General features: G+C 35.9%; 98 protein-coding genes (2 of these 98 running past the window's edge). 36 read left to right on the top strand and 62 right to left on the bottom strand.

Features of this window, described 5'->3' with window-relative positions; all coding sequences use genetic code 11:
- The 21 genes from ACO05K_RS19495 to ACO05K_RS19395 all read right to left on the bottom strand — a co-directional run.
- Nucleotides 1-2,568: the 5' portion of a thiopeptide-type bacteriocin biosynthesis protein gene (locus tag ACO05K_RS19495; protein WP_421946073.1), read on the bottom strand. Its footprint begins 231 nt before the window's first position; the window shows 2,568 of its 2,799 coding nt (coding positions 1-2,568); it begins with the start codon at nucleotides 2,566-2,568; its stop codon lies off the left edge, out of view.
- A gap of 129 nt (nucleotides 2,569-2,697) precedes the next feature.
- The gene (locus ACO05K_RS19490; protein ID WP_421946072.1) at nucleotides 2,698-3,537 is read right to left on the bottom strand and encodes an OmpA family protein; all 840 of its coding nucleotides are present in this window, start codon (nucleotides 3,535-3,537) and stop codon (nucleotides 2,698-2,700) included.
- Nucleotides 3,538-3,601: 64 nt separating this feature from the next.
- A complete protein-coding gene (locus ACO05K_RS19485; protein ID WP_421946071.1) occupies nucleotides 3,602-4,264 on the bottom strand; it encodes a DUF2461 domain-containing protein in 663 nt (220 codons plus the stop codon).
- 34 nt (nucleotides 4,265-4,298) lie between these two features.
- Nucleotides 4,299-4,697, bottom strand: a complete 399-nt coding sequence (locus ACO05K_RS19480) for a DUF983 domain-containing protein (protein ID WP_421946070.1) — start codon at nucleotides 4,695-4,697, stop codon at nucleotides 4,299-4,301.
- 1 nt (nucleotide 4,698) lies between these two features.
- Entirely contained in the window at nucleotides 4,699-4,974 is a 276-nt protein-coding gene (locus ACO05K_RS19475) for a hypothetical protein (RefSeq protein ID WP_421946069.1), read from the bottom strand.
- Between the two features lie 83 nt (nucleotides 4,975-5,057).
- Nucleotides 5,058-5,600: a DUF420 domain-containing protein gene (locus ACO05K_RS19470; protein ID WP_421946068.1), complete on the bottom strand. Its 543-nt coding sequence runs from the start codon at nucleotides 5,598-5,600 to the stop codon at nucleotides 5,058-5,060.
- A 27-nt stretch (nucleotides 5,601-5,627) separates the two neighbouring features.
- On the bottom strand, nucleotides 5,628-6,326 hold the full coding sequence (locus ACO05K_RS19465; protein WP_421946067.1) for an SCO family protein: 699 nt from the start codon (nucleotides 6,324-6,326) through the stop codon (nucleotides 5,628-5,630).
- Nucleotides 6,326-6,673, bottom strand: coding sequence for a cytochrome C oxidase subunit IV family protein (locus ACO05K_RS19460; RefSeq protein ID WP_421946066.1), 348 nt, complete (start codon nucleotides 6,671-6,673; stop codon nucleotides 6,326-6,328). The genes ACO05K_RS19465 and ACO05K_RS19460 overlap by 1 nt, the downstream gene beginning before the upstream one ends.
- Nucleotides 6,674-6,693: 20 nt before the next feature.
- Complete coding sequence (locus ACO05K_RS19455) at nucleotides 6,694-7,401, bottom strand: cytochrome c oxidase subunit 3 (RefSeq protein WP_421946065.1); 708 nt, start codon at nucleotides 7,399-7,401, stop codon at nucleotides 6,694-6,696.
- Between the two features lie 31 nt (nucleotides 7,402-7,432).
- Nucleotides 7,433-7,999 carry a cytochrome c oxidase subunit 3 gene (locus tag ACO05K_RS19450; RefSeq protein ID WP_421946064.1) on the bottom strand — a complete coding sequence of 189 codons (567 nt, stop codon included), beginning with the start codon at nucleotides 7,997-7,999 and terminating at the stop codon, nucleotides 7,433-7,435.
- A gap of 18 nt (nucleotides 8,000-8,017) precedes the next feature.
- Nucleotides 8,018-8,926 carry a heme o synthase gene (cyoE, locus tag ACO05K_RS19445; protein ID WP_421946063.1) on the bottom strand — a complete coding sequence of 303 codons (909 nt, stop codon included), beginning with the start codon at nucleotides 8,924-8,926 and terminating at the stop codon, nucleotides 8,018-8,020.
- Nucleotides 8,927-8,938: 12 nt separating this feature from the next.
- Nucleotides 8,939-9,991: a COX15/CtaA family protein gene (locus tag ACO05K_RS19440; RefSeq protein ID WP_421946062.1), complete on the bottom strand. Its 1,053-nt coding sequence runs from the start codon at nucleotides 9,989-9,991 to the stop codon at nucleotides 8,939-8,941.
- An 80-nt stretch (nucleotides 9,992-10,071) separates the two neighbouring features.
- Nucleotides 10,072-11,952, bottom strand: a complete 1,881-nt coding sequence (locus ACO05K_RS19435; RefSeq protein WP_421946061.1) for a cytochrome c oxidase subunit I — start codon at nucleotides 11,950-11,952, stop codon at nucleotides 10,072-10,074.
- A gap of 23 nt (nucleotides 11,953-11,975) precedes the next feature.
- Nucleotides 11,976-13,208 (bottom strand): cytochrome c oxidase subunit II transmembrane domain-containing protein, encoded by a 1,233-nt coding sequence (locus ACO05K_RS19430; RefSeq protein ID WP_421946060.1) that lies wholly within the window; start codon nucleotides 13,206-13,208, stop codon nucleotides 11,976-11,978.
- 64 nt (nucleotides 13,209-13,272) lie between these two features.
- Nucleotides 13,273-14,496 (bottom strand): quinol:cytochrome C oxidoreductase, encoded by a 1,224-nt coding sequence (locus ACO05K_RS19425; protein ID WP_421946059.1) that lies wholly within the window; start codon nucleotides 14,494-14,496, stop codon nucleotides 13,273-13,275.
- Between the two features lie 16 nt (nucleotides 14,497-14,512).
- The gene (locus ACO05K_RS19420; protein ID WP_421946058.1) at nucleotides 14,513-15,097 is read right to left on the bottom strand and encodes a c-type cytochrome; all 585 of its coding nucleotides are present in this window, start codon (nucleotides 15,095-15,097) and stop codon (nucleotides 14,513-14,515) included.
- Nucleotides 15,090-15,626, bottom strand: coding sequence for a DUF3341 domain-containing protein (locus tag ACO05K_RS19415; protein WP_421946057.1), 537 nt, complete (start codon nucleotides 15,624-15,626; stop codon nucleotides 15,090-15,092). Before ACO05K_RS19415 ends, ACO05K_RS19420 begins: the two co-directional genes overlap by 8 nt.
- Nucleotides 15,627-15,628: 2 nt before the next feature.
- Entirely contained in the window at nucleotides 15,629-17,101 is a 1,473-nt protein-coding gene (nrfD, locus tag ACO05K_RS19410; protein ID WP_421946056.1) for an NrfD/PsrC family molybdoenzyme membrane anchor subunit, read from the bottom strand.
- Nucleotides 17,102-17,127: 26 nt separating this feature from the next.
- Entirely contained in the window at nucleotides 17,128-20,148 is a 3,021-nt protein-coding gene (locus ACO05K_RS19405) for a TAT-variant-translocated molybdopterin oxidoreductase (protein ID WP_421946055.1), read from the bottom strand.
- 49 nt (nucleotides 20,149-20,197) lie between these two features.
- Nucleotides 20,198-21,493 carry a c-type cytochrome gene (locus ACO05K_RS19400; protein ID WP_421946054.1) on the bottom strand — a complete coding sequence of 432 codons (1,296 nt, stop codon included), beginning with the start codon at nucleotides 21,491-21,493 and terminating at the stop codon, nucleotides 20,198-20,200.
- A gap of 254 nt (nucleotides 21,494-21,747) precedes the next feature.
- Nucleotides 21,748-22,728, bottom strand: coding sequence for a deoxyhypusine synthase family protein (locus ACO05K_RS19395; RefSeq protein ID WP_231427886.1), 981 nt, complete (start codon nucleotides 22,726-22,728; stop codon nucleotides 21,748-21,750).
- Between the two features lie 349 nt (nucleotides 22,729-23,077).
- Here ACO05K_RS19395 and ACO05K_RS19390 point away from each other — a divergent pair, with 349 nt between their 5' ends.
- Nucleotides 23,078-24,205, top strand: coding sequence for a polymerase (locus tag ACO05K_RS19390; protein ID WP_421946053.1), 1,128 nt, complete (start codon nucleotides 23,078-23,080; stop codon nucleotides 24,203-24,205).
- 188 nt (nucleotides 24,206-24,393) lie between these two features.
- Here the strand turns inward: ACO05K_RS19390 and ACO05K_RS19385 are convergent, their stop codons facing one another.
- From ACO05K_RS19385 to ACO05K_RS19360, 6 genes are all read right to left on the bottom strand, one after another.
- Nucleotides 24,394-26,766: a TonB-dependent receptor domain-containing protein gene (locus ACO05K_RS19385; RefSeq protein WP_421946052.1), complete on the bottom strand. Its 2,373-nt coding sequence runs from the start codon at nucleotides 26,764-26,766 to the stop codon at nucleotides 24,394-24,396.
- Nucleotides 26,767-26,792: 26 nt separating this feature from the next.
- Nucleotides 26,793-28,955 carry a M56 family metallopeptidase gene (locus ACO05K_RS19380; protein WP_421946051.1) on the bottom strand — a complete coding sequence of 721 codons (2,163 nt, stop codon included), beginning with the start codon at nucleotides 28,953-28,955 and terminating at the stop codon, nucleotides 26,793-26,795.
- Between the two features lie 11 nt (nucleotides 28,956-28,966).
- Nucleotides 28,967-30,634 carry an N-acetylmuramoyl-L-alanine amidase gene (locus tag ACO05K_RS19375; protein WP_421946050.1) on the bottom strand — a complete coding sequence of 556 codons (1,668 nt, stop codon included), beginning with the start codon at nucleotides 30,632-30,634 and terminating at the stop codon, nucleotides 28,967-28,969.
- A complete protein-coding gene (locus ACO05K_RS19370) occupies nucleotides 30,631-30,999 on the bottom strand; it encodes a BlaI/MecI/CopY family transcriptional regulator (RefSeq protein ID WP_421946049.1) in 369 nt (122 codons plus the stop codon). The genes ACO05K_RS19375 and ACO05K_RS19370 overlap by 4 nt, the downstream gene beginning before the upstream one ends.
- Before the next feature lie 565 nt (nucleotides 31,000-31,564).
- Complete coding sequence (locus ACO05K_RS19365; protein WP_421946048.1) at nucleotides 31,565-32,221, bottom strand: DUF1345 domain-containing protein; 657 nt, start codon at nucleotides 32,219-32,221, stop codon at nucleotides 31,565-31,567.
- A 7-nt stretch (nucleotides 32,222-32,228) separates the two neighbouring features.
- Nucleotides 32,229-33,017 carry an O-methyltransferase gene (locus tag ACO05K_RS19360; RefSeq protein ID WP_421946047.1) on the bottom strand — a complete coding sequence of 263 codons (789 nt, stop codon included), beginning with the start codon at nucleotides 33,015-33,017 and terminating at the stop codon, nucleotides 32,229-32,231.
- 43 nt (nucleotides 33,018-33,060) lie between these two features.
- Here ACO05K_RS19360 and ACO05K_RS19355 point away from each other — a divergent pair, with 43 nt between their 5' ends.
- Together ACO05K_RS19355 and ACO05K_RS19350 are read left to right on the top strand one after the other, a co-directional pair.
- Nucleotides 33,061-33,939 (top strand): transglutaminase-like domain-containing protein, encoded by an 879-nt coding sequence (locus ACO05K_RS19355; protein ID WP_421946046.1) that lies wholly within the window; start codon nucleotides 33,061-33,063, stop codon nucleotides 33,937-33,939.
- A gap of 13 nt (nucleotides 33,940-33,952) precedes the next feature.
- Nucleotides 33,953-35,059, top strand: coding sequence for a glycoside hydrolase family 18 protein (locus ACO05K_RS19350; protein ID WP_421946045.1), 1,107 nt, complete (start codon nucleotides 33,953-33,955; stop codon nucleotides 35,057-35,059).
- Nucleotides 35,060-35,337: 278 nt separating this feature from the next.
- Here ACO05K_RS19350 and ACO05K_RS19345 read toward each other — a convergent pair whose 3' ends face one another.
- The 4 genes from ACO05K_RS19345 to ACO05K_RS19330 form a co-directional block, all read right to left on the bottom strand.
- The gene (locus ACO05K_RS19345) at nucleotides 35,338-36,249 is read right to left on the bottom strand and encodes an alpha/beta hydrolase (RefSeq protein ID WP_421946044.1); all 912 of its coding nucleotides are present in this window, start codon (nucleotides 36,247-36,249) and stop codon (nucleotides 35,338-35,340) included.
- A gap of 10 nt (nucleotides 36,250-36,259) precedes the next feature.
- A protein-coding gene (gene prfB, locus ACO05K_RS19340) for a peptide chain release factor 2 (RefSeq protein ID WP_421946043.1) occupies nucleotides 36,260-37,334 on the bottom strand; the annotation gives its coding sequence in 2 pieces (ribosomal slippage) (nucleotides 36,260-37,273 and nucleotides 37,275-37,334; 1,074 coding nt in all).
- A 176-nt stretch (nucleotides 37,335-37,510) separates the two neighbouring features.
- Nucleotides 37,511-38,821: an amidohydrolase gene (locus ACO05K_RS19335; protein ID WP_421946042.1), complete on the bottom strand. Its 1,311-nt coding sequence runs from the start codon at nucleotides 38,819-38,821 to the stop codon at nucleotides 37,511-37,513.
- Nucleotides 38,822-38,877: 56 nt separating this feature from the next.
- A complete protein-coding gene (locus tag ACO05K_RS19330; RefSeq protein WP_421946041.1) occupies nucleotides 38,878-39,390 on the bottom strand; it encodes a hypothetical protein in 513 nt (170 codons plus the stop codon).
- A 158-nt stretch (nucleotides 39,391-39,548) separates the two neighbouring features.
- On the opposite strand from ACO05K_RS19330, the gene pgi reads away from it, so the two are divergent.
- The 4 genes from pgi to ACO05K_RS19310 all read left to right on the top strand — a co-directional run bounded on the left by pgi (nucleotide 39,549) and on the right by ACO05K_RS19310 (nucleotide 45,594).
- Nucleotides 39,549-41,195: a glucose-6-phosphate isomerase gene (gene pgi, locus ACO05K_RS19325; protein WP_421946040.1), complete on the top strand. Its 1,647-nt coding sequence runs from the start codon at nucleotides 39,549-39,551 to the stop codon at nucleotides 41,193-41,195.
- Nucleotides 41,196-41,364: 169 nt separating this feature from the next.
- On the top strand, nucleotides 41,365-42,678 hold the full coding sequence (locus ACO05K_RS19320) for a M16 family metallopeptidase (RefSeq protein ID WP_421946039.1): 1,314 nt from the start codon (nucleotides 41,365-41,367) through the stop codon (nucleotides 42,676-42,678).
- A 34-nt stretch (nucleotides 42,679-42,712) separates the two neighbouring features.
- Nucleotides 42,713-44,794: a M16 family metallopeptidase gene (locus ACO05K_RS19315; RefSeq protein WP_421946038.1), complete on the top strand. Its 2,082-nt coding sequence runs from the start codon at nucleotides 42,713-42,715 to the stop codon at nucleotides 44,792-44,794.
- Between the two features lie 272 nt (nucleotides 44,795-45,066).
- Complete coding sequence (locus tag ACO05K_RS19310) at nucleotides 45,067-45,594, top strand: DUF4251 domain-containing protein (RefSeq protein ID WP_421946037.1); 528 nt, start codon at nucleotides 45,067-45,069, stop codon at nucleotides 45,592-45,594.
- Between the two features lie 183 nt (nucleotides 45,595-45,777).
- Here the strand turns inward: ACO05K_RS19310 and ACO05K_RS19305 are convergent, their stop codons facing one another.
- The 10 genes from ACO05K_RS19305 to ACO05K_RS19260 all read right to left on the bottom strand — a co-directional run bounded on the left by ACO05K_RS19305 (nucleotide 45,778) and on the right by ACO05K_RS19260 (nucleotide 57,318).
- Nucleotides 45,778-46,857 (bottom strand): glutaminyl-peptide cyclotransferase, encoded by a 1,080-nt coding sequence (locus tag ACO05K_RS19305; protein ID WP_421946036.1) that lies wholly within the window; start codon nucleotides 46,855-46,857, stop codon nucleotides 45,778-45,780.
- Entirely contained in the window at nucleotides 46,835-47,200 is a 366-nt protein-coding gene (locus ACO05K_RS19300) for a YraN family protein (protein ID WP_421946035.1), read from the bottom strand. The genes ACO05K_RS19305 and ACO05K_RS19300 overlap by 23 nt, the downstream gene beginning before the upstream one ends.
- A gap of 74 nt (nucleotides 47,201-47,274) precedes the next feature.
- Entirely contained in the window at nucleotides 47,275-49,239 is a 1,965-nt protein-coding gene (gene dnaG / locus ACO05K_RS19295) for a DNA primase (RefSeq protein WP_421946034.1), read from the bottom strand.
- A 132-nt stretch (nucleotides 49,240-49,371) separates the two neighbouring features.
- On the bottom strand, nucleotides 49,372-49,971 hold the full coding sequence (locus ACO05K_RS19290) for an SGNH/GDSL hydrolase family protein (protein ID WP_421946033.1): 600 nt from the start codon (nucleotides 49,969-49,971) through the stop codon (nucleotides 49,372-49,374).
- 280 nt (nucleotides 49,972-50,251) lie between these two features.
- Complete coding sequence (locus ACO05K_RS19285) at nucleotides 50,252-51,193, bottom strand: hypothetical protein (RefSeq protein ID WP_421946032.1); 942 nt, start codon at nucleotides 51,191-51,193, stop codon at nucleotides 50,252-50,254.
- Between the two features lie 148 nt (nucleotides 51,194-51,341).
- Nucleotides 51,342-52,526, bottom strand: coding sequence for a M20 metallopeptidase family protein (locus tag ACO05K_RS19280; protein ID WP_421946031.1), 1,185 nt, complete (start codon nucleotides 52,524-52,526; stop codon nucleotides 51,342-51,344).
- The gene (locus ACO05K_RS19275) at nucleotides 52,513-52,959 is read right to left on the bottom strand and encodes an SPOR domain-containing protein (protein WP_421946030.1); all 447 of its coding nucleotides are present in this window, start codon (nucleotides 52,957-52,959) and stop codon (nucleotides 52,513-52,515) included. Before ACO05K_RS19275 ends, ACO05K_RS19280 begins: the two co-directional genes overlap by 14 nt.
- Nucleotides 52,960-53,092: 133 nt before the next feature.
- Entirely contained in the window at nucleotides 53,093-53,464 is a 372-nt protein-coding gene (locus tag ACO05K_RS19270) for a PEGA domain-containing protein (RefSeq protein ID WP_421946029.1), read from the bottom strand.
- Between the two features lie 119 nt (nucleotides 53,465-53,583).
- Nucleotides 53,584-56,886: a preprotein translocase subunit SecA gene (gene secA / locus ACO05K_RS19265; protein WP_421946028.1), complete on the bottom strand. Its 3,303-nt coding sequence runs from the start codon at nucleotides 56,884-56,886 to the stop codon at nucleotides 53,584-53,586.
- A 132-nt stretch (nucleotides 56,887-57,018) separates the two neighbouring features.
- Nucleotides 57,019-57,318 carry a hypothetical protein gene (locus tag ACO05K_RS19260; protein ID WP_421946027.1) on the bottom strand — a complete coding sequence of 100 codons (300 nt, stop codon included), beginning with the start codon at nucleotides 57,316-57,318 and terminating at the stop codon, nucleotides 57,019-57,021.
- Nucleotides 57,319-57,556: 238 nt separating this feature from the next.
- Here ACO05K_RS19260 and ACO05K_RS19255 point away from each other — a divergent pair, with 238 nt between their 5' ends.
- The 3 genes from ACO05K_RS19255 to ACO05K_RS19245 all read left to right on the top strand — a co-directional run bounded on the left by ACO05K_RS19255 (nucleotide 57,557) and on the right by ACO05K_RS19245 (nucleotide 59,546).
- Nucleotides 57,557-58,285, top strand: coding sequence for an intradiol ring-cleavage dioxygenase (locus ACO05K_RS19255; RefSeq protein WP_421946026.1), 729 nt, complete (start codon nucleotides 57,557-57,559; stop codon nucleotides 58,283-58,285).
- Between the two features lie 71 nt (nucleotides 58,286-58,356).
- Entirely contained in the window at nucleotides 58,357-58,863 is a 507-nt protein-coding gene (locus ACO05K_RS19250) for a hypothetical protein (RefSeq protein WP_421946025.1), read from the top strand.
- A complete protein-coding gene (locus ACO05K_RS19245; protein WP_421946024.1) occupies nucleotides 58,863-59,546 on the top strand; it encodes a hypothetical protein in 684 nt (227 codons plus the stop codon). The genes ACO05K_RS19250 and ACO05K_RS19245 overlap by 1 nt, the downstream gene beginning before the upstream one ends.
- 333 nt (nucleotides 59,547-59,879) lie before the next feature.
- Here the strand turns inward: ACO05K_RS19245 and ACO05K_RS19240 are convergent, their stop codons facing one another.
- From ACO05K_RS19240 to ACO05K_RS19225, 4 genes are all read right to left on the bottom strand, one after another.
- Nucleotides 59,880-60,833, bottom strand: coding sequence for a Smr/MutS family protein (locus tag ACO05K_RS19240; RefSeq protein WP_421946023.1), 954 nt, complete (start codon nucleotides 60,831-60,833; stop codon nucleotides 59,880-59,882).
- A gap of 64 nt (nucleotides 60,834-60,897) precedes the next feature.
- Complete coding sequence (locus tag ACO05K_RS19235) at nucleotides 60,898-62,484, bottom strand: DUF1501 domain-containing protein (RefSeq protein WP_421946022.1); 1,587 nt, start codon at nucleotides 62,482-62,484, stop codon at nucleotides 60,898-60,900.
- On the bottom strand, nucleotides 62,481-64,049 hold the full coding sequence (locus ACO05K_RS19230) for a DUF1800 domain-containing protein (protein WP_421946021.1): 1,569 nt from the start codon (nucleotides 64,047-64,049) through the stop codon (nucleotides 62,481-62,483). Before ACO05K_RS19230 ends, ACO05K_RS19235 begins: the two co-directional genes overlap by 4 nt.
- Before the next feature lie 97 nt (nucleotides 64,050-64,146).
- A complete protein-coding gene (locus ACO05K_RS19225) occupies nucleotides 64,147-65,193 on the bottom strand; it encodes a 3-oxoacyl-ACP synthase III family protein (protein ID WP_421946020.1) in 1,047 nt (348 codons plus the stop codon).
- A 204-nt stretch (nucleotides 65,194-65,397) separates the two neighbouring features.
- Between ACO05K_RS19225 and ACO05K_RS19220 the strand changes: the two genes are divergently transcribed.
- Entirely contained in the window at nucleotides 65,398-65,679 is a 282-nt protein-coding gene (locus ACO05K_RS19220) for an ATP-dependent Clp protease adaptor ClpS (protein ID WP_010599054.1), read from the top strand.
- 59 nt (nucleotides 65,680-65,738) lie between these two features.
- Here the strand turns inward: ACO05K_RS19220 and ACO05K_RS19215 are convergent, their stop codons facing one another.
- Together ACO05K_RS19215 and rsmA are read right to left on the bottom strand one after the other, a co-directional pair.
- Nucleotides 65,739-66,338 (bottom strand): thioredoxin family protein, encoded by a 600-nt coding sequence (locus tag ACO05K_RS19215; RefSeq protein ID WP_421946019.1) that lies wholly within the window; start codon nucleotides 66,336-66,338, stop codon nucleotides 65,739-65,741.
- A gap of 203 nt (nucleotides 66,339-66,541) precedes the next feature.
- On the bottom strand, nucleotides 66,542-67,327 hold the full coding sequence (gene rsmA, locus ACO05K_RS19210; RefSeq protein ID WP_421946018.1) for a 16S rRNA (adenine(1518)-N(6)/adenine(1519)-N(6))-dimethyltransferase RsmA: 786 nt from the start codon (nucleotides 67,325-67,327) through the stop codon (nucleotides 66,542-66,544).
- Between the two features lie 185 nt (nucleotides 67,328-67,512).
- Between rsmA and pdxA the strand changes: the two genes are divergently transcribed.
- The 15 genes from pdxA to ade all read left to right on the top strand — a co-directional run bounded on the left by pdxA (nucleotide 67,513) and on the right by ade (nucleotide 84,439).
- Nucleotides 67,513-68,592 (top strand): 4-hydroxythreonine-4-phosphate dehydrogenase PdxA, encoded by a 1,080-nt coding sequence (gene pdxA / locus ACO05K_RS19205; RefSeq protein WP_421946017.1) that lies wholly within the window; start codon nucleotides 67,513-67,515, stop codon nucleotides 68,590-68,592.
- Nucleotides 68,593-68,728: 136 nt separating this feature from the next.
- Complete coding sequence (locus ACO05K_RS19200; RefSeq protein ID WP_421946016.1) at nucleotides 68,729-69,571, top strand: sulfurtransferase; 843 nt, start codon at nucleotides 68,729-68,731, stop codon at nucleotides 69,569-69,571.
- Between the two features lie 291 nt (nucleotides 69,572-69,862).
- A complete protein-coding gene (locus ACO05K_RS19195; protein WP_421946015.1) occupies nucleotides 69,863-70,393 on the top strand; it encodes a YceD family protein in 531 nt (176 codons plus the stop codon).
- 15 nt (nucleotides 70,394-70,408) lie between these two features.
- Nucleotides 70,409-70,600: a 50S ribosomal protein L32 gene (rpmF, locus tag ACO05K_RS19190; protein WP_231460361.1), complete on the top strand. Its 192-nt coding sequence runs from the start codon at nucleotides 70,409-70,411 to the stop codon at nucleotides 70,598-70,600.
- Between the two features lie 101 nt (nucleotides 70,601-70,701).
- Nucleotides 70,702-71,640 (top strand): phosphate acyltransferase PlsX, encoded by a 939-nt coding sequence (gene plsX / locus ACO05K_RS19185; protein WP_421946014.1) that lies wholly within the window; start codon nucleotides 70,702-70,704, stop codon nucleotides 71,638-71,640.
- A gap of 18 nt (nucleotides 71,641-71,658) precedes the next feature.
- A complete protein-coding gene (locus tag ACO05K_RS19180; RefSeq protein ID WP_421946013.1) occupies nucleotides 71,659-72,654 on the top strand; it encodes a beta-ketoacyl-ACP synthase III in 996 nt (331 codons plus the stop codon).
- Nucleotides 72,655-72,792: 138 nt separating this feature from the next.
- Nucleotides 72,793-73,269, top strand: a complete 477-nt coding sequence (accB, locus tag ACO05K_RS19175) for an acetyl-CoA carboxylase biotin carboxyl carrier protein (protein ID WP_421946012.1) — start codon at nucleotides 72,793-72,795, stop codon at nucleotides 73,267-73,269.
- 42 nt (nucleotides 73,270-73,311) lie between these two features.
- Nucleotides 73,312-74,652: an acetyl-CoA carboxylase biotin carboxylase subunit gene (accC, locus tag ACO05K_RS19170; RefSeq protein WP_421946011.1), complete on the top strand. Its 1,341-nt coding sequence runs from the start codon at nucleotides 73,312-73,314 to the stop codon at nucleotides 74,650-74,652.
- A gap of 189 nt (nucleotides 74,653-74,841) precedes the next feature.
- Nucleotides 74,842-76,071, top strand: coding sequence for an LVIVD repeat-containing protein (locus tag ACO05K_RS19165; protein ID WP_421946010.1), 1,230 nt, complete (start codon nucleotides 74,842-74,844; stop codon nucleotides 76,069-76,071).
- Nucleotides 76,072-76,188: 117 nt separating this feature from the next.
- Nucleotides 76,189-77,073, top strand: coding sequence for a twin-arginine translocase subunit TatC (gene tatC / locus ACO05K_RS19160; RefSeq protein ID WP_421946009.1), 885 nt, complete (start codon nucleotides 76,189-76,191; stop codon nucleotides 77,071-77,073).
- 45 nt (nucleotides 77,074-77,118) lie between these two features.
- A complete protein-coding gene (gene rpiB, locus ACO05K_RS19155; RefSeq protein WP_421946008.1) occupies nucleotides 77,119-77,556 on the top strand; it encodes a ribose 5-phosphate isomerase B in 438 nt (145 codons plus the stop codon).
- Nucleotides 77,557-77,586: 30 nt separating this feature from the next.
- On the top strand, nucleotides 77,587-79,224 hold the full coding sequence (locus ACO05K_RS19150) for a M28 family peptidase (protein WP_421946007.1): 1,638 nt from the start codon (nucleotides 77,587-77,589) through the stop codon (nucleotides 79,222-79,224).
- Nucleotides 79,225-79,315: 91 nt separating this feature from the next.
- Entirely contained in the window at nucleotides 79,316-80,704 is a 1,389-nt protein-coding gene (locus ACO05K_RS19145; protein ID WP_421946006.1) for a LutB/LldF family L-lactate oxidation iron-sulfur protein, read from the top strand.
- Between the two features lie 23 nt (nucleotides 80,705-80,727).
- Entirely contained in the window at nucleotides 80,728-82,704 is a 1,977-nt protein-coding gene (locus tag ACO05K_RS19140; protein WP_421946005.1) for an alpha-ketoacid dehydrogenase subunit alpha/beta, read from the top strand.
- A gap of 97 nt (nucleotides 82,705-82,801) precedes the next feature.
- The gene (gene ade / locus ACO05K_RS19135) at nucleotides 82,802-84,439 is read left to right on the top strand and encodes an adenine deaminase (protein ID WP_421946004.1); all 1,638 of its coding nucleotides are present in this window, start codon (nucleotides 82,802-82,804) and stop codon (nucleotides 84,437-84,439) included.
- 198 nt (nucleotides 84,440-84,637) lie between these two features.
- Here the strand turns inward: ade and ACO05K_RS19130 are convergent, their stop codons facing one another.
- Together ACO05K_RS19130 and ACO05K_RS19125 are read right to left on the bottom strand one after the other, a co-directional pair.
- Nucleotides 84,638-85,243: a SprT-like domain-containing protein gene (locus ACO05K_RS19130; RefSeq protein WP_421946312.1), complete on the bottom strand. Its 606-nt coding sequence runs from the start codon at nucleotides 85,241-85,243 to the stop codon at nucleotides 84,638-84,640.
- Between the two features lie 192 nt (nucleotides 85,244-85,435).
- Nucleotides 85,436-87,703, bottom strand: coding sequence for a helix-turn-helix domain-containing protein (locus ACO05K_RS19125; protein ID WP_421946003.1), 2,268 nt, complete (start codon nucleotides 87,701-87,703; stop codon nucleotides 85,436-85,438).
- 111 nt (nucleotides 87,704-87,814) lie between these two features.
- On the opposite strand from ACO05K_RS19125, the gene ACO05K_RS19120 reads away from it, so the two are divergent.
- Both ACO05K_RS19120 and ACO05K_RS19115 read left to right on the top strand, forming a co-directional pair.
- The gene (locus tag ACO05K_RS19120; protein WP_421946002.1) at nucleotides 87,815-88,741 is read left to right on the top strand and encodes an MBL fold metallo-hydrolase; all 927 of its coding nucleotides are present in this window, start codon (nucleotides 87,815-87,817) and stop codon (nucleotides 88,739-88,741) included.
- 305 nt (nucleotides 88,742-89,046) lie between these two features.
- Nucleotides 89,047-90,630: a peptide chain release factor 3 gene (locus ACO05K_RS19115; protein WP_421946001.1), complete on the top strand. Its 1,584-nt coding sequence runs from the start codon at nucleotides 89,047-89,049 to the stop codon at nucleotides 90,628-90,630.
- Between the two features lie 118 nt (nucleotides 90,631-90,748).
- On the opposite strand, the gene ACO05K_RS19110 is transcribed toward ACO05K_RS19115, so the two are convergent.
- The gene (locus tag ACO05K_RS19110) at nucleotides 90,749-91,765 is read right to left on the bottom strand and encodes a helix-turn-helix transcriptional regulator (protein WP_421946000.1); all 1,017 of its coding nucleotides are present in this window, start codon (nucleotides 91,763-91,765) and stop codon (nucleotides 90,749-90,751) included.
- 952 nt (nucleotides 91,766-92,717) lie between these two features.
- Here ACO05K_RS19110 and ACO05K_RS19105 point away from each other — a divergent pair.
- Together ACO05K_RS19105 and ACO05K_RS19100 are read left to right on the top strand one after the other, a co-directional pair.
- Nucleotides 92,718-93,815: a slipin family protein gene (locus ACO05K_RS19105; protein WP_421945999.1), complete on the top strand. Its 1,098-nt coding sequence runs from the start codon at nucleotides 92,718-92,720 to the stop codon at nucleotides 93,813-93,815.
- Nucleotides 93,816-93,951: 136 nt separating this feature from the next.
- Nucleotides 93,952-95,376 carry an RtcB family protein gene (locus ACO05K_RS19100; protein ID WP_421945998.1) on the top strand — a complete coding sequence of 475 codons (1,425 nt, stop codon included), beginning with the start codon at nucleotides 93,952-93,954 and terminating at the stop codon, nucleotides 95,374-95,376.
- A 243-nt stretch (nucleotides 95,377-95,619) separates the two neighbouring features.
- Here the strand turns inward: ACO05K_RS19100 and ACO05K_RS19095 are convergent, their stop codons facing one another.
- The 12 genes from ACO05K_RS19095 to ACO05K_RS19040 all read right to left on the bottom strand — a co-directional run bounded on the left by ACO05K_RS19095 (nucleotide 95,620) and on the right by ACO05K_RS19040 (nucleotide 107,756).
- On the bottom strand, nucleotides 95,620-96,873 hold the full coding sequence (locus ACO05K_RS19095; protein ID WP_421945997.1) for a pyridoxal phosphate-dependent aminotransferase: 1,254 nt from the start codon (nucleotides 96,871-96,873) through the stop codon (nucleotides 95,620-95,622).
- A gap of 114 nt (nucleotides 96,874-96,987) precedes the next feature.
- Nucleotides 96,988-98,319 carry an argininosuccinate lyase gene (gene argH / locus ACO05K_RS19090; RefSeq protein ID WP_421945996.1) on the bottom strand — a complete coding sequence of 444 codons (1,332 nt, stop codon included), beginning with the start codon at nucleotides 98,317-98,319 and terminating at the stop codon, nucleotides 96,988-96,990.
- 16 nt (nucleotides 98,320-98,335) lie between these two features.
- Complete coding sequence (locus ACO05K_RS19085; RefSeq protein ID WP_421945995.1) at nucleotides 98,336-98,704, bottom strand: four helix bundle protein; 369 nt, start codon at nucleotides 98,702-98,704, stop codon at nucleotides 98,336-98,338.
- Nucleotides 98,705-98,728: 24 nt separating this feature from the next.
- Nucleotides 98,729-99,796 carry a M20 family metallo-hydrolase gene (locus ACO05K_RS19080; protein ID WP_421945994.1) on the bottom strand — a complete coding sequence of 356 codons (1,068 nt, stop codon included), beginning with the start codon at nucleotides 99,794-99,796 and terminating at the stop codon, nucleotides 98,729-98,731.
- A gap of 79 nt (nucleotides 99,797-99,875) precedes the next feature.
- The gene (gene proC, locus ACO05K_RS19075) at nucleotides 99,876-100,688 is read right to left on the bottom strand and encodes a pyrroline-5-carboxylate reductase (protein WP_421945993.1); all 813 of its coding nucleotides are present in this window, start codon (nucleotides 100,686-100,688) and stop codon (nucleotides 99,876-99,878) included.
- A gap of 378 nt (nucleotides 100,689-101,066) precedes the next feature.
- On the bottom strand, nucleotides 101,067-101,855 hold the full coding sequence (gene argB / locus ACO05K_RS19070) for an acetylglutamate kinase (protein WP_421945992.1): 789 nt from the start codon (nucleotides 101,853-101,855) through the stop codon (nucleotides 101,067-101,069).
- A 72-nt stretch (nucleotides 101,856-101,927) separates the two neighbouring features.
- The gene (locus tag ACO05K_RS19065; protein ID WP_421945991.1) at nucleotides 101,928-102,899 is read right to left on the bottom strand and encodes an acetylornithine carbamoyltransferase; all 972 of its coding nucleotides are present in this window, start codon (nucleotides 102,897-102,899) and stop codon (nucleotides 101,928-101,930) included.
- A gap of 94 nt (nucleotides 102,900-102,993) precedes the next feature.
- Nucleotides 102,994-104,130, bottom strand: a complete 1,137-nt coding sequence (locus ACO05K_RS19060) for an aspartate aminotransferase family protein (RefSeq protein ID WP_421945990.1) — start codon at nucleotides 104,128-104,130, stop codon at nucleotides 102,994-102,996.
- 149 nt (nucleotides 104,131-104,279) lie between these two features.
- Complete coding sequence (argC, locus tag ACO05K_RS19055) at nucleotides 104,280-105,305, bottom strand: N-acetyl-gamma-glutamyl-phosphate reductase (protein ID WP_421945989.1); 1,026 nt, start codon at nucleotides 105,303-105,305, stop codon at nucleotides 104,280-104,282.
- Nucleotides 105,306-105,307: 2 nt separating this feature from the next.
- A complete protein-coding gene (locus ACO05K_RS19050) occupies nucleotides 105,308-105,769 on the bottom strand; it encodes a GNAT family N-acetyltransferase (RefSeq protein ID WP_421945988.1) in 462 nt (153 codons plus the stop codon).
- A gap of 98 nt (nucleotides 105,770-105,867) precedes the next feature.
- Nucleotides 105,868-107,061, bottom strand: a complete 1,194-nt coding sequence (gene argG, locus ACO05K_RS19045) for an argininosuccinate synthase (RefSeq protein WP_421945987.1) — start codon at nucleotides 107,059-107,061, stop codon at nucleotides 105,868-105,870.
- A complete protein-coding gene (locus tag ACO05K_RS19040) occupies nucleotides 107,061-107,756 on the bottom strand; it encodes a GNAT family N-acetyltransferase (protein ID WP_421945986.1) in 696 nt (231 codons plus the stop codon). The genes argG and ACO05K_RS19040 overlap by 1 nt, the downstream gene beginning before the upstream one ends.
- Nucleotides 107,757-108,271: 515 nt before the next feature.
- Between ACO05K_RS19040 and ACO05K_RS19035 the strand changes: the two genes are divergently transcribed.
- The 6 genes from ACO05K_RS19035 to ACO05K_RS19010 form a co-directional block, all read left to right on the top strand.
- Complete coding sequence (locus ACO05K_RS19035; RefSeq protein WP_421945985.1) at nucleotides 108,272-108,973, top strand: DUF4397 domain-containing protein; 702 nt, start codon at nucleotides 108,272-108,274, stop codon at nucleotides 108,971-108,973.
- 243 nt (nucleotides 108,974-109,216) lie between these two features.
- A complete protein-coding gene (locus ACO05K_RS19030) occupies nucleotides 109,217-111,604 on the top strand; it encodes a TonB-dependent siderophore receptor (RefSeq protein WP_421945984.1) in 2,388 nt (795 codons plus the stop codon).
- 9 nt (nucleotides 111,605-111,613) lie between these two features.
- Nucleotides 111,614-112,771, top strand: a complete 1,158-nt coding sequence (locus ACO05K_RS19025; protein WP_421945983.1) for a PepSY-associated TM helix domain-containing protein — start codon at nucleotides 111,614-111,616, stop codon at nucleotides 112,769-112,771.
- Between the two features lie 26 nt (nucleotides 112,772-112,797).
- Nucleotides 112,798-113,715 carry a DUF6607 family protein gene (locus ACO05K_RS19020; RefSeq protein ID WP_421945982.1) on the top strand — a complete coding sequence of 306 codons (918 nt, stop codon included), beginning with the start codon at nucleotides 112,798-112,800 and terminating at the stop codon, nucleotides 113,713-113,715.
- A gap of 88 nt (nucleotides 113,716-113,803) precedes the next feature.
- Complete coding sequence (locus ACO05K_RS19015) at nucleotides 113,804-114,958, top strand: M28 family metallopeptidase (RefSeq protein ID WP_421945981.1); 1,155 nt, start codon at nucleotides 113,804-113,806, stop codon at nucleotides 114,956-114,958.
- A gap of 129 nt (nucleotides 114,959-115,087) precedes the next feature.
- On the top strand, nucleotides 115,088-115,343 hold the 5' end (the start) of the coding sequence (locus tag ACO05K_RS19010) for a DUF5694 domain-containing protein (protein WP_421945980.1). 815 nt of this gene lie beyond the right edge of the window; only the first 256 of its 1,071 coding nucleotides appear in the window; its start codon is at nucleotides 115,088-115,090; its stop codon lies beyond the right edge, outside the window.

Raw genomic sequence — 115,343 nt, 5'->3', positions numbered from 1 at the left:
TTTACGGTAAGCCTGATATTGATTATTAAGCTTTTTAAAATCTGTAGAATCCAAGTGATGTTCTTCATTAAACGAATCTGACATCAACTTTATAATTTCAACAAGGATATTATCCTCAAAAACTGCAGACTTTTGAACGGCTTCAACTAAATCTGAACAGTATTTATACTTATTTAAAGCATCTGGAAAGCTATCTAATAAAGACAGTACAAAATTACTATCTGTGCTGAAATGTGTTTCAACAGTCTCAATTATATCATTTCCGTAACGTTGAGTTTCTCTTTTATAGGTTTTTATCTGCAAATCAGAAACGAGTCCACTCGAAATATCTGCTTCTAAATATTCAGAAAAAGCTGCTGAAAGCAAGTAACTTTCTTTTTCATCATTTAATAAAATCCTAAATCTGATGTGGTATCCATTCTCATTATAGCGTATAAAAAACCACTTTTTTATACATTCTTTATACTGCGCAATGAAATGTGCAATTGGTCCCGAAAGTAAAGCATCTGAACGCTGCTGGTGGCAGTAAATTTCGAAATATAACCATTCCTTACCTGGCGGAAAAAACTGCTTTATATCAGTTTCTACAAATAATTTATCATCACTAAACCCACTATAAACATTATCCTCATGGTAAAGATTCAAAATAAATTGAGCTAAATATGGTTTTGATGACTCATCAATAACTGAACCTTCTACAGGCAGCAATACTTCCTCCAAATAAATTTTATCCTGTTTTTGCATGTAAGATTGAAATGCAAGTAAATCAGTATCGCTTTTAACATCAAAGCATAAGGTTTGGTCTGAAAGGCCGCATTTAAAATAGCGGTTCACTCCAATTTTATTTAAGTGATTTCTACTTTCCAATAGATTCAACCCATTAAAATCAGCTTTGCTAACTTGCCATTTTTGCTGAGAAAGCACAATATTTTGATATTGAATTCTAGGGTAATAAGAAAGCTCGGGAAACAGATTTTCAAGAAAAAGTGTAAGGTTTGTTTGAACGTTTTGATGTTGCAAATCGCATAGCAACCTGAAAACAGATAAATCTGAACGGCTATAATTATAAGCTGAAGCCATTCTTGGAACCAACCGTTTATTTAAGCTTTTCGACCTTAGAAAAATTTCGCTTCCTTGTACAGAAAGCATAATATCATCGAGTGTTAAAGGATTATCAGAAGTATCAAAATTTAATATAGAAAGCTGCTTATTGTAAACCAATTTTCTTCGATTGATATTATCAACGTTAGCTTCTACCATATAGGCAACGTCGAAGAAAATAACATCAGGGTTTGCATCTTCCTCAATTTTCCCAATTGCTTTGCAGTGTTCAAGAACTTTATCACTCGCTAAAGTAAACCGTCCACTTAAGGCATTTGCTGTACTTCCACCGGTTTGGTCTACACAGATTAAATCATCTACCAATGTCAGTAACATGCTAAATGAATTGGGAATTGGAACTGGTTTTTCTGCTAGTGGAAGTCCGAGTTTATCCAATTGTATAACTATACCGGGTTCGAAATTTCCTGTAGAAATAAAATCTTTGAGCTTATATTTTATCTTATCCGTCCAATTATCTTTTTTAACTGACCTTTTACCTCTAAATTGGGTAACAAAATCATCATCCTGACCAGCCTGTTCCAATTCATCGTAACCAACGCCCATTTCAGGATCTAATGCTAACGACAAAGAAATTTCACGCTGTTCAAATTTTGCTCTGAATTTATTTATGAAACTGGTAAGTGCCTCTTTACCCTCAATTGGTATAATACGCTGCATTAAATTTACCAAACCCGGTACAGCATTAAATAAGTTGGCATTTAGTCCGCCACCTATTACATTTCTTTCGGCTATTAAATATTTTGGCGATTCTGGGTTAATATCCTGTCCAATTCTTTGAAAATAATCTTCACCAATAATATTCGGGTCTGCTTCGCTAAACAATAATTGCAGCGATAGCATATCTTCAAGTAAAGAAATCACATCTGCTCTATTCTCCCGGTTTACTTCAAGTTTAGCTAAAAGCTCATTGAAATGAATTGGATTTTTACATTCCTGGAGGATTCTATAAACAAAATCATCCTTATCTATTTCTGCAAGTTCAAATAAGCCTTCAGTGCAAGCAATATAGCGGATGCTGGTAGATGTAAAGTAATAGCTGCTGTTGGCAAATAGCAAACCATTATTTTCGATTAATTTCTTGAAGGAAAACTGAATTTTGTTCTTTTCTGGCCAATCGAGAAATTCGTGTACAATTTGATTCTCCTCAACAGTAATTTGATTTTCGACAGCATTATTAAAACCATCTTTAAAAATGCTAAAACCTGCGAAAATGCCATAGGGAGTTGAACGAAATTTTGACCGGTTAAAATACTTCCAAATCGTAAAAAATATCTTCGGTGGCAGAGTATTTACATCTTCAACTTTAACATCTTTAATGGTTTCATAAAATGATGATGAAGAAATAGAAATGGCTATTTTAAGTTCATCCCAACATTCTTCCAGATTAGATTGGTAAGAAAATTTCGGGGTACGAAAGATAATGTTAGGATGTATTTTTAATTTCATAAAATAGATTTCAGGCGAAAATTACAAAGTTTTAATTTAATCTGATTAGAAAAGCTCACGATTATTATATTCTAAGCACAAAAAAAACCTCACAAAATTTGCAAGGCTCAAATCACTTAGAAGTGAAATCTATTTTATTAAATTGTATAGCTCATCTAATTTCGGTGAGAGTACAATTTCTATCCTTCTGTTTTTGCTTCTGGCTTCTGCAGATGAATTTGCACCTAAAGGTTGATATTCTCCTTTACCTGTTGCAGTCATTCTAACACTTTCGATTTTTTCATTATCCGTTAAGTAGCGAACAACCGAGGTTGAGCGCAGTACACTTAAATCCCAATTGTCTTTAATCTGCCCGAGGTTATTAACCTTCTGGTTGTCAGTATGGCCTTCTACTGAAATATTAATTTCAGGCTGTTGTTTTAAAACCTTCGCAAGTTCTGTTAAGGCTTGTTTACCTTTTTCATCAATGATGATACTTCCCGAAGGGAATAAAAGCTTATCAGTTAACGATACATAAACCTTACCATTTTTAATCTCTACTGTTAATCCGCTTTTGGTAAAGCCCAACAATGCTTGTTGTAATTTTTCTTTAAGCTGATTGGTTGCTTCATCGCGTTTGCGCAAAACTTCTTCTACTTCTTTTAAGCGTTTTTCACGTGCGGCTAAATCGCCAGAAAGCTTGCTGATTTCTGATGAACTATTATTTTTAAGCTTATTAAAATTTGCATTTGTTTCGGTAAAACGACTTTGTAAATCACGCAAATCCTCACCTAACATTGCAGTATCCTTTTTTAATTTACTAACTTCTTTCTCCAGATTTTCGATTTTAATCAAGCCTTCATTAAAAGCAGTATAAAGCGAATCTTTTGTTCCAAGCAGAGCCTTATACTTTTTTGGAGAAAGCACCACACATGAAGTAAGTGAAGCAGCAAAAAGAAAGACGGTAAAAGCTAAAAAAATATTTTTCATTATTGTGTATTGGTTTATTATCACTGCAACTGATGATTAATCAAATTACAGTTTCTTCAAAAAATTATTGTTCTAATGCGTTTCGTAAAAATGCAACTAAAGGATTAACCGTTTTAAAAGAACTTATCAACTTATTAACGATTGTTGGCTTTAAAAACTCTTCATCTGCAATTTGAGTTGTAGCTTCAAAACTTTTTAGCTTTAAAAATTCAATGTTCGGGTCTGATGGGTCGTATCCTTTTGGCGCATTTTTTAAAGCATTACCAAAGCCCAACTTAAATGTTGCTTTAAAATCTTTATCATTGATTACCTTTTCAAAATCACTGAAATTATAATCTATTTCTTGTCTGATAAGTTTCAAATGTTCCGGTTCAGGCATCCAATAGCCACCGGCTAAAAAGCTTTTCCCTGGTTGAATGTGTAGATAATAACCCGGTTCATTACCACCTTTGCTTTTTGCAGAAAACCAAATTCCAAAGTTGTTTTTATATGGGTCTTTATTTTTGCTGAAACGCACGTCGCGGTAAATCCGCATTAATGATTTTTTAGGATCTGTTTCTGAAGAAATTAATGGATCAACTTTAGAAAGTTCTGGTATAATTTGAGAAACCAGATTTAAAGCATCAGCCTTAGCTTCCTCATAGCGATGCTTATTTTCAGCAAACCATTCTCTGTTATTATTATCCGCAACGTTTTGAATAAAAGCGAGTGTATCTTTTTTTAACATAATCAATCCTTAAAAGAAAATATAAATACTACAATTACGGATTATCGTAATATGGCTTGTACTTTATATTTGGTGATAAAATGTGTAGCAACAAGATTCGTGAATACCTGTAATTGAATGGATAAAATATAAAACATCCACTAAAAATTGCAATTAAATACGTCCAAAAATTTTCGTCTTTAAGTGTTCCGACAAACAGATATGTAAGAAAACTAACTGTTAGCATTTCGATAACATTCATAGCATAACTTACATACATTGCAGCATAAAAATATCCGGGCTCAATTTCAACGCGTTGGCCGCAATGCGAACAAACTTCTTTTGTATGTTGAATATTGAAACCATACATACTTCCTGTAAAAATATTGCCTCTTCGGCAGTGTGGACATTTTGCCCGAACAATTGCAGAAAGTTTAGAAGTTTTTTCAGACATACTAATTTAAATTTAGCGGTTCTGACTTCATATTTAGTTCTACATTTTTTTTGCGGTATTTTTTATACCAGATGATGCCAACAATGGTTGCAAGAAGATAAGGGATAACAAGAAGATAAATAACACCGGTATTTAAACCTGCAGCCTGTGTATTGCCATTTTTAACGCCTTGTTCGGCATTAATGGTACACATTGCACACTGAGCATTAACCTCAGGTGAAATCAAAACAGCTAGAGTTATTAGAAACAAGATAAAAAGGGCATTTTTCTTCATCATACAAATATAATGATAAACGACCTTTGGGACTTAAAAATTATGTCATAAAAAAAGTTCATCATTTCTGATGAACTTTAGCTTTTTTAATACTGATAATATGGCGATATCATGAGGTAAACAATCACTCCGGTTACAGCTACATATAGCCACATCGGGTAAGTGATTCTAGCCAACTTCCTATGCTTATCAAACTTTTCTGCAAGTGCCCTCACATATGTAAATAAAACAAATGGAATAATAATTACCGATAGGCAAATATGTGTTATCAATATAAAATAATAAACATATCTTATTATTCCTGTTCCACCAAATTTGGTACTGTCTGCTGTCATATGATAGGCAACATACATTGCGAGAAAAGCAACTGATAAGCCAATTGCAAACTTCATTAAGTTTTCATGGCGTTTACGATTACCATTTTTTATAGCTGAAACTGCAGTAACTAAAACAATAGCGGTTAATCCATTTACTGCCGCGTATATTGGCGGTAAAAAACTAAGTGGTTTTACATCGTAACCTAATTTTCTTAAATTAACACCAAACAATAGTGCAACTACAAGTGGGATTGCGATAGATAAAACAATAATCCACTTGTTATATTTTTTTTCTATAGAATTATCACTCATGATTTGTATCAGATAATTATAATTCGGTTATCTTCCGTCTTTAATATTTCTTAAATCCTCAGCTACTAAAACTTTAATTTCATCATCAAGTTTAGATAGCGCTTCAGCGTTTGTTGCTTCATAATATCCTCGAATTCTTCTATGGTTATCAATTAAAAGAATTTGGTTGCCATAGATAAATTTGTCTTTTCCACCTTGTTTGTGGTAAATCATATCCAACAACAAACTTTGACGGATGAAAGGATAAGTCCGAAGCGTATCACCACTCAGAAAATCCCACTTACCAGGCTTTGCATTTAAAGAATCAGCAAAGGCTTTTAGATTTGAAGGATTATCTTTTGGGTTAACTGAAAGGCTTAAAAAACGGATTAAAGGATTTCTTTGATATCCCTCTTCTATCTTTTGTATGTTAGAATTAATTTCTTTGACAGGGCTAGCTTTATAGAAAAGATTTAAAACAATGATTTTATCTTTTAATGGAACCCAATTAATTGTTTCATTTTCTTGATTTACAAGGCTAAAATCTTGAACGGTATGATATATCGTATCTGGTATCTTTTTGCCCTTTACAGTATGAAATGTAGTAGCAACTACCTTGTCGCCAAATATTGGTAAGGTTTTATATCTGTTCTTAGCAAACTGTGGCAACAGGTAAAAAAACAAAAATCCCGGTATAGCCAATATGCTTACCAGGATTAATGTTTTTTTTATTGAAAAATATTTCATTAAAAGTTTTGACTATGGTGGAATATGAAACCACCTTCAATCAGCATTAAAACTAAAAAGTAAATAATAAAGATAAATGTTACTGTTAGCGATAGCTGCAATCCTAGTTTTTCATATTTAAGGTGCATAAAATATGCAACAATATAAAATGCTTTCAACAAGGTTAAAGCGATATAAACAAAGTTACCAACCGCATGAGACATATAGTGATTTGGTAAAACCCAAAGTGCTATGATAAACTCAATTACAGTGATCGCCAATAATATTCCAAAAACCTTCCAGATTTTTCCTTTGCTAAGGCCACCATGTTCATCATGACCTTCTGTATGTGCGTGATTTTCTGACATAATAATATCTTATAAATTAATTAAACCAAATAGAAGAATGTAAATACAAACACCCACACTAAATCTACGAAGTGCCAATATAAACCAACTTTTTCAACCATTAAATAATGACCTCTTTTTTCAAAAGTTCCATTAATAGTCATGATTAAAATGATAATGTTAATTATAACACCACTAAATACGTGAAATCCGTGGAAACCAGTAATTGTGAAGAATAAGTTTGAAAACTGTTGAGCTGATACAAGAGAAACATCTCCAGAAAACAAATGTTTTAAAGTTTCCATTGGAGGAATTTTACCCCAACCAAAACCTTCGTGAAATAAGTGAGTCCACTCTAATGCCTGACAGCCTAAGAACATAAAACCGCCAATTATAGTTGCAATCATCCAGCCGATTACTTCTTTTTTAGAGTTTCTATGACCAGCTTCTACCGCTAATACCATAGTTACAGAACTCATAATCAAAATGAATGTCATGATACCCACGAATACTAAAGGAGCACCGTGATCCATAACACCAGGAATTGATTGGAAAACCAAATCCGGATCAGGCCATGTTAATTTAGAAAAACGCTGAGCACCGTAGTATATCAACAGCGAAGAAAATGTAAAAGCATCTGATAAGAGGAAAAACCACATCATGATTTTACCATATTCTACCGACCAAGGCGAACGACCACCACTCCATGGTCCTGTTTTAACGTGATCTAATTGTGATACTGAATTCATTTGGAAATAGTATAATAGTTTGTTAACAAATTTAACGGTTCAAAAGTAAAAAAACATACAGATATATCCATAATATATCTATAAAATGCCAAAAAATAGAGGTTATTTCCATACGGAACTTATTTTTCGACAAAGGAATATTCTTGTAGCTACCTACTAAACTGCTGATTATAAAACCTAAACCAGCAATAATGTGAAATAAGTGCATTAATGGCACTACGTAAATAAATGATATAGCAGCATTGTTTCCAACAAGTGTTGCACCAGTTTTAACCATACTTTCCCATGCAACAAACTGCATAAAGCCGAAGCCGAAAGCCAAAATCATAGTTAACCACAACATTTTACGTTGTAATTGGAAATTCAATTTTCTTAAAGCTCTTGATGCTAAAGTTAAGGTTATGCTGCTGGCAATTATAATAAGTGTACTGTAAATAAATGCATCAGGTAGAACCAAACCATGTCCTTTACCTTTGGAAGCAGCAAAAACCAAATAATAACTGGTAAAGCCGCCAAACATAATGGTAGATGAAACGACAAAAAGCCAGATAATAAATTTCTTTGGCCTTGGGTCGAATATATCTTGTGTGTTTTCCATTGTTAAAATCATAAATAATTATTTTGCAATAAAATCAAATAATAATACCAACTGTACAGCGGGTATGTAAAAAAATGAACAGAACATTACTTTTTTGGCGTCAATAAGTTCTCTATTTACCAATAATTTAAAAGCTAAATAGCTAAAAATTGCACCAGCAATTATTGAAATTCCTGCGATAAAATAACCCCCAAAACCATAAAATGTTGGCAATAGACTTATGGGTATTAAAATAAGTGTGCTAATAAAGGTAAATAGTGCCGAAGCTTTATCTCTTTTTTTAGTCGGTAGCAATCTGAAGCCAGCTTTCTTATAATCATCATCCAAAACCCATGCAATTGCCCAAAAATGAGGGAATTGCCAAACAAATTGGATCAAGAACAATATAACGGCTATTTTATAATCGATATCTAGAAATAAATCAGATTTCAAACTACCAAATGCTGCTAAGTAACCAATAAGTGGTGGCAAAGCTCCTGGTATTGCTCCAACAAATACAGCAATTGGCGATTTACGCTTAAGTGGTGTATAAGCAAAAGCATATAGTAAAATAGAAAATACGGATAACAAACCCGTTTCTAAATTAAGATGCCCTAAAAGCCATGTTCCTAAAAATGCCATAAAAACTCCTAGAACTAAACCTTGCCCGGTTGTCATTCTACCAGCTGGCATTGGTCTGTCTTTAGTCCTGCTCATTAACTTATCCAAGTCAACTTCAATAATCTCATTAAAGCAATTTGCAGCGGCAGTAACCAGAAATCCACCGGCAATTAATATCAGCCAATTTTGCCAATCAATTGAAGGAATATGTCCTCTACCGACTTGCATTTTCTGACCAATTAAAAATGAAATTGATGCAGAAAACACCACCGTAAACGATAGTCTGAACTTAACAAGCTTTGAAAAATCTGAAAAAAACTGCTTCAATTTTCTTTATTATTATTGTTTATATGTTTTTGTTCGATAAACCAACAAATACAAATAGAATTGTAAACTAAATAGCATTGTAGAAAATAAAATATGCAATGCTTGTGCTACTGGTGGTAATGATATGTACACTAAAGCGAAGCCACTTAACATTTGGATTGCCAAAGTTAGCAGGATAAACCTCGCTGTTAATAAGGGTGCTGCCTTTCCACTAAACCTGTCAATTACCATTTTATAGATAACCCCATTTGCAATTACAACCAGAATAGCAAAATCTCTATGGTAAGAAAAAACATCACCAACTTTTGAAACCCAAGTATTACGAGCTGCAAAAGATTTTGCTATAACATCAATTGCTTCCCTAACTTCAGTTCCTAATATTATTTGTGCAATACTTACAGCGAGTGTAAAAAACAAAAAGCCTTTTAACCAAGCAATGCGATACATAATTACTGACGGTTCTTTATGTAATTGTTTTGCATAACTATAAGTATAAATAGAAATTGCCAAAATAACTAATGCTAGAAGCATATGAACCGTTACAACCCATTGCATTAAATTAGTTGATACAACGATAGAACCTAACCATGCCTGATACCCGACAACAAATATGTTGAGTAAACTAAGCACAACAATTCTTTTCGCTGATTTTCTATAAGTAAAGGAATAAATTGCAGTTAGTAATAGAAAAATACCAGCCAACACACCCGCTAAACGATTGATATATTCTGTCCAGGTTTTTGCAGGATTAAATTCTTCAGGAACCGTTATTGATTTATCATGTCTGATACTATCTGCAAGTTCTTTCTTCCCCATCCTATCAAGATACTTTGCGAACTTTTCATTTTTCTTTAACCTACCCGCAACATATTTTTCCTTGTAATCTGCCGGAAGTTGAGAAACGTCAGTAGGCGGAATATACCTGTCAAAACACTTTGGCCAATCAGGACAACCCATGCCAGAACCAGTACTGCGTACAATACCACCGGCAAGTATAACCAATAACGTAACGATAATGGTTATTAAGTTGATTCTGATAAAACGTTGTTCTGATCTACTGATCATATCTATTTTAAGATGAAAAGGGTATCCGGATAAGCAGAAACTTAATCAGATACCCTTTAAAATTTGTCAAAGCTATCTAACTAGCCCTTATTTTCTGTCACAGGATTGGCAGTTTCCCAATCTTGCTGTATTTTTTCTGCTTCAGTATTTCCTTCAAAATCATGAGGCAAGTTTGATCTCATTGTTTGAGAGAAAGGAACAGTTTGAGGAATAAAATCTTCGTCATGACCAGGTTTACTGTAGTCATATGGCCATCTATAAACTGTCGGAATTTCTCCTGGCCAGTTTCCATGAAGGTGCTCAACAGGTGCAGTCCACTCTAATGTATTTGATTCCCAAGGATTTTGTGGTGCTACTTTACCTTTGTAGATTGAATAGAAGAAGTTCCATAAAAACGCTACTTGAGCCAATGCCGCCATAATAGCTGCCCATGTTACAAATACGTTAACCGTTAACCATTTTTTCATGAATTCAAATTCAGTGAATGCATAGTAACGACGAGGAACACCATCTAAACCTAAAAAGTGTAGTGGGAAGAATACCAAGTATGCTGCAATAAAAGTTAACCAGAAGTGTAAGTATCCTAATTTAGCATTCATCATACGACCAAACATTTTTGGATACCAATGATAAACACCTGCAAGCATTCCAAAGATAGCTGCAGAACCCATTACCAAGTGGAAGTGAGCTACTACAAAATATGTATCATGTAAGTTAATATCTAATGATGCGTTACCCAAGAATAATCCAGTTAAACCACCAGAGATAAAGAATGAAACTAAACCAATAGCAAATAACATTGCTGGAGTGAAACGAATGTTACCTCTCCATAATGTAGCTAAATAGTTAAATGTTTTTACTGCTGATGGAACCGCAATAATCAAGGTTGTAATCATAAAAACGCCACCCAATAATGGATTCATACCCGTTACAAACATATGGTGACCCCAAACGATGAACGAAAGTACTGTGATACCAATTAATGAATAAACCATCGCATGGTAACCGAAAATTGGTTTACGTGAATTTACCGAGATAACCTCTGATGAAATACCTAAGGCTGGCATAATTACGATATATACCTCTGGGTGACCTAAGAACCAGAATAAGTGTTGCCATAAAATTGGAGAACCACCTTCATTTGGTAATACATTAGTACCCATAACGATATCAGACAAGTAGAAACTTGTTCCGAAACTACGGTCGAATACTAAAAGTACAACACCTGCAACTAATACTGGGAAAGATAAAATACCTAAAATCGCAGTTAAAAAGAATGCCCAGATTGTTAAAGGCATTTTCCAAAGGTCCATACCTTTAGTACGCATGTTTAAGATTGTACTTACATAGTTAATACCACCCATTAATGATGATGCTACGAAAAGTACCATACTAATTAACCACATTGTCATACCAGTACCCGAACCCGGAATTGCTGTTGGCAATGCTGATAGTGGAGGATAAACCGTCCAACCACCAGATGCTGGTCCTGTTTGGATGAAGAATGAAGCCATCATAATCACACAAGCTGTAAAAAAGAACCAGTATGAAAGCATGTTTAAGAATGGCGAAGCCATATCTCTTGCTCCAATTTGTAATGGAATTAATAAGTTACTAAAAGTACCGCTCAATCCTGCCGTTAATACAAAGAATACCATGATGGTACCGTGAATAGTAACTAATGCTAGATAAAAATCTGATTTAATACGACCACCTTCTGCCCATTTACCTAAAAATGTTTCTAAGAAAGGGAAGTTTTTATCTGGCCATGCTAATTGAATACGGAATAAAATTGATAGACCCATTGCAATAACCGCCATAATAATACCGGTTACTAAAAATTGCTTCGCAATCATTTTGTGGTCCATACTGAAGATGTACTTTGAAATCAAAGTCTCCTTATGGTGCCCGTGATCAGCGTGATCGTGATTGTGTTCGTCGTGTAATGCTATTGTTGACATAATTCTTTTCGCTCTTCGGTATATTATTTATTTAAAGCCATTTGGTTAGTTTTAACAGCTGCAGAATCTGTAGCTGTCGAATCTGAACCTGATTCTACAGGTGCAGGTGCCACTGGCAAATTAAATTGCTTTCTTAAATCATCGTTTAAGTAAGGTTTTTGCTCTGCAATCCACTCATCATATTCTTTTTGAGTTACTACACGAACAACTTTCTGCATGTTATAGTGACCAGAACCGCAAATTTTTGCGCAATAGAATAGATATTTGAAGTTTGGATCGTTAGTTTTTTGCTGCATCTCTGCAGTTGTAATTGTTGGTGTAAATTCAAAGATAGTTTGCATACCAGGTACAGTGTTTAATTGTACTCTGAAGTGAGGCATGTAAAAACTGTGAATAACATCCTTACTCATTAATAGTAACTTAACTGATTTTCCTACAGGAATAACCATTTCGTCTGCCATTAAATCATCACGAGATTTTAAATCTTTAAAATCAATACCTAAAGTATTTGTAGCAGTAGTTAATTTATAGTTTTTATGTCCAACAACACCATCAGCTCCTGGGTAACGGATAGACCATTTGAATTGCTCCGAAGTAACCTCAATTTGAAGTGGCTTGTTGTTAGGATCTTCAACCTTATAGAAGATAGATCTCCAGGTTAAGAAACCCATTAAAACCAATACCGTTAAAACTAATGCCGGAACAATTGTCCAGATTTTTTCAATTGTATTGTTATGTGGATAGTAGTATGCTTTTCTTTTAGCAGAATATTTATACAAATAAGAGAATCCGAACAATAAGATATGCGTTACAACAAAAACGATGGTTGTAATAATCAACGTTAAGTTAAACATCTCATCAATACGTTTTCCGTGTACTGATGCGGCATCAGGTAGTAACATTGCACCGTGTACTGTATATTCCCAATACACACCGTATAATCCTAAAACTAAGAATAATGCAAATAAACTTGCATGTACTCTGTTCCAGTTAATACCTACAGGTTTACCTTGTGCTTCGCGGCTTAATTCATAAACTCTAATGGCTTTACCCACAATTGCAATGAATAAACATATGGCAAGGAATACCAGTACATAAAAAATTACTGATTTATAAACCTCTACCATATCAACTTTCGGTGCCGCGGCAGCACCTGCTGCTGCATCTTGCGCAAATACGCTCGTGTTTGCAAAAACAGTAAGTAATACTGCTAAAGCTGCGGTCGTTTTATTCGTGATAAACTTTCTTAAACTCATTTTCTTAAAAGTAGTACGCTGTACTTCTATATAATAATTAAATATTCGCTATTCTAAACATCAATTAAAGCTGATGATGCAAGCTTTCTTGTAATAAAGGGTGATTCTTAGCAATTAATGGTTTTTTGCTTAAGTTACTTAAAACCGTAAAGGTAAATAATCCTACGAAACCTATAGCAGTACCAATCTCAACAATGCCAAAACCATTGTGTCCATCTTCTACTGCACCTGGCATAATCATTTGATAATAATCTACCCAATGACCAAGTAAAACTACGATTGAAACAAATAATAATTTAACATCAGTTCTCTTATTGTCTCTGTCCATTAATAATAATACCGGAGCAAGGAAATTCATTGCAAGGTTTAAGAAAAACCAAAACTTGTAATATTCAAAACGTCTGTAGAAGTAAACAGTTTCTTCTGGCATGTTTGCGTAGTAAATTAATAAAAACTGTGCAAACCATACATAAGTCCAGAAGATTGAGAAACCAAAAATGAACTGGCCTAAGTTGTGTAAATGGCTATTGTTAACCCATTGCATGTAACCAGCTCTTCTTAATAAGATGATGATAATCGCAATTGTAGCTAAACTACTAACCCACATTGCTGCAAAGTTATACCAACCAAACATAGTTGAAAACCAGTGCGCTTCTAATGACATGATGGTATCAAAAGCAAAAATTGGAGTTGTGAAGCCGTATATTACTAAGAAGATACAAGCATTTTTAAAACTCTTTCTGTATGAATTTAAACCACCAGCCAAATCTTCATTATATGAAAATTTAACAAACATTATTGCGAAGATGCTATAAACACCTAAAAACAATACCTGACGACCTAAAAAGAAAGGTACGTTAAGGAAAACTGATTTACCAGCAATTAGCGCATCATAATTAGGGCTATTTGGGTCAGTTAAACCATCAGCATGCCAATGGTGATATAAATTATGTGTGTATAAACCTGCAGAAATAATAACAACAAGTATTACAGCAGCAATAGGCAATGTTTTTGCCATGGCTTGCGGTACACGTAAAATCGAAGCAGACCATCCTGCCTGAGCAACAAATTGAACAGCAAGGAAAAACATACCAGACATACAAACGCATGCAAAGTAATATCCCATAAGTAACAGGTTGGCAAAAGTACGCTCGTGCATAACTTTATCACCAGCGATAAAACCATAAGCAATAGCAAGTACGCCTAATGCTATACCAACTAAACTTAATGTTTTTACTTTTCCTGTAAACTCAAATTGTTCACTAAAATTAATATTGTGAGTTCCCATTTATATTCTGCTTTACTTATTGTCCTTTTTGTAATTGTTGAACATACAACACAACCTTCCAACGATCTGTTGGTGTGATTTGCGAAGCATGCGAGCCCATGTTATTTACACCGTAAGTAATAGTGTGGTAAATTTTACCTGCGGTTAAATCTGCCATGTTACCACCTCTTGATGAAGCACCAGTTTGATAAGCAGGAACACCGTTAAATTTTTCAATTTTAACTAAGTGACCTTGTCCATCGCCCTTTTCACCGTGACACGGAGCACAGAAAACAACAAATGAATGTTTACCTTCTGCAAGAGTAGTGCTATCAGCAACTAATGGATTTACCATTTTAGCTCCAGCTTCGTTATATCCTTCTAAAGTGTTAGGATAAACATCATACTCTGTAAAACCTACTGGTTTGGTATTTGCAGGAGGTAACTGTGCAGTTTTACCATCCTTAAAGTTTTTGTTTGGTTGATCCGGGTTGTAAGCAATCGGATCATACATGTTCCTGGCGTATTCTAACCCGGTACTGCGTTTATCTCTACAAGCCGAAAAAGTAGCTGCAAAAGCGATAGCTAAAAACGCGGCATAAACAAATTTATTCTTATTCATAGCTAATGTACTTCCTTTCATTATACTTTACTTCTAAAGCACCTGCATCTTTTAATAAACCATCAATTACAGTGTGCGATGCATTTTCGTGTGCGTCAATTGCAATCACAAAACGATCATCAGTAGCACGTAAATCCATTACTCTTGGCGATCTACCAGGAAATAAGTGGGTTGATGCGTAATAAGTTAAAACCATACCGAAAGCACAGAACAATACTGTTAATTCGAACATTATCGGAATAAAATCCGGCAATGCAAATGATGGTTTACCTCCAATATTTACTTTCCAATCGATAACTGCACAAAAATAAATTAAAGCAAAAGCTGCGCAAGTTCCAGTAATACCAAAGCAAAATGCTGCGATATCGATTCTCGATCTTTGAATTCCTAATTTGGCTTCTATTCCATGTATAGGCATTGGAGTATATACATCATAAATGCTGATGTTATTTTCCTGAAGTTTATCGATGCCATGCATCATTTCATCAGGGTCGCCAAAGCTGCCTAAAATATATTTGATATCACTCATTGTTATATTTTTGCGTAATCTTCTTGTTTAACACTATCAAATTTCTCTAAAGATTCTATGTATTCAGCCACATATTCTTTATTCTCATGACCTTCTTTAATCTGTTTCATTTTCGCTTGCTCACTTGCAGTTTTTAATAATAATTTAACCTCTGCAATTGCAATTGATGGTAATACTCTTAAGAATAATAAGAACAAAGTAAAGAATAGACCGATTGAACCTACGAATACACTGATATCAACCCATGTTGGATAAAACATTGCCCAACTTGAAGGGATATAATCGCGGTGTAGTGAAGTAACGATAATTACGAAACGTTCGAACCACATACCTACGTTTACAACGATTGATAGAATCCAGGTAGCTTTAATGCTTAAACGAATCTTTTTAAACCATAACAACTGTGGTGAGATTACGTTACAGGTCATCATCATCCAATACGACCACCAGTAAGGACCAGTAGATCTGTTAATGAAGGCATATTGCTCGTACTCAGAACCTGAATACCATGCAATGAAAAACTCAGTTAAGTAAGCAACACCTACAATTGAACCTGTTAAGATGATGATTTTATTCATCGACTCAATGTGGAACATAGTGATGTAATTCTCTAAACCTAAAACTTTACGAGCAACCAATAATAAGGTTAATACCATCGCGAAGCCTGAGAAAATCGCACCAGCAACGAAGTAAGGAGGGAAAATTGTAGTGTGCCATCCCGGAATTACTGATGTTGCAAAGTCCATTGATACAATAGTGTGTACCGAAAGTACTAATGGTGTAGATATACCAGCTAAGATTAATGATACCGCCTCGAAACGTTGCCAAGTTTTAACACTTCCAGACCAGCCGAAAGAGAAAATTGAATAGATTTTCTTACGTGTACCTTCAGCACGGTCGCGGATTGTAGCAATATCTGGTAATAAACCTGTGTACCAGAATAGTAACGATACAGAGAAATAAGTTGAGATTGCAAACATATCCCATACCAATGGTGAGTTAAAGTTTACCCAAAGTGAACCAAACTGATTTGGTAAAGGTAAAACCCAATATGCTAACCATGGACGGCCCATGTGAGAAACTACATAAGTAGCTGCGCAGATTACGGCAAAGATAGTCATCGCCTCTGCAGAACGGTTAATAGAGTTACGCCAGTTTTGACGGAAGAGTAATAATACCGCCGAGATAAGTGTTCCGGCGTGACCAATACCTACCCACCATACGAAACCGGTGATATCCCAAGCCCATCCAACTGTTTTATTTAAGCCCCATGCACCGATACCATTCCAAAAAGTGTAACTAACAGCTACTACCCAAAGTAATGCACCTAATGCTGAAACGATGAAACCAATCCACCAAGCTTTATTCGGCTTGTTCTCTACCGGCATTAAAATATCATCCGTAATTTTTGCGTACGTGATATTATCGCCGGTAATTAATGGTTCTCTAAGTATTGATTCGTTATGTCCTGACATAATTTGTATTTTCTTTATACTAAAGCTTACGCTTGTACTGTTGTATCTGTATTTCTAATTTTTGTCATATATCCGATACCTGGTTTCACGTTGATTTCCTCTAAAACGTAGTAAATACGCTCAGAACGTAAAGCTTTTGAAACCTCTGAATTAGGATCATTTGCATCACCAAAAATGATTGCATTTGCTGAACAAGCTTCTTGACAAGCCATTTTAATATCGCCATCTTTTAATGGGCGTTTCTCAATTTTAGCTTGTAATTTGCCTGCCTGGATACGTTGAACGCACATAGAGCATTTTTCCATAACACCACGTGAACGTGTAGTTACATCAGGATTTAAAACTAATTGAGTAAACTCGTTATTTAAATAGTTATCGAAACGTGAATCGTTCCAGTAGTTAAACCAGTTAAAACGACGTACTTTATATGGACAGTTGTTTGCACAGTAACGAGTACCTACACAACGGTTATAAGCCATTTGGTTTAAACCATCTGATGAGTGTACTGTTGCTAATACCGGACAAACTGTTTCGCAAGGTGCGTGGTCACAGTGTTGACATAACATCGGTTGGTGAACAACAGAAACATGATCTAAGTCTTCTAACTTAGCAATCTCTTTTTCTTTTGTTACATCTCCAGTTGGAGTTTCGTAGCTGTAATAACGGTCGATACGAATCCAGTGCATTTCACGACGACGGCGAACCTCATCACGACCTACAACAGGAATGTTATTTTCTACGTTACATGCTACAACACAAGAGCCACAACCTGTACAAGCATTCAAATCGATTGCCATAACCCAGCTGTTTCCTGGTTTTTCATACTCATCCCAAAGGTCATAATTTTTATGATCTCCTTTGTGATTACCTGCAGAAGCATCCTTTAAATATTCTTTAAACGTAGCTTCTTTTATTACTGCACGACCTTCGAAAGAGTGGTGTGTTTGTGTTTGTGCTAATTCGTAAAAACCGCCCGTTGGTGTAATGGTAACAGTTGTTGCATATTGCATTGTACCATTAATAAATGATACGAATGGAAAAGCATTTTTACCAACATCATTACCAGCTTTACCAACTTTAGTACGGCCATAACCTAAAGCGATTGAAGCTGTACCTTGTGCTTGTCCTGGTTGAATTAAAACTGGCAAGTCAACTGAATAACCATTGCTACCTTTTACAGTTACAACATCAAATTCTTTAACTTTTAAAGTTTCAGCAAATTTAGGCGCAAGAGCAACATAGTTATCCCAGGTTACTTTTGAAACCGGATCAGGTAATTCTTGTAAGAATGCGTTGTTAGCATTTTTACCATCCCTCATCGGAATGTTCTCGTAAACCTGTAATTGAATATCTTTTGATAATGCTTTGCTGCTACTTACAATTGAAGTTGCAACCTGAGCTAAAGATTGAGTGAATGAATAAGCTGCAGCTGGTTTTGGTGCTACAGTTACAACACCTTTTTCTAAAACATCAGACCAAGTTAAACCAATTGCAGGTAGCATTTTAGTTTCCCAGTTGCTACGAACAAATTGATAGTATTCTTTTACCGGAGCATCAGCCCAAGTTAATAAGCTTTCTTCTGCCTGACGGCTGTTGAATACCGGGTTAATTGTTGGCTGAACGATTGAGTAATAACCTTGGTAAGCGTTTGCATCACCCCATGATTCTAAATAATTATGGTTGATTGCGATTGCATCACATAATGAAGCTGTTTCGTCTGCTCTATCTGCGAAAGAGATTTTAGCTGGAACGCTTTTTAAAGCTGATTCAAATTTCTTTGCATCTACATAATCGTAAGCAGGGTTACTGTTTAAGAATAATACAGCACCAACTTCACCACGACCCATTTCAGCTACTAAACCATTAAATTCAGCATCATTACCTGCATATAAGAAGCAAGGATTATCTAAATCGATAGTAGTACCGTAACTTCCAATAGCAGCATTAATAGCATTTACTAAAATTTGTGTAGAAACATCGTTCGAACCACAAACTACTAATGCTTTACCTTTACTCTGAACTAACTCTTTAGCTGCTAATTTAATTACTTTATCAGCAGTTGCATTATTTCCTAAAGTTCCACCTGGTAAAGATTGACCAGTAATTGCATTATATAAAGCAATTAAAGCCGGACCTTCTTCTGATAATTTTACAGGAACACGAGTATCTGCATTTGTACCAGTTAAGCTCATTCCACTTTCAAATTGAATGTGGCGGCTCATTTTTTTGCCTTCTAATGATTTATAGTTACGGTTAGCAGTATATTGAGAAGTAAATTCCTCACCGCTAATCCAAGTACCTAAGAAATCGGCACCAAAACTTACAATTAAATCTGCTTTATCAAAGTTGTATTTCGGTAATACTGCTTTACCAAAACTATTCTGATTAGCCTGAATGATACCTGTGTAAGAAACAGCATCATACTGAACTAATTTAGCAGCAGGATATTTTGTTATAAATTGTGCTAAAACAGCATTTGTAGAAGGACTATTAACTGTTGAAGCAACAATACGGATTTTTTTTCCGCCCGATTGTGCTTTAGCCAATTCACCTTTTACATAGCTATCAATTTTAGCCCATGTAGTTTCTTCATTTTTAAGAACCGGTGCTTTTAATTTAGATACATCATATAAATCTAAAACAGAAGCTTGTGCTCTTGCATCAGTACCGCAATTAAATTCGCCCGCATTTGGATTTGGTTCGATTTTAATTGGACGACCTTCTCTTGTTTTTACTAAAATACTCTGGCCGTTAAAGCTCGAAGTATAATAGTTAGGAATACCCGGTGTAACCTCTTCTGGTTTTACCAAGTAAGGAATAGATTTATGAATCGGGGCTGTTTGACATGCTGCTAAAGTAACTGCACCTAAACCAAAACCTAACGCCTTTAAAAAGTCGCGGCGTGGGGTAACGGTACTTAACCCTGCTTCATTTAAAACATCTTCTATTGGAAGTGGCTCGGCAAATTCGTTTTTGTTATTCTTAACAAAATCGGGTGTATTTTTATACTCCTCTAAGCCTTTCCAGTATTTTTTGTTGCTTTCCATTTAAGCTATATTACTGTTTATTCGAACGTTCTTACTAAACTCTAATCTATTAATAGTGGCATTTACCACACTCTAAACCACCCAATAACGCTGGTGTAACTTTCTCGCCTTTTTTAATTTTCTCATGCGCTTCGATAACTTTAGCGTAGAAAGCATTGTTTTTCTGACCAGAAATATCTGTTTCCTTGTGGCAGTTAATACACCATTTCATGGTTAATGGAGAATATTGATAAAGTTCTTCCATTGTATTAACTGGACCGTGACATGCGAAACATACAGGCTCAGTTGGCTGTAATCCTTTTGCTTTACGAATTGCATCTTCAGCAACTACTACGTGCTGAGAGTGGTTAAAGTAAGCAAAGTCTGGTAAGTTGTGTACACGTACCCACTCCATTGGCTTTTCTTTACTCTTGTCGTATTTCTGCGTTTCAGGATCGTAACCTAAAGCATTGTAAATTTTCTTAATCTCAGGAGAAATTTCACCATCATGATTATCTCTTGCCTGTACCGCTTTGTGGCAGTTCATACAAACGTTTAATGATGGAATAGTAGCATTTTTAGATTTGAATGCTCCATTGTGGCAATATTGACAATCGATTTGATTGATACCTGCGTGTAATTCGTGAGAGAATTTAATTGGTTGTACTGGTTGGTAACCTGTGTGAACACCTGTGTTCCACATACCCATCCAACCCCATGAACCTAAAGCAATGATTAAACATAAAATGAAGAACATAACAAATTTCTTGTTCTTGAACATTTTACGAACACCAACTTTTAATGGCACATCTTCTTCAATCTCAATGCCTTGTTTTTGTAAAATTAAGCGCTCTAATAACTTAGAAGCACGACCTAAAATCACTAAAATAACAATAGCAATGGCAACGATAGCAACAATACCAGCAATTGATAAACCTGAAGTAGTATCATCTTTAGCAGCACCAGCTCCGGCAGCATCACCTTTTGCTTTAGGCTCGCCTTCTTTAATGTATGCTAAAATGTCTTTTACTTTTTCTTCATCTAACTCAGGGAACGAAGTCATGGCAACTTTACCATTTTCGTTAAAAAGTTTAACAGCATCAGGATCTCCTGAAGCTACCATCCCTTGTGAGTTCGGAATCCATTTTAAAAGGAATTCTTCAGAGTGACGATCGCTTACACCAGTTAAGGCAGGACCAACCATTTTCTGATCTAATGCGTGGCACGATGTACATTTTGCTTTGAAAAGTGTTCTTCCATTCGCAGCATCTTGCGCATTAACGGTAGAAACCGCTATTGCAGAAATGGCTGAAAACAAGAATAACGACTTCCAAACGTTTTTTAAAATCATCGAGATATCTCTCATAATGAACACTTTATACTTATTTAATTTATTTTTTGTTGTGAAATTGATGTTTAAACTGAAGTAGCCCCATCAAAACTTGAACAAAAGTATAACTTATTAATAAATCCCATGACATAATACTGACGTGAAATACAATTTATAATCATTCTAAACAAATGCCGTTTCAAGTCAATCAGTCAATAAAAATGCCCATTTTCGAAGTTCATCTCCAATGGGCATACTCAAAACCTGTTTGGTTTTGTTAAGTTTTATCTTTATTGTTTTAATATCCAGGCAAACATTAAAGGCGCAACAATTGTTGCATCGCTCTCTACAATAAATTTAGGTGTATGAATGTCTAATTTACCCCAGGTAATTTTTTCGTTTGGTACTGCACCAGAATACGAACCGTAAGAAGTTGTAGAATCTGATATCTGACAGAAATAGCTCCAGAACGGAATGTTTTCCATTTCCATATCCTGATAAAGCATTGGAACAACACAAATCGGGAAATCGCCAGCAATACCACCACCAATCTGGAAGAAACCAATTCCTTTACCACCGCTGTTTGCAATATACCAATCGGCTAACCAACCCATATATTCAATACCACCTTTTACCGTAGTAGCAGTTAATTCATTTTTCATTACATAAGAAGCGAAGATGTTACCCATTGTAGAATCTTCCCATCCCGGAACAACAATTGGCAAGTTCTTTTCAGCTGCTGCCAACATCCATGAATTTTTAGGGTCAATTTCGTAATATTGTTCCAAATCGCCACTCAAAAGCATTTTGTACATAAACTCATGCGGAAAATAACGTTCGCCTGCTGCTTCAGCATCCATCCATATTTTTTGAATGTGTTTTTGTAAACGACGAAAAGCTTCTTCTTCCGGAATACAAGTATCCGTAACGCGGTTGTAATGGTTTTCCAACAAATCCCACTCATCCTGCGGACTTAAATCTCTATAATTAGGTACGCGTTTGTAGTGCGAGTGTGCAACCAGATTCATAATATCTTCTTCAAGGTTTGCACCAGTACAAGAAATAATTGCTACTTTATCCTGGCGAATCATTTCTGCAAGCGAAATACCTAATTCAGCCGTACTCATTGCACCAGCCAAAGTTATCATCATTTTACCGCCTTCATCCAAATGCGTCTCGTAGCCTTTGGCAGCATCCATCATTGCCGCAGCATTAAAATGGAGGTAATTGCGCTCCATGAACTGAGATATTGGTCCTCTTGTATTGCTCATCGTGTTTTGTATTGTTTTTCGCAAAAGTAGGCATTTAGCCCGAAAGGATAAAACATTAAAAGTGCTTGGAGTTGGGAATTAATTAACCCATTTAACCAATCCCACACGTGATTGTCATCCTGAGCGCAGTCGAAGGATCCTTTTTTGAAAAGCAGTTGCAGTAACATTATTAAAATTATTCCGGCTTTTTGGTTCAAGGCCCAATGAAATATCGGGCGCTTTCCCCTCCAATCCGGTTTAGGTGGCTTGGCCAATTCTACTATTCGCAGAATCCCAAGCAATCGTCATAAAACAGTGCTTCCCTAAGCAAGAAATAAATCTTAAATAAAAAATCAGTTAATTTGCGGCAATGAAAAAAATTTATTTCCTCCTATTATTTGTGTTCATATCTGGAAGTTCATTTGCACAAATGAAATTGATTAAGAAATTGCTTTCTAACGAAAAAGACACTTTACGTAAAGCCAGTTTTTTACCTATCCCTTCTTTTGGCTACGCACAGGAAACAGGTTTTCAGTTTGGTGTAGGTGCTATTGTTGGTTTTTATGCAGATAGATTGGATACCACAAATCGTCCTTCATCTTTAACATTAAACCTTAATTATTCTACACTGAAGGCATATAACATGAGTTCATTGATAGACATTTGGGGAAAAGGAAATAAACTTCATTACATTGGCGAGTTACGTTTTAAACGTATGCCTTTTAACTTTTACGGTGTTGGAAATAATACTCAAGAAGTAAACGAAGACAAATTAATTCAACAACAAATTAAGGTTTTATTACAGGCTGAAAAACAATTGTTGCCAAAAGCATATACCGGAGTTTCATTAGGTTTTGAAAATTACGATTACAAAGATGTTGTTACAGATGGAATTTTCAACTCCAATCCGTATTACACTAATAGAAAAGGAAATGTTTTGTATTTAGGTGTTTCCCAAAGTTACGATGCCAGAAACAACAACAATTACACCACTAAAGGTTTCTTTATTAGAGGAACTTATCAATACGCCCCTGAGATTTTCTCGGCTGGAAATTTTACCGGAAGTCAGATAAAAATTGACGCAAGGAACTTCTGGCGATTGAACAGAAGTTTCGCAGTTGGCGTTCAAGGCTTATACAATACCGTAATCGGGAATAATACACCAATTTATTTATTGCCACAAATGGGTAATGATGAAATGATGCGTGGATATTACGGCGGCAGATATCGCGATAAAAACCTATTGGCTTTTCAGGCTGAATTACGCTATCGTTACAGCAGCCGTTTTGGAGCTACAGCTTTCGCCGGTACAGGAACGGTTTGGGGTTTTGATGATTTTTCTACTAAATCATTTAAGCCAAACTATGGCGCTGGTTTTAGGTATTTCTTCGACCCTGAAAAAGGCATAAGTGTGCGATTAGATTATGGAATTGGCGAAAAGAGAATGAATGAAAAACGCCAAAGTGGATTTTACATCAGTATCGCAGAAGCGTTTTAAGAAATGGATGATGTTTGATGGAAGAGTCACATCATCCTAAAAGATAATCCATAAATATAAGTGTATTTTTAGAGCGGTCGTCATTGCGAGGCACGAAGCAATCTCCTCTGAAAAAATATTTTTGACGATGAGATTGCAAAATCAATGAAGAATTGATTTCGCAATGACGGGCAAATCATCATCTCACATCAATTACTTCTCCTTCGCTCCTCTTCATTCCCTGCTTTTCGTTCTGTTTGTTTAACTTTCTCATTCCCGAAATTGTAGCGTACACTCAACCGCAACTGACGATTATCGTAGTAATTATTATAAGTTTGGTTAATATTATTTATCAAACTATTGTAGCGGAATCTGTTTGCTTTCAGCACATCAGTAACATTAATCGCCATTTGTACTTTTCTGTTCAACATTAAAGTTTTTAAACCTAAATCGAGATTGTATTGCGCTTTATTGTGGTTTAATCCATCAAGGGTTGGTAACTGATACCAGAAATTAACATCACCAAAAAAAGTTTTCTTTTTATTGATTGTAAACTGATTTGTTGTAGAGAAGTATGCACCAAAGCCGCTTAAATCATCAACAGTTTCAGGAAGATTGGATTTAGATAAATTGTAAAAAAAATCTATTTGATTTATGCTTTGTAGCCATTTCAAATCATTTACAATTAAAGAATTACTAATCTGATAATTATAACCTTTGATAAAATTAACGGGTTTCAGAACCTGCGAATTGGAATTTGCATCAACAAAATTCACATCATTATAGCCATCGGTTATTTTATTAAAAGATAAAGTGGTGGTGAATACGCTCTTATATATATGCGATAATTCTACATTGTTGCTGTATGATGGCTGGAGAAAAGGATTTCCTTCAGCATATACGAATTGGTTGCTATACCACCGAAACGGATTTAATTTTTTGTAAGCAGGTCGGTTAATTCTTCGGCCATAATTTACAGAGAATACGCTATTCTCATTAAGCTTGTAAGTAACAAAGCCAGTTGGAAAAAGCTGAAAATATCGACTTCGATTATTTTGGTTAAAAGATATGCCATTCAGCTGTGTGTATTCTCCTCTTAAACCCAATTGAAAATCGAATTTCTTAGTTTTCTTTTTGAAGTTTAAATAAAGCGCCTGAGTATTTTCATGGTATTCAAATTGATTCAGTTGATTTAAATCTGGCTGATAGATATCGCCATTTTTTTGATAAAAAGCCAAACCACTCTCGTTTTGAATGAAATTTATTTTTGCACCCAAAGCAATATTAAAAGCCTTGTAAGGCAAGTCTAAATCAGCCTTTAATGTATATAAATTGATGTTTTGATTACTTTCTGATAAATATTCGGCAAGAGAATTTGCAATGTATTCGCCATTTCCAGAATAACTTCTATTATTAAAAAACCGATTTTTATCATCAATATATTTAAACCAATCTCCGGTAATTATAAATTGTTTCCCGGCAGAATCCAAAGTATGCTTAAGGTAAAAGCTAAGGGTATTATAATTTGATTTGATTTTAGCATTCGCGTCAGAATTAAGAACGGAATCAATTCCTCCAACGGAGTTAAAAATAGTTGTTTTTATGTTTTCGGTTGAATGGAAATTAGTCAACCCACCGCTGTAAGAAAATCCAGTAATTGTTTTCTTTGTTAATTGATAATCAACACCTAACTGTGCACTTGGAACAGTTCTGAAATTCCTATCCTTATTTACAACGTTCCATGTTTGAGATGGATAAAAAACATTGCTTTGCTCAAATGGAACTAAAGAACCTTTTCGAATATTGAAATTAGAAAATACAGTTAATTTATCTTTTTTAAAACTCAGGTTTCCGCCTGTAGCAAACGTTGGATGACTTGCCTGTATGTAGTTTATATTTGCTGAACCTTTAAAACCTTCGGTATTATTTTTCTTTAGAACAATGTTGATTAACCCATTATTTCCTTGCGCATCATATCTTGCAGGCGGATTTGTGATAACCTCAACTTTAGTAATATTATCTGATGAGATAGATTTTAGGTAATTCGATAGTTCATCTTCAGAAAGCTGAATCAGCCTGTCGTTAACCATCACATTAACACTTCCCTTTCCAACTAAAGAAACCTTATCATTTATTACCCTAACACCGGGCACTTTTGTTAATAATTCTAAAGCATCTGTTCCAACAGCTGCAATACTATTTTCAACATTGTAAATTGTACGGTCTACTTTTTTCTCTATTAACCTTTTTTTAGCATTAACCTGAACCTCTTGAAGATGATTTGAGACAGATTTAATTTCAGTTTTAATAAGCGTATCGGCTTTTAAGAGCACCGAAATTTTTGTTTTTTCAGATTGAATTGAAGAAATTTCGATGGAGTATTGTCCAGGAGATAAATTTTCAAAAATGTATTTCCCTGAACTATCGCTTTGCGTTAGCTTGCTCGTTTTTGCTCCATTTAATTTTACTGTAGCTTCAGTCAGGTTTTTGCCTTCAAAACGTATCTGACCAACAATTTTAAATTGCGCATTAGCTTTTAAGGCAATGCTAAAAAGCAACACCAAAATTAAAATTCTGTGCATAAAAAATTTTAATTTAAATCTATTGGCTATGGTTCTACATTAATATTTCCGGCAACATTTTGCCAAATTTCTACATTCCCATTTAAATTAAATTTTGCGTTTGAGCCTTTAATTTTTGAGCCAGATTTATTTGTTAAAACAAGGTTTTTTGCTAGCCCAGTGTTATCGTTTTGGTTAAAAGTAATTTCATCAGCATCAAGAACAAGGTCTTTAAAGGTTAATTTTGCTTTTCCAAATAATGATATCACAGATTTATCTTTGCTAAACCGAACAGAATCTTCTGCAGAATACCTTATTCCTGCAGCAATCAAATCCTCTTGCTTTAAATTATAAGAGCCAAAAGATTTCCTTAACCCATCTTTCGAAGAATCGAAGGTTTTATATGTGCCATTTTTTAAATTAAAAACGATTTTCTCTGAAATTACACCAACTGAACCATTAAAATTATCGGCCTTATTAGCTGTTAGCAAATGATTACCCATATCCCATTCTATAGATTTTGCTTTCAGTTGGTTTCCCATAATTTCTACAACAGCATCTTCCAAATAAAGGGTTTTAGCTTTTGCGTTACTAATTACTTTTGATGAAGAAATAATTTTCGGTGATATCTTCTGATTGCTGTCTAGCTTAACAACTGCAACTTTCTGCCTTCCATCCTTTTGGTAAAACCTATTAAATAAAGCCTCATTCTTTAATTCATATTTTTTTGACTGAGCATACATTACAATTAGTTTACTGCTTGAGTACTCATTTTTTGCAACTATTTTCTCTCCAATAAATTTTACTACAACTTCATCCCCTATTTTAAAATTATCCTGCTTCAAATTTTGTCCGTTTAAATCGAAATTAATTGTAAAAGTTCCATCGTTTAACACAATTTTATTTAGTGTACCGTGGTTATTTTTTTTAATCGATTTGATTTTCGATGTAGCAAAACGGGCTTTATTAACCTCATAACCAAAAGCATGTTTCTCAGATTTCCTTTCAAAAATAAGTCTGCCATCATAATCAGTAAGTTTTGATAGCATATACACAGGATGGTCTAGCTTATCAACGACTTTTCCTTGTTTATCCGTTTTTACGAAATTATTGATACGACCAGATAAATAAGCAACAACATCATCGCCAATTTTAATTTTATTACTAAAACTATTCGCTTCAATAGGATAAGTTTTTCCATTTGCAGAAAGTTCAAAAACATTACCAACTGAAATTTTTTCAACCTTAATAATTTTACCTTTAATAATTTCTCCGGTTTCAGCAGCTGGCTGAATATCCAATGCGATATTTTGTTTGGTTTGTGCGTAAACCACCTCCACAGCAAATACCCAAAATAAACAAAACACGATTGGCAATGCCAATAAATAACTTAATTTTTTCATTTCTTTAGATTTAGAATTAAACAACATTTTTATTCTTTCCTTAACAGGACTTTTAACAAAATTATGTGCCAAGGGCATTTCACTTTTAGATATTGCTAGCCTTAATAATAATGATGCATAGCGTTCGCTACCGCAAAGTGCTGATGTTATTAAATCTGCTTCGTATTCATGTGTTTGCTCCAATTCCTTATCAAAAAAGTAAACTATTGGATTAAACCATAAAAATGCTTTACAAATTATCATCAAAATTTTATCTATTGAATGATATTGTTCAGCATGAACAGCTTCATGCTTTAGCAAAACAGATATTTCTGCTTCTGTCAGGTTTTGGTTATCTATAAAAACATATTTAAAAAAAGAGCAATTGGTAAAACCGCCAGTTTTGTATACAATTTTTAATCCTTTATTACTTGCTGAAACGCTTTTAGTATGGCTAATTATTCGATAAAGATGGAACAGACCAAAGCCAAGTATGGCAAAAGCAATAATGCAATAAGTGTAAGGTATAACTGATAACCAATTAAATTCTAGTGGAGTTACTTGTAAAACTTTCACATCAATTATACCACTATTTATATCAGCAATAATATCTGTAGCTGTTGGCGACGGTTGTATTACTTGTGGAACTTCAATCCCTTTTTCTATATTAAATTGCAAAGAAGGAATAATAAAACTTATTAATAATGCTCCCAATAAATAAAAGCGATTGAGCTTAAAAAAGGTAAGTTTCTTTAAAACCAATAAATAGAGCGCGAAGAATAAAGCTGTGCAAGCACTTACTTTAAGAAGGTAGATTAACAGTTCCATAGGTTTTTAAATTAAGATTTCGAAAATTTCACAAAACCGTCTAATATCAAATTGCTTATTCTCCTTAAATTGGCTTCATCACTAACGTAAGCCAAACTTTTTTCGCTGCTAATATTTCCGAGTTCAACAACTAGAGCCGGAACTTTCGATTCTCTCAAAACCAACAAGTTTGCATTTTTTAAAGAATCGCGTACTTCAATGCCATTAAGCTGATTCAAACTTTGTAGAACATCAGCGCCAAACTGTTCAGCGTATTTTATATTCGGATTTAACTTAGAAACAAAAACTTCAATCCCTTCAAAAGGAACTTTTACATCTGCCCTTGGCATGCTGTTATGATGAATCGAGATAAAAGCAGTAGCAGTTTCTTGTGGTAATCTATCTCTTAGTGGAATAAACTTGTCTTTATCTCTGGTTAGTACAACTTTAATATTTCGCTTTTCAGCTTCCTCTTTTAGAATTTGAGCAGCTTTTAAATTAAGATCTTTTTCTTTTATTCCCGATTGATTTTTTGCTGCACCATCTTGCCCACCATGACCAGCATCAATTACCAAAACCACATCATTAGCTAAAGCGAGCTTTTTAATTTCAGCGTTTATGCCGAGCTTTTCAGTTGGTTCATTCAAACCCAAATTGTTATCTACGCTACCAATCAAAAATTTTTGATTGGTTAATGCAACAGTATCTTCATTAATTAAATTTGCATCCGAATTAACAATGGTATTTGTATCTGTTAAAGCCGGAGTCTTAGTATTAACCAAATCAATATCCTTTTTAATATCAGGTTTCTCAGTAATTACTTTGGTAGTGATAATCTCTTTCTGATTTACGAAAGCCAGGCAGCAAATCGATATAACGGGAATTGCTATCAGATAAGTAAATCTTTGCAAATTTGAATTTGGTTTTTTGTACATCATCATAATTCTTTTCTTTAAGGGAAGCTTACTAAAACTGTTAATTAAATTGTTTGAAGGCATTGCCAATTGCAGAAGCAGCGTCGCGTAACTACTTTTATCAGTCATTTCAACGGTTTCTTCATCAGCCAAAAACTCATGGTTATTATAAATTTCATTTCGCCAGAAATATATAATCGGGTTTAACCACAATACACAAGCAACCGTGTTTACAATCAGCTTATCAATTACATGCACCTGATTTACATGTACAGATTCATGCTTAATCACCAATTCCCGTTCAACATCGGGTAAAGAAGAATCGATAATTATCTTATTAAAAAAAGAGCAGTTTTTAATCTTCGAATTTGGCTGAACTAGAATGATTGATGCCTTTTTCGAAACCGTAAACTTCTTCAGAATACGTTGTATATACCCCATCAAAAATATATTTCTAATTAGCAGAACGGCTATGATGAAATAATAGGAATACTCTAAAACCTGCAACCAATTTACGTTATCGATACCAGATTCAGCGCCGACAAAATCTTTCTCAAATGCATTATCATTACTGTAAACTATATTTTGTTCCGAAGCAGATTGATGAACAATAACCTCTTTTTTATGCTCAATAGTTAATACAGGAATTACGAAACTTATAAAAAGCGTAGTGAGCAGATAAATTCGGTTCAGCTTAAAAAAAGTAAGCTTGCTCAGTAATAACTTGTAGGCCACAAAGAAAATAGCGATGCAGGCTGAAACCTTTAACAGATATATTAAAATCATGGCTTACTGTTTTCGTTAATAATCTTTTTAATTTCTTCTATATCCTTTTCACTTAGCCTTTCTTCCTTAACCATAAACGACAATAAACTTGCAGGCGAATTATCGAAATAACCTGAGAATATTTTCGAAAACGATGTTTTTGCATATTCATCTTTGCTAATCGCCGGGAAGTATTCGTAAGTTTTTCCGTAAGCCTTATAATTTACATAGCCTTTTTTTTCCAGCAACCTAACAATCGATGAAATTGTGTTGTATGGCGGTTTCGGTTCATCATCCAACTCATCAATAATATCTTTCACAAATGCTTTTTGCAGTTTCCACAAAACCTGCATAATACGTTCTTCCGTTTTGGTTAATTCTTCCATAACTCAAACTTATAACTTATTTTTCAGTTATACAACTATAAATTAAGTTATTTAACTTAAAAATCAGTTTTAATATTAAATTACTGAAAATCAATCATATAAATATTATGAAAATGAGAGTTCAGTAATTCTTGGCGGTCTGTAGTCCCGCCATTCGCTGTAGCCCTCGTAGAAAAAACTCGGGGCTGCCGCTGTTGTCGGGTTTAAAATTAATGGACAGTTTAGCGAGAAGTAGATTTATTGCAGCTATGTTGCAGCCATGGTTTGTGTCCCCACAAACCATTATTCAAGTTATCGGTCTGTGGAGACACAGGTCAAGGCTTAGAGATAACAAAAACACCAATAACTGCCATTCCGAACAAAGCCGAGGTGCCATGGTCTGTGTCTCCACAGACCACTATTCATAAGGTTTTAGAAATGACAAAACCAGTAACCGTCATTTCGAGCGAAGCCGAGAAATCTTTGAACTTAGTTACAATAAGAAACAAAAGCTATGTTATGCGCACTTACAAACTAGATGTTTAGCAAACCCAATACTTATAACTTAATACGTAAAACGTACAACTCACTTACTCAACCCAGCCAAAGCATTAATTGTTAGCGCCACAATAACCGTATTAAAAATAAAAGAAATAATACTGTGCAAAAGCGCAAGCCTGCGGATGTTTCGCGAAGAAATTTCGACATCAGAAACCTGAAAGGTCATACCGATAACGAAAGAAAAATAGGCAAAATCAATAAAATCAGGCGCTTCATCATTTGGAAAATCTAAGCCACCCTTTTTGGTTTTATCATCGCCATAAAACAAATGAGCATACCGCATGGCAAAAGTAGTATGAACCAAAGCCCAGGAAAGAAACATCCCCGAAATGGCAATAATTAAATCAAGTGTTTTAATGTTTTGGTTAAGTAGTAATAATACAACAGCTAACATCCCCGCAAAAGTAGAAACCAGCACAATCGCAAAAATCTCGCCTCGGGTTTCATCCTGTTTTTTAGCTTTTAAATGAGTTTCCGAAGCAGAAGTGTTAAAAAACATATACCAGTGAAGCGAAATTAAAACAATACAGAAAACATCCCAACCCAACATAATGTGAGTTAAACTATCCATCTGTATCAAAAGCGAACCAAAATATGCGGCCAATCCAATAACCAAACTCAGCAAAAGAATAAACAATGCCGATCTTTTTTGAATGCCGGTTAACTTTGGTTCAGTTTCCATCAACTTATTACTGGTTAAATTTTAATTTGAAATGTTCTTTAGCCTGTCCTTTTTTGAAATAAACCAATCCAATCCAAAATAAATCTACAGTAACTGTAACATCAGGATGGTTTTTAATTTCATTCCAGGCTTCTTTCATGCCCTTGCTCCAGTAAATATCATCAAAAATAAGTAACGAATCTTCTGTTACTTTTGGCAAACACCACTTAAAATAATTAATGGTGGAGTCTTTTCTGTGGTTGCCATCAATGTAAACAAAATCTAATGTAGGCTGCTTTGCAATAATATCAGGTAAAAGTAAATCGAAATTACCTACATGCAACTCAATATTATTTAAATCTAAATCCTTAAAATTATTACTGGCTACTCCTGCTGTTTCGGGGCAACCTTCTATTGTAATAATTTGAGCTTCTGGATTCGCCTTTGCCAAATACGCAGAAGTAATTCCTAAACATGTACCCAATTCTATCGCAGTTTTAGGCTTTGTATTTTCTGCAAGGCGATAAATCAGTTGTGCCAACCGCTGACTTTTAAGCGCATTTTTTGCAATCTGGCTAACTTTTTTTACACGATTCTTATTCAGATGCGAACCTGCTCCAAGGTCTGTAACCGTTATTTCAGAATCGTCATTAAAAAGTTTTTTTCGTTGCGCTTCTATATTTTTGTATTCGGATTTGTTGCTAAAATCGTAAATTACCTCGTCGGCTAACTTATAAACGAAGGGTGAATGCGTTCCATGTCGGGTTTTAGCCGTCAAACGGTGCTTTAAATAATCTGAAATAAATTGAATTATCATATATTGCAAAAGTAATTAAACGCCGCAAACCAATGTATGTTTTATGGAAAATAACGCAGAGATAAGCGCTTTAGTAAAATTACTCGATGATCCGGATGAAGAAGTCTTTCATCATGTAGAAAGGAAACTTCTAGAGTATGGTGGAGAAGTTATTCACTTCCTGGAAAATGCCTGGGAACAGTCTTTCGATGGCTTAATGCAAGAAAGAATTGAAAACATTGTTCATCAAATACAATTTAATACCGTTAAAGAAGATTTAAATCTATGGTACTTAAGTGGTGCTTTCGATTTATTGCAAGGTGCGTTAATCATCAACCGTTACCAATATCCTGATTTGGATGAGCAAAAAGTAATTTTACAGCTCGAAGAAATTAAACGCGAAGTTTGGCTTGGTTTACAGTATGAGATGAGTTCTGTAGAAAAGGTAAAACTTATTAACCATGTTTTGTACCAGCAATACGGTTTTGGCGGAAATACAAAAAATCATCACGATCCTCAAAACTCTTACCTTAATCAGGTTTTAGAAAGTAAAAAAGGAAATCAAATTTCTTTAGCCATTATCTATTCAACAATTGCGCAAAAACTCGATTTACCGATTTACGGTATCAACCTGCCACAGCATTTTATTTTAGGTTTTATAGATGAAAGCAAACAGGAAAGTACCGAATATGGCGTGCTTTTCTACATAAATGCTTTTAACCGTGGTAATATTTTCGGCAAACATGATGTTGACCAGTTTCTGCGTCAATTAAACTTAGAGTCGATGCCCGAATATTACCGTCCTTGCAGCAATACAGATATTATCAGAAGAGTACTTAGAAACTTAATATCAGCCTACGAAAACGCAGGAGCAACCGAAAAAGTTGCAGAATTAAATCAGCTACAAAACATTCTTAAAGACGAAAATAAACCAGACCAATAAAAACTTCATGCAAATGATAAACAATAAAATAAAATCAGCCCTATTAATTATTATTTGCATTTTTTGTTTCGGACAGAAACTTATTGCTCAAAAAACTACGAAGCCAAATGTTATTGCCTATTACACAGGCAACAGAACAGTAATAGATAGTTTTCCTATTGAAAAAATTAGCCATTTAATTTACAGTTTTGCGCATTTAAAAGGCGATAGCATTAACATCCATTCGGCAAAAGATTCTGCTCTCATCACAAGAATGGTTGGCTTAAAAAAGCGTAATCCGGATTTAAAAGTTATGATTGCCTTAGGCGGTTGGGGCGGTTGTGCTCCATGCTCAGAAGTTTTCAGCAGAGCCGATGGTAGAAAAACTTTTGCCAAAACCACAAAATCAGTATTAGATTTCTTCAAGGCTGACGGTATCGATCTTGATTGGGAATATCCAGCAGTTGTTGGTCACCCAGGGCATAAATATCAGGAAGCAGATAAACAGAATTTTACTGAACTGGTTCGTGAATTGCGCAAAAGCCTGGGTAAAAAAGCTGAAATTAGTTTCGCCGCTGGTGGAACAAAAAACTGTTTAGATTCTTGCTTTGAATGGGATAAGGTAATGCCTTTAGTTAATCGTGTTAATTTAATGAGCTATGATTTGGTAAGTGGATATGCCACCACAAGCGGACACCATACTCCGTTATATTCTACTCCTCAGCAACAGCAGCTCTCTGCCGATTATGGCATAAAAGCAATGTTGGCTTATGGCGTACCAGCAAATAAAATTGCACTTGGTGCTGCATTTTATGCAAGAGTTTTTCAAAACACTACCGACGCGAATAATGGCTTATACCAACCAACCAAGTTTTTAAAAGGTGTTGCATCAAAATCTTTTAAAACTGAGTTTACCGAAGCAAATGGTTATAAATATTTCTGGGATGATGTAGCCAAGGCACCATATTATTACAATGCTCAAAACAAGCAACTTGTAACTTTTGATGATGCTAAGTCGATTGCATATAAAACAAAGTATGTTATCAATCAGAAACTTAACGGCATTATGTTTTGGGAATTAACCGAAGATTCTTACTCGAATGGTTTATTAGATGAGATTGATAAGGCAACAAAGCCTTAGTTTTTGAAGCGCAAAGACATTACAATTTTCGTAAGTTTCTTCCCGTTTTTCGCTAATACGCTTCGCTTCGTCATTACATTCCTCACTGCAGGGTATCGCTACAACCGGGGCTAAAAGGCAATAATTGTGCTTTTCTTTTAAGGCTTTGGGTGCAGAACCGTAAGTTGTAAACCCGATATAAGCGGCAGCCCCGAAATGCAATGAGGGCTACAGCGGTTAGCGGGGCTAAACCCCGCCAAAAGTGTTTAACCTTTGATTTTCAATCTCTTATTTAACGATTAAAATCTTTCTTTTTTCATCCAATTGGCCATAAGGTTAAACCAATCTACATCAGAAGTTTTATTTTTTAAGCCAAAACCATGTCCGCCTTGTTCGTAGAGGTACAGTTCGCTTTTAACACCATTCTTTTTTAAAGCTTCGTTTAGCAAAATACTATTTGCAACCGGAACCGTTTTATCATCTTTAGCGTGAACCAGAAATGTTGGCGGTGTTTTTTTATTTACATTTTGATTAGCAGAAAAATAGTGCTTCAATTCCTCTTTCGGTTCCGGACCTAGTAAATTTTTCATAGTTCCGGTATGCACCGATTCTTCAAAACTTATTACCGGGTAAACCAAAACGGCAAAATCTGGTCGCAAGCTAAGCCTTTCTTTGTTCTCTATTTTGACATCATGGTAATGTGCTAGCAAAGTTGAGGCTAAATGTCCGCCGGCCGAGAAACCCATAATCCCGATTTTATTGCTCTTTATATGATAATTCTTAGCATTTTTTCTTACCAAATAAATGGCTTGTTGAACATCTTGCAAAAGTGCGTAGGTTTTATCAACCATAATTTCATCGCTAGGTAAACGATATTTTAGTACAATGGCTGTTACACCAATTTCATTAAATCTTTTAGCCACATTGTAACCTTCGTGGTCTATCGCTAAAATGCTGTAGCCACCACCCGGGCAAATAATTACGGCCGTACCAGTTGCCTTATCAGCGGGTGCTTCAAAAATAGTTATTGTAGGCTCGGTAACTTTGCTAATTCTTGATATTCCATCAGTTCCCTTTTGTATTACTTCGGCATAAGTAGAAGAAATTTTAGAACCCGGAACCGTACCGTTGTATAATGGAATGACTTCTTGTGCATTTAAATTTAACATCATCAACACACTTAAAATAAACAATAGGGAAAACTTTTTCATAAAAATAGATTTAAAACTCCATTAAATAAGCCTTTAAGAAACCATCAATATCGCCATCTAAAACGGCTTGCGGATTTGAAGTCTGGAAATTTGTGCGATGGTCTTTCACTCTTCTATCATCCAAAACGTAACTGCGTATTTGCGAACCCCATTCAATTTTTTTCTTCGAACCTTCTATTGCTGCAATTTCCTCGTTACGTTTACGCTGTTCAATCTCATAAAGTTGAGATTTTAATAAACGCAAAGCATTTTCCTTATTCTGTAATTGCGACCTTGACTCCTGGTTTTTGATGATAATACCAGAAGGTTTGTGGTATAAACGAACGGCAGTTTCTACCTTGTTAACGTTTTGACCACCTGCACCACCAGCTCTGAAAGTTTCAAATTCAACATCTGCAGGGTTAATGTAAATCTCTATGGTTTCATCTACCAAGGGATAAACATATACCGATGCAAAAGAAGTGTGCCTGCGGGCATTAGAATCAAATGGAGAAATTCTTACTAAACGGTGTACACCATTTTCGCCTTTCAAATATCCGTAAGAAAAATCGCCATCGAACTGTAGCGTTACAGATTTTATACCTGCAATATCACCTTCCTGACTATCTTGCTCGGTTATTTTATAGCCATTTTTTTCGCCCCACATCATGTACATACGCATAAGCATATATGCCCAGTCGCAACTTTCCGTACCGCCCGCACCAGCTGTAATCTGCAAAACTGCCGATAGCTGATCTTCTTTAGTACGAAGCATATTTTTCAGCTCCAGATCGGATACGATTTGTTTACTGCTTTCGAAAAGTTCTTCTAATTCTGCTTCTGTAGCATCTCCAGATTGAAAAAATTCAAACATCACCGCAGCATCTTCTACCGCACTGTTTGCATTTTCAAAACCGTCAGTCCATTTTTTCTTCGAACTGATTTCTGCAAGAATTTTTTCTGCTTTTTTTGGCTCGTCCCAGAAATCGGGCGCCATTGTTAATTTTTCTTCTTCGCGAATAGCGTAAAGTAATTCATCGACGTCAAAGATGCCTCCTCAGAGACGTTATTCTGTCTCTTAAATCCTGTATTTGTTCTTTAGTCATATGGCAAATATATAAATTAGCTTATTAGTAATTCGTTAATTAGCTAAATCTTATTCACACCTACTCTACATTGTGAGGCACGAAGCAATCTATTTCGGTATAGAGATTGCTTCGTGCCTCTCAATGACGAAATGGTTAAAATTAGCGTATCAGTAATATTCTAATTAATCAATTAGCTAATTCTTCTTCATCGCCATATAATCAAGCGTTAAGTTTGATAGAAGCTTAACACCCAAAACAAAACCACTTTCGTCCAAATAAAAATCAGGAGTATGATGTGATGCAGCCTTTAATGGATCTTTACCTTTTGGCATTCCTCCTAAGAACACAAATAAACCTGGAACCTTCTCTTGGAAGAAAGAAAAATCTTCGGCTCCTGTAACAGGTGGTTTAAGTTTTACATGTGCTGCTCCGGCAGTTGCTTGCATACTTGGAAGAATTTTTTCGGTTAAAGCAATATTATTAAAGGTTACAGGATAGTGATTACTGTATGGGATTTTAACTTCTGCCTTTCCGCCACCAGCTTCTGCTGTTTTTGTAGCAATCGTTTTAATTCTATCAATAAACATTGCTTCGTCTTCTTTGCTAAAATTACGAACCGTACCAAGCATTTCTACTTTTTCTGGGATAATATTAGAACGAACGCCGCCATTAATTGCGCCAATAGTTACCACTCCTGGATTTTCTGTAACATTTAAGTTTCTACTTACAATGGTCTGTAAGTTGTTTACAATCTGTGCAGAAATCACAACAGGATCGATACTGCTCCATGGATATGCACCATGAGCCTGACGACCAGTAACCGTAATTTTCATATCATTTACCGCAGCCATTGTTCCGCCCGGGCGATACGTTACATCTCCGGCTTCCGTTTGAGAATTGATATGCAAACCAAAAATTACATCAACCTTTGGATTTTCTAAAACGCCTTCTTTTATCATTAAAGCTGCTCCACCTTCCTCACCTGGAGAAACACCTTCTTCAGCGGGTTGAAAAATGAACTTTACGGTTCCGGCAATGTCTTTTTGCATTGAAGCGAGAACTTCAGCTACACCCATTAAAATTGCAACGTGGCTATCATGCCCGCAAGCATGCATTACGCCAACTTCTTGTCCGTTATATTGAGTTTTAACTTTTGAAGCAAAAGGTATATCTACTCTTTCTGTAACTGGCAAACCATCCATATCTGCTCTTAAAGCTACAACTGGTCCTGGCTTCCCACCTTTTAAAATCCCAACAACTCCGGTTTTTGCAACACCTGTAGTTACTTTAATACCTAAAGATTCGAGGTGTTTCGCTACAATTCCAGCTGTTCTGGTTTCACTATTACCCAATTCAGGGTGCTGATGAAAATCGCGACGCCAGGTAATTACCTTTTGCTCAATGGCATCAGCTTTTTTAGATACAGAAGCGTTTAAAGGGGTTTTCTGTGCAAAGAGTTGTTGTACAGAAATTAAAGTTAAAAACAGAATGTAGATTTTTTTCATATAGGGGATTTGAGTTTGAAAAGTAAAATGGCTTTGCTATTTGCAAAGCCATTATTTTAGTTAAATAAACCTTTTAATTTATCCATGATGCCACCAGATTCAGCTGTACCACCAGCTTTAGCCTGACCACCACCATTAAACATACCAATTACATCACTAACGTCAAATTTGCCATCAGCTCCGCCAGCCAAACTGCCTAAAACATCTTGAATGTTAAAAGAGCTGTCGCCTGGATCAGCAGTTTTTTTAGTTAGCTTACTTAAAATTACCGGAATAACCGTAGCGGCTAAGCTTTTAGCCGTTTCTGCATTAATGCCTAAACCAGCTAATTTATCTGTAAAGTTTCCTGCAGCCTGAGCAGTAACTTGCGAGCCTTCTGCATTGCCAGTATTAAAAATTTCTGCCAACCCACCTACATTGCCCGATGACAATTGGTTTTTCAAAGCATCAAAAATAGAACCTGAAGCCGCCTGAATTACTGCTTCATTTTGTTCATTAGGAACTGCGTTATTGTTTACTACACTTTCCTGTACGTTCTCTCGAACTAATTCACTCAAATTTTCTAACATAATATATTTAATTAATGTTTACAAAATAGGATGCTGTTATGTAGGAGATGTTAACTGCAAGTTACTTTCTTTAAAAGAAATAATGAAAAGATTTTTTTGCACAAAAAAAGGACAATTTTAAAAATTTGCTTTACTACTTTTACAAAAAACAAAATACTATGTTACCAAAAATAAATTTTACCGAAACGGAAGCCTACAAATATCTGGCTGATCATTTTATAAACATCAACGAGAAAAGCATTAAGGATTTATTTGCTGAAGATGAAGACCGCTTTTCTAAGTTCTCTTTATTTTTTGAAGACATTTTACTCGATTATAGTAAAAATAGAATAACAGAAGAAACCTTGGCTTTGCTTATTCAACTTGCTCGTGAGTGCAAATTGGATGAATCCATAAAATCGATGTTCGATGGTGATAAAATCAATGAAACTGAAGACCGCTCTGTTCTTCACATCGCTTTGCGTAACTTAAGTAACACTCCAATTTTAGTAGATGGTAAAGATGTAATGCCTGATGTAAATGCTGTTCTTGCTAAAATGGAAAAATTCAGCAACAGCATTATTAGCGGCGAGTGGAAAGGTTATACAGGCAAAGCAATAACTGATGTTGTAAATATTGGTATTGGCGGTTCGGATTTAGGTCCGGTAATGGTTACTGAAGCTTTAAAGCATTATAAAAATCACTTAAACATTCACTTTGTTTCTAATATCGATGGAACGCATATTGCGGAAACTTTATCTGGCTTAAACGCAGAAACAACTTTATTCTTAGTTGCATCTAAAACATTTACAACTCAAGAAACCATGACAAATGCACATTCTGCACGTTCTTGGTTTTTAGAAAAAGGTGGCAAGGAAGATGACATAGCTAAACATTTCGCAGCCTTATCTACAAATGCTAAAGATGTTTCGGCATTTGGTATTGATACTGAAAATATGTTTGAGTTTTGGGATTGGGTTGGCGGTCGTTACTCGTTATGGAGTGCAATCGGTTTATCGATTTCATTAAGTATTGGCTTTGATAACTTTAAGCAACTTCTTGCCGGTGCACATGCTGCTGACAATCATTTCAAAACCGCAGAATTTGAAAGCAATGTTCCTGTAATTTTAGGATTATTAGGTATTTGGTATATCAATTTTTATAATGCAGAAACTCAGGTTATTTTACCTTACGACCAATACATGCATCGCTTTGCAGCATATTTCCAACAAGGAGACATGGAGAGTAACGGAAAACATGTAGACAGAAATGGCAATGAAGTCGACTATGAAACCGGTCCGATTATTTGGGGTGAGCCTGGTACAAACGGACAACATGCTTTTTATCAGTTAATTCATCAGGGAACGAGAATAATTCCTGCTGATTTTATTGCACCTGCACAGAGTTTAAATCCACTTGGCGATCATCATCCTATTTTATTATCGAATTTCTTCGCTCAAACCGAAGCGTTAATGAATGGAAAAACTAATGAAGAAGTTTCATCAGAATTAAAAAAAGACGGTAAGAATGCAGATGAAATTGCCACACTGGCACCGTTTAAAGTTTTTGAAGGCAACAGACCAACAAACTCAATTTTATTAAAGAAAGTAACTCCATATACTTTAGGAAGTTTAGTTGCCATGTACGAACACAAAATTTTTGTTCAGGGTATTATATGGAACATTTTCAGTTTCGACCAATGGGGAGTTGAATTAGGTAAGCAGCTTGCAAAGAAAATTCTTCCTGAATTAGAAGGGAATGAAAAAGTTTCAAGTCACGACAGTTCTACCAATGGATTAATAAATCAATACAAAAACTGGAGATAATATTCTGATTAGATAAAAAAGCGAGTTAAAAACTCGCTTTTTTTGTGATTATTATATACTTTAGCCAAAATCCCCTATTTGTTTAGTTACAAGCTAAACAGTTATCAATATTATTTAATAACCATGAAATCAACAATAATTTGATTTCAAAAAACAAACTAATTATCTAATGAAAAAAAGATTTCTTTTTGCTCTTGCCATTTCCGGTTTGTGCTTTAGTGCTTCAGCTCAAAAAGTACAATTCACCGAATTTGATCTAGACAATGGATTGCATGTAATTTTACATCAAGACAAAACTGCACCAGTTGTAGCCGTATCGGTAATGTACCATGTTGGCTCTAAAGATGAAGAAACAGAACGAACTGGTTTTGCACATTTCTTTGAGCATTTATTATTTGAAGGCTCAAAAAACATAAAAAGAGGTGATTTCATGAAGCTAGTGAGCGGTAATGGCGGTCAAAATAATGCCAATACCTCACAAGATCGTACGTTTTACTACGAAGTTTTTCCATCAAACCAATTAGAGCTTGGTTTGTGGCTAGAAAGCGAACGCATGTTACATCCTGTTATTAGCGAAGAAGGCGTTAAAACCCAAAACGAAGTTGTAAAAGAAGAAAAACGTATGAGAATAGACAATTCTCCGTACGGAAAATTTACTGAAAAAATCTTTACCCACTTATTTGATGGTCATCCATACAGATGGCAACCAATTGGTTCGATGGAGCATTTAGATGCAGCAAAGCTTAATGAATTTATTGCTTTCTTTAAGAAATATTATGTTCCAAACAATGCAGTGTTAACCATTGCTGGTGATTTAGATGTAGAAAAAACTAAAGGCCTGGTAAAACAATATTTCGGCGAAGTGCCAAAAGGTGCTCCCGTTGTTAGAAAAGAAGTTGTATTACCTGAAATTAAAAAGCAGATTATCGATACCGCTTATGATGCAAATATTCAGATACCTGCAATTTTTGCCGCATACCGCGTACCGGGAATGAAAAGCAGAGAAAATAAGGTTTTAGGCATGATTAGCTCTATTTTATCAGGTGGTGGAAGTTCGAGGTTAAGCACCAAAATGGTTGATGAGAAAAAAACAGCCTTACAGGTAGCAGCGTTTAATTACACATTAGAAGACTACGGTGCATACATCACTTTGGCTTTACCAAATAAAAATACGCCACTCAGCGATTTATTAAAAGATATTGATGAAGAAGTTTTGCGTTTACAAACCGATTTAATTAGCGAAAGCGATTACAAAAAACTTCAAAATCAGTTTGAAAACAGTTATGTAAGTGCAAACAGCAGAATGCTTGGCATAGCCGAAAATTTAGCGAACGGTTATACCTTTCATAATAAGGATACGAACGATATTAATAAAGAACTTGATGTAATTAAATCGATTACCAGAGAGGAAATTAGAGATGTTGCAAAAAAATACCTGAATAAAGATCAACGTATTGTTTTGTATTATTTACCAAAAAAATAACTAAGGCTAAGTTTCATATTACATTATTTAAGACATGAAAAAATTATTCATAATAGCTGCAGTTTCCTTATTGGCTCAAGGCATTTCAGCACAAACAATAGATCGTAGCCAAAAACCAAAACCTGGTCCGGCACCAGTTATTACAATTGGCGACCCGGTTATTTATAAATTAGCGAACGGAATTACAGTTTTGGTTGTAGAAAACCATAAACTTCCAAAAGTAACTGCAAGCTACAGTATTGATGCAGGCCCAATTACAGAAGGCGCTAAAGCAGGTGTGGTTAGTTTGATGGGCAGTATGCTAAATGAGGGTACAACCTCAAAAACAAAAGCACAATTTGATGAGGCTGTTGACCAATTAGGCGCAAATGTTTCTGCAGGAGCATCTGGTGGTTCAGTTTCGGCATTAACACGTTATTTCGACCAGGCTTTTATGCTTATGGCAGAAAGTTTACGTAAACCATCCTTTCCGGCAGCATCATTCGAAAAACTTAAATCGCAAACATTAACTGGTTTAAAATCAAACGAAAAAAGTGCTAAAGCAATTTCTACAAGAGTTGTAAATGCACTTTCTTATGGTAAAAACCACCCAAGTGGAGAATTTACAACTGAAGCATCAATTAATGGACTTACTTTAAATGATGTTAAGGCTGTTTATACGAAATACATAACGCCATCAAGAGGTTATTTAACATTTGTTGGAGATATTAAACCAGAAGCAGCTAAAGCAATTGCTGAAAAAGCATTTGGCGATTGGAAAGGTACTGCATTAACACTGCCAACAGTAGCTAAAGTTAGCAATCCGGCTAAAACAGAGGTTAATGTAGTAAATGTTAGTAATGCTGTTCAATCTGAGATAACGGTTGCAAACCTGATTGATTTACCATTAACCAGCCCTGATTATTTTGCTGTTTTACTTGCAAATCAAATTTTAGGTGGTGGTTCTGAATCGAGATTATTTATGAACTTGCGTGAGAAACATAAGTTTACTTATGGTGCTTATTCTGGAACAGGTTCTGGTAGATTTCAGTCTAAATTCTCTGCAAATGCTGCTGTTAGAAATGAAAAAGTTGACAGTGCTGTTGTAGAATTTTTAAGGGAAATAAATAACATTCGTACAACTAAAGTAAGTGCCGAAGAACTTCAAAATGCTAAAAATCTATATAATGGTTCATTTGCATTAGGTTTAGAAAATCCTGCTCGTACAGCCGGTTTTGCAAGCAGCATTTTAATAAATGGTTTACCAAAAGATTTCTATCGTACGTATTTACAAAAAATAAATGCAGTTACTACCGATGATGTTTTACGTGTTTCGAAGAAATATTTTAACCATGATAATACCCGTATTATTATTGTTGGTAAAACTGATGTTTTTGTACCTGGTTTAACAAAGGCTGGCTTTACAGTTAAAGCTTTTGATAATTACGCTGCGCCTGTTACAGCTACATCTGGCACAACGGCAGCTCCTGCTAAATCAGCGCAAGAAGTTATTGGCAACTACGTTAAAGCAATTGGTGGTGAAGCAGCTTTGAAAAAAGTAACTGCATTACAGCAAACTGGTGAAATGGATATGCAAGGCAATAAACTTGCTGTGGCTTTTAAAAAGATGAATCCAAACATGAGCAGCATGGAAATTTCTATGATGGGCCAAACTGCAATGAAACAAACTTTTAACGGCACTTCTGGTTACCAGATGCAGATGGGCAAAAAAGCAGACATGACTGCTGAAGAAATTGCAGAAGCCAAAGCTGATAAAGGAATTTTCAATCAACTTTATTATGGAACTGATGGCAGTAAATTAGAAGCAGCCGGAACAGCTAAAGTTGGCAAAGCCGATGCTTATAAAATTGTTGTAACATCTGCTTCTGGCAAAAAGAAAACAGAATATTACGATACAACTTCTGGATTACTTTTAAAAGAGGAAAGCACAACAACTAAAGATGGTAACGAGATTACTCAAAGCACAGAATACACTGACTATAAAAAAGTAGGTGATGTTTTATTTCCTCATGCTATGACTCAAAGTGTACAAACTGCTAGAGGTGGGCAAGAATTTAATATTGTAATTAAAGAAGTTAAAATTAACCCAGCTTTACAAGCTGCTGATTTTAACTAAACGGTTATTTTACAACTCTTAGAGGCTGTAGCATAAATCAAATCTCTTTGAGCCTTGTCAGGTTGAGCTTGTCGAAACGCCGAAAATGGTATTTCAGCAAGTCCTTCGACAAGCTCAGGATGACAAATTGAATTTATGTTACAGTCTCTTTTTTTATGTCCTTTTTTGGCTCGAAATTGGTTATATTTATGTGGCCGTCTACATTATGGTTTTTCTTTTATGGAAAAAGCTTAATCCCAGCATCTATAAATTGTAATAAAACACATAGACAAATGAAAAGGATAAAAATATTTTTGAGTGTAATTTTTGCCATTGCTTTTACGCAGGCATATGCTCAAACCGATAAAGAAACTACAGCTAAAATTATAACAGACCAACGTTATACATTTAATGCAAACACAGCCTTACCCATGGCGAACAATGAAATAAATCAAATTTTAAGAAGTATGCCTGGAGCAATGGGTGGTGGAACCATTAATTTAACGGGTTCGCAATACGATTTAAAAGTTACTAAAGATAGTGTAGTAGCTTATTTACCTTACTATGGAAGAGCCTTTAATGCTCCTTATAACCCAACAGAAGGTGGCATTAAATTTAAATCTAAGGATTTTAGCTACAAGCTTTCCAAAAATAAAAAAGGCTCTTATACCGTAAATATTAGAACCAACGATTTAAAACAGGAAAATTATCAATTAACGCTAATGGTTTCGCAAAACGGATATGCCAACCTTTTTGTATTTAGCAATAACAAACAATCAATAAATTTTCAGGGTGATTTAGCGGAGCCTAAGAAGGACTAAACTGATTATTGCTATCAAATATTTTGGGCAAGTTGTTAATAACAACTTGCCCATTTTTTTTAGTGTTTTAAGATAGGCCTAAGTTATCTAAACCTGACAGGAGCGAACACGAGTGCAACGAAGTAAAGCGAATGGCAGGGCTTTCGAAACCTATGAAAACAGAACCTTGCTTTTCAAATAAATTTACTTTTTTGTAATCTGTATTTCGAAAATGTAAGGCCATTTTTTACCCGCAACGAAAAGCCTTTTAGTCACTTTATCATAAGCGATACCATTTAAAACATTATTCATCCTTTCGCCATCTGTTTTAAAATAAGATGGGGAGAATAGTCCAGTCAAATCGATTTTACCTTCAATTGCCCCGGTTTTAGGGTTAATAATTACGATATCATTTGTTAAATAGACATTAGCATATATTTTTCCATCAATGTATTCAAGTTCATTAATGCTGTCTCTTGGACCTTTATCATCGTAAACATCTATAGAGCCGATTTGCTTGTAGGTATTTTTATCTAAGAAATAAATGGTATTTGTACCGTCAGAGTTGAGGATTTTTTCGCCATCAAAAGCTAAACCCCAACCTGCTTGTCCGACTGAAAATGGAAACTGTTTAATTAATTTAAAGCTGTTTTTATCATACTCAAAAGCAGTTTTTTCATTCCAGGTAATTTGCAGTATTTTATTATTGATAACCGTAATACCTTCGCCAAAATATGCAGTATCTAATTTAACTTGTTGTAAGGTTTTGCCGCTTTTAACATCAACCTTTTTTAAGTAAGAATTGCTTTTTTCTCCGGTTCCTTCATAAAAGAAACCATTGTGGTATTCTAATCCTTCTACATACGCACTTGTATCATGTGGGAATTTCGCAATAACTTTGTAAGTGTACAAATCTGGTGCTTTTGCCGAAAGAATATTGATGTTGGTGGTTAAATCTTCAAATTCGCTACCGTTGTAAATCTTTGCAGTGATGATGTGATTGCCTAATTTTAAACCTTCGGTTTTTAGTTTCACCGCAGCGGTGTCACTTTTGGAAATGGCCTTTAAGGTATCAATTAAATAGACCACAGAATCTACTTGCTTTTCTTTACCGAAAAGAACTTTTACATCAAACTCATTACCCGATTTTACATTTAAACCGATAAGCGGAGATATAAAACTTCTATAGGTTGATGTTTCTTCTTTACAAGAGCTTGCAAAGCTAATTGCAACCGCAATAAAAAATAATGTTTTGATTTTGTTAATCTTCTGGCCAAAAAGCATCTTCAATATGGTTTAAAGTAAATGTATTATCTTTTTTAAAGGTTATAGCAATGATATCAAAACGGATATCGTTCTGATGATTCATGATTTCAATATACGCCAATGAACCCAATTCCATTTGTTTTTGTTTTCTTTTCTCAACAAAATCTTCTGGCTGACCAAATGCTACTGAAGTTCTGCTTTTAACTTCTACGAAAATCATTATTCCGTTTTTATACGCAATTAAATCTATCTCAGCTTTGCCATGAACCCAGTTTTCATCTAAAATTTCGTAATTATTTTCTTCAAGGTAAGCCTTGGCAATTTCTTCACCTTTTCGACCTAAATCGTTATGTATTGCCATAGTGAATTATTGAATAAGTGGATTATTGAATTTTGAATAATAGAATGTAGCAGCTTAATCATTAAATCCTATTTCTATTTAACAATTACAGAACCTAAGAATTTCGAAATTTCGCGTTCTACACTTTTTATCACTCCATACCTTTGCATTAAAATCATCTGGTTGTCGCCGTCTTTTTCTTCTTTAATTTCTTTTAGAAGTGATGTTAAAATTTTATCGACTTTGCGCTTTTTTAGATGAAATATTCCTCCTAATATAGTTGCTTTTAGATTCATTGATTCATCTTTTACGTAAATAAGATGCTTATTTAACCAATTTTCGCTTAAGGCATATGGCGAAGTTGATAAGTCGATAGCCAAATCAGCAATGGCTCTATCCTGATGTTTTATAAAGTGGTTAGCGGTAGGAAGCCTTCCATTATCGAGTTCTGCTTTATAAAACTCTGCAATTTGTTTACATACCGGATTATCAAACTCTACATCGGCCAAATTTTGTACGATGAAAGAGCCAATGTACATATCGTCAATTTTATCCCAGTTTACAAATTCATGTCCGTAGGCTAAAAGAAGTCGTATAATTTCTTTCTCTTGATTTTCATCATTCTCTACAGTTTGATTTGATGTAGATGGTCCGTTATCATCCCATAAATCATCTGGCGGGCCAAGCGGTTCTGGAGGACCCGAATTATAGTTATTTTGATTAGCACGCTGATTGCTTTCAAAAGTCTTTTTGCTTTTGGTAGCACGCATTTTATTCAGTTCGGAAAGTAAAATACTTTCTTCTATCTGCAATAAGCTACTACTCTCTCTAATAAATACAGAAGCTTTAATTGGATCTGGAATTTTGGCAATACTTTCTACAATATCGCGTATAATTCCTGCCCTTTTAATCGGATCAGTTCCTGCTTCTTTTAATAAAACATTTGCTTTGTAGAGGATAAAGTCTTTTCGGTTCTCCTCTATGTAAGTTTTAAATGCCCCCGCACCAACATGATGCATGTATGAATCTGGATCATGTCCATCAGGGAAAGAAACAATTTTAACGTTCAATCCTTCCTCCAAAATCATGTCCAATCCGCGTAGGGAGGCCTTTATACCGGCAGCATCTCCATCGAAAAGAATGGTTACATTTTGTGTAAAACGACCAATAAGTTTAATCTGCTCTACAGTTAGAGATGTTCCGGAAGATGCTACAACATTTTCTACTCCAGCCTGGTGCACAGAAAGTACATCTGCATAACCTTCGGCGAGGTAACAGTTATCTAAATCGCGTATGGCTTTTTTAGCATGAAATAAACCATATAATACATTCGATTTATGGTAGATTTCACTTTCGGGAGAATTTACGTATTTAGGAACATTTTTGTCAGTTTTTAACGTTCTACCGCCAAAACCAATTATTCTACCTGTAAAATTATGAATTGGAAACATTACACGACCGCGAAACCTATCGTAAATTTTTCCGTTATCGTTTTTAATTGATAAGCCTGTTTGCTCCAGAAATTCGAGTTTATGACCAGCATTTACAGCGCTTTGAGTCATTGCATCCCAAACATCTGGCGAGTAACCTACTTCAAATTTCTTTAAAATATCTTCTCTAAAACCACGCTCTTTGAAATAACTTAAACCTATGGTTTTACCTTCCTGGGTTTCCCAAAGTTGCTTTACAAAAAATGCTGAAGCAAACTGAGAAACAACGTAAAGACTTTCTTTAGCATTTTGTGCTTCAGTATCTTGAGGCGTAAGTTCTGTTTCCTCAACCTCGATATTATATTTATTGGCTAAAAACTTAAGTGCCTCTGGATAAGAATATTTCTCATGATCCATAATGAAGCGAACCGAATCGCCACCTTTACCACAGCCAAAGCATTTATAAATTCCCTTTGTTACCGAAACATGGAACGATGGTGTTTTCTCTCCATGAAAAGGGCAATTGCCAATTAAACTTGTTCCGCGTTTTTTTAAGTGTACGAAATCCCCAACTACCTCCTCAATACGGGCGGTATCCATTATCTTATCTATCGTTTCGCGGTTTATCATCTAGGTTGTACGTTTTAAGGGATAAGTTGTAGGTCTATCGACTTAATACTTATAACTTTTAACAATATAAAGGTCTATCTTTAAGTGATAAGTTTATAGGCTTACAGACCTACAACTTATAACCCATAACTTTTAACGTACTAAAGGCAATAATTGCGTTGCTACAAGTTTATTTCCTGTTTCGTTTAAGTGAACCCTGTCACCTGTTAAAATTCCTTTTTCTTTATCTTCAGAATTATTCTTTGCTTCATATTCAGCGAAGATTTTCCTTAAATCACAAAGTGGAAGATTATTTTTAGCTGCCAATTGTCTAATTCCTTCAGCATATTTATTCAAATCTGCATCAAGTTCGTTAGTACCATCTTTTTTCTCGCCTACAACGGAAGGAGTTACAACAACAACCTTACTTCCAGTAGCTTGAATTTTATTAATTAAAGCCTGATAAAATTTTAGAAATTTATCATAATCAGTTCCTGTATGAGATGATTGTTTATGCCAAACATCGTTGATACCAACATAAATTACAACCAAATCGGGTTTCTTGCTTAACACATCATCTTCTAAGCGTAGGTATAAATCATAAACCTTGTTGCCTCCTATTCCGGCACCCATAACAGTATATTTGGTAGAATCTAATGCTTTCTTAATTAGCGTAACATAACCATTGGCAGATACGCCTTGTTGTGTTATAGAATCACCAAAAAACACAATTCTTTTGGGCTTAAATGTCATAGAAGTTAAAATAATTATACACACTGAAAAAAATAGGGTGACTTTTAATGTGGCTCTCATAGTAGTATTTTTAAAATATTGGTTTTGGTTCTGTTATGTTTTCAACTGAAATAGAAAGTAAATTTATAATTGAAATATGATATTACAAAGTAACATCTTGGCTTTAGATGAGTATTGAGGTTCTAAAATTTAATTATGATTTATAACGCACCAAAACTTCTAGGTATTACGCTTTACATAACAATTAGAAGAAACCTTTATCTTTAGTGAAAAACCTACATTATTTTTTTTCTAGCTTGTAATCTTTATGCAGAATTAAAAAACTAGCTCTTTCTTCCTTTTTAAATGGATAATCCCAATTACCTTGATACGTAATTTTTGTAGGCAATTTATCTTCACCAAAATAACCCATTTCAATATTCATTTGTACATCAAAGTCAAAGAGCATGTTACTGTATTTCATATCAACATAACGACCTAGAATATTAAAATTTCGTTTATCAAAAATGGTTACCAATTCCTTAATCATCATTCCATCTTTTGTCCAGCTACTCAAATCAGGTTTTACAGAAACCTTAAAACGGTAAACCGGGATAGAATCAAGGTAAGTTCCACTGGTGAAACCATAATCGTAATACTGGCGCATATTAGCAGAAAAAATTTCGGTTTTACTGCCTATAAAAGGCACTTTTACTGGCCTACCAGGATTAAAAATTAAGGTTTTTAGTTTGCTTTTATAACTTTCGTTTGTGCCACCCTTTCCATCACCTGCGGGTGCATCTGGAACAAAGTCGGTGTTGTAGGCATTCATAAATATATAATCGAACATCTCAACAGTATATAACTGATATTTTCCGTTCTTTTTATACATTTTACCTTCATCTTGTTTTACAAGATATTCCATTCGGTAAGGACCAGTATTATTATGTTTTATTTTACGGTAAATCTTACCATCAACTTTATTCTTTTTATCGTAACTAAAAATGCGATTTTCGGCGATAAAGCTGTATCGCTTCATATCGCGAAACGACTGGTAAAAACTTGTATCATTGATAATCGCGTTGATGAAAGTTTCGATATTTAAGCGTTCTGCCTTAATGTTTACCGCACCAGAATCTAAGTTGATAGTTTTAACTGTATCAGGATTAAATCTATCGATAACCTGACTATAAGCCTGAGATATGAAGAGCGTTAGCGTTATTAATAAAATTATTTTTTTCATGTGGTGATGAATAGTCAAAAATGATGCCCCTTTGTTGGATGGAAGACGGAGGGTGGTAGATGGATAATGGAAGATGGATAATGGAAATTATGTTTAATTACAAATATATGCTACCTTCCATCTTACATCTCCCCTCTTACATCAACACCTAGTTTCCAAGTTGTTTAACAGCAATGTAAGCCATTAACCCAGTTGATAATTTCAACGCATCTTCGTCAATATCAAATTTTGGTGTATGTACGGAATGCATGGTATCTTTAGCAGCATTTCCGGTTCCTAAGCGATAAAAGCAAGCATCAGTTACCTGAGAATAGAAAGAAAAATCTTCCGCAGCCATCCAGATATCCAAATCAATAACGTTTTCTTTGCCCAGAAAGTCTTCTGCAAAACCTCTTGCATTTGCAGTTAGTTTCTCCTCATTGATTAAAAATGGATAACCTTTATGAATGTCAAAATCGCAACTTCCGCCCATGCTTTCGGCAATACCTTCTGCCATTTTCTTCATTCTTTTATGTGCCTCTGCACGCCAATCTTCATCTAAGGTTCTAAAAGTACCTTCAATTTTAACTTCATTTGGGATGATATTGGTTGCGCCATTAGCAGTTACTTTTCCAAAGGATAAAACCGATGGTAAACGTGGATCTGCATTTCTGCTAACAATTTGCTGCAGAGCGATAATAATGTGTGAAGCAATTAAAACAGGATCGATATTTTGGTGCGGCTGCGCCCCATGACCACCTTTTCCGGTTACCGTAACATATAGTTCATCAGTAGAAGCCATATAAATACCTGAACGGAAACCTACTTTACCAGACTCAATTAAAGGCATTACATGCTGCCCGACAATATACTGAGGCTTTGGATTTTCCAATACACCTTCTTTAATCATTATACTTGCTCCACCTGGCAACAATTCTTCAGCAGGCTGAAAAATTAATTTAATTGTACCACCAAACTCATCTTTTAGCTGATTAAGGATAAAAGCTGTTCCTAAAAGAGACGAGGTATGTACATCGTGCCCGCAAGCATGCATTACGCCATGGTTTTTAGAACGATATGGTTTATCATTATCTTCATGGATAGGAAGCGCATCCATATCTCCGCGAAGTGCAATAACTTTATCAGATGGCAAATTGCCTTTTATTAAACCAACTACGCCCGTATTAGCACAACTCGTAAACTCAATGCCCCACTTTGTGAGTTTATCTTTTACATATAATGAAGTTTCAAATTCTTTAAAAGATAATTCGGGATTGGCGTGTATATGGCGACGGTAACCTACAACATCATTGAAAATGGTTTCGGCTAGGTTTTTAATTTTATCTTTGATCATCAGTTGAGGTATCTAAAGTTGGTGCATTAATTTTTTCCCTGAAAATAAACAAGGTTGGGAAGTTTGGTCGAAGCTCGCTCATTAATCTTTGCGCTTCTAGTTTTGTTCTAAAATCGCCAACTCTTAAATAATAATTTGGCTCTTTATAAATGATATAGGTATTGATTTTGGGATAGCTGCTTTTAAAACGAGATTGTTGATTAAACATCTCACGCCTGTCAGACCCATAGAAAACCTGAACCCGATATCCATAACCCGAAACAATTGGCTTGTTCGTTTTTACTGTAACATCACCCCCGGTTCTGTAAACCTCTATTCGTTTTGCAATTAAGGTATCAATCAACGGATCTTTAATTACGTTTACTTCTCCTTTTTGTCCAAAGGAAGCTGAATAAAGAAATATGAAGAAGGTTATTGAGTAAAATATTTTCATGATGTTATGACATCGCTGGCGTTAAAAATGTTTTAAAACAAGAATGCCGAACTTTCTGCAAAATTCGGCATTCTTTATCGGTTGTGCAAATGCTAGTTTATATACTGCATTTCATTAAATAAATTTGAAATATTTATTTTTTTGGTTCAAGCTTAAATTCATAAACTTTCGGGTCATATTTCATCATGGCGCCTGTTGCAGCATCAATCGGGAAACCAAGGATGCCAATTACATTTAATACGGTTACCGGATTAAAGGTTGTAGTAGGTTGAAATGTTTTAGTTTCATAACCATTTAATTTAAAACTAACAGTTTGTCCTGTAAATCCTTTTTTAAGACTTACATCCATTGGCGTAACGCCAACTTTAATACCATCTACTTCAATATCAGCAGCAGGCGGATCTGTTTTAAAATTTACGGTTTGTTTTGTACCTGTAAAAACGGTAGCGCAGCTCGATAGCAGCAGTGTTGCCGAAACAGCAAAAATGTTAAAAATTCTTTTCATTTGTGTGTGTATTTGTGTGTCTTTAAATATATGCTAAATTCTTATAATTAAAAACTTAGTTATAAAGAAAAAGCCCTGACAATTGTCAAGGCTTTGATATTATTGGAGTTAAAATAATCTTACAAATTTGCTCCGTGGCAGTTTTTGTATTTCTTACCACTTCCACAAGGGCAAGGCTCGTTACGCCCAATTGCTGCTTCCTTACGAATTGGCTGTTGTGGAACTGCTTCACGAGTATCTCCAAATTCTACACCTGCTTGCTCTGTACCAAACTCCTGTTTAGTAGTTTGCAATTTTGGTTGTTTTACCGGAGCTGGCGCTTCTCTAACCTGATCTGGTTCTTGCTGAACCGGAATGCCGCCTTTATATAAGAAACTTACTACTTCTTTGTTAACTGCATTAAGCATGCTTTTGAACAAGTTGAAAGCTTCCATTTTGTAAATTACTAATGGATCTTTTTGCTCGTAAACTGCGTTTTGAACCGATTGTTTCAAATCGTCCATTTCGCGTAAATGCTCTTTCCAGCTATCATCAATTAAAGCAAGAACAATTGTTTTTTCGAATGCACGAACAACTTCTTTCCCTTTATTATCGATTGCTTTTTTCAAATCAACAGCAACCTGAATACCACGAATACCATCTGTAAAAGGAACAACAATTTGCTCGATATGCTCTCCACGTTCTTCAAAAACCTGCTTTAAAACCGGCATTGATTGCTCAATAATTGCATCAGATTTGCGAGCGTAGAAAGTTTCTGCCTCTTCAAAAAGTTTTTCAGTTAATGTTGCAATGTTTGATGATGAGAATTCTTTTTCAGTGATTGCAGAATCTAAAGAAAAGTTTTTAATTACTTCTAACTTGAAACCTTCGTAATTTGATTCTTCTTTATATTCCGTTACGATATCTTCAGCCACATCATAAACCATGTTATTCATATCAACATCTAAACGCTCGCCAAATAATGCGTTTTTACGTTTAGAATAAATAACTGTACGTTGCGAGTTCATTACATCATCATACTCTAACAAACGCTTACGAATACCAAAGTTGTTTTCTTCTACTTTCTTTTGAGCACGTTCGATAGATTTAGTAATCATAGAGTGTTGAATCACTTCTCCATCTTCAATACCCATACGAACCATAATGCTTGAAATTCTTTCTGAACCGAATAAACGCATTAAGTTATCTTCTAATGATACGAAGAACTGAGATGAACCTGGATCTCCCTGACGACCAGCACGACCACGTAACTGTCTGTCAACACGACGAGATTCGTGACGCTCGGTACCAACAATAGCTAAACCTCCGGCTTCTTTAACGCCCGCTCCTAATTTAATATCCGTACCACGACCAGCCATGTTAGTTGCAATAGTTACCTGACCAGCTTGACCAGCTTCGGCAACAATATCTGCCTCTTTCTGGTGCATTTTAGCATTTAATACATTATGTTTAATTCCACGAAGTTTAAGCATACGGCTTAATAATTCTGAAATCTCAACTGAAGTTGTACCAACCAATACTGGTCTGCCAGCTTCTGTTAATTTTACAATTTCATCAGCAACAGCGTTGTATTTTTCGCGAACCGTACGATAAACATAATCTTGTTCATCTCTTCTGGAAATATTTCTATTTGTAGGAATTTCTACAACATCTAATTTATAGATAGACCAAAACTCACCTGCTTCTGTTGTTGCTGTACCCGTCATACCGCAAAGTTTGTGGTACATACGGAAATAGTTTTGCAAGGTTACAGTTGCATAAGTTTGAGTTGCATCCTCAACTTTTACATTTTCTTTAGCCTCAATTGCCTGGTGTAAACCATCAGAGTAACGGCGACCGTCCATAATACGACCAGTCTGCTCATCAACAATTTTAATTTTTCCTTCATCGATGATGTACTCAACATCAATTTCGAATAAAGTATAAGCTTTTAATAACTGGTTAACCGAGTGAATACGTTCTGCTTTTACAGAGTAATCACGCATTAGGGCATCTTTAGTTATTACCTTTTCATCCAATGGCAAATCAGATTTCTCCAATTCGGCAACTTCAGTACCTACATCAGGCAATACAAAGAAATGAGGATCTTCACCCGATTGAGTAATTAACTCGATACCTTTTTCTGTTAATTCTACCTGGTTATTTTTTTCATCGATATAGAAGAACAATTCAGAATCTACCTTAGGCATATTCTTAGACTGATCTGCCATGTAGTAGTTCTCTGTTTTCAACAACAAACCACGAACACCGCTTTCACTTAAGAATTTAATTAAAGCTTTGTTTTTTGGCAAACCCCGATAAGCACGTAATAATGCTAAACCACCTTCTCCTTCTTCAGTTCCAGAGTTACCTGCGTTAATTAATTTTTTAGCTTCATTTAATGCTTGAGAAACATAAGCTTTTTGAGCATTAACCAAACGTTCGATACGTGGTTTCAACTCATAAAATTCATGCTGGTCGCCATGAGGAATTGGACCTGAAATAATTAATGGTGTACGAGCATCATCAATTAAAACTGAATCGACCTCATCAACCATTGCAAAGTGAGGTTTACGTTGCACCAACTGATCTGGTGTTTGCGACATATTGTCACGTAAATAATCGAAACCAAATTCATTATTTGTACCGTAAGTAATTCCAGAAGCATACGCTTTTCTTCGTTCTTCAGAATTTGGTTCGTGTTTATCAATACAGTCTACACTAATTCCGTGGAACTCAAATAAAGGACCATTCCACTCACTATCACGACGGGCTAAGTAATCATTCACAGTAACGATGTGAACACCTTCGCCAGCTAAAGCGTTTAAGTATGCCGGAAGCGTACTTACTAAGGTTTTACCCTCACCAGTAGCCATCTCAGCAATTTTACCGCTGTGCAATACAATACCACCAATTAACTGTACATCGTAATGAACCATGTTCCAAACCACTTCAGTTCCGGCAGCATCCCAACGATTAGCCCATTGCGCTTTATCGCCAACAATTTTAACATTGCTTTTACGTGCTGCGTAATCTCTATCAAATTGGGTTGCAGTAACTTCTAAATAATCGTTTTCACTTAAACGACGAGAAGTTTCTTTTACCACAGCAAATGCTTCTGGTAAAATCTCCAGCAATACCTTTTCCAATTCTGCATCACGGTCTTTTCCTAAAGCATCTACTTGCTCATATAAAGCAGTTTTTTGATGAAGTTCTAAATCTTCATTTTCTGCCTCAGCTTTAAGTGTTGAAATTTTACCGTCAATACTTTCTAAAAAAGCAGAAATTCTACCTTTAAATTCTATTGTTTTTGCACGCAATTCATCATTGCTTATTGAAGATAACTTTGCGTATTCTTCATTTATTTTTACAACCAGCGGCTGTATGCTTTTTATATCTCTTTCTGATTTACTTCCGAAAACCTTCGCTAAAAATCCTAACATTATATTTTAATTGGTATTTATTATAAAAAATGGTGTGTTACAACAACCAAGCCATAGCTTTTTGCAAGTCATTTTGGCTGTTAATTGTATAAATTATGAAAGATCTTGAATAAGATCTGTTTATAGAAGAAGTTAAGGACTATTGTTTTTAGGCTTTTTCCTAATTGTTAAATCAGCAATAATATGATTTACATTTACATATTTAGCTGTTTTAACTGGAGTTTGAGTTCCGGTTAAAGCTAGGCTACTGTAAGAAAGTAAATAAGGATTGCGGTCTTCGTTAAGCTGAACAGAGCTTTGACCTGAAGAATTAACACTGATATTATGCTCGTTGCAATATTCATTTAATATCCTAAGCCCTTCAACACGTTCGGCTTTTGCCAAATGTGTTAAGCTAAAAAATACTAAAGATATGGTAACTAGGTGTTTCATTAATTAGCGGCAAAGCTAGGTTTATTCTTCTATAAAATGAAATTTCATAGCGTCAAAAACTGTACCTCATTTTAAATTCGAGTTTCTAAATCAAAGTTGAATAAAAACCTTTAGGTTATTAAAACTCTAAACGTTTGTTCATTTAACGTTTCAGATTATCTGTTTGTCGATACATTCGTTACGCATTTTATTTTTCTATGCACCTTTATATCAGCAGGTAACAAAACATAAATAACCAATGGAAAGAAAGAATTTTATCAGGAGTTTAATGGTCGGGGCAATCTCAACTCCAGTAATTATCGAGGCTTGTAAAAAAACAAGTATGAGTGATGGCTCTACATCTGGTTCGGGCAGCGCTGGTACAACAACCAGTACAAATGGAACATGTACCGTTGCACCTACAGAAACTGAAGGTCCGTTTCCAACTAAAGTTCCCGCTTCTTACGTTAGAAGCGATATTACTGATGGGCGAAGCGGATACAAAATGACGGCTAAAATTACAATCGGCAATATAAATAACAGTTGTGCAGCTTTAGCTGGAGCAATTGTAGATATTTGGCATTGCGACGCTGAAGGAAATTATTCTGAATATGGAGGAACAGGTATGCAAAGCACAAATTATCAATCGGTTCACTTTTTACGTGGTAGACAGGTAACCGATGCAAACGGATTGGTAACTTTTACGAGTATTTTCCCAGGATGGTACACTGGTCGTGCAACTCATATCCATGTTCATGTTTACAATGCAGCGGGTGTTTCTTTAAATGTAACACAAATTGCTTTTCCTGAAGGTTCTGGCACATCGGTTGCTTTAGTTAACGGTTATACAAAAGGTTTAAGCGGTTATACCTATAATAATGCCGATAACGTTTTTACTGATGATAAAACCGGTGTGCAGATAGCAGCCGTTACAGGTACACTTACTGCTGGTTTCGACTTAACATTTAAGCTAAATGTAAAAGCATAAGATTTATAATTGTTTGCTTATTTTTATGTGGCGTTAAGATTTATTTCTTGACGCTTTTTTATGCCTAAATCATGTCAGAAAAAATAATAATACTTTGCTACCGAAAAATAATTGATGTTACAAATGTTAACCCCTGGGATAAATTTGTACATGAAGATAGTTTCGCTGAATTTAAAATGCAGGCTCAGTTTTATAATCAAGAAAACAAATACAGTTCTTTTTCTCAGTTGTTGATAAATGCGCCCGGAGCTGAAAAACTTCATTTCTTGGTAGGTGGTGCAATTATAGGTTATATTCAGCAGCTGAAAACTATTATACCTGATGTACTGGATAATTTAGGCAGACGTTTTTTAACCTTTGAAAATTTTAAGTTCGAAATTATTAATTCGGATATTAATGATATTGAAAAACATAAAATTGCAGTAAACTTTTTTTCAAAACCTTTAGTTTTGCACGAGGTTATTGGAGAACATTTGCTAATATCGCAGTTTACAGAAAATAAGAGCGAAGAGGTTTTCACAAATCTATTTAAGCTACAGCCTTTTGTAAGTATTCACTCCATAAAAAATTTAAAATAGTGGAAAAACCCGGTAAAATTTATTTAGCAGATCAACGTGGATTAATTGAAAATTCGAGCATTAGAAGATATAGCACATTCAACTTTGAAAGTTTTTTTAATGAGCACAAGACAGCTTTCCAAAATCTATTTATTTTTAATGATGATTCTGTTGCTGCAGGAAAACTTAATTTTTATTTAGCTAAAGAAAACTCCTTACATTTATTTATGCCAATTACCGGAGGCATTGATATTGTAGCCAAAAACAATGAATTTTCTGTTGAAACTGGGCAAGTACAATTGTTAAGTTTGGAAAAAGGTGAAGTTTTAGAAATCAGCAATCCTTATAAAAGTGATGTTATCAACTATCTTCATTTGGGAATTATTAATGATTTTGCCTTAGTAAAAGACCAATTATTTTCTTTTGATTTCGATAAAAATCCAAATAAATTAATTGATATAATTTCTGGATATAAATTTCCTTTTAAACTTACAGCAGGCATTTTTGCTGGTCGTGAAGAAGCGAATTATAAGCTGCAAGAAAAATCAAATAGTCTTTTCACTTTTATTATTGATGGAGCATTTGAAATTGAAGGAAGGTTGATGCATGCCCGTGATGGACTTGCGCTATGGGATACAGAAGATGTGGAATTTGAAGCCCTTAGCAACAATGCAATTGTAGTTAATTTGGAATTATTCGTTTGATTTAGCTGGAATATTTTGGCATAATTTTAATACGCTGGGTTGCGTTAGGGATTGCAAGGGTTCAGTACCAATTTTTCATTGGTACCGTAGCGCAGCGAAGCCCTGAAAAGCCCGACCCTTTCCCGATTTTAGCTTCTACAAGAATATTTTATTGCTAGCTTAAATTGTCTCACAAGCTTTATCTGGATTGGGGAACGCCCAAATAAAAATCAATGAAAACAGAGTTGATGGAAGTTCAAAATCACGCAAATGGTCTGTGGAGACACAGACCATGGCATTGAGCAAAAAAAATTTGAAAGGATTTCTCCACTTCGACCGAAATGACGACTATCTTTACTTAAAAACTACTTCGGTTGCACCGTAACCAAACTTTTCTTTCCTGGCGTCCATATATGTTTTAATGTGTGGATTCTTGCTTATCAGTTTATGAATTTTATCTCTCAAGGTTCCGTTTCCTAAACCGTGTATAAAAATCATTTTATCAAAATGATGAACAATTGCGGCATCCAAAGCATTTTGAAAATGTGATAATTGAATTTGCAATATTTCATCGGGTGCTAAAAAATGATGATCATCTCTAAGTTTTTCGATGTGAAGATCAATTTCTTGATTTGGAACATCAACAACACGTTTTTCTGATGGCGATTTAAAGAAACTTTCCTTTAATTTTTGCGGGTCGATATTTACCGAAGCGAGTTCATCCAGACGAATTAACCAGCCTTTCTGCTTTAAATTAGGTAAATCTCTTTGCTCAGAACTGAAATCCTTTGCTCTGAATTTTTTTATGATTACGAGTGGCTCTAAAGGTTTAACATCAGCTTTGCTGAACACTAAAAATTGAAAGGTAAATTCTGGCCAGATATCTAATTCGGATAATGAAGCAGAGTGTATCAATATGGATTGGAAACTTTGCATAATACCATGATAAATACCAGCATACTTTTCCTTTCTTTCAGAGCTCAAACTGATAAGTAATGTATTTGGAGTTTGATTTTGCAAGTGAAAATGAACAACGCTTCCAGCTTTTCCATCAGCAGCCACCGCAACATAAATACCATTCTCAATTTTATTGAGTGACGGAACATTAACCTGAATGGGTTTTGGTGCATCTTGCTCTTTGGCAACAACGCCATGACCATGAACTGAAGTTAAATTGCTTATGGCAACAGGGATTTCAAATCCATCCTCATCGGTTACACCTAAAGTTTGTGCATCAATTATTTTTGTAACATAGCCTTCACGTTTTTCATCTACAAAACGTACAAAATCACCAAGATTAAACTTCATATTAAGATATTTCTGAAAAACCATCCAAGAACGGATGATAATGCAAAAGTACCTAATTTTTAGCTTAAGAAACGATTAGCATATTTCTTACCTGCTGTAATTCTCCGTTTTGAAGTCGGGCGTAGTAAACACCTGGAGCGTAATGCTGGTTTTCGAAATTGATATTATAAGTGCCTTCATCTTTAACGGCATCTACAACGGTAGCCATTAATTTGCCCATCGTGTTAAACACTTGTATTAAAACATGACCGCCCTTTGAAGTGTATTTTATGGTTGTAGTTGTAGTAAAAGGATTTGGGTAATTACTGATTAAACTCTCACCACTTAAATGATTGGTTTGCGCCAAACTGGTAGACATACAATTTGTACCGGGTTGAATAAGTGGCAGCGGCTGGAAATCTTTTAACATTACGCTTGATAAGGTAGATTTATCTACACAAAACCATTTTTCTAATAATGTAGCGTACACCGAACGGAAATCATACTGCATCGGAATGTTATCATTAACCGATGTAGTTGCCGAAATGGTTGGATTTTTACCCAAAACACCACCTTGAATAGCATCGCCAAAAACAATTAACGGGGCTGCTGCACCATGGTCGGTTCCATTACTTGCATTTGATTTTATTCTCCGCCCAAATTCTGAGAAAGTCATTCCGGCAACTCTTTTTGATGCGCCCAAACCTTTTAAATCATCCATAAAAGCCTTAATTGCATCGCTAACTCTTTGTAGCAAAACTGCATGGGTTCCGGTTTCGGTAGAGCCAGTATTTACTTGTGCGGCATGTGTATCAAAAGAACCAATATTTACCATGTACAAGCGGGTTTTTAATCCTCCGGCAACTAATCTTGCTACAACCTTAAGCTGATCGGCAAGTGAATTATTGGTTGGATAGGCACCTTGTTTTGTTACTTTGCCCGCAGCAGTTTTTATTACAGATGCATATTGTTGCGTTTGCTGAGAAACCTGGCGAATGTATGTTAACTCTTTACCTGCGTTTGTATTTGGTGCGGGAGATTGAATCCCGTTTATTAAATTGTAGAAATTAACAGGATCGGAAATGGCCATACCCATATTAACCGATGGTCCCTGAAAAGCAGGAGAAATAAAAGAGCCAATTTGAATAGCAAGCGGATCGGGCATCACCGTATTTGGATAACCAATTGGGAAATTTGAATATTCTTCGCTTAAGTACCTTCCTGCCCAACCACTTTCTATTGTTTGGTCAGAATCTGATGCAGAAAGCCAAATATCTGTTGCCCTGAAATGACTGAAATTTGGCTGCGGATAACCAACCGATTGAATGACCTGAACTTTTCCATCATCATACAAACCAGCCAAACCAGACATGGATGGATGAATTCCGGTATTGTAGCCCGAAAGCTTAATAATTTTATTTTTCGGAAGGATAATATTCGGGCGAGCCAGCGTAAGATTATCGTATTGATCTAAAGGCAGAATCATATTCAAACCATCGTTACCACCATTTAACTGGATGATAACCAAAACGTGATCGGTTTCCTGATTGGCGGCTGTAATTGCCGATAACAAACTCGATGCACCAAATGCCTTTAATGAAAATCCTCCTATTAAAGATGGAAGCACCACACCTGCAGGCATTGCCTTTGTTAAAAATTCCCGCCTTTTCATGATAGTTGATACTCTTCAAGGTTCATAATGTATTTATAAAACTCCTGTAAACGGGTTTGTACAATTGCCGTTTTCGCTGTTGTTGGGGCAGCTTTATAATCGAGCCAGGCGGTTGTCCAATAAGCATCAGTAACCTGATTGCTCAGTAATATGCTCTTCAAAAACTTTTTTACTTCGGCACTTACATCAATTGTATAAAGATGGCCTAAAGCTTCATCAACCAAAACATTTGGATCTTCGGGTTTGCTGAATTTTGCGGTGTAAGCAATTGGGTCAATCACTATTTTCTTTCCGTTACGCGTATAACCCGAACTAATAAATCTATCGGTAAAAACATTACGCTTTGGTAGCGTATCCGAATTTATCCAAAGTTCATAAAATTGAGGTATTTGATAATATGCAGGCCAACCAGAAACATTGGGTGGGTCTGCTAAATTTTGCTGAAGATTTGAAGCTGTACTGCGTAAATAATCGCTCATGTAGTAAACGTTTACATAGTCGCTCGCATCAGGAAATACAATCTCAAATTCCCTTGCCAAGCCAACTACAAAATCTACGGGTGCTTTAATATTACAAGAACGGTTTTGAGCTAAGAAGAAATGATTGCTGGTAAATAAAACCTTTAACACGGGCTTTATTTCGTAATTGGCATTTCTAAATATTTCTGCAAGTGGCGTAATAAAATTTGCTTCAACATCAGCAGTAATATCATAATAAACAAAAAATCGATACAATCTTCTACAGATGTATTTACTTACCTCTACCTGCGCAAAAATCATATCAAGCAAATCATCTACTTCCTTTGCACCATCTACACCAGCCCTGCCTTTAATTAGTTTATTTCCATAAAATGATGAAAATTGTTTATCGGTAACATCGTGCCTGGTTGTATTAAAAACAGAAATGATATTTGTACTGTCCAAAGTGTAACCCGTTAATAATCGGGCGGCAGCTTTAACATCTGCTTCTGTATATTTAGAATCTGGTCCTTTTCCTAAAGTGAAAAGTTCCTGCAGTTCTCTGGCGTAATTTTCATCGGGGGCAGTTCTTGTGCTTGCATATCCATTTAAATACCGAACCATTGCAGGATCAATAGTTACTTGCTTTGTTAATGTTTTGAAATTGCCTAATGAGAGGCTGCGAAGTAAAGCGTTATGCTTAAAAATGTATCTGGCATCATCAACTGTATCTGCTTCTGTAGCAAAGTGGTTATGCCAAAATAAAGTTAATTTTTCTCTGATAGATATTGGTTGATTAAGCATTTGCGTAACCCACCAAGATTTAAACGAGGAAACCCTGCGACTATTTGCCGTACCATCGGTGTAAAGTGCATTTACCCATGTTTGTCCGGCAGGGACATTAGCATCTGTATAATTGGTATCGTTGTAATTATTTACAGGTGGATTTGGGATCGGTAAATCTCTCAAAAGAAAATCAACAACCTGAGAAACAGATTGACCAACAAGAGAATTTATATCACTTCTTTTCGCACCAAATAACGTACGCTTTAGTAAATGATTTAGTTCTTTCGCTCCGAAATTTCCTGAGTAAACGTCTATTGCCATAAAATAACTAAAGGGGATTAGAATAAAATTAAAAAATATATCCTTGATTTCCAGTTATTTTACACGAAATGTCAAAATTTAGTTACCAAACTTGAATTTACCAACGGATAAGCGCACTTGCCCAGGTAAAGCCAGAGCCAAAAGCGGCTAAACAAACTAAATCTCCATCTTTAATTTTACCTGCTTCCCAAGCTTCACATAGTGCTATCGGAACTGAAGCCGCCGTAGTATTTCCGTATTTTTGAATGTTGTTAAAAACCTGATCATCATTTAAGCCAAGCAATTGTTGAACGTATTGACTAATGCGCAAATTTGCCTGGTGCGGAACCAACATATCAATATCTTTCTCGGTTAAATCATTAGCTGCCAAAGCTTCTTTAATTACCTCCGGAAATTTAACAACAGCTTTCTTAAAAACCGATGGACCGTCCATATATGGTAGTGCAGCACCACTTTCTAAAATTTCTGGTGTCATAAACAATCCGCCTAATTCCTGCTCGGGGAAAGCAGGTTTATCCTTCATCCATTTATTAGCATGTGACCCTGGATAATACATTGCTAAAATTTCAGCATCAGCACCATCGCTATGTAAATGTGTACTTAAAATTCCTTTTCCGGCTTCATCAGTTGGTTGCAAAACCACGGCTCCTGCCCCATCACCAAAAATTACAGAAACATTTCTGCTTCTGGTTTCGAAATCCATAGCAAAAGAATGCTTCTCGCTGCCAACTACTAAAACATTTTTATACATACCGGTTTTCACAAACTGATCGGCTACAGAAAGTGCATAAACAAATCCCGAACACTGGTTGCGAATATCTAAAGCACCGATTTCGCCCATTCCCATTTCGCGTTGCAGCAAGACACCACAACCCGGAAAATAATAATCAGGACTTAATGTAGCAAATACAATAAAATCAACATCTTTTGCAGTAATACCAGCTCTTTCTATAGCAATTTTCGCGGCCTCGATGCCCATCGTTGTAGTCGTTTCCTCATTCCTATCTGCAAAACGACGTTCTTTAATACCCGTTCTTTCCTGAATCCATTCATCACTGGTTTCCATGAAACGGCTTAAATCATTATTTGTATATATATTTTTAGGAACGTAGTAACCTATTCCTGCAATTTTAGATTGGTGCATATTTTAATATTTGGTTAACAAATGTATTAAAAGGGATGAAAGATGTATGATATTTGATGGTAAATGTAAGGGATAAGATGGTAAATTTAGGACGGAAAATTCAACAAAGCACCTTATTCTTTAATTCAATCCATCATCCATTTTACATATTACATCTTCCCATAAAAGTATTACATCTTCCATAAAAATAGTTATTTTTGCCGAATGTCTACAGAAACAAAAGAAGAGACCTTTACGCTCGAAGAAATTTTAACTTCCTTAAAAACTGTACATCGTTTAATTTTATGGAATGATGATGTAAATACTTTCGACCATGTAATTTATTGCATGATGAAGTATTTAGATTATAACGAATCGCAAGCGGAAAAAATTGCCTGGAAAGTACATAATGATGGTAAATGCCCTGTTTTAGAAGGTTCTTTTACCGAAATGGAAGTTTACAGAAAAATTTTACAACAAGAAGGATTAACTGTTTCTGTTGATTAATCAATTCGTCATGCTGAACTAGTTTCAGCATCTCTATACGAACTGACTCTGAAATAAGTTTATTTATTTAATCCTTTTAAAACCTCTATCAATTCTGCCTGTGTAGTTAAGGTTTTATCTTTAGCATACCATCCGTGAAGTTTTTCAGCTAAGATTGTCATTTCAGTTGTTTCGTTTTTCCACTCTTTTAAAAGTGTTTGCAAAACTTGCGGTCTTGGTGCCCAGGTTGCTAAAACTTTATCAGCGTTTTCGTTTAAAATAATTAAAACCGGAATTGCTCTACCGCCGTTAGTTAAATGCGCATCAATTAAAGGCAAGTTTTTATCTCGTAAAACAAACTTCAGGTCTATTTTACCTAAAGATGCTGTTGCAATTTTATTAAATACCGGAACAATTTGAGCCGCATCGCCGCACCAACCTTCAGTAATTACCAAAAACTTATAATTTTCTTTTAGGCTTTCTATTACAGAAGTAAATTCTTCAGTTAAACTAACTGTTTTATCAACTCTGCTCATGCGTTGCACATTCATTTTAGTGTAGTGCAAATCGTAAGTAACATCGCCAGTAGCTTTTCCCTCTAACAGAAGTTGATCTACCAACGCTCTGTAAGTTTGATAATCCATGCCTTGTGTGCTGAAAATTTCGCTGTAGTTAACCATGATGTTTACAATTTTATGCCGCAAAGGAAAGGAGAAATTGGAATAAATTAATCATTGCTTTGCAAGAAAATAGCAGGGATTTATTGAAGTTGCTTTCAATTTAAACCCGATTGGAATGAATCCCGATATTAAAAATCGGGAGAAATGGAAAGCGGGAAGGCTGAATCCTAAAAGTAGAGGAACCTGCTTTTCAAAGGAAAAAACTAAGCTTCCATTAATTTACTTACATGTTGTGTTAAAGCTACAAAATCGGCAACGGTTAACTGTTCAGCTCGTTTTTCAAAATATATATGGTCGTCCATTTTATCTTTTGGCATTACAGCCGAAACTGCGTTACGCAATGTTTTTCTACGTTGATTAAAACCTGCCTTAACCACACGCCAAAACAGTTTTTCATCGCAATCTAAAGTTTCAATTTCATTCCTTGTTAAGCGAATAACAGCCGAATGCACTTTTGGAGGTGGATTAAAAGTACCTGGTTTTACCGTAAACAAGTACTCTATTTTATAATAAGCTTGAAGAAAAACACTTAAAATACCGTAATCTTTAGTTCCTGCAGGCGAAGCACAACGTTGTGCAACTTCTTTCTGAAACATTCCAACCATTTCTACAACCTTATGGCGGTTATCTAAAATTTTAAATAAAATCTGTGATGAAATATTGTAAGGGAAGTTCCCGATTATGGCGAACTGATTAGGAAAAATATCATCGAAATTTAGTTTTAAAAAATCTCCGTTTATTAATCTATCTCCTAATTGTGGATATTTCTCATTCAGAAAGTGATACGATTCTGTGTCGATATCAATCAAATACGTTTGCAAATCCTCACGTTGAAGCAAAAAATCAGATAAAATTCCCATTCCCGGACCAACTTCCAAAACCTGATTGTATTTATCGGTACTGATTAAACTTTCTACAATGCGGTTTGCAATGCCTTTATCGGTTAAAAAATGCTGACCTAAATGTTTTTTTGCTTTTACTAAACTCATCGCTACAATTTCGTTTGCCACGGAAGCACTGAAAACACAGAATTAATTTGGAAAGAGGCACTTTCTATTTTCTGTGTAAGTTGTATTTCTGTGGAGAGATATATTCTACAAAATAACTAATTTTTATTCGGTAAGCGCCTGTTTAAACGAAAATCAGTAATTTGCGCTAAAATTTTCCAGTAATTATGAGCAATAAACTTAAAATTGGCATTAGTATAGGCGACGTGAACGGCATAGGTTTAGAGGTAATTATTAAAACATTATCTAATCCTGCAATTTTAAATTATTGTACACCAATTGTTTACGGCCATACAAAGGTTTCATCTTTCCACAGAAAGGCGAATAACCTTGGCGATTTTAGTTTCAATGTAATTAATCATGCAAATCAGGCGCAGGTAAAGAAAGCGAATATGATTAATTGCTGGGAAGAAGATGTTAAAATAGAACTTGGGCAGGTTACAGAAACTGGCGGAAAATATGCACTATTATCTTTAGAAAGGGCAACTGCTGATTTAGTAAGTGGCGATATTGATGCACTTGTAACCGCTCCGATTAATAAACATAATATTCAATCAGAAACCTTTTCATTTCCCGGTCATACCGAATATTTGCAAGAAAAAAGCGGAAGTAAAGATGTATTAATGTTTTTAGTGAGCGAAGGTTTACGCGTTGGCGTTGTTACCGGACATATTCCAGTAAAGGATGTACCAACAGCGATTACTAAAGAGAAAATCATCAACAAAATCCGTTTAATAAACGAAAGTTTAAAGAAAGATTTCTGGATTGAAAAACCAAAAATTGCTGTTTTGGGTCTAAATCCACACGCTAGTGATAATGGTTTGCTTGGTGCAGAAGAAGCCGAAATTATTACACCAGCAATTCAGGAAGCTTACGATAAAGGCATTATGTGCTTCGGCCCATACCCTGCCGATGGTTTCTTCGGTAACGGCAGCTATAAAAAATTTGACGCTGTTTTAGCGATGTACCACGACCAAGGTCTAATTCCGTTTAAAACTCTTGCCTTTAGCAATGGTGTAAATTACACGGCAGGTTTAAACTTTGTGCGAACTTCTCCAGATCATGGAACGGGTTACGATATTGCAGGCAAAGATTTAGCAGATTCAACATCATTTACAGAAGCGTTATTTGCGGCGATTCACATTGTAAAAAACCGCAGAGAGCAAGAAGAAATGTTAAGCAACCAGCTTAGAACAGGCGGTAAAGTTGTTGAAACGCAGTTCGATATTAAAGATGATGCTTCATAAAGCTATTTTTTTAGAAAAGCTGTTTCAGTTTTTCATCGGTTTCGGTAGTCCTGCTATTCGTTTCTCTCGATGAAAAATCGGGATCCACTTCTATCAGGTTTATTTTTGTTAAAATTGTGTTTCAAATTCAAACATAATGAGCAAAATCTCTCCAATAATAAAACCCGAAGATTTAACCTGGTTAAACTTCGATGAAGAAATTGTAATTATCGATGCAAGTGCAGGTTCACAAGCCAGATACAACGAAAATCATTTAGTTGGGGCAATTTTCGCAAATGTTAATGAAGATTTAGCCAATATTGGAAATTTTGCAGATGGTGGTCGCCATCCACTGCCTAGCTTTGAGCAATTCTCTAAGGTTTTGCAAAAATTGGGTATTACGAAACATACCCACGTTATTGTTTACGATGATAAAAACGGCGGCAACGCAGCTGCCAGACTTTGGTGGATGCTTAAATCAATCGGGCATGAAAAAGCACAGGTAATCGACGGAGGTTTTCAGGCGGCCGTTAAATCGGGTTTCCCAACCACTAATAAAATAGAAACTCCAAAATCTGTAGGTGAATATGAAATAAATACATGGAATCTGCCTTTATCAAATATTGAGGAAGTTGAAAAGGTTGCTAAATCCGAAGAATATATTCTAATTGATGTTCGCGATGCAAATAGATTTAATGGTTTAACAGAACCTATTGATACGATTGCAGGACACATTCCGGGTGCAATTAACATTCCTTTTACAGAGAATTTGGATGAAGAAGGTCGCTTTTTAGCGCCAGAAGTTTTAAATAAAAAATACACTTCGGCACTTTCTAGTGTTACTGCAGAAAACGTTATTGTTCATTGCGGCTCAGGTATTACAGCTTGCCATACTTTGTTAGCAATGGATTATGCAGGCTTAACCATTCCGAAACTTTATGTTGGCTCTTGGAGCGAGTGGAGCAGAAACAATAAGAAAATGGTTTTGGCTAATGGTTAGTGTTTCTTACACAGGCTAAAGTTATTTAAACCCGATTAATGTGGAAATACTTTTGGCTTACCAAACTTACGAAGTCTGTAAGTATGCCCAGAAGATACTTCGTAAGTTTCGCCAAAAGATTGAAACGAAAGCGGGACTTTCGGAACCGACAGAGCGAAGAAATTGATTTTCAAAAAATTATTAAACGGTAATTATTCTTTAATTGAGGATTTGGATGTTAACAATTTTTAAAAAACATTTTTTATCTAACTATTTTATCCATACATTTGCAGGCTAAAATTTTACAGTACTTTGAACCCGCTAAAACAATTTTCTGTACCGTTTACCGGATTAAAATTGGGAAGCCATCATTTTGAATATGAGCTTGATGACACCTTTTTTGGTGCTTTTGAGTATTCGATGATTAATAGCGGAACTTTAAAAGTTAACATGGAACTTGAGAAACAAGAAACCATGTTGCTATTAAAATTTAAAGTTATTGGTACTGTTAATTTAGATTGCGATAAATGCTTATCGGAATTTGCTTTACCAATTAATTTGTACGAAAGACAAATTGTAAAGTTTGCAGAAGATGAACTTGAAAGCGATGATGAAGAGATTATTTCATTAAGCAGAAAAGAAACATCTATTGATATATCGAAACCGTTATACGAAATGATTAACGTTGCGGTACCTTATATTAAAAACTGTGAGCAAAGTGGTAAAGATTGCGACCAGGAAATGATTTCTAGATTAGAAAACCTTTCTATTGATAAGCAGAACGAAGAAAAAGAACAAAATAGCGACCCACGTTGGGAAGCACTTAATAAGTTAAAAAAATAATTAGATTATACACCAATGGCACATCCAAAACGGAAAATCTCGAAACAGAGAAAAAATAAAAGAAGAACGCACTATAAAGCTGAGCTTCCTTCTTTAGCAACTTGCGCAACTACAGGTGCTATCCACGTACCTCACCGTGCATATAACGTTGATGGTAACCTATACTATAACGGTAAATTGGTTATCGAAAATACTCAAATCGGGTAATTTTCTTAAAAAATTGTTTGTGTTTTCAGCGGCTTTAGTCATACCTTAGTCAACTGAAAAATTCAGGATTTAACCTGAACTAACACAAACAGATTTTTTCTATGAAAATAGGCCTCGACATAATGGGCGGAGACTATGCTCCCAAAGCCGTAGTTTTGGGAGCAATAGCAGCTCATCAATCGCTAAACGCTGGAGAGCATCTTGTTCTTATCGGCGATACCGAACAGATTAAACCAATTCTTGCAGAAGAAGGATTTAATCCAGATCATTTTGAATACGTTCATACTGATGAAGTAATTGGTATGGGCGAACATCCCACAAAAGCAATTGTTCAGAAACCAAACTCGAGCATAGCAGTTGGTTTTAACCTTTTAAAAGAAGGTAAAATCGATTCGTTTGCGAGTGCAGGTAACTCTGGTGCTATGCTGGTTGGCGCTGTTTTTAGCGTAAAAACCATTCCGGGCATTATCCGCCCATGCTTATGCACAATACTTCCAAAAATTAAAGGCGGCACTGGTTTATTACTAGATGTTGGTGCTAATGCCGATTGCAAACCTGATATCTTACTTCAATTTGGTGTTTTAGGTAGTTTATATGCAGAAAATTTATTGCAAATAGATAACCCAAAAGTTGCTTTAATGAACATTGGCGAAGAAGATGAAAAAGGCAATATGCTAAGCATGGCTACTTTTCCGTTAATGAAAGATACCAACTTATTTAATTTCGTGGGCAATGTTGAAGGAAGAGATTTATTCAATGATAAAGCTGATGTAATTGTTTGCGATGGTTTTACAGGAAATGTAATGCTTAAATTAGCAGAATCATTTTATGTAATGACAGTTAAAAAAGGATTGAAAGATGAATTTTTCGATCGTTTTAACTACGAACAATATGGCGGAAGCCCTGTTTTGGGAGTAAATGCACCTGTTGTTATTGGTCATGGCATTTCAAGTCCGTTGGCTGTTAAAAACATGGTACTTCAATCAAGAGAAATGATTACGACCGGTTTAGTGGAAAAAATTAGAACGGCATTTAAATAATTTATTAAATTTTTTAAAATGAGTAAAATTCACGCTGCTATAACGGCAGTTAATGGTTACGTTCCTGACTATGTGCTTACAAACGCAGAGTTAGAAACCATGGTTGATACTTCGGATGAATGGATTACCAGCAGAACAGGAATTAAAGAACGTAGAATTTTAAAAGGCGAAGGTTTAGGAACATCAGATATGGCTGTACATGCCGTAAATGGTTTACTTGAAAAACGTGGTATTGATGCAAAGGAAATTGAATTAATTATTTTTTGCACCACTACTCCCGATTTTACTTTCCCTGCTACTGCAAACGTTTTGGCAGATAAGGTTGGCGCTACAAACGCTTGGGGTTACGATTTACAGGCAGCTTGTTCTGGCTTTATTTTCGGACTTTCTACAGGTGCTTCTTTTATCGAATCGGGCAGACATAAAAAAGTTTTAGTTGTCGGTGGCGATAAAATGTCATCAATTATTAATTACGAAGATCGTACAACTTGTATCATTTTTGGTGATGGTTGTGGTTGTGCTTTACTTGAGCCTAATGAAGAAGGTTTGGGTATTCAGGATTCTATTTTAAGAACTGATGGTTCTGGAAGAGATTTCTTAGGTATGAAAGCCGGAGGTTCTGTAAGACCTGCGACTCACGAAAGTATTGATGCAAGAGAACATTTTGCACACCAGGAAGGGCCAACAGTATTTAAATTTGCTGTAACAAATATGGCTGATGTGGCTGCCGAGATTATGGAGCGTAATAGCCTTACACCTGATGATGTAGCCTGGTTAGTACCACACCAAGCAAATAAACGTATTATTGATGCTACCGCTAGCCGCATGGGTGTTACTACTGAAAAAGTAATGATTAACATTGAGCGTTACGGCAATACAACTAACGGAACAATTCCATTATGTTTATGGGAATGGGAAAGCAAACTTAAAAAAGGCGACAATATTGTATTGGCTGCTTTTGGTGGTGGTTTTACCTGGGGTTCAGTTTACCTTAAATGGGCATACAATAGTTAGTTGGTTTTTTAGTTGGTTAGGATTTCACATCATACCCGAAAAACTAAAAACCAAAAAACTAAACGACAAAGAATAAAACAAAAAAAGTATAACTTAGTTAATTCAATAACACTATTTTTTACAATAAAAGCTTAAAAAATGGATATCAAACAAATACAGGAACTTATTAAATTTGTTTCTCGTTCTGGTGTAAATGAAGTTGCAATCGAGCAAGAAAACTTCAAGATTACAATTAAAACAAACCAAGCGCCTACTGTTGTGCATGCAACTGTACCACAAGCACCACTTGTACAGGCTGCAGCTCCGGTTGCTACAGCTCCTACTGCACCAGTTGCGGCTACTCCAGCTGTTCCGGTAGCAGAAGATACTTCTAAGTATATTACAATTAAATCTCCAATGATTGGTACTTTCTATCGTTCATCTAGTCCAGACAAACCTATGTTTGTTAATGTTGGTGATGAAATTGGTACTGGTAAAGTTGTTTGTATTATAGAAGCAATGAAGCTTTTCAACGAAATTGAAAGTGAAGTTTCTGGTCGTATCGTAAAAATCTTAGTTGATAATGCATCTCCTGTAGAATACGATCAACCGTTATTTTTAGTAGAACCTATCTAATTAGCGAATTAATCAATTAGCCAATTAGCTAATTTAAAAATTATGTTTAAAAAAATACTAATTGCCAACAGGGGAGAAATTGCCTTGCGTATTATCCGTACCTGTAAAGAAATGGGCATTAAAACGGTTGCTGTTTACTCTACCGCCGATCGCGAAAGTTTACACGTACGTTTCGCTGATGAGGCTGTTTGTATTGGACCTCCTCCAAGTAAAGATTCTTATTTAAATATTCCAAATATTATCTCGGCTGCCGAATTAACAAACGCCGATGCTATCCACCCAGGTTATGGTTTTTTATCTGAGAACGCTAAGTTTTCAAATATTTGCCGTGAATATGGCATCAAATTTATTGGTGCAACACCTGAGCAGATTAACGACATGGGCGACAAAGCTTCGGCTAAGGAAACCATGAAAAAAGCAGGTGTTCCTACTATTCCAGGTTCTGATGGTTTATTAACCAGCGTTAAGGAAGGTATCGCAATTGCAAATGAAATGGGCTACCCTGTTATACTTAAAGCAACTGCCGGTGGTGGTGGCCGTGGTATGCGTGTAGTTTGGAAAGATGAAGATTTTGAAAATGCATGGGATAGTGCTCGTCAGGAATCCGGTGCTGCTTTTGGTAACGATGGTTTATATTTAGAAAAATATATTGAAGATCCACGTCACATTGAAATTCAGGTTATTGGAGATCAGTTTGGTATGGCTTGCCATTTATCAGAGCGTGATTGTTCAATTCAACGTCGTCACCAAAAATTAGTTGAAGAATCTCCTTCTCCATTTATGACGGATGAACTTCGTGTTAGAATGGGTGAGGCTGCAATTAAAGGTGCACAGGCTGTAAATTATGAAGGTGCCGGAACAATCGAATTTTTGGTTGATAAACACCGTAACTTCTACTTTATGGAGATGAATACCCGTATTCAGGTTGAGCATCCGGTTACAGAAGAAGTAATTGAATTTGATTTAATTAAAGAGCAAATTAAAGTTGCAGCTGGAATTCCAATTTCAGGTAAAAATTATTTCCCTCGCTTGCATGCAATTGAATGCCGTATTAATGCAGAAGACCCGGCAAATAATTTCCGTCCATCACCAGGAAAAATTACAAATTTCCATTCTCCTGGTGGTCATGGTGTACGTGTAGATACGCATGTTTACGCAGGTTATCAAATTCCGCCTAACTACGATTCGATGATTGCGAAGCTTATTTGTGTAGCTCAAACTCGCGAAGAAGCTATTTGCACAATGGAAAGAGCTTTAGGCGAATTCGTAATTGAAGGGATTAAAACTACAATTCCTTTCCATTTACAATTGATGAAAGACCCTAACTTTAGAGCAGGAAATTTCACTACAAAATTCATGGAAACATTCGAATTTTCGGAATAAGATTAAATTATATTCTTTTTAAGAAGGCTGTTCAAAATAATTTGAACAGCCTTTTTCTTTTATTGTGAAATCTACTTTTCTCTCATTAGATGACGAAAGTTTTGACTTTAATCAAATTAACTACATAACATTCAATACCTTGTAGCGTTTCAGGCATCGCTTACGTTTGCTTTAAAAAACCTAACAACCATGAAAAAATTTCTACTTAACGGACTTATTGCGATACTCGCTATTACGGTATTTACCCAATGCAAAAAAAATGATGGTGATGAATTAAAACTCATTCAAATTAGCAAACTGATTACTGTTGATGCTATGAGGGCACTTCCAGTTGGCCTTACAAAAGCTACACCAGTTAAGCAGCCCGGAAAAATATATATCTACAATGATTATTTATTTATTAACGAGCCAAATAAGGGCATACACATTTACAACAATGCTAATCCAAATGCCCCGGTTAACTTGGCCTTTTTACAAATTCCCGGCAATGTAGACCTTGCTATAAGTAATAACGTTTTGTATGCAGATAGTTATGTAGATTTATTGGCTTTCGATATCACCTCAGTAACCAGCATTAAACAAATAAAAAGATTACCAGATGTTTTTAAACAGTTTTATGCATTAGGCTACAGCAATCAAAAGTATGTAGTTACTTATAAAGATACTTTAGTAAGACAAAGTACTAATAAAACCGGATGGGCAAATGATATAGCAGCCTATTCAAGTTCGGCAACAAGTAGCTCATCAGGACAAGGTGGCTCAATGGCAAGATTCACTTTATTAAATGATCATCTGTACACTGTTGGAACAATGGATTTGAGTTTGTTTGATGTTAAAGCGCCAGCAAACCCAACATTTATAAAATCAATAAATTTAGGTTGGGGCGTAGAAACCATCTTCCCTTACGATAATAAATTATTCATTGGAACAAATACAGGAATGCACATTTTCAGCGCAGCTGACGCAGCAAATCCTATAAAATTATCTACGTATAGCCATGTATTTGCTTGCGACCCAGTAGTTGTACAAGGAAAATATGCTTTCGTAACATTACGTACAGGTAATTTTTGCAGACAGGCAGTCAATCAGTTAGAAGTTGTGGATATAGAAGACCCGACAAAACCGAAACAAGTTGCTGTTTTCCCGATGCAAAGCCCACATGGTTTAAGTGTTAGTGGTAATAATTTATTTCTTTGTGAAGGCGAATATGGAATTAAAAGCTTTAACATCACCAATAAAGCAGAAATCGGAAAAAACATGTTACAGCACATAAATAACATTAAAAGCTATGATGTTATTGCCGGACCAAAATCTTTAATCGTTACCGGAGCTGATGGAGTTTATCAGTTTGCCTACTTTAATCCCATTAACATGAGACAATTAAGTTTAATCAGAGTTGATAAATCAGCATCGTTATAAATTAATGAGATTAGCGCTTTCATTTTTAAAGCTATTTCTCACAATAATATAAACTATTCCTATATTTAACACGTAAATACCATTCTATTCAATTAGAATGGTATTTTTGTTTTCAACATGAGCAACACTAGAGAAAAATCATCACTTACCAAAGCTATCGGGCAGCGCAGTACAACACTTGAGGCAGAAATGTCTTTTTTCGATCATCTTGATGTATTGCGTAAGCATTTAATTAGAGCCGTTATTGCAATTGCCGTATTTACAGGTATTGCCTTTTATTTTAACGAAGAAATTCTTGACAAGGTAATTTTTGGCCCTAAAAAACCTGATTTCTGGACATATAGAATGATGTGTAAATTGGTAGATATGTTTCCATCTCTTGGGAAAGATATGTGTATCACCAAAATCAATGGCGAAATCATAAATACAGAAATGGCAGGGCAATTTAACTTGCAGTTAAATGTTTGCGTAATGTGTGGTATTGTTGTTGGTTTCCCCTATTTACTTTGGGAAATCTGGAGATTTATTAAGCCGGCATTACATGAAAACGAACGCAAATCGGCAAGTGGCTTTGTATTTTTCGCATCAGTATTGTTTATTATCGGTATCCTTTTCGGGTATTTTATTGTTTGCCCACTTTCTGTAAACTTCTTAACAGGATATACTGTTAGTGCAGAAATTAAAAACACTTTTACTGTCGATTCTTATCTTTCTTCTGTTGCTACATTAACATTAGGAACAGGTATAATTTTCGAATTGCCAATCATCATTTTTATCTTATCGAAACTCGGATTAATGACTCCGAAACTAATGCGTTCGAGCAGAAGGTATGCTGCAGTAATTATTTTAATTATTTCGGCAATTGTTACGCCAACACCAGATATTATGACGATGTTGATTGTAGCAACGCCACTATTCTTGCTTTACGAATTAAGTATTTTTGTTTCAGCATTTATCGAAAGAAAGAAGAAAAAAGCAGATGCAGCGTTCTATGCTAACTAACAAAAACATTACGAATACATTTCACAATTCTCTATAAATTTGGCCATGTCTGATACGAAAATCAAAATTGCCATTGGCGCCGACCACGCTGGTTTTGAATATAAAGAAATCTTAAAAACTTATCTTATGGATTATGAGGTTGAGGATTTCGGCACACATTCTTTAGATTCAGTAGATTATCCTGATTTTGCGCATCCAGTAGCTTCTGCTGTAGAAAGCGGAGCATTTACTTATGGCATTTTGCTTTGTGGCTCCGCAAATGGAGTTGCAATAACAGCAAATAAACATCAGGGTATACGTGCTGGATTATGCTGGGAAAACGAGGTAGCATCTTTAGTAAGAAAACATAATAATGCAAACGTTTTATGCATTCCGGCAAGATTCGTATCAGAAGAACTTGCCAAAGAGATTACAACTACCTTTTTAAATACTGAATTTGAAGGAGGCCGTCATCAAAACAGGGTTGATAAAGTATCCTGTTAAATTTAACTATCAACTAACTTTTATTAAAAAATGAATAAAAAATTTTTAACCCTTAGCTTGGCATCACTACTAAGTGTTGGATGCTACGCTCAAGTAAAGGAGCTTAAAAAAAACAAAGATGCAGTAACATTCAGTAAGGCTATTAACCCTACAAATGCTTATAAACATCTTTCTATTTTAGCTTCTGATGAATTTGAAGGTAGAGAAACTGGAAAAAAAGGTGCATGGATGGCTGCAGATTACATCCGTGATTACTTTAAATCGATCGGCTTAAAAGGTCCGGTTGATGGAAGTTACTTTCAAAAAATAGACTTAGCAAATTATTCTATAACCCAAAGTTCGTTAACCATTAATGGCCAACCGAAACAACTTTATACTGATTACCTGATTACAAGTAACGCTGTTGGTTTAAATGGTTTTACTTTTAGTGCTGATGATTTGGTTTTTGCAGGTTACGGAATAAATAAAGATGGCTATAACGATTTTGAAGGTTTAAATCTTGAAGGAAAAGTTGTAGTTATTTTTGGAAGTGGTGACCCAACCGCCAAACCTGAAGATAAGCAAGATAGAAGAACAATGATGATGGCAAGAGCTAGAAAAGTTGCTTTTATAACAAAGGCTAATGCAAAGGCTGTAATCATTATCGATCCTTCTTTAGATAACAGAGCGGAACAGCTTAAGGCAATTTATGGCGAAGGTCAGCCGGTAATGAAATCTCCGGAAGTTGTAGAGCGTATGAAAAGCCAAAATCCTTTTACTACAATTAGTGTAAATACTGCAACTGCAAATGAGATTTTAAAGGCTGCAAATACATCTGTAGAAGCGATTCAAAAAAAGATTGCTCAAACAAAAAAACCAGCATCTCAAACTATTAATGTTGCAATTTCTGCAAGTGCAACAAAATCTGAAGTCGCGGTTAGGGCTGAGAATGTTTTAGGTTTCTTAGAAGGTTCTGACCCGAAATTGAAAAAAGAAGTTTTGGTTTTAACAGGACATTATGACCATATTGGTTTAGTTGCTGATCCAAATGCAAAAGATAAGGTAAATAACGGTGCAGATGATGATGGCTCAGGAACAACAGGTGTTTTGTTAATGGCAAAAGCATTTACTGATGCAAAAAAAGCAGGTAAAGGTCCAAAACGTAGCATTTTATTTATGACTGTTGTTGGTGAAGAAAAAGGACTTTGGGGTTCTGATTGGTATTCATCACACCCTGTATTTCCTGTTGAAAACACTATCGCAAACTTAAACACTGATATGATTGGTCGTACAGGTGAGCTTTATTTAAACACACCAGATTCAGCAAATTATATTTACTCAGTTGGCTCAAACATGCTTAGCAGCGAACTAGGAAAACTGAGCGAGCAAGTAAATGCCACTTATACAAAAATGAAATTAGACTATAAATACGATGATCCTAATGATACAGATCGCATTTATTATCGTTCAGACCATTACAATTTTGCAAAATTAGGTATTCCAATTATTTTCTATTATGATGGAATGTTGGAGCAAGATTACCACCAACCTGGAGATGAAGTTAGCAAAATCAACTTCCCTCTTTTATCGAAAAGAGCACAATTGACTTATTTTACGGCTTGGGAATTGGCCAACCAACCTAAACGTCCTGCAGTTGATAGAGACGGAAAAGGAAATCCAAAGAATTAATAAATATTTTTAGAATTAGCCCCGACATTTCAATTGGGGCTTTTTTATGCACATTACTTTTCGTGCCTGCTTAAATTCTTATCTTTGATTTATGATCAAAACTGCCGAGGAATTTTTAGAGAAGTCTGATGAGAAAGCTTTCGATTTACCGCATCGTAAAACCATAAATTATAACATTGGTAAATACAATACGGCTGTCGAACGTGGCTTATCAAAATTCGAAAACCTCGAAGCATCAAAAAAGAAAGCGCATGTTGTAAAATGGCGTGTGATGGAAAATTTAGATAAATTCTTACCAGAATTTGAATCGAATTTCCAACGCAGAGGTGGAAAAGTGATTTGGGCGAATGATGCAGCTGAAGCGCAACAGGAAATTCTAAACATCATTAAAAGAAACAACGGTAAAACAGTTATCAAGTCTAAATCGATGACAACCGAAGAAATTCATTTGAATGATTTTCTGGAAAGCAATCAAATCGAATCTTTAGAAAGTGATTTAGGCGAATACATTGTTCAGTTACTAGGGCAAGCGCCATATCACATCGTTACGCCTGCAATGCACCTAAGTGCAACTGATATTGCTAAACTATTTCATGATAAATTCGGGACACCGATTGATGCTACACCACCGCAACTGGTTCAAAAAGCAAGAGAATTACTTCGCGATAAATATTTGAATGCTGATATCGGCATTAGTGGTGGAAACTTTTTAATTGCGGATACAGGCAGCATTGCCATTACAGAGAACGAGGGGAATGCTCGTTTGAGCACCACATTTCCAAAAATCCACATTGCAATCGTAGGTATCGAAAAAATCATTCCATCGATGGCTGATTTGGATTTGTTTTGGCCTTTGCTGGCATCACACGGAACGGGACAAAATTTAACGGTTTACAATACGATTTTGAGTGGACCTCGCCAACCAAACGAAACAGACGGGCCAGAAGAAATGTACGTTATCCTTTTAGATAACGGACGTACAAATTTATTAGCTCAAAAAGATCAGCGACAAGGTTTATATTGCATCCGTTGTGGCGCATGCTTAAATGCTTGTCCGGTTTACAAAAACATTGGCGGGCATACTTATAATACGACCTACAGTGGGCCTATTGGTTCGGTAATTACGCCGCATTTAAAAGGTATGGAAGAGTTTAAACACTTAAGTTATGCTTCGAGTTTGTGCGGAAAATGTTCGGAAGTTTGCCCAGTAAAAATCGATATTCATAAAATGTTGTTGCTTAACCGCAGAGATGCAGCGGCAACACACGAAAATGGTAAAGTTGAAGAAATGGGTTGGGGAATGTTTAACCGAATGATGCAGAAACGTAAATGGATGGATTTCTTCGGAGGAAAATTTAAAAACTTTATGCTCAAAACATTCTTCAAAAAAAGCTGGGGAAAATATAGAGAAATGCCAAAAGTGGCCGATAAATCTTTTGCAAAGCAATGGGAGGATCTGAAAAAGAATAAAGATTCTTAAATTTATCCAACAAAAAACCAAATATGCAATTTAACCGAGGTGATAAAGACAACGCATTCCTACTAAATTTATATAAACGTTTACTTTATCCTCGAATGGTTGAGGATAAAATGCTTAAACTTTTACGCCAAGGCAGAATTGGCAAATGGTTTTCGGGCATTGGACAAGAAGCCATTGCTGTAGGTTCTACCTTAGCCATGCAAAGCGATGAGTACATTTTGCCTATGCATCGTAATCTTGGCGTTTTTACTTCTCGTGATATTTCTTTGAAAAAGCTGATGGCGCAGTGGCAAGGAAAAGCGACTGGATTTACCAAAGGCCGCGACCGCTCTTTCCACTTTGGTACGCAAGACTATAAAATTATCGGGATGATTTCTCACCTCGGTCCGCAAATGGCATTGGCCGATGGTATAGCTTTGGCTGATGTTCTGGCTAGCAAACAAAAAGCAACCTTGGTTTACACGGGCGAAGGAGCAACAAGCGAAGGCGATTTTCATGAAGCGGTCAATGTTGCAGCGGTTTGGAATTTACCCGTGATTTTTCTTATTGAGAATAATGGTTACGGATTATCAACCCCAAAATCAGAGCAGTTTAGATGCAAGAATTTAGTTGATAAAGCGATTGGTTACGGCATAGAAGGCAGGCAAATTGATGGAAATAATATTCTGGAAGTTTACGATACCATTAATCAACTGGCTAATGAAATTCGTAAAGACCCACGCCCAATTTTACTGGAATGTTTAACATTTAGAATGCGTGGACATGAAGAAGCATCGGGTACAAAATATGTTCCTCAAGAATTATTTGATGAATGGGAAAAGAAAGATCCATTGAGCAATTATGGAAATTACCTGATTGAACAAGGAATTTTAACAGCCGATTCAATCATCGATATAAAAGCAAGAATTAAAAAAGATATTGAACTAGAAGTTGAAGAAGCATTTGAAGAACCTGAACCAGAAGTAAGTTCAACTCAAGAGGAAAGTGATATGTATTTCCCTTATGAGCAAAAGGTAATCGAACCAAATCAACCTTCAACAGAAAAAAGATATTTAGATGCGATAACAGATGCTTTGGATTTGGCAATGCAGAAATATCCAAATCTGGTTTTAATGGGACAAGATATTGCCGATTATGGTGGCGCATTTAAAATTACTGATGGTTTTACAGCTAAATATGGCAAAGGTAGAGTTCGCAATACCCCAATTTGCGAGTCGGCAATTGTAGGTTCAGGTTTAGGTTTATCGATAAATGGTTATAAAGCTGTTGTAGAAATGCAGTTTGCAGATTTTGTGACCGTTGGTTTTAACCAGATTGTAAATAATCTTGCTAAAACGCATTATCGCTGGGGAGAAAAAGCCGATGTTGTAGTGCGCATGCCTACAGGCGCAGGAACCGGCGCAGGACCTTTTCACTCGCAAAGTAACGAGGCATGGTTTACCAAAACTCCAGGTTTGAAAATTGTTTATCCAGCTTTTCCGCAGGATGCAAAGGGTTTACTTTTAGCTGCCATTGAAGACCCGAATCCAGTTATTTATTTCGAACACAAATATTTATACAGAAGTTTAACCGCTCCTATTCCTGACGGTTATTATACCACCGAAATTGGCAAAGCAGTTACACTGAAAACAGGTAGTAAATTTGCTATCATCACTTACGGACTAGGCGTTCATTGGGCGTTGGATTACCTGAAAAACAATCCTGAAAGTGACACAACATTAATTGATTTGCGCACCTTACAGCCTTGGGATAAGGAAACGGTTCGTGAAGCTGTAAAAGCAACTGGCCGAGTTTTAATCTTGCATGAAGATACATTAACCAATGGTTTTGGTGCAGAAATTTCAGCATGGATTGGCGAACATTGTTTCCAATATTTGGATGCGCCCGTATTACGTTGCGCCAGTTTAGACACGGCAATCCCGATGAATAAAGCATTAGAAGATGAGTTTTTAGCAAAGGCGAGGTTAGCGGAAACGATTGAAAAATTATTAAAATATTAAGGATGGTTAATTGTAATAATTGCATGAATTGGTTAATTGTTGCACAACCAGTTTAACAATTAACCGCTTAACCAATTCAAAACAGTTACACAATACAATGAGCAATTTTAAAATCCAGGGAAACATAGTTGATATCGCAAACCGAAACATTTTCTTTGGTGAAGTTGAGGTAGAAGATGGCAAAATTAGGTCCATTAATCAAATTTCTGAAACCAAAAGTGATGCTCATTTTATCCTCCCAGGATTTATTGATAGCCATGTTCATATAGAAAGTAGCATGCTGATTCCGAGCGAATTTGCGAGGTTAGCCGTTGTGCATGGAACGGTTGCAACCATCAGCGACCCACACGAAATTGCCAATGTTTGCGGCATGGAGGGCGTTGAATTTATGATTGAAAACGGCAATACCGTTCCATTCAAATTCAATTTTGGTGCGCCAAGCTGTGTGCCTGCAACAATTTTTGAAACCGCTGGTGCTGAATTAAATCATGATGATGTTCGAGCACTTCTAGAACGCCCTGAAATAAAATACCTGAGTGAAATGATGAATTTCCCTGGTGTACTTTACAAAGATGAGGAAGTTTTAAAAAAGATTGCAGCAGCGCACGAATTAGGTAAACCAGTTGATGGTCACGCCCCAGGTTTACGCGGCGATGCCGTGCAGCAATACATTGACGCTGGTATTTCTACAGACCACGAATGTTTCACAGAAGAAGAAGCTTTAGATAAATTGCAACGTGGAATGAAAATTTTAATTCGCGAGGGAAGTGCTGCCAAAAATTTCGAAGCTTTAATTGATTTATTAAAAGATTGGCCAGAGATGATGATGTTTTGCAGCGATGATAAACATCCTGATAGCTTGATCGAAAGTCATATTAACGAACTTTGCGCAAGAGCTGTAGCTAAAGGCATCGATGTTTTCAACGTTTTACAAGCGGCTTGCATCAACCCAATTCTTCATTATAAATTAGATGTTGGCGCATTACAAATTGGCGATTACGCCGATTTCATCGTTGCCGAAGATTTATTAAATTTCAAAATAAAGCAAACTTATATTGATGGTGTTTTACTTTCAGAAAATGGCAAAACTGTTGGAGATTGGATAAAACATAATCCCGATAAAGAATCTGTAAACCACTTCGATTGCAGCTTTAAAAAGATTGAAGACTTTGTTTATCCATTTCAAAACCAGCAAGAAATTCCTGTAATTGAAGCTTTAGATGGACAATTAATTACCAATAAATTGTTTTTTTCTCCAAAGGTTGAGAACGGAAATGTAGTTAGCGATTTAGAAAATGATGTATTGAAAATGGTGGTGGTAAACCGTTATCACGATGCACCAATTGCGATTTCTTTTGTTAAGAATTTCGGCATGAAACATGGTGCAATTGCATCGAGCGTTGCACATGATAGTCATAACATTATTGCGGTTGGCGTTGATGATAAAAGCATTTGCGATGCCGTTAATTTGGTCATAAAAGAAACTGGTGGTGTAGTAGCTTTAGGCAATGGGAAAGAAGAAGTTTTGCCACTGCCAGTTGCTGGTTTAATGAGCAACCATAACGGTTACGAAGTTGCCGAACGCTATACTTCAATTGATAAGTTTGCCAAAGATTTGGGTTCCACTTTGGTCGCCCCTTTTATGACGCTTTCTTTTATGGCATTGTTGGTTATACCGCATTTAAAGTTGAGTGATAAAGGCTTGTTTGACGGAGATAAGTTTGAGTTTTTATAAAATTCGCGTCATTGCGAGGCACGAAGCAATCTTAATGCTTTGGGTGTTATAGCGAACGTTGTAGGATTGCTTCGTTCCTCGCAATGACGGCCGTCCTAGAATTTATTTTTCTTCTCCATGTCATCCTGAGCTTGTCGAAGGACTTTTTTAATCTGAATCAAGGCGTTTCGACAAGCTCAACGTGACAATGTATTATAATCAACTAATCAAAACCTCAGCCAGTGGATTGAAAAGATACACTCTTTTATCATCTAAGCATACACAACGGTAACGTTTTCTAATTCTTTCCCCTTTGGTAAAACGACGGCCGTCTTTAATTTTGAAAACAGTATTTACAGGCAATTGTTCGAGGTGTAAAGTTTCAGTTTTATCAGAATCGTACTTTTTTAAAGCTCTTGATAAATGCAAATCAGAACAGCTCGAAGCCGCTGGATTTGACATATAATTATCAATCGCTTTGTGGATATCATCAGGAAAAATATTCATTTCAAAAAATGGAACCATCATCCGTTGGAAGTTTTTCTTCCACTCTCCGCCATGTGGTTTCACTTTATTTTTAAAATCGTTCCAGGTTAAAAGATGTGCAAATTCGTGTACAGTTGTAACCAAAAAAGCGTAATGGTTAAGGTTAAAGTTTACAGAAATTCGGTGACCTTTATCGCGAAATGGATGGCGGTAATCGCCCAGTTTGGTAGAACGGGTTTTAGCGATTTTGAATTCGCATTGAAAATAATCTATCCACTTTGCAATTAGCGGCGCAGCCTCAGCAGGCATGTATTGCGCTAAAACATTAACTTTCTCCACGATGGCTAAGATAATTATTTTTAATAATTTAACCACAGAGGATACTAAGTTTTACTTATGAGAAACATTGTTTTAAACACCATGCATTTCCATCCCGTCATTGCGAGGCACGAAGCAATCTTTCTCCTAGATTTTTATAACTGCCGTATTAAGATTGCTTCGTGCCTCGCAATGACGACGGTATCTAAAACCCTATTCCTCAGTTGGAAACAACGACGCCAACACCAGCTTAATCTCTCCGAAAGAATAATCCTTGCCTAAAAAATCTCTGATTGTAGCCATCGATTTTGTTTTCTGACTTTCTACTGCATCGCTAATATTTCTGATTTTGTTAGGCTTAACCAATTTAGTAACATCAATTTGCTGAGTAGAAACATAATAAGCCAAGTGCCCCTCTATGGTAGTAACAGAAAAACCACGTTCTTTTGCAATTTCAGCTAAGCTTTTTCCCTGCTCATAAAGTTCGAAACTGATGAGTTTAGTATCAACTTTGGGCTCTTTCTTCTTTTTCTCTACTGCCGATTTCACTTTTAGCGCAACACCTTTCAGCTGAATGGCTTTTTGCAACTGTTTATCACGCTCGCTGGCATTCAATAGAGCATCTGTATCGGCTTTGCTAAACTCTTTACCATCTATCATGGCTTGCAACAGCGCCTTACTTTTGTGCATTTTCTTTAATTGCTCGTAAACCAGAATTTCCAATTCAAGCAATTCGGTTAAGTAAGTTTTGATTTGTTTTTCATCCTTTATAGCTTCAATATGCGTCAAAAGCTTATCAGAAATATCTTTAACCAAGGGATTAAAATATTTTAAAGCCGCGGCAACTCGTTTCAAAACATTAAATAAAGTATGTTCGGTTTGTGTGGCAAATAAGTTTTTAAGCTGATTGATAAAAGTATCTGCCGTTGCAGTAATTTTCTGAAAATCACGGTAAAGCTCCATCGTCCAATCATCGTAATGTTGCTTGGTCGATTTTTCCCCTTTATCAAAAGTTTGAACATGCTCTTTCATGTAATAACGAACCAAATTCAAGTCAAAAGCAGCCAATAAATAGGTTCTAATGAAATCGTAACTCTCGAAACTAATCTGCTGATTCAGGACATCAGACGGTTGTTTGGTGCTCGAAAAATAATGGATATTTGGATCTTGCTGCAAACCAGTTTCACGCAAATGCGATGTTAAAACCAAACCTTTTAACGAGCGTAAACGCGAAAGCGCAACGTAAGCTTGTCCAGGTGCAAAAGCATCGCCAATATCAATAATCGCCTTATCGAAAGTTAAACCCTGGCTTTTATGAACCGTAATTGCCCAGGCTAATTTTATTGGATATTGAACAAATGAACCTGCAACATTTTCCGAAATCTCGTTTGTGGCTTCATTTAATTTGTACTTAACGTTTTCCCAAGTGTAAGGCGAAATTTGGATAACCACTTTATCATCTGGCAATTCAATTTCTATAATGTCTTTTTCAATATGATGGACAACGCCGATTTTGCCATTGTAATAGCGCTTTTCAGCAGTCATATCATTTTTAATGAACATAACCTGAGCCCCAACCTTTAATTCTAAGCTTTTATCATTAGGGAAAGAAAACTCGTTAAATTCTCCTGTAACCTTAGCATCAAAGAAGTAAGATTTAGTTTTAAGTTGTGTTAACCTTTCTCGGTTTATTGTATCTGCTTTATTATTATGCGTGGTTAAAGTGATGTAATTTTCATCTGCAGCAGGTTTAAAATCTTGCTTAAAATGTTGGCGAAGCAGAGCTGTGTCTTCTGCGGTAATTTGGTTATTTCGCAGGTTGTTCAGTAAATCAATAAATACGGCATCATCCTGACGGTAAATTTTATCTAGCTCGATATAAATTGGCGGGTTATTTTGTAGCGCCAAAGCATCGAAGAAATAAATACTCTTGTAAAAACCTGCCATTACCCGCCATTCATCATTTTTTACAACTGGTGGTAACTGATGCAAATCGCCAATAAAAAGTAACTGAACCCCACCAAACGGAACATTTCTATTTCTACGAATGTAACGAAGTGAAAAATCTATGGCATCGAGCATATCGGCACGGAGCATACTTACTTCATCAATTACCAACAATTCAAGTTCCTGAATCATACGCCTTTTGTTGCCCTGCATATTCAAATGCTTCACAATTGTACGTGGTGTATTAAAGTTGAAAGTGATGTTTTGGTTGATAATATTTGCCGCAGCATCAGGAAAAAACGCACCAAAAGGCAACTGAAAAAGCGAATGAATGGTTACCCCAGAAGCATTGATTGCAGCAATACCTGTTGGTGCACAAATCATTGCTTTTTTATGCGTAAGCTGAATTAACTTGCGCAAAAAAGTAGTTTTACCAGTTCCAGCTTTCCCTGTTAAAAAAACATGTTTCGAGGTATAATTAACAAATTTTGCCGCAATTTCTGCGGGCATAGAAGTTTCTTCTAATTCTGGCATTTCAATATAAGAGCGCTTGAGTAAACAAATGGTGGGATAATTTAAAATTAGCCAATATTTAGCAAAGTAACATATTACTTTGCTAAATTCGTGAGCATTAAGTGATAAAATATGCCTTCAAGAATTTCTTTATCCTTCATTTTACTTTTATTTCTATCGATAACTGGGTTTGCTCAAAATACTAACCAACCTTATATTTTAGTTTTAGGTGTTGCTCAGGATGGTGGTTATCCGCACATGGGATGCAATAAAATCTGCTGTACCAAAGCATGGGCAAATCCGGCAACGCAAAGAGCAGTTGTTTCACTTGCCTTGGTTGACCCGAAAGCTAAAAAATGGTATTTATTTGATGCCACTCCCGACATTAAAAAGCAGTTAAAAGATTTTGGCAAGCAAACAAAAAACTTGTATCCTTATATACCTGATGGTATTTTTATAACACATGCACATATTGGACATTACACAGGTTTAATGGAATTTGGCAGAGAGGTGATGAATACTAAAAACCTTAATGTTTATGTTTTGCCAAAGCTTAAGTCTTTTTTAGAGGAAAATGGGCCCTGGAGTCAGCTTGTGAAATTGAATAATATTAAGATTACAGCATTAGAAGATGGTAAACCATTTGCTTTTGATGGAAATAATGTAACAGCTTTTACCGTTCCACATCGTGATGAATATTCGGAAACGGCAGGTTTTAAAATTGAAACTGGAGCAAGAAAATATCTTTTCATTCCTGATATTGATAAATGGAGTAAGTGGAATAAAAGTATTGTTGAAATGGTTAAACAGGTTGATTTTGCCTTTTTAGATGCGACTTTTTATTCTCCCGAAGAATTGGGAAATAGACCAATAAGTGAAGTACCACACCCTTTAGTAATAGAAACAGAGAAGCTTTTCGAAAATGAGCCTGCAAGTGTTAAAGCTAAAATTCAGTTTATACATTTAAACCATACCAATAAATTGTTATGGGATAAAGCTGCGCAAAAGGTTTTTTTTAAAACGGGTTTTAATTTGGCGCAGCAAGACGGAGTTTATTAAACCCGACGGTAATGGAAATACTTTTTAAGCACTGATGAAAAAGACTGCCACGTCGTTCCTCCTCGGAATGACGAAATTGGGAGCACAACAGAAATTTAAAAAGATTGGAATGTATGGCGGGACTAACCCAAACCGAAGCATCACTGCAACTGCTTTTCAAAAATTGACTAGTCATTTCGTTTTCAATTAAACAGTTAATCAATTTTCTTATCTTTGCAGCCTGATGAAACAAAATTATTCAAATCTAATCGCAGTTAAATTCCTTTAACCAGGTTTCATCGCCATTTTTTACCCAAAATTTTATTATGCTTAACCCTGAAATAGAAAAACGTAAAACCTTTGCCATTATTAGTCACCCCGATGCGGGCAAAACCACTTTGACAGAAAAATTTCTGCTTTTTGGTGGTGCAATTAATACGGCTGGTGCGGTAAAACGTAACAAAGCGAATCAAAGCAATACTTCCGATTTTATGGAAATTGAGAAACAGCGTGGTATCTCGGTGGCGACTTCGGTGATGGGTTTTGAGTATAGCGGCAAGCGGATTAATATTTTAGACACGCCTGGTCACAAGGATTTCGCGGAAGATACTTACCGCACTTTATCGGCTGTGGATAGCGTGATTTTGGTGGTAGATTGTGTGAAAGGTGTAGAGGAACAGACGGAAAAATTGATGTCGGTTTGCCGTATGCGTAACACGCCTGTAATTATTTTCGTTAATAAAATGGACCGTGAGGGTAAGGAAGCTTACGATTTGTTGGACGAAATTGAGGAGAAACTAAACATCAGTTTGTGTCCGCTTTCTTGGCCAATTGGACAGGGACATACTTTTAAAGGCGTTTATAGTATCTACAACAAACACTTAAATTTATTCAATTCTGATAAAACCAAAGTTACCGATTCGGTTGTGGCGGCAAATGATTTGAACGACCCATCTTTATTAAATTACCTGAAGGAAAACGAAATTAACACATTGAAAGATGATGTTGAATTGGTTGATGGAATTTATGGTAAAATTGACAAGGATTTATATACTGAGGGTTTGGTTGCGCCGGTTTTCTTCGGCAGTGCGATTAATAACTTCGGGATTAAGGAGCTTTTAGATACGTTTATTGATATTGCACCAAGTCCACGCCACCGTGAAGCCGAAGAACGTGATGTTTTGGTGGAAGAGAAAAATTTCAGCGGTTTCGTTTTTAAAATCCATGCCAATTTAGACCCAAAACACCGCGATAGAATTGCTTTCTTGCGTATTTGTTCTGGCAAATTTGAACGTAATAAATTTTACTACCACACCCGTCAGGACAAGAAATTAAAATTCTCGAATCCGATGGACTTTATGGCTAACGAGAAAAGTATTGTTGAAGAGGCTTGGCCAGGCGATGTAGTTGGTTTATACGATAGCGGCAACTTTAAAATTGGCGATACATTAACCGAAGGCGAAAAATTGCAGTTTAAAGGTATCCCAAGTTTCTCGCCATCAATTTTTAAAGAGGTAGAAAACATGGACCCAATGCGTACTAAACAGCTGGAAAAAGGTATCGAGCAGTTAACGGATGAAGGTGTTGCGCAATTATTTGTGATGCAGCCAGGAAATAGAAAAGTTATCGGTGCGGTTGGAGAACTTCAGTTTGAGGTTATTAATTTCCGTTTGGAGCATGAATACGGTGCAAAATGTCGTTTCCGTACATTGAGTTATACCCGTTCGAGTTGGGTAACTTCAGCTGACAGGAAGAAATTGGATGAATTTGTGAAACGTAAGCAACAACATATTGGTTTCGATAAGGAAGCAAATCCTGTTTATTTATCAGATAGTGATTATATGATTAATTTAACCAAACAGGATTATCCTGATATTGATTTCCATAAAACGAGCGAGTTTAAGAGCTAAACCCCCAAACCCCTAAAGGGGCTTCGTTATGTTCTCGTCATTGCGAGGCACGAAGCAATCTAATAAACAAGAGAGATTGCTTCGTGCCTCGCAATGACGATTTAAGCGAATAAATTATTTATTCAACCGAATACTGTTTAAAATTTTCTGATAATCTTCTTTTAATTTTCGAAATCAGTAATCGTGGCGAAAGCACTTTCACGCACTCTCCAAAACCCAAAATTTCCCGTTCCAGTTCGAAATTTAAAACCACATCAATTCTAAAAGTAGTTGTTTTATCGTTTTTACTTAAAACCACTTGCGATGAATGCAATGGTTTTGTTATAACATAAGGCGCATGTTCGTTGGTAAACTCTAAAATTACCTTTTGCGCTCTATCGCGTTCGCTTTTGCTAACACCAATTAAATCGTCGTAATAACGGTCGAAATCTACGCCTTCATAAGCAAAAAAGTCTTCATTGGGTAATTCCTGAAATTCTACAATTCTATCTAAAGCCAGATTCAAAATTCCAGGTCGTTTTTTTGCTTTGCAGATTAAAAACCACCTATTTCGATATTCCTTTAATAAATATGGATAATAAATACCTTGCTGCCCTTGTTGCGCTTTAAAAGATTTATATTCTATCAACAACGAACGTTTATTTAAAACAGCTTGATATAAAGGTGGAATACATTCTAAACCCTTAACCAGTTTATTGCTTTCTAATTGGATGTTATTGCCACTTTGTTTGGTAGATTTATTCAGGTTATTCTCCAAACGGGCAATCATATCGCTCATTTCATCGAAATAGTTGAAGGCGTTAAACTCTTTCAATACCCCTACAATTTCTTTCATTTTATCTACATCGGCGTTATTAATTGGCGCTTTTGTTATACTGTAGTTTGGGTCTTCGTAAGCGTAAAAACGTTTATCTTTTACAACAATTGGTGCATTATAACCAAGTTTATCGCTACGCATTAATTGAATATCGGCCTGTATTGTTCTTTTACTTACGCCACTGGTAATTGCCTCGAGTTCGTAAAGTGTTTCGGCTACCTTTTCAATAATATCATCCAACGTCCATTTGCGGAAACGGTTTTTTAAGCAATCATCAATGGTTTTGTATCGGATAAGCGCTAATTTATTTACGGCCATTTTGAGTGAATTTTGGTTGGGGCAAAAAATCTGACGTTTTAGCTTATATAAATATAAGAAAGTCTTCTGCATCTACGCAACACAATTGCGCAATTGGAGAAATAACGCAAACACAATAAAATTTATTCAATTGAAAAACAGAATGTTAAATAAATTTTTTTAGATATTTTTTATTACGCAAATCTGTCGCGTAGTGGTGGTGGCATCTTTGTAATGTTGGTTATGGGAATAATTTTAGACGCTCTCACAACCAATAATAAAAACCTCGGCAGGTGAATGTTGCCTGCCGAGGATAAGTTCTTTGATAAAATATAATCATCATATAAAGAAATTCCGATGAGAATCGGGATGGCAACACTAAACAATGAGTACCCATAGTTGTGGGTTTCTGTATAGCCCCAAAGTATAAATTTTATATTCTGGTATAAGTTGTAATAGATTGTCTAAACACGTTGTGTGTCGTGGGTTCGAATCCCACTTCCGAGCAATCGGAATAATTCAGGGGTAGAATAACAACCAAATCATGCAGGTTCGAATCCTGCTTCCGACTGTCCGTTGGAATTGCTAATTGGTAAGCGTTTAGGGCTCAAAATCCAAAACAAAAAAGAAGAGTAACTTTTAAAATCACTCAAAGAACAGCAATGTAAAACCGCATTCAGCTTCTGGATTTTTTAAAAGTCCAAAAAGCAATTTGCCTTTTGCTTTGAAAGTAAAACGACGAAAGAGCTGATTTAAAAATCGAATCTCGCTGAAAAATATATTTAAATCTTCGGATTTAACTATCTGACAAAGTTTGATTTCATTCTTAAAAACATCAGGAATCAATTTATTTCCGCAAGAAACAAATGAGTGCGCTTTTGCAATGTTTTGTAAAGAAAATAAATTAATAATATACTCATTGAAGTCCTTCCTTTAATGGGAGGATTTAGGTGGGATTTAACATCAAAAAAACATGAAAAGAGTAACAATTAACACCAATTATGTTGGATTGGTGTTTAAAAAAGGAAAATTAAAAAACGTATTAACTGAAGGAACTTACTGGTTAGGTTTCGGGGAGGATATTATGGTGTACGACATGGGAAAAGAATATTTCTTCACCGTGGCAGAGTTAGAAGTTTTGTTAATGAACAACGACTTTGTAAACTTAGTACACATTGTAGAAGTAGCCGATAACGAGTTGGCTTTAGTTTACAGAAATAATAATTTTAAAAGTGTATTAACTGCTGGTAAACACGCCATTTGGAAAGGTTTATCAACCTATAATTTCGAAAAAGTTAATATCAGCAACATTGAAATCGATGCTAATATTGATCGAAACTTATTAGAGAAAGCAACATTGATAAATTATATCAGGGCATACAAAGTAGAATCGTACGAGAAGGCATTGTTATTTATCGATGGAAAATTCGAAAAAGTGATTGACGCTGGAAACTATTTGTACTGGAAAAATGCGACAACCATTAGTGTTTTAAAAACCGATATGAGACAATTAAACATGGAAATTATCGGTCAAGAAATTTTAACTAAAGATAAAGCACAATTAAGAATCAACTTCAGCATTCAATACAAAGTAGTTGATATTATCAAAGCTTTGTTAGAGAACAAGGAATTTGAAAAACAGTTGTACATTACCATGCAGTTGGCTTTAAGAGAATCAATCGGTTTAATGACTTTTGATGAGTTAATGGAAAGCAAGGAGAAAATTGCAGCGCAAGTAATGGATTTAACTACTGCAAAAGCAGAAGATTTAGGTGTTAAATTAACGAACTGTGGTGTTAAGGATATTATTTTACCAGGCGATGTAAAGGAGATTATGAATCAAGTTTTAATTGCCGAGAAAAGAGCGCAAGCAAATATTATTACACGAAGGGAGGAAACAGCTTCGACAAGAAGTTTGTTAAACACCGCCAAATTAATGGAAGATAATGCCATGTTATACAAGTTGAAAGAGATGGAGTATGTAGAGAAAATCGCAGAAAAAATCAATACCATCAGCTTATCTGGCAGCGGCCAAATTGTTGACCAATTGAAACAAATCTTTGTGAAATAATTCGCATCCGCGAAACACGAAGCAGTCTATTTAGTGAGATTGCTTCGTGCATCGCAATGACGAGATTAAAATAAATTAAATTTAGAAACCCCTCGGTTAGGTGAGTGTTACCTGCTGAGGATTAGTTAGGAATAAAATGAAAAACATCATAACAGGAAAAACCTTAATAGAAATAGGTTATTCTGAGGGAAAAATATTAGGCTTGGCTTTAGATATTTTGAAAAATAACTTCACAAATACTGAAGAACAAGGTTTATTAACCTTATTAAAAAAGGTAAAAGATTATCCGGAAAGTTTTTTGGATGATGAAATTTTAGGTTCGTTGGCAACAGCGATGATTGAAGAAATCAACGCACCGAAAGACGAACCTATTCAATTAAATAGCAGAGCAAAAGAATATTCGATTTTTGGGCCTGATTATATTGAGGAAGGTGCCAGAAACCAAATGGACATTGCTATGAAATTACCCGTTTCGGTTGCAGGTGCTTTAATGCCAGATGCGCACCAAGGTTACGGTTTACCAATTGGTGGTGTTTTAGCTACGCGAAATGCAATAATCCCTTACGGTGTTGGGGTAGATATTGGTTGCCGAATGGCCTTGAGTATTTTCGATATTCCGGAAAAACATTATTTCGGGAAAGATGCCATGTACAAACGCGAGCTCATTGCTTTTACAAAATTTGGTGCTGGTCAGAATTTTAAAGGCAATGAAAAAGCCGACCACGAAGTTTTAGAAAACGAGGCTTTCAACTCCACTCCTTTTCTTAAAAATCTACATGGAAAAGCCTGGGCGCAATTGGGTACTTCGGGTGGTGGAAACCATTTTGTAGAATGGGGAATTATAGATTTCGCAGAGCGAGATGAGATTTTGAATATTAACAAAGGACGTTATGTGGCATTATTAACACATTCGGGTTCTCGTGGTTTTGGCGCAACCATCGCCGGGCATTACACCAAACTGGCGAAAGATATTTGCAAACTCCCAAAAGAGGCTTTGAATTTGGCTTACTTAGATTTAAATTCTGCCGAAGGACAAGAATATTGGATTGCCATGAATTTAGCTGGCGATTATGCTTCTGCCTGCCATGAAGTGATTCATAAACGTTTAACCAAAGCAATTGGCGCTAAGGTTTTAGCCAAGGTAGAAAACCACCATAATTTCGCATGGAAAGAAATGCTAGATGGTGAAGAAGTGATTGTTCATCGTAAAGGCGCAACACCAGCTGGTAAAGGCGTGATGGGTATTATTCCAGGAAGCATGACTGCTCCAGGTTTCTTAGTTCGTGGTAAAGGCGAAGTTCAGTCGATTAACTCAGCATCGCATGGTGCGGGTAGACAAATGAGTCGCACGAAAGCCATTCAGTCGATTACTAAATCTGATATGAAAGCCATTTTGAAAGACCATAATGTAACTTTAATTGGCGCTGGTTTAGATGAAGCGCCAATGGCGTACAAAGACATAAACAAAGTAATGGCTGCACAAACTGAACTGGTTGATGTGATTGCAAAGTTTGAACCTAAAATGGTGAGAATGGCTGATGATGGAAGCAGAGAGGATTAGAACTAATCAAAAACCCTAATTAATTAATAATATAAAAACCCCTCTTCAAATAATTTTGAAAAGGGTTTTTATGCATTTTATGTGAGCCAAGATACAAAGCCTTAGGTTAAATAAACCTGATTGAAGTGAAATCCTTTTTGCTGCAGGTCTTCGACAAGCTCAGACTGACAAATCGCAAAAAGATTTAAACGAAAAGCAGGGCTGAAATAACCAAAAAGCATTGTAACTGCTTTCCAAAAAATCTTATTTCAATTTGCTCAATGCCGTTTTAATTCGTGGCAACATATCTTTAATATCTTGCAAAGTACATGCGCCAACCGACGCCCTGAACCATGGCATGCTGTGTTCATTACCGAAAGCAGAGAAAGGAACCAAAGCTGCACCTGCTTCTTTAATTAGGTAAAAGTTTACATCTGCACTGTCTTTTAAAATCTGACCATCTTCAGCTGTTTTTCCGATGTAATCGATTTTAATGGTAAGGTAAATTGCGCCCATTGGCTCTACGGCATCAACATTAAAACCCTCACTTTTTAGCTCGTTAAAACCATTGTAAAGTGCATTTAAGCTGTCTTGAATTTGAGCTTTGAAACTGGTCAAAAATGTATCAACCTGTGCTTTATCGTTAAAATAATTTGACATCGCAACTTGCTCCGCTTTTGGTGCCCAAGCGCCCATGTGACCAACCAAAGCTTTCATTCTGTTCACAATATCTTCCGGACCGAAACCCCAACCAACACGAACGCCGGTTGCAGCCAAACATTTCGAAGTTCCATCAACAAAAATGGTAAATTCACGCATTTCAGGACGTAATGAAACTGGATTTACATGCTCTTTACCGAAGGTTAAAAGCGAATAAATCTGGTCGTACATTAAATACAATGGCTTTTCATCAGCTCCGCGAGATGCATTTTCTTCTAAAATTGCATCGCAGATTTCGGCTAATGAATCTGCATCAAACATGGTTCCTGTTGGGTTTAATGGCGAACATAAAGCCAACATCGTTGCGCCTTTTAAATGTGGTTTTAATTGTGCTGCAGTTGGCATAAAGTTATGCGCTGCATCGGTTTCTACCGCAATTGATTTTGCCGAAGTTAAGTGGCAATAATGATTATTATTCCAAGATGGTGCTGGGAAAACAACGGTATCTCCTGGGTCGATTACTGCCAAATAAGCTGCATAAATTAACGGACGAGAACCACCAGAAACTAAAATGCTATTGGTATTATATTCTAAACCGAATCTATCTTGCAATAATTCAGAAACGGTTTCTCTTAGTTGTAAAACACCATCAGCTGGCGGATAATTGGTTTGATTTGCATTATAAGCATCTACAATTCCTGCTTTCAATTCTGTTGGAATTGGATAGATATTTGAATCGAAATCTCCAATAGTTAGGTTAGCGATTGATGCGCCTTTGCGCTTCATATCGTTAACCTCGTTACCAATTTTTATAATTTCTGAGCCAATTAAAGCACTGGCTAACTTTGATACTTTCATATTTATTCTTTTTTGTCGCCTTACACATCATTGCGAGGTACGAAGCAATCTTAATACTTAAGCTAGAGTAAAAATCTACGGCTTTAAGATTGCTTCGTGCCTCGCAATGACGATTTATTTAACCAAATCTTCTATTGCTTTATTTACTTTATCGAAACCAAATTGAGATAAAACCGCTTGCATTGATGCAGCAATTTGTTCGTTACAAAGGTTGCCGATGCTTCCCTCGTGTGTGTGATGTATTTGGCTCGATGGAGCAAAAGTACCATTTTCTATTTGTTCGCCAACTATTTTATAAGCCTCTCTAAATGCAACGCCTTGCAAGGCCAAATCGTTTACCACTTCTACGCTAAACAGATAATCATATTTCTTATCTTTCAAAATATCATCTTTAATCGTGATGTTTTGAAACATGAAAGTCGCGATTTCCAAGCATTCGTTCAGCGAAGTAATTGCAGGAAAAAGGTTTTCCTTTAGCAATTGCAAATCGCGGTGGTAACCCGATGGAAGATTGGTAATCATCATCGCAATTTCGTTAGGCAAAGCCTGAATTTTATTGCAACGAGAACGAATCAACTCAAAAACATCCGGATTTTTCTTATGTGGCATAATGCTCGAACCTGTTGTCAGTTCGGGCGGAAAACTGATAAAGCTGAAATTCTGGTTGATGAACAAACAAACATCCATCGCCATTTTAGCTAAAGTTGCCGCAACCGCACTCATCGCCTGCGCTAAAATTCTTTCGGTTTTACCGCGACCCATTTGCGCATAAACCACATTGTAATTTAGGCTTTCGAAACCCAATAAATTTGTGGTTAAAGTTCGATTTAATGGAAACGATGAACCATAACCAGCAGCAGAACCCAATGGATTTTTATTCGTGATTTTCCATGCCGCAAGCATCAGTTCCATATCATCGGCAAGGCTTTCGGCATAAGCACCAAACCACAAACCGAAAGAGGATGGCATCGCAATTTGCAAATGCGTGTAACCCGGCATCAATTTATCTTTGTGCGTGTTACTTAGTTCAATTAACTGATTAAACAAAGTTGAGGTTTGGCCAACCATATCTTCAATGCAAGCACGGAAGAACAGTTTTAAATCAACCAAAACCTGGTCGTTACGAGAGCGACCGCTGTGGATTTTTTTACCTGCTTCGCCGATGCGTTGGGTGAGCAACCACTCTACTTGAGAGTGCACATCTTCAACTGTATCTTCGATGGTGAAGTTTCCAGCCTCAATTTCAGCATAAATATTTTTAAGCTCTTTTTGAACGATTTTCAATTCATCTGCGGTTAGCAAATTAATCGTTTCTAACATTTCTGTATGAGCCAACGAACCCAAAACATCAAATTTTGCCATTTGTAAATCCATTTCGCGGTCTTTTCCAACCGTAAAGCTTTCTACAAATTTATTTACATCTATATTTTTTTGCCAAATCTTCATAATTACGATTTTAAAATTACGATTTACGATTTTGTTCGTTTCTACGTAAAGTAACAATTGATGCCACTATTATTGAAAGAAGTTCATTGCCCTCTTTCCAGCTTTCCAAAATAATAGCCTTCTTATCAGGATTAAATTCTGCTATCAATTCCAAAAAGAACATGGTTTCATCGAGTTCTTCCTCCACAATTTTTAGTTTATTTATAAAATCGGGAGTAGATTTTGCCCTACATGCAGCCCTGTAGTTAGCTCCAACAGAACTTGAACATCTTACTAACTGATTGGAATAATTTTTATTTAAAATGTTATATGGCAAACTAACGATTAAATGACCTATTGAAATTGAATATGCTTTTGTTCTATTCTTTAAAATTTCGCTATTCATAATCGTAATTCGTCAATCTAAAATCTAAAATTGTATAACTGGCTTCAACATATTCACATATCCTTCCACACCTTCAGCAACCTCGCGAACGTATAAAAATTCATCGGCCATGTGCGAACGACCAGAAAACCCTGGACCACATTTTACTGATGGAATATCCAATAAAGCTTGGTCTGAAGTGGTTGGCGAACCATAAGTGGTTTTGCCCAACGCCACACCAGCTTGCACAACTGGATGATTTTTATCAATTGATGATGGCTTCAAACGGATGGAACGCGGCGTAACATCACAACCCACATTTGCACGAATAATCTCTAAAACCTCTTCGTTTGTGTACGCGTCGGTAACCCGAACGTCAACCGTAAAAGTACAATTTGCAGGTACCACATTGTGTTGAGAACCTGCGTTAATAATCGTAACCGTCATCTTCAGCGGACCAAAAACTTCAGATACTTTTGGGAACTGATAATTTCTAAACCATTCAATATCTGCTAGAGCCTTGTAAATGGCGTTTTCGCCTTCTTCCCTAGCCGCGTGACCAGCTTTTCCATGAGAAACACAATCTAAAACCAACAAACCTCGTTCTGCGATGGCTAAATTCATCTCCGTTGGTTCGCCCACAATTCCGAATTCCAATTCTCCCAAATCTGGCAGAACCAATTCTAAACCATTATTTCCCGAGATTTCTTCTTCCGCCGTTGCCGCCAGACAGATGTTATATTTTAAATTTTCTTGTTCGAAATAATACAAAAACGTTCCGATTAACGAAACCAAACAACCGCCCGCATCATTACTGCCCAATCCAAAAAGCTTATCACCTTCGATTGCAGCATCGTATGGGTCGCGGGTATAACCAGAATTTGGTTTAACCGTATCGTGGTGAGAGTTTAAAAGCAACGTTGGTTTACTTGCATCAAAATGCTTGTTATAAGCCCAAACATTATTCATTTTGCGGTAGATTTTTACCCCTCGCTCTTCTAAAAACTGAGCAATTAAATTCGCAGTTCTATCTTCTTCCTTACTAAACGACTGGATGCGAATCAACTGCCGCAACAAATTCAGACTTTCCTTTTGTATATTTTCTAACAACATAGTATCGAGTAGTTAGTATCAAGTATCAAGACAAATCTCGTCTCAATCTTACACTTTTTTTGCTTTAAGCTTTCTGCTTTTAGCTTTCTTTTACGTACAAATTCCCAGCCTTTAAAGCCGATAATTTAATACCTTTTATCAATGATGAACTAAAGCCATTGTGTTCCATTTCGTTTAAACCCGCAATGGTACAACCTTTCGGCGAAGTTACTTTATCTATTTCTGATTCTGGGTGTGTGCCGTGTAATAAAAGCAAATCGGCTGCTCCCTTTGCCGTTTGAACCGCCATTTTAAGTGCTTCATCAGCATGGAAACCAATTTCTACTCCACCCTGTGATGCCGCTCTAATTGCCCTTAAAAAGAATGCGATTCCACAAGCGCAAAGCGCCGTAGCTGAAGTCATTAGGTCTTCATTAATTTTTACAACCGAGCCAACCGTTTCAAACATTTTGGTCACCTCAGCAATATTTTCTGCCGAAGCATTATCGCTCGCCATACAAGTCATCGATTGCCCAATGGCAATTGCGGTATTTGGCATTACGCGAATCACTTCCACATCATCACCCAATTTCTCCCGAACCGCAGCACAACTCACACCCGAAATCACCGAAATAACCAAGTGTTTAGCTGCAACTATTGAAGCATTAATTTCATCTAAAACCGTGTTTAATTGTTGCGGCAAGACAGCAAGAATTACAACATCAGCATCAGCAACCGCTTGTTTGTTGTTATTGCTCACCACAAATCCAGCTTCTGCGAAAGATTTTAAATGGTCGATATTTCTACGGGTTAACGTAATATCGGTAGCTTTTGCAAAATCGGCCTTCACCAAACCTTTTGCTAAAGATAAACCGATGTTTCCGCTACCGATTATGGCTATTTTTTTATTCATTTGATTATACAGATTTTGGTGATTTCACCGATTTTAATCAATTAATATTTATTCGAAAAGCAGTTTCAGTAATACTGTTAATGTCAGTCCTGCTATTCACTTTAATCTTTTTTAAACTCATTGTCATGCTGAGGCACGAAGCATATGTTTCATCGCTTGCAGATGCTTCGTGCCTCAGCATGACAGAAAATTCAAAGTCGCTGCTAAAAAAAGTATTTCCGTTTCTATCAGGTTTAAATTATATCCGTCATGCTGAGGCACGAAGCAATCTTAATGCGATAAATTGAATAGCGATAGTTGTAAGATTGCTTCGTGCCTCGCAATGACGAAACGGCGATGGGTCGTCGACCTTCTACCTTAAACCTTTTACCCTAAACCCTATTTCAACATCTTACTTCCGAAAGTACCATTTGCAAGTTCAGCCAATTCATCGGCTTTGCCAATATATACTGCAGAAACGCCTTTTTTAATTGCTCCAAAAGCATTGTGCAATTTAGGTATCATGCCGCCTTGAACTGTACCATCAGCTTTTAAACCCTCAAATTCATCAGCCTTGATTTCTCTAACAACAGAATTATCGTCATTCACATCTTTCAGCACTCCTTTTTTCTCAAAGCAATATACCAAACGCGTTTCATATAATGCCGACATCGCGACTGCAACCGAAGAGGCAATTGTATCAGCATTCGTATTTAATAATTGGGTATCTCCATCATGGGTAATTGCACACAAAACGGGAACTAAACCAGCTTTTAGCAAACTGTCCAAAGTAGTTGAGGAAACAGAATTTTCATCCAAATCGCCAACAAAACCATAATCAATCTCTTTAACGGGGCGTTTTTTAGCTTTAATAATATTTCCATCGGCTCCTGTCAAACCTATGGCATTACTGCCTTTGGCTTGCAATTGGGCAACCATATTTTTATTAATCAGCCCTGCGTAAACCATGGTTACAATCCGCAAGGTTTCAATATCTGTAATCCTACGACCTTCAACCATTTTGGCTTCAACACCTAAGCTTTCACCCAATTCGGTTGCGATTTTACCACCGCCATGAACCAAAATTTTATCGCCAGGCAAAGCCGTAAAATCCAATAAAAACTGATGTAGGTTTTCGGAGTTATCAATTACGTTTCCGCCGATTTTTATGATTGTAAGTTGTTTCATATTTTTTTGAGCTTAAAGATTAAAGCGAAACGCAGAAAGCTTTAGACTTTTAGCTTTAACCTTTTTGCTTATTTATAATTCCTCCAACATCGCTTTAATTACAGCTTGCGCTGCCCATAAACGATTTCCAGCTTCGTGGATAACCAGTGAATTTGGTCCATCCAAAATCTCAGAAGATAATTCCAAATCTCTGCGAACTGGCAAACAGTGCATCACTTTCGCATCGTTCGTAAATTTTAGCTTTTCATTGTTCATCATCCAGCCATCTGGATAAGTTAAAACTTTACCGTATTCTTTGTAGCTGCTCCAGTTTTTTACATAAACATAATCAGCGCCAGCTAAAGCCTCTTCTATGTTATATTGAATGTCGGCACCAGGTGTAAATTCTTCTGCTAATTCATAACCTTCTGGCTGAGCAATGGTAAAATCTATCATACCTTCTGCCTGTGCTTTACACATCCACTCAGCAAAAGAATTTGGAACCGCTTGCGGCAAAGCTTTTACATGTGGTGCCCAAGCCAAAACAACTTTTGGTTTTCTGCCATCAGGTTGTTTCGTCCACGTTTCGTGAATGGTAATAATATCCGCGAAACTTTGTAATGGGTGGCGAGTTGCACTCTCCAAACTCACTACGGGAACAGCGCAATATTTTACAAATTTATTAAAGAAATCTTCACTATAATCTTCCTCACGGTTATTCAATTTCGGAAAAGAACGCAATCCTAAAATGTCGCAATATTGACCCATAACGGCAGCCGCTTCGCGAATATGCTCAACTGTGGAACCATTCATCACCACGCCATCCTGCGTTTCTAGAGCCCAACCTTCTTTATCCAAATTCATCACCATCACATTCATACCCAAATTTAAGGCAGCTTTTTGAGTGCTTAAACGGGTACGCAAACTTGGGTTCATAAAAACCAACCCTAAGGTTTTGTTTTTACCCAAACTTTGGTGTGCATAAGGATTCGCCTTTAATTCAAGCGCATCTTTTACAAATTGTTTGATGCTTGGAACATCGTGTACGGAAGTGAAAAGTTTCATTTTAAAACGTTGTAAGTAGTAAGTTATACGTTGTAAGTTTTGTATCCCTCGCCCAAAATAATTTATAAATAAAGTCCTATGTACTTAAAACGTACTACTTAGAACTTAAAACTAAAGCAAAAGCCGCCAAAAACTCATCAGCATCTGCTTTTGTTAAATTTAATGCTGGCAATAAACGGATTACGTTTGGTTTTGCCTCGCCGGTGAAGATAAAATGTTTAAATAATAACTCCTTTTTAACATGAGCAAGTTCTTCAGGCAATTCAATTCCAATCATCAAACCACGACCGCGAACCTCTTTTACCTGCTCAAATTTCTTTAATTCAGATATTAAATAGTTCCCGATTTCTTCAGCGTTTTTTAGTAAGTTTTCTTGTTCAATAACTTCTAAAACTGCTAGAGCCGCAGCACATGCCAAATGGTTACCTCCGAAAGTTGTACCCAATTCGCCATGCCAAGGTTTAAATTTTGGTGCGATTGAAATTCCTGCTACAGGAAATCCGTTGCCCATTCCTTTTGCCATGGTGTAAACATCGGCTTCAACACCAGCATAATCATGTGAGTAAAACAAACCTGTTCTACCATAACCACACTGAACTGAATCAGCGATGTAAACCGCATTATATTCATCACAAAGTGAACGGATTTTTTGTAAGAAACTTTTTGAAGCTTCTTTAATTCCGCCAACACCTTGAATGCCTTCGATAATTACAGCCGAAATTTCATCGCCCTGCGATTTAAAAGTTTCTTCTAAAGCTACCTCATTATTAAAAGGTAAGAAGATTACATTTTCAGTTTGATTAATTGGCGCAACTATTTTAGGGTTATCGGTTACGGCAACCGCTAAAGATGTACGTCCGTGGAATGCTCCACTAAAGGCAATAACTTTCTTTCTGCCATTGTAAAATGAAGCCAGTTTTAAAGCATTTTCGTTTGCTTCTGCTCCAGAATTCACTAAAAACAATTGGTAATCTTTTTTCCCAGAAACCTGACCTAATTTCTCTGCCAATTGAACCTGCAAAGGAATTTTAACCGAGTTAGAGTAAAAACCAACTTTGTTTAATTGGTCCGTCAAACGACTTACATAATGCGGGTTGGTATGTCCAATCGAAATCACTGCGTGACCGCCATATAAATCTAAATATTTTTGTTCGTTAGCATCCCAAACATTACTGCCTGATGCTTTTGTAATTTCTATATCGTTAAGAGGATAAACGTCGAATAAATTCATTTTTTGTGAGCTTAAAGACTAAAGCTAAAGGCCTAAAGCTTCCTGCAAGTTTTATACAGGTCGCAGGCATTAGCCTAGTCTATTAAATATTTAATTATTTCTTCAGCAATCTGCTTTCGCTTTATTCTTTGGTCTTTCAGCTTTTTAACTTAAAACCCAATCGCCTTCAACTTCAAGCCTGCTGTTTCTTCCAAGCCAAACATTAAATTCATATTCTGAACCGCCTGTCCGCTGGCACCTTTTAACAGGTTATCAATAATGCTGATGATGAATAATTTATTGCCATGTTTTTCTACATGAACCAGCGCTTTATTGGTATTTACAACCTGTTTTAAATCGATGTTTTTCCGACTTACATGCGTAAAAGGATGCACACTGTAATAATCTTCGTAGATTTTCTGCGCATCTTCTAAAGTTAAATCGCTTTCTAAATACATCGCTGCCAAAATACCGCGAGTAAAATCTCCGCGTTGCGGGATGAAACTCAAAGCAGCCCCCTCCAAACCTCCCCCAGAAGGGGAGGCTTTAGTAGCTTGCAACAAACTTTCGCCAATTTCATTTAAATGTTGGTGCTCGAAAGCTTTATAAATCGAAAGGTTATTATTTCTCCAGCTAAAGTGCGATGTTGCTGCCAAACTCTGTCCTGCACCAGTTGAACCTGTAGTTGCATTGATGTGAACTTCTGTATTAATTAAACCTTTTGCAGCCAATGGCAATAAGCCCAATTGAATACAAGTAGCAAAACAACCTGGGTTAGCAATATTTTTCGCCGTTTTAATTTTGTCGTGGTTTAATTCAGGAAGTCCGTAAATGAAGTCTTTAGTCGGAAGTCCAGAGTCTGGAGTAGAAAAACTAGCATTTGCCGAAAGCCTAAAATCCTGAGATAAATCGATGATTTTGATGTTATCATTAATTGGATTTGCTGTTAAAAATTTCTTAGCATCGCCATGGCCAACGCATAAAAACAGTACGTCAATATCTTGTGGAATATTATTTACAAAACGTAAATCTGTATCGCCAATTAAATCAGTGTGCACATCAGAAATTAAATTCCCTGCGTTACTGGTGCTATTTACGAAAGCAATTTCAACATTAGGATGGTTTATCAGAATACGGAGCATTTCGCCACCTGTATATCCTGCACCACCGATTATTCCTGCTTTAATTTTGTTCATTATTAAATTATATCAATTCTGTAAAGAAAAAATTCGGTATCTGGCGCCTGTTTTTTAAAGCCAATGGCTTCATATAAACTTTGTGCGGTGTAATTATCAACTGCTGTTTCCAGCTGTACAAAAGTAGAACTATTAGTTTTTGCAAAATCCATTGCCGTTTTAATTAATTCCTGTCCTATTCCTTGTTTGCGATAGTTTTCATTAACAAACAAATCATTTAAAATCCAGTTTTTACTTAATCTAGCAGATGAATATTTTGGATAAAGTTGTGTAAAACCTACAGGCTTGTTTTCATCTAATGCTACAAAAATTACCGATTCGTTATTTTCTAAGCGAGCATCAACAAATGCTTTAGCCATTCCTAAATCAGAGAAATTTCCATAAAATATTCGGTATTGATTGAATAAACTGATTACCAAATCAGCCTCGTTCAAGTTAATACGTTTTATTTCTATTTTATTCATAATTTATCTTTTGTCCTTCGACAAGCTACCGATGTAAAATCGGCACAAGTCAGGATGACAATTTTGAAAGTCAAGCTTTCTACTTTAGTCTTTTAGCTTTAAGCTTCTTCAGAATTAACTTTATGCCAAATCATTACCTGGTTACCAAAAATTTTAGAGAAACCTTTCACATCTTCGCCACTCCAAGCATTGTTCATTTCGCCGTAGCTACCAAATTTATTGCTCATTAAATCGTGGTTTGATTCAATACCAATAATCTGGAAACGATAAGGCAATAACTCTACGAAAACCTTACCACTCACAAATTTCTGCGTATCAGCCAAGAAAGCCTCAATGTTCCGCATAATTGGGTCGTGGAATTGACCTTCATGCAACCAGTTACCATAGAAAGAAGATAATTGCTCTTTCCAGCTTAACTGCCATTTCGTTAGCGTGTGTTTCTCTAAAGTATGGTGCGCTTTGATAATTAAAACGGGTGCTGCAGCTTCGAAACCTACACGACCTTTAATCCCAATAATCGTATCGCCAACATGGATATCTCTGCCGATTCCGAAAGGTTGCGCAATCGCTTGTAATTTCTGAATCGCTCTGACTGGTGCCAAAACTTCTCCATCAATGGCAACCAATTCTCCTTTTTCGAAAGTTAATTCCAGTTTACGCGATTCCGTTTCAGAAACCTGCGTTGGCCAGGCACTTTCTGGTAAAGTTTCGTGAGAAGTTAAAGTTTCCTTTCCTCCTACCGAAGTTCCCCACAAGCCTTTATTAATGGAATATCTTGCCTTTTCAGCACTATATTCAACACCGTGTTCTGCTAAATATTCTATTTCCGCTTCGCGGGATAATTTCAAATCTCTAATTGGCGTAATGATTTCAACCTCTGGAATAATGATATTGAAAATCATATCAAAACGAACCTGGTCGTTACCAGCGCCCGTACTTCCGTGAGCCACATAATCAGCACCAATTTTCTTAACGTAATTAGCAATAGCCGTAGCCTGACTAACACGTTCTGCACTTACCGAAAGTGGATAAGTTGCGTTTTTTAATACGTTCCCGAAGATTAAATATTTGATACAACCATCGTAATAACTATCGGTTTCATCTACCACTGCGTGAGATTTTACACCTAAAGCATAGGCTCTTTTCTCAATTTCCTGTAATTCTTCATCAGAAAAACCACCAGTATTTACAATTACTGAGTGAACTTCTAAGCCACGGTCTTGAGCAAGGTAAATACAGCAAAATGAGGTATCAAGACCTCCGCTAAAAGCTAAAACTACTTTCTTCTTCATTACTTATTAAATAACAGGGTAAATAAAACTATGATTGATTTTAATCCAGATTTAGGCTTAACCACTAATCTAGATTTTATACGCATAAAACGTTCGTATAATCCGGGTTTTTTCTGCAACTCTTCGGCAAAAACTTTTGCAGCTTCGTGTTTCTTTTCTGCAGGGTCGTAAAGCATTGCAGTACACATGCAATTCTTCCGCTCCTTCATTTTTAAAATCTCGAAGTTTACACAGCTTTGGCAGCCTTTCCAGAAATCCTCATCTTGTGTTAATTCAGAATAAGTTACAGGCTCATAACCTAAATCAGAATTGATTTTCATTACGGCTAAACCTGTTGTTAAACCAAATATTTTTGCCTTCGGATATAATTTTCTCGAAAGTTCGAAAATGGCTTCTTTAATGGCATGCGCTAAGCCTGCTTTTCTATATTGCGGACTAACAATTAAACCAGAATTGGCCACAAATTGACCATGGCTCCAGGTTTCGATATAGCAAAAACCAGCCCAGGTGCCATCTTTATGAAAAGCAATTACAGCTTTGCCTTCCTGCATTTTACCCGAAATATATTCAGGAGAACGCTTAGCAATGCCTGTGCCACGTGCTTTAGCAGATTCAGCCATTTCGGTTACAATCTCTTCTGCAAACACATGGTGTTCTGGGATAGCGACTTGTACTATAAATTCATTAATATTCATTCGTTTTCTAACGAAAAATTAAAGTATTCTTGTTAATTGGGTTTTTAGAGAGGATCAATTCCTCATTACGTTTAGTTGAGTACTAAATACGTGGAGTAAAATTTTGCCGACTTGTGGGATAGTAAAATACAGGCTGAAAACGACTAATAAATAAACTTTCACCAGCTACTAGATGTGCTGTGAAACTTGAAAGTTTATGTAAAAATTGTTTAATCATTCTTTGCGTATTAAAACGGCTTTAACTCTATTGAGGTGCAAAGGTTTAAATAAAAATCGAGTTACACAATATTATGTTGATTTTTTTATGTTTTAATAATGATTTATTAAACTAATCTGACTTAAAATCTAATCTCTAAAACCCCATCAACATGAAAATCCGAACCAAGGATAAACTTTAACATCTGCTTAACAAGATTTAACATTTGTAAACGGCATATAAACACAATATTTGCAAGTATGTAGCGAAAGCAACAATGGATTCGTTTCACTTTAAATTTTAAAACACAAAATTAATCATGAGAAACTTTACTTTAAAAAAAACAGGTTTTATATTATTAGCACTAGCGGTATTCTCTACAATATTAACTTCTTGCGGGAAAACAGAAGTTGCAGATACAACAATTTCTTATGTAAGAGTTGTTAATGGTTCTCCAAGTTTGGCCACTTATAATGTTTATCTATCAGGAAATATTATTAACTCTGCCGCTTTACCATTCCTAGGCGCAACTTCATACACTTCAAGAAGTTCGGGCGCCTACAATTTAAAGTTTACAAGTGCAAGTAGTACAGAAACCTTATTTACAAAGGATATAAGCTTAAACCCTAGTACAAATTACTCCTATTATCTGGTAAACAAACCTGGCCAGCTAGATGGCTTTTTAATTGGCGATGATGTATCAGTTTCTGCAGCTGATAAAGCATACATTCGCTTTGTAAATTTATCTCCAGATGCTCCTGCTTTAGATTTAGCAAAATCAGGCGCAACTACATCTTTAATAACTAATAAGGCTTATAAAACAGCAAGTGCATACATCACAATTGATGCGGGAACAATTTCTTTAGATGTAAAAGATACCTCAACAGGTACAGTTAGAACAACTAAAGCCGACGCAACTTTCGCAGCTGGATATCATTACGATATTATTTGTGGTGGATTAGTAAGTCCTGCAAATGATACAGAAAGAGCACTTACATTGCAGGTATTAACGATAAAATAAACATCCTGAACCCAAAAAATAACATCCATTAAGGGTTATTCTAAAATAGAATAGCCCTTTTTTTATGGATTCAAGAAAATTGAAATGTTAAATTTATTTTAGAAAAAGTGCTCTAATTTATTGCAATTAAGCTTATTGTATTTTTAACACGCCACGCTTATTTAGAATTAATCAAAATAATTTGGATAATAAACATTTCTGCCGTTATTTTGCATCTGTTTAGAATTAATCCAAATAAATACAATGAAAAGACTAATACCCTTTCTTTTAACAGTTCTCATAACACTTTTTACATTCACATCATTTGCACAACAGTTCGGGACTATTAAAGGAACCATAAAAACCAAAAACGGCAAGCCTGGTGCATATATTTCTGTTGGCTTAAAAGGAAGTGGAAACGGTACAATTACTGATGATAATGGAAAATACACCATTAATCGCGTAAAACCTGGCACTTATACTTTAAAGGCATCAGCAGTTGGTATCACAACCGAAGAAAAAAGCATAACCATTATTGCTGCCGATAATAAAGTAGTTGATTTCACTTTACAGGAAACAGATCAGGCTTTAGAGGATGTTATCATCGCCGGAAAGAAAAACAAATATAAAATTAGCCTTCCATCGGCTTCTTTGAGGTTAAACGAGCCTTTACTTGAGGCGCCACAGAACATTCAAACCGTGAGCGATCAGGTTATTAAAGACCAACAAATCATAAGCATGAGCGATGGTTTGATTAGAAACGTGAGTGGCGCAGTGCGTTTAGAACACTGGGGAGACATGTACACAAACATTACAATGCGTGGTTCTCAAATTCAGGCAATGCGTAATGGTTTTAATGTAGTTTCATCATTCTGGGGGCCACTTACCGAAGATATGAGCTTTGTAGATCATATTGAGTTTGTTAAAGGCCCGGCTGGTTTTATGTTGGGTAACGGCGACCCAAGTGGAATGTACAACGTAGTAACTAAAAAACCTACAGGCTTCAATCGTGGTGAAGTTTCCTTCACTTTAGGAAGTTATGATCTATACAGAACATCTATCGATTTAGACCGTAAGTTAACAAGCGATGGTAAATTATTGTTCAGGTTAAATGGTGCTGCACAAACCAAAGGTTCATTCAGACCATACGAGCAGAACGACAGATACAGCATTTCTCCTGTTTTAAGTTATCAGATTACCGATAAAACGAAAATCACTGCGGAATATACATTCCAAAATGCAAAAATGACTGAGGTTGGTTCTTATTACATTTTCTCACCAAATGGTTATGCTGCATACCCAAGAGAGTTAACAATGACTCAGCCTGGTGTTCCGCCAACACGGATTAACGACCAAAGTTTATTTTTAAACTTACAACACAATTTTGATGAGAACTGGAAATTAACGGCACAAGCAGCATATTTCAAATATGACCAAATGGGTTACAGTTCATGGCCTTCGGCAGTAAATGCGAATAGCACAGTTATCAGAAACGTTGCAATTTGGGATGCAGAAAGCAGCATGAAGTTAGCGCAGTTATTCATCAACGGACAAGTTAAAACCGGAGGAATTAATCACCGTATTTTGGCTGGTTTTGATGGCGGAAAGAAAAATTATTTAGCAGATTGGGGTCAGTCTCATGATTTGGATTTAGCTTCTTCTCCATTTGATTTGAATAATCCGAATTATGGTTTCCCTGCAAATGGTTATCCAAACTTTAACCGCACAACCTCTTTAGAACAAAGAGCAATTAGTGCAGGCGGTTTAATGGATTCTAAATATTTAAGTGGCTACATTCAGGATGAATTGGGTTTCTGGGAAAACAGAATCCGTTTAACATTGGCTGGTCGTTATACTTATGTAAGTCAGGCAGCTTGGGGTGGTGCACCAGATAAAGCTAAAAAAGTTACGCCAAGAGTTGGTTTAAGTGTATCGCTTGATAAAAACACAGCAATTTACGCAGTTTACGATGAAGCGTTTACACCACAAAGTGGTTTACTTCGTAATGGTGGAAAAGTACAGCCAATTACCGGAACAAATAACGAAATCGGTATTAAAAAAGATTGGTTTGATGGTAAATGGAACACCACTTTATCAGCGTATAGAATACTTAAACAAAATGAGTTAACAGCCGACCCAACCAACACACCTGGGACTAATTTCAGTGTTGTTTTAGGAGAAAAAAGAGCACAAGGAATTGAGTTTGATTTAAGAGGTAAAATTACCGATGGATTAACTTTAATAGCAAACTATGCTTATACCGATGCTAAAGTAACAGAAGTTACGCCTGGTGTTACAGGCATTAATGTTGGAGATGTTATTCCTGGTTTTGCAAAACACGTATCGAATGCTTGGTTAACTTACACTTTACAAGAAGGCGCTTTAAAAGGTTCAGGAATTTCTGCTGGCTTTACATATTTAGCCGATAGAGCAACTGATACCTGGAGTGTTGGTCTGCAAAAGTTACCAAACTACTTTAAATTGGATGGTGGTTTATTTTATGAGCGTCCGAAATTTAAAATTACGGGTAATGCCTTTAACATCCTTAATAAATACTTATTCAGTGGTTCTTACTACCAATGGTTAAATGCTTACTACTATCAGGCAGAAGCCCCAAGAAATTACAGAATTAGCGTTGCTTATAAATTTTAATTAACATCAATGTTTGTAAAGAAAAAGAAAAAAACTTTAAAATATTGGATTGGACAAATTCACTTATGGCTCGGGTTAATTTCCGGGCTATTTGTATGTTTTTTGGGTATCACAGGTTGTATTTTAGCTTTTGAAAAAGAGATTGAAAACGTAACACAACCCTATAGAAAACTGGAAATTCAAAACAAAGCTTTATTATCACCTACGCAGCTAAAAAATATTGCTGATAAGGCACTTCCAAATAAACATGCCCATAGTGTTACTTACCAGCCTGGCAAAGCAACACAAGTTGTTTACTATAATTTCGACCCAGAGTATTATTACATTGTTTTTGTAAATCAATACACTGGCGAAGTGCTGAAAGTTAAAAACATGAGTGATGATTTCTTTAGAATAGTTATCATGGGGCATTACTACCTATGGCTTCCTCCAGAAATTGGCCAGCCAATATTAACAAGCGCTACATTAATTTTTGTCCTTCTTTTGATTTCGGGATTAGTATTATGGTGGCCAAAAACAAAAGCCGCATCAAAACAACGTTTTTCAATAAAATGGAATGCAAAGTGGAAGAGGCTGAATTACGATTTTCATAACATTCTGGGTTTCTATATGACTTGGGTAGCAATATTTATTGCTTTAACAGGAATGGTAATGGGTTTTCAATGGTTTGCTAAATCAGTGTACTTTACAACATCAGGTGGAAAATCTTTAACACAATTTACTGAAACTTTTTCTGATACTACATCAAATACAAACTTGAAAATTAACGCATCAGCCGCTGATAAAATTTGGCAATCCTACTTAAAAAGCGATCCAGACTTTGAAGGTAGCATTGATGTTCACGTTCCGGAAAATGAAAAAGCCTCAATAGAAATTGCTAAAAACCCAGATCCTGAAACTTACTGGAAAGCTGATTACAGATATTATGACCAGCATACGCTGAAAGAACTGGAAGTTAAACATGTTTTCGGAAAAATTAAAAATGCGACAGTTGCCGATAAAATTTACCGGATGAATTACGATATCCATGTTGGAGCAATACTTGGCTTACCCGGAAAAATTTTAGCCTTTTTCGCCAGTTTAATTGCTGCGAGTTTACCAATTACCGGCTTCATCATTTGGTTGGGTAGAAAGAAAAAGAAGAAAAACCCCGCAGTTGCGATTTAATAAACACAATCATAATTAAACATAAAATGAAAATTTTAAACTTAATTTTAGTACTCGCAGGAATCTCAATTGCAAGTGCTAACGCTCAAGACAAATTAGAGCAAGACCGAAAAGCCATTAAATCATTGGCTGGCTTTTATAAAGTAAATTTCAACTATGGCGAAGTAACTTCTCCTGATGCAAATTATCAGTTCAGCAAACCTTACAGAAGCCACGGAAACGAATGGGCTGAAATTATTATAGATGAGCCAAAGAGAATTGTAATTCAACACATGTTGGCAATTAACGATTCTACAGTTATTAAACACTGGCGCCAGGATTGGACTTATGAAGACACCAACATTATGCTTTACACTCAAGATAATGCCTGGAAAAAAGGAAATTTAACCGCTGCTGATGTAAAAGGAAAGTGGACTCAAAAAGTATATCAGGTTGATGATAGTCCGCGTTACCAGGGAATTGGAACATGGAGCCATATTGGCGGACACGATGCGTGGTCTAGCGAAACAGACTCTCCACTTCCAAGAAGAGAATCTACAGTGCGTAAAGATTATAATGTTTTAAATCGCGGCAGCAGAATTACCATTACAAAAGATGGTTGGATGTTCGAACAAGACAATAAAAAAATTGTACGTTCTCCACAAGGTGATAAATTAATTGCAGTAGAGAAAGGTTATGAAGAATTTACCAAGATTGACCCTAAAACTTTTGATTATGCACAAAAATGGTGGGCAAGCCAGCAAACCTATTGGGCAGATGTACGTAGCTCATGGGCGGATATTATCGGCTCAAACGACACATTTAAGGTAAAAACAATGGCTAATGGCAAACTGCTTTACGAAACACTTTTTAACCTTGGCGACCAATCTATTAAAGAAAAATGGACCGCAGCACAGAATAAAGAAAAAGTAAAAACTGCTTTGCAACCTTACTTAGCTAAATAATACGCAAAGAATCACATCCCTTGAAACCGTTTAATGTAAATTTAAACGGCTTTTATTTTGAGTTTGATTTCATTCGCTAAATTAGCTTATGCAAATTTTATCCTTTAAGAAAATACTTCTGCCATTGCTTCTATTTATTTCGATAAATAGTTTCGCTCAAGATTCAACCTATACTAGAAATATCGTTAAAACTTTAACATCAAAAACATTTTGGGGCAGAGGTTACACAAAAGATGGAATGGCAAAAGCAGCAGATTTCCTATCATCCGAATACAAAAAGATTGGTTTATCCTCACTTAGTGAAAACTACAAGCAAGATTTTACTTTTGCGGTTAATACTTTCCCCGGCAAAATGCTGGTTGAGATTAATGGTAAGAAACTTACTCCAGGAAAAGATTTCATTATTAATAATGAAAGTCCATCGATAAATAAAAAAACCAATCTACAAAGAATAGATAGTACGAAATTTCAAGCTTTGCCCAACTTAGAAGTTTTATTAAAAGATAAATTAACATGGTCGGTTGCTTCTGAGATTTCTACCCAAACCAGCATACAGATTAATAAAAACAATTTTAAAGAAACGCCGAAAACTATTCGAATTGATATCGAAAATAAGTTTATCTCTGATTTCAAGGCTTCAAATGTAGTTGGAATTGTAAAGGGCACAAAATACCCAGATTCAGTTTTAATGATAACCGCACATTACGACCACTTGGGCGGAATGGGTGCAAAAACTTACTTTCCAGGCGCAAATGATAATGCTGCAGGTGTAGCAACTTTATTAAGTCTTGCGAAGTATTATACTGCAAATCCACAACCTTATTCAGTTGCCTTTGTATGTTTTGCTGCTGAAGAAGCCGGTTTACTTGGGTCTAAACATTTTGTAGAAAATCCTTTGATTCCACTAAAAAACATTAAGTTTTTGATTAACCTGGATTTAGTAGGAACAGGCGAAAACGGAATGACTGTTGTTAATGCAAGCGTGTACCCGAAAGCTTTTACTTTACTAAATGAGATTAATAACGAACAAAAGTTAATTTCAAAAATTAATTCGAGAGGAAAAGCAGCAAACAGCGACCATTATTTCTTTACTGAAAGTGGTGTTCCGGCTTTCTTTTTTTACACTCAAGGTGGGCCAAGCGCCTACCACGATATATTTGATGTAGAAAAAAACCTACCACTTACCGAATACAATGATTTATTTAAGCTGATAATAAACTTTAATAGAAGATTGATGGAGTAACGTCAAACGTCTTCTTTCATAATATCAATAATAGCTTTGGGATAAAATTTCGGGCAGTTCGGATAATTAAATATCCCTACTTGTATCTTCTGCACATCTTTGAATCAACAAATCAAAACAAGATTCCTTATGAAAAAGATACACAAAGCAGGCCTTGCATTATTAATCTTAATTGGCCTGGCCATAACTTCAAAAGCCCAAATAGAAATTGTTATTGTTGGCTCAAGTCATAACAATTCAAAATCAACGCAGAACTTTCAGGCAGTTATCGAAAAACTGAAAAATTTTAAGCCTGATATGGTTTTTGGAGAATACATCCCGGCAGGAGATTATGCAAAACTGGATGATAGCAATTGGGCTAAAAAAGGTTTTAAAACGAAAGTGA

The organism is Pedobacter sp., from assembly GCF_965227205.1.
In the GTDB taxonomy this organism is placed as follows: domain Bacteria; phylum Bacteroidota; class Bacteroidia; order Sphingobacteriales; family Sphingobacteriaceae; genus Pedobacter.
Note: the sequence above shows the minus strand (reverse complement) of the source record. Positions and strands in the feature narration are given on the sequence as shown.

What these genes read in the sequence shown, in the direction of transcription:
- ACO05K_RS19215 (WP_421946019.1), bottom strand. Translation starts at nt 66,338, where the DNA reads ATGGTTAACTACAGCGAAATTTTCAGCACACAAGGCATGGATTATCAA.
- ACO05K_RS19015 (WP_421945981.1), top strand. Translation starts at nt 113,804, where the DNA reads ATGCAAATTTTATCCTTTAAGAAAATACTTCTGCCATTGCTTCTATTT.
- ACO05K_RS19345 (WP_421946044.1), bottom strand. Translation starts at nt 36,249, where the DNA reads ATGAAAAAGTTTTCCCTATTGTTTATTTTAAGTGTGTTGATGATGTTA.
- ACO05K_RS19105 (WP_421945999.1), top strand. Translation starts at nt 92,718, where the DNA reads ATGAAAAGAGTAACAATTAACACCAATTATGTTGGATTGGTGTTTAAA.
- ACO05K_RS19355 (WP_421946046.1), top strand. Translation starts at nt 33,061, where the DNA reads ATGGAAAATAACGCAGAGATAAGCGCTTTAGTAAAATTACTCGATGAT.
- rpiB (WP_421946008.1), top strand. Translation starts at nt 77,119, where the DNA reads ATGTCTGATACGAAAATCAAAATTGCCATTGGCGCCGACCACGCTGGT.
- ACO05K_RS19200 (WP_421946016.1), top strand. Translation starts at nt 68,729, where the DNA reads ATGAGCAAAATCTCTCCAATAATAAAACCCGAAGATTTAACCTGGTTA.
- ACO05K_RS19470 (WP_421946068.1), bottom strand. Translation starts at nt 5,600, where the DNA reads ATGAGTGATAATTCTATAGAAAAAAAATATAACAAGTGGATTATTGTT.
- ACO05K_RS19230 (WP_421946021.1), bottom strand. Translation starts at nt 64,049, where the DNA reads ATGGCAATAGACGTTTACTCAGGAAATTTCGGAGCGAAAGAACTAAAT.
- ACO05K_RS19390 (WP_421946053.1), top strand. Translation starts at nt 23,078, where the DNA reads ATGAAAAAAATTTATTTCCTCCTATTATTTGTGTTCATATCTGGAAGT.
- ACO05K_RS19255 (WP_421946026.1), top strand. Translation starts at nt 57,557, where the DNA reads ATGGAAAGAAAGAATTTTATCAGGAGTTTAATGGTCGGGGCAATCTCA.
- ACO05K_RS19300 (WP_421946035.1), bottom strand. Translation starts at nt 47,200, where the DNA reads ATGGCAATACATAACGATTTAGGTCGAAAAGGTGAAGAAATTGCCAAG.
- ACO05K_RS19430 (WP_421946060.1), bottom strand. Translation starts at nt 13,208, where the DNA reads ATGAGTTTAAGAAAGTTTATCACGAATAAAACGACCGCAGCTTTAGCA.
- ACO05K_RS19110 (WP_421946000.1), bottom strand. Translation starts at nt 91,765, where the DNA reads ATGGCCGTAAATAAATTAGCGCTTATCCGATACAAAACCATTGATGAT.
- ACO05K_RS19125 (WP_421946003.1), bottom strand. Translation starts at nt 87,703, where the DNA reads ATGCCAGAATTAGAAGAAACTTCTATGCCCGCAGAAATTGCGGCAAAA.
- argH (WP_421945996.1), bottom strand. Translation starts at nt 98,319, where the DNA reads ATGAAGATTTGGCAAAAAAATATAGATGTAAATAAATTTGTAGAAAGC.
- ACO05K_RS19305 (WP_421946036.1), bottom strand. Translation starts at nt 46,857, where the DNA reads ATGCTTTTTGGCCAGAAGATTAACAAAATCAAAACATTATTTTTTATT.
- ACO05K_RS19250 (WP_421946025.1), top strand. Translation starts at nt 58,357, where the DNA reads ATGTCAGAAAAAATAATAATACTTTGCTACCGAAAAATAATTGATGTT.
- ACO05K_RS19220 (WP_010599054.1), top strand. Translation starts at nt 65,398, where the DNA reads ATGTCTACAGAAACAAAAGAAGAGACCTTTACGCTCGAAGAAATTTTA.
- ACO05K_RS19115 (WP_421946001.1), top strand. Translation starts at nt 89,047, where the DNA reads ATGCTTAACCCTGAAATAGAAAAACGTAAAACCTTTGCCATTATTAGT.
- pgi (WP_421946040.1), top strand. Translation starts at nt 39,549, where the DNA reads ATGTTACCAAAAATAAATTTTACCGAAACGGAAGCCTACAAATATCTG.
- ACO05K_RS19465 (WP_421946067.1), bottom strand. Translation starts at nt 6,326, where the DNA reads ATGAAATATTTTTCAATAAAAAAAACATTAATCCTGGTAAGCATATTG.
- ACO05K_RS19415 (WP_421946057.1), bottom strand. Translation starts at nt 15,626, where the DNA reads ATGAGTGATATCAAATATATTTTAGGCAGCTTTGGCGACCCTGATGAA.
- ACO05K_RS19285 (WP_421946032.1), bottom strand. Translation starts at nt 51,193, where the DNA reads ATGAAAAAAATAATTTTATTAATAACGCTAACGCTCTTCATATCTCAG.
- ACO05K_RS19140 (WP_421946005.1), top strand. Translation starts at nt 80,728, where the DNA reads ATGCAATTTAACCGAGGTGATAAAGACAACGCATTCCTACTAAATTTA.
- ACO05K_RS19375 (WP_421946050.1), bottom strand. Translation starts at nt 30,634, where the DNA reads ATGATTTTAATATATCTGTTAAAGGTTTCAGCCTGCATCGCTATTTTC.
- argG (WP_421945987.1), bottom strand. Translation starts at nt 107,061, where the DNA reads ATGAAGAAGAAAGTAGTTTTAGCTTTTAGCGGAGGTCTTGATACCTCA.
- ACO05K_RS19320 (WP_421946039.1), top strand. Translation starts at nt 41,365, where the DNA reads ATGAAAAAAAGATTTCTTTTTGCTCTTGCCATTTCCGGTTTGTGCTTT.
- ACO05K_RS19400 (WP_421946054.1), bottom strand. Translation starts at nt 21,493, where the DNA reads ATGAGAGATATCTCGATGATTTTAAAAAACGTTTGGAAGTCGTTATTC.
- ACO05K_RS19145 (WP_421946006.1), top strand. Translation starts at nt 79,316, where the DNA reads ATGATCAAAACTGCCGAGGAATTTTTAGAGAAGTCTGATGAGAAAGCT.
- ACO05K_RS19450 (WP_421946064.1), bottom strand. Translation starts at nt 7,999, where the DNA reads ATGGAAAACACACAAGATATATTCGACCCAAGGCCAAAGAAATTTATT.
- ACO05K_RS19095 (WP_421945997.1), bottom strand. Translation starts at nt 96,873, where the DNA reads ATGAAAGTATCAAAGTTAGCCAGTGCTTTAATTGGCTCAGAAATTATA.
- ACO05K_RS19310 (WP_421946037.1), top strand. Translation starts at nt 45,067, where the DNA reads ATGAAAAGGATAAAAATATTTTTGAGTGTAATTTTTGCCATTGCTTTT.
- ACO05K_RS19100 (WP_421945998.1), top strand. Translation starts at nt 93,952, where the DNA reads ATGAAAAACATCATAACAGGAAAAACCTTAATAGAAATAGGTTATTCT.
- ACO05K_RS19025 (WP_421945983.1), top strand. Translation starts at nt 111,614, where the DNA reads ATGTTTGTAAAGAAAAAGAAAAAAACTTTAAAATATTGGATTGGACAA.
- ACO05K_RS19455 (WP_421946065.1), bottom strand. Translation starts at nt 7,401, where the DNA reads ATGAATTCAGTATCACAATTAGATCACGTTAAAACAGGACCATGGAGT.
- ACO05K_RS19225 (WP_421946020.1), bottom strand. Translation starts at nt 65,193, where the DNA reads ATGCACCAATCTAAAATTGCAGGAATAGGTTACTACGTTCCTAAAAAT.
- rsmA (WP_421946018.1), bottom strand. Translation starts at nt 67,327, where the DNA reads ATGAGTTTAGTAAAAGCAAAAAAACATTTAGGTCAGCATTTTTTAACC.
- ACO05K_RS19365 (WP_421946048.1), bottom strand. Translation starts at nt 32,221, where the DNA reads ATGGAAACTGAACCAAAGTTAACCGGCATTCAAAAAAGATCGGCATTG.
- ACO05K_RS19290 (WP_421946033.1), bottom strand. Translation starts at nt 49,971, where the DNA reads ATGACATTTAAGCCCAAAAGAATTGTGTTTTTTGGTGATTCTATAACA.
- ACO05K_RS19330 (WP_421946041.1), bottom strand. Translation starts at nt 39,390, where the DNA reads ATGTTAGAAAATTTGAGTGAATTAGTTCGAGAGAACGTACAGGAAAGT.
- ACO05K_RS19380 (WP_421946051.1), bottom strand. Translation starts at nt 28,955, where the DNA reads ATGGAACTGTTAATCTACCTTCTTAAAGTAAGTGCTTGCACAGCTTTA.
- ACO05K_RS19405 (WP_421946055.1), bottom strand. Translation starts at nt 20,148, where the DNA reads ATGGAAAGCAACAAAAAATACTGGAAAGGCTTAGAGGAGTATAAAAAT.
- ACO05K_RS19395 (WP_231427886.1), bottom strand. Translation starts at nt 22,728, where the DNA reads ATGAGCAATACAAGAGGACCAATATCTCAGTTCATGGAGCGCAATTAC.
- ACO05K_RS19460 (WP_421946066.1), bottom strand. Translation starts at nt 6,673, where the DNA reads ATGTCAGAAAATCACGCACATACAGAAGGTCATGATGAACATGGTGGC.
- tatC (WP_421946009.1), top strand. Translation starts at nt 76,189, where the DNA reads ATGAGCAACACTAGAGAAAAATCATCACTTACCAAAGCTATCGGGCAG.
- ACO05K_RS19120 (WP_421946002.1), top strand. Translation starts at nt 87,815, where the DNA reads ATGCCTTCAAGAATTTCTTTATCCTTCATTTTACTTTTATTTCTATCG.
- ACO05K_RS19315 (WP_421946038.1), top strand. Translation starts at nt 42,713, where the DNA reads ATGAAAAAATTATTCATAATAGCTGCAGTTTCCTTATTGGCTCAAGGC.
- pdxA (WP_421946017.1), top strand. Translation starts at nt 67,513, where the DNA reads ATGAGCAATAAACTTAAAATTGGCATTAGTATAGGCGACGTGAACGGC.
- ACO05K_RS19475 (WP_421946069.1), bottom strand. Translation starts at nt 4,974, where the DNA reads ATGATGAAGAAAAATGCCCTTTTTATCTTGTTTCTAATAACTCTAGCT.
- ACO05K_RS19180 (WP_421946013.1), top strand. Translation starts at nt 71,659, where the DNA reads ATGAGTAAAATTCACGCTGCTATAACGGCAGTTAATGGTTACGTTCCT.
- ACO05K_RS19235 (WP_421946022.1), bottom strand. Translation starts at nt 62,484, where the DNA reads ATGAAAAGGCGGGAATTTTTAACAAAGGCAATGCCTGCAGGTGTGGTG.
- ACO05K_RS19050 (WP_421945988.1), bottom strand. Translation starts at nt 105,769, where the DNA reads ATGAATAAAATAGAAATAAAACGTATTAACTTGAACGAGGCTGATTTG.
- ACO05K_RS19060 (WP_421945990.1), bottom strand. Translation starts at nt 104,130, where the DNA reads ATGAATTTATTCGACGTTTATCCTCTTAACGATATAGAAATTACAAAA.
- ACO05K_RS19150 (WP_421946007.1), top strand. Translation starts at nt 77,587, where the DNA reads ATGAATAAAAAATTTTTAACCCTTAGCTTGGCATCACTACTAAGTGTT.
- ACO05K_RS19030 (WP_421945984.1), top strand. Translation starts at nt 109,217, where the DNA reads ATGAAAAGACTAATACCCTTTCTTTTAACAGTTCTCATAACACTTTTT.
- ACO05K_RS19020 (WP_421945982.1), top strand. Translation starts at nt 112,798, where the DNA reads ATGAAAATTTTAAACTTAATTTTAGTACTCGCAGGAATCTCAATTGCA.
- argC (WP_421945989.1), bottom strand. Translation starts at nt 105,305, where the DNA reads ATGAACAAAATTAAAGCAGGAATAATCGGTGGTGCAGGATATACAGGT.
- ACO05K_RS19240 (WP_421946023.1), bottom strand. Translation starts at nt 60,833, where the DNA reads ATGAAGTTTAATCTTGGTGATTTTGTACGTTTTGTAGATGAAAAACGT.
- ACO05K_RS19335 (WP_421946042.1), bottom strand. Translation starts at nt 38,821, where the DNA reads ATGAAAAAAATCTACATTCTGTTTTTAACTTTAATTTCTGTACAACAA.
- ACO05K_RS19440 (WP_421946062.1), bottom strand. Translation starts at nt 9,991, where the DNA reads ATGATCAGTAGATCAGAACAACGTTTTATCAGAATCAACTTAATAACC.
- ACO05K_RS19420 (WP_421946058.1), bottom strand. Translation starts at nt 15,097, where the DNA reads ATGAATAAGAATAAATTTGTTTATGCCGCGTTTTTAGCTATCGCTTTT.
- ACO05K_RS19035 (WP_421945985.1), top strand. Translation starts at nt 108,272, where the DNA reads ATGAGAAACTTTACTTTAAAAAAAACAGGTTTTATATTATTAGCACTA.
- ACO05K_RS19040 (WP_421945986.1), bottom strand. Translation starts at nt 107,756, where the DNA reads ATGAATATTAATGAATTTATAGTACAAGTCGCTATCCCAGAACACCAT.
- ACO05K_RS19085 (WP_421945995.1), bottom strand. Translation starts at nt 98,704, where the DNA reads ATGAATAGCGAAATTTTAAAGAATAGAACAAAAGCATATTCAATTTCA.
- ACO05K_RS19080 (WP_421945994.1), bottom strand. Translation starts at nt 99,796, where the DNA reads ATGTTGTTAGAAAATATACAAAAGGAAAGTCTGAATTTGTTGCGGCAG.
- proC (WP_421945993.1), bottom strand. Translation starts at nt 100,688, where the DNA reads ATGAATAAAAAAATAGCCATAATCGGTAGCGGAAACATCGGTTTATCT.
- argB (WP_421945992.1), bottom strand. Translation starts at nt 101,855, where the DNA reads ATGAAACAACTTACAATCATAAAAATCGGCGGAAACGTAATTGATAAC.
- ACO05K_RS19480 (WP_421946070.1), bottom strand. Translation starts at nt 4,697, where the DNA reads ATGTCTGAAAAAACTTCTAAACTTTCTGCAATTGTTCGGGCAAAATGT.
- ACO05K_RS19065 (WP_421945991.1), bottom strand. Translation starts at nt 102,899, where the DNA reads ATGAAACTTTTCACTTCCGTACACGATGTTCCAAGCATCAAACAATTT.
- nrfD (WP_421946056.1), bottom strand. Translation starts at nt 17,101, where the DNA reads ATGTCAGGACATAACGAATCAATACTTAGAGAACCATTAATTACCGGC.
- secA (WP_421946028.1), bottom strand. Translation starts at nt 56,886, where the DNA reads ATGTTAGGATTTTTAGCGAAGGTTTTCGGAAGTAAATCAGAAAGAGAT.
- accB (WP_421946012.1), top strand. Translation starts at nt 72,793, where the DNA reads ATGGATATCAAACAAATACAGGAACTTATTAAATTTGTTTCTCGTTCT.
- ACO05K_RS19275 (WP_421946030.1), bottom strand. Translation starts at nt 52,959, where the DNA reads ATGAAAATATTTTACTCAATAACCTTCTTCATATTTCTTTATTCAGCT.
- ACO05K_RS19435 (WP_421946061.1), bottom strand. Translation starts at nt 11,952, where the DNA reads ATGTCAACAATAGCATTACACGACGAACACAATCACGATCACGCTGAT.
- plsX (WP_421946014.1), top strand. Translation starts at nt 70,702, where the DNA reads ATGAAAATAGGCCTCGACATAATGGGCGGAGACTATGCTCCCAAAGCC.
- dnaG (WP_421946034.1), bottom strand. Translation starts at nt 49,239, where the DNA reads ATGATAAACCGCGAAACGATAGATAAGATAATGGATACCGCCCGTATT.
- ACO05K_RS19165 (WP_421946010.1), top strand. Translation starts at nt 74,842, where the DNA reads ATGAAAAAATTTCTACTTAACGGACTTATTGCGATACTCGCTATTACG.
- ade (WP_421946004.1), top strand. Translation starts at nt 82,802, where the DNA reads ATGAGCAATTTTAAAATCCAGGGAAACATAGTTGATATCGCAAACCGA.
- ACO05K_RS19260 (WP_421946027.1), bottom strand. Translation starts at nt 57,318, where the DNA reads ATGAAACACCTAGTTACCATATCTTTAGTATTTTTTAGCTTAACACAT.
- ACO05K_RS19370 (WP_421946049.1), bottom strand. Translation starts at nt 30,999, where the DNA reads ATGGAAGAATTAACCAAAACGGAAGAACGTATTATGCAGGTTTTGTGG.
- ACO05K_RS19280 (WP_421946031.1), bottom strand. Translation starts at nt 52,526, where the DNA reads ATGATCAAAGATAAAATTAAAAACCTAGCCGAAACCATTTTCAATGAT.
- ACO05K_RS19490 (WP_421946072.1), bottom strand. Translation starts at nt 3,537, where the DNA reads ATGAAAAATATTTTTTTAGCTTTTACCGTCTTTCTTTTTGCTGCTTCA.
- ACO05K_RS19360 (WP_421946047.1), bottom strand. Translation starts at nt 33,017, where the DNA reads ATGATAATTCAATTTATTTCAGATTATTTAAAGCACCGTTTGACGGCT.
- accC (WP_421946011.1), top strand. Translation starts at nt 73,312, where the DNA reads ATGTTTAAAAAAATACTAATTGCCAACAGGGGAGAAATTGCCTTGCGT.
- rpmF (WP_231460361.1), top strand. Translation starts at nt 70,409, where the DNA reads ATGGCACATCCAAAACGGAAAATCTCGAAACAGAGAAAAAATAAAAGA.
- ACO05K_RS19270 (WP_421946029.1), bottom strand. Translation starts at nt 53,464, where the DNA reads ATGAAAAGAATTTTTAACATTTTTGCTGTTTCGGCAACACTGCTGCTA.
- ACO05K_RS19485 (WP_421946071.1), bottom strand. Translation starts at nt 4,264, where the DNA reads ATGTTAAAAAAAGATACACTCGCTTTTATTCAAAACGTTGCGGATAAT.
- ACO05K_RS19350 (WP_421946045.1), top strand. Translation starts at nt 33,953, where the DNA reads ATGATAAACAATAAAATAAAATCAGCCCTATTAATTATTATTTGCATT.
- ACO05K_RS19425 (WP_421946059.1), bottom strand. Translation starts at nt 14,496, where the DNA reads ATGGGAACTCACAATATTAATTTTAGTGAACAATTTGAGTTTACAGGA.
- ACO05K_RS19385 (WP_421946052.1), bottom strand. Translation starts at nt 26,766, where the DNA reads ATGCACAGAATTTTAATTTTGGTGTTGCTTTTTAGCATTGCCTTAAAA.